108 protein-coding genes (2 of these 108 cut by a window edge) are annotated in these 115,343 nt (G+C 51.3%); 77 read left to right on the plus strand and 31 right to left on the minus strand.

The window, feature by feature from the left end; all coding sequences use genetic code 11:
• On the plus strand, window positions 1-855 hold the end of the coding sequence (locus D3P07_RS10515) for a glycerophosphodiester phosphodiesterase (RefSeq protein WP_119800182.1). It extends 918 nt beyond the left edge of the window; only the last 855 of its 1,773 coding nucleotides appear in the window; its start codon lies off the left edge, out of view; it ends in the stop codon at window positions 853-855.
• Between the two features lie 101 nt (window positions 856-956).
• On the opposite strand, the gene D3P07_RS10520 is transcribed toward D3P07_RS10515, so the two are convergent.
• Together D3P07_RS10520 and D3P07_RS10525 are read right to left on the minus strand one after the other, a co-directional pair.
• Window positions 957-1,799, minus strand: coding sequence for an aldo/keto reductase (locus tag D3P07_RS10520; protein WP_119800183.1), 843 nt, complete (start codon window positions 1,797-1,799; stop codon window positions 957-959).
• Window positions 1,800-1,862: 63 nt separating this feature from the next.
• Entirely contained in the window at window positions 1,863-3,074 is a 1,212-nt protein-coding gene (locus tag D3P07_RS10525; RefSeq protein ID WP_119800184.1) for an MFS transporter, read from the minus strand.
• A gap of 142 nt (window positions 3,075-3,216) precedes the next feature.
• Here D3P07_RS10525 and D3P07_RS10530 point away from each other — a divergent pair, with 142 nt between their 5' ends.
• The 3 genes from D3P07_RS10530 to D3P07_RS10540 are packed head-to-tail and all read left to right on the plus strand — an operon-like array spanning window position 3,217 to window position 4,665.
• On the plus strand, window positions 3,217-3,612 hold the full coding sequence (locus tag D3P07_RS10530; RefSeq protein WP_119800185.1) for a winged helix-turn-helix transcriptional regulator: 396 nt from the start codon (window positions 3,217-3,219) through the stop codon (window positions 3,610-3,612).
• Between the two features lie 26 nt (window positions 3,613-3,638).
• Complete coding sequence (locus tag D3P07_RS10535; protein ID WP_182914260.1) at window positions 3,639-4,085, plus strand: YdeI/OmpD-associated family protein; 447 nt, start codon at window positions 3,639-3,641, stop codon at window positions 4,083-4,085.
• Window positions 4,086-4,140: 55 nt separating this feature from the next.
• A complete protein-coding gene (locus D3P07_RS10540; RefSeq protein WP_119800187.1) occupies window positions 4,141-4,665 on the plus strand; it encodes a DinB family protein in 525 nt (174 codons plus the stop codon).
• A 2-nt stretch (window positions 4,666-4,667) separates the two neighbouring features.
• Here the strand turns inward: D3P07_RS10540 and D3P07_RS10545 are convergent, their stop codons facing one another.
• Window positions 4,668-5,285 (minus strand): NUDIX hydrolase, encoded by a 618-nt coding sequence (locus tag D3P07_RS10545; RefSeq protein ID WP_119800188.1) that lies wholly within the window; start codon window positions 5,283-5,285, stop codon window positions 4,668-4,670.
• Between the two features lie 180 nt (window positions 5,286-5,465).
• On the opposite strand from D3P07_RS10545, the gene aroC reads away from it, so the two are divergent.
• From aroC to D3P07_RS10580, 7 genes are all read left to right on the plus strand, one after another.
• On the plus strand, window positions 5,466-6,521 hold the full coding sequence (aroC, locus tag D3P07_RS10550; RefSeq protein ID WP_119800189.1) for a chorismate synthase: 1,056 nt from the start codon (window positions 5,466-5,468) through the stop codon (window positions 6,519-6,521).
• A 214-nt stretch (window positions 6,522-6,735) separates the two neighbouring features.
• The gene (locus D3P07_RS10555; protein ID WP_119800190.1) at window positions 6,736-7,392 is read left to right on the plus strand and encodes a response regulator transcription factor; all 657 of its coding nucleotides are present in this window, start codon (window positions 6,736-6,738) and stop codon (window positions 7,390-7,392) included.
• A 3-nt stretch (window positions 7,393-7,395) separates the two neighbouring features.
• Window positions 7,396-8,835: a sensor histidine kinase gene (locus D3P07_RS10560; RefSeq protein ID WP_119800191.1), complete on the plus strand. Its 1,440-nt coding sequence runs from the start codon at window positions 7,396-7,398 to the stop codon at window positions 8,833-8,835.
• Window positions 8,832-9,611: a hypothetical protein gene (locus D3P07_RS10565; RefSeq protein ID WP_119800192.1), complete on the plus strand. Its 780-nt coding sequence runs from the start codon at window positions 8,832-8,834 to the stop codon at window positions 9,609-9,611. The genes D3P07_RS10560 and D3P07_RS10565 overlap by 4 nt, the downstream gene beginning before the upstream one ends.
• A 150-nt stretch (window positions 9,612-9,761) precedes the next feature.
• A complete protein-coding gene (locus tag D3P07_RS10570; RefSeq protein WP_119800193.1) occupies window positions 9,762-10,529 on the plus strand; it encodes a M15 family metallopeptidase in 768 nt (255 codons plus the stop codon).
• Window positions 10,526-11,755, plus strand: coding sequence for a CapA family protein (locus tag D3P07_RS10575; RefSeq protein WP_119800194.1), 1,230 nt, complete (start codon window positions 10,526-10,528; stop codon window positions 11,753-11,755). Before D3P07_RS10570 ends, D3P07_RS10575 begins: the two co-directional genes overlap by 4 nt.
• On the plus strand, window positions 11,742-12,485 hold the full coding sequence (locus D3P07_RS10580) for an N-acetylmuramoyl-L-alanine amidase family protein (protein ID WP_119800195.1): 744 nt from the start codon (window positions 11,742-11,744) through the stop codon (window positions 12,483-12,485). Before D3P07_RS10575 ends, D3P07_RS10580 begins: the two co-directional genes overlap by 14 nt.
• Before the next feature lie 289 nt (window positions 12,486-12,774).
• Here the strand turns inward: D3P07_RS10580 and D3P07_RS10585 are convergent, their stop codons facing one another.
• Complete coding sequence (locus tag D3P07_RS10585; RefSeq protein WP_119800196.1) at window positions 12,775-13,560, minus strand: carbohydrate-binding protein; 786 nt, start codon at window positions 13,558-13,560, stop codon at window positions 12,775-12,777.
• Window positions 13,561-13,870: 310 nt separating this feature from the next.
• Between D3P07_RS10585 and D3P07_RS10590 the strand changes: the two genes are divergently transcribed.
• The 3 genes from D3P07_RS10590 (at window position 13,871) to D3P07_RS10595 (ending at window position 15,504) form a co-directional block, all read left to right on the plus strand.
• Window positions 13,871-14,209 (plus strand): VOC family protein, encoded by a 339-nt coding sequence (locus D3P07_RS10590; RefSeq protein ID WP_119800197.1) that lies wholly within the window; start codon window positions 13,871-13,873, stop codon window positions 14,207-14,209.
• An 87-nt stretch (window positions 14,210-14,296) separates the two neighbouring features.
• Window positions 14,297-14,422 (plus strand): hypothetical protein, encoded by a 126-nt coding sequence (locus D3P07_RS27505; RefSeq protein ID WP_259391433.1) that lies wholly within the window; start codon window positions 14,297-14,299, stop codon window positions 14,420-14,422.
• A gap of 230 nt (window positions 14,423-14,652) precedes the next feature.
• On the plus strand, window positions 14,653-15,504 hold the full coding sequence (locus D3P07_RS10595; RefSeq protein WP_119800198.1) for an AraC family transcriptional regulator: 852 nt from the start codon (window positions 14,653-14,655) through the stop codon (window positions 15,502-15,504).
• Between the two features lie 58 nt (window positions 15,505-15,562).
• On the opposite strand, the gene D3P07_RS10600 is transcribed toward D3P07_RS10595, so the two are convergent.
• On the minus strand, window positions 15,563-15,790 hold the full coding sequence (locus D3P07_RS10600) for a hypothetical protein (RefSeq protein ID WP_119800199.1): 228 nt from the start codon (window positions 15,788-15,790) through the stop codon (window positions 15,563-15,565).
• Between the two features lie 243 nt (window positions 15,791-16,033).
• On the opposite strand from D3P07_RS10600, the gene D3P07_RS10605 reads away from it, so the two are divergent.
• Window positions 16,034-16,594 (plus strand): dihydrofolate reductase family protein, encoded by a 561-nt coding sequence (locus D3P07_RS10605; protein ID WP_119800200.1) that lies wholly within the window; start codon window positions 16,034-16,036, stop codon window positions 16,592-16,594.
• Window positions 16,584-17,150 carry a dihydrofolate reductase family protein gene (locus tag D3P07_RS10610; protein ID WP_119800201.1) on the plus strand — a complete coding sequence of 189 codons (567 nt, stop codon included), beginning with the start codon at window positions 16,584-16,586 and terminating at the stop codon, window positions 17,148-17,150. Before D3P07_RS10605 ends, D3P07_RS10610 begins: the two co-directional genes overlap by 11 nt.
• A 14-nt stretch (window positions 17,151-17,164) precedes the next feature.
• Here the strand turns inward: D3P07_RS10610 and D3P07_RS10615 are convergent, their stop codons facing one another.
• Entirely contained in the window at window positions 17,165-17,665 is a 501-nt protein-coding gene (locus D3P07_RS10615; protein ID WP_119800202.1) for a DUF2062 domain-containing protein, read from the minus strand.
• A gap of 188 nt (window positions 17,666-17,853) precedes the next feature.
• Here D3P07_RS10615 and D3P07_RS10620 point away from each other — a divergent pair, with 188 nt between their 5' ends.
• From D3P07_RS10620 to D3P07_RS10650, 7 genes are all read left to right on the plus strand, one after another.
• A complete protein-coding gene (locus D3P07_RS10620) occupies window positions 17,854-21,336 on the plus strand; it encodes a choice-of-anchor I family protein (protein ID WP_119800203.1) in 3,483 nt (1,160 codons plus the stop codon).
• A 273-nt stretch (window positions 21,337-21,609) separates the two neighbouring features.
• Window positions 21,610-22,197: a GNAT family N-acetyltransferase gene (locus D3P07_RS10625; RefSeq protein WP_119800204.1), complete on the plus strand. Its 588-nt coding sequence runs from the start codon at window positions 21,610-21,612 to the stop codon at window positions 22,195-22,197.
• A gap of 119 nt (window positions 22,198-22,316) precedes the next feature.
• Window positions 22,317-23,051 (plus strand): class I SAM-dependent methyltransferase, encoded by a 735-nt coding sequence (locus D3P07_RS10630; protein WP_119800205.1) that lies wholly within the window; start codon window positions 22,317-22,319, stop codon window positions 23,049-23,051.
• Between the two features lie 224 nt (window positions 23,052-23,275).
• The gene (locus D3P07_RS10635; RefSeq protein ID WP_182914261.1) at window positions 23,276-24,793 is read left to right on the plus strand and encodes a serine hydrolase domain-containing protein; all 1,518 of its coding nucleotides are present in this window, start codon (window positions 23,276-23,278) and stop codon (window positions 24,791-24,793) included.
• Window positions 24,794-25,217: 424 nt separating this feature from the next.
• Window positions 25,218-25,358, plus strand: coding sequence for a hypothetical protein (locus D3P07_RS26970; protein WP_182914262.1), 141 nt, complete (start codon window positions 25,218-25,220; stop codon window positions 25,356-25,358).
• A 32-nt stretch (window positions 25,359-25,390) separates the two neighbouring features.
• Window positions 25,391-25,789 carry a ribosomal maturation YjgA family protein gene (locus D3P07_RS10645; RefSeq protein WP_119800208.1) on the plus strand — a complete coding sequence of 133 codons (399 nt, stop codon included), beginning with the start codon at window positions 25,391-25,393 and terminating at the stop codon, window positions 25,787-25,789.
• Window positions 25,790-25,859: 70 nt separating this feature from the next.
• The gene (locus D3P07_RS10650) at window positions 25,860-26,969 is read left to right on the plus strand and encodes a threonine aldolase family protein (protein WP_119800209.1); all 1,110 of its coding nucleotides are present in this window, start codon (window positions 25,860-25,862) and stop codon (window positions 26,967-26,969) included.
• Window positions 26,970-27,089: 120 nt separating this feature from the next.
• On the opposite strand, the gene D3P07_RS10655 is transcribed toward D3P07_RS10650, so the two are convergent.
• Window positions 27,090-27,650: a class I adenylate-forming enzyme family protein gene (locus D3P07_RS10655; RefSeq protein WP_119800210.1), complete on the minus strand. Its 561-nt coding sequence runs from the start codon at window positions 27,648-27,650 to the stop codon at window positions 27,090-27,092.
• A gap of 287 nt (window positions 27,651-27,937) precedes the next feature.
• Here D3P07_RS10655 and D3P07_RS10660 point away from each other — a divergent pair, with 287 nt between their 5' ends.
• The 3 genes from D3P07_RS10660 (at window position 27,938) to D3P07_RS10670 (ending at window position 30,228) form a co-directional block, all read left to right on the plus strand.
• Window positions 27,938-28,441 carry a DinB family protein gene (locus D3P07_RS10660; protein WP_119800211.1) on the plus strand — a complete coding sequence of 168 codons (504 nt, stop codon included), beginning with the start codon at window positions 27,938-27,940 and terminating at the stop codon, window positions 28,439-28,441.
• Window positions 28,442-28,492: 51 nt separating this feature from the next.
• Window positions 28,493-29,569, plus strand: a complete 1,077-nt coding sequence (locus tag D3P07_RS10665) for a DUF1835 domain-containing protein (RefSeq protein WP_119800212.1) — start codon at window positions 28,493-28,495, stop codon at window positions 29,567-29,569.
• Between the two features lie 209 nt (window positions 29,570-29,778).
• Window positions 29,779-30,228 carry a hypothetical protein gene (locus D3P07_RS10670; protein ID WP_119800213.1) on the plus strand — a complete coding sequence of 150 codons (450 nt, stop codon included), beginning with the start codon at window positions 29,779-29,781 and terminating at the stop codon, window positions 30,226-30,228.
• A gap of 42 nt (window positions 30,229-30,270) precedes the next feature.
• Here the strand turns inward: D3P07_RS10670 and D3P07_RS10675 are convergent, their stop codons facing one another.
• From D3P07_RS10675 to D3P07_RS10695, 5 genes are all read right to left on the minus strand, one after another.
• Window positions 30,271-30,792 carry a hypothetical protein gene (locus D3P07_RS10675; RefSeq protein ID WP_147384504.1) on the minus strand — a complete coding sequence of 174 codons (522 nt, stop codon included), beginning with the start codon at window positions 30,790-30,792 and terminating at the stop codon, window positions 30,271-30,273.
• Between the two features lie 267 nt (window positions 30,793-31,059).
• Window positions 31,060-31,518 (minus strand): hypothetical protein, encoded by a 459-nt coding sequence (locus tag D3P07_RS10680; protein WP_119800215.1) that lies wholly within the window; start codon window positions 31,516-31,518, stop codon window positions 31,060-31,062.
• Between the two features lie 99 nt (window positions 31,519-31,617).
• Complete coding sequence (locus tag D3P07_RS10685) at window positions 31,618-33,447, minus strand: ABC transporter substrate-binding protein (RefSeq protein WP_119800216.1); 1,830 nt, start codon at window positions 33,445-33,447, stop codon at window positions 31,618-31,620.
• A gap of 131 nt (window positions 33,448-33,578) precedes the next feature.
• Window positions 33,579-35,087, minus strand: coding sequence for an ABC transporter permease (locus tag D3P07_RS10690; protein ID WP_119800217.1), 1,509 nt, complete (start codon window positions 35,085-35,087; stop codon window positions 33,579-33,581).
• A gap of 14 nt (window positions 35,088-35,101) precedes the next feature.
• A complete protein-coding gene (locus D3P07_RS10695; RefSeq protein ID WP_397334566.1) occupies window positions 35,102-36,544 on the minus strand; it encodes an ABC transporter permease in 1,443 nt (480 codons plus the stop codon).
• A gap of 223 nt (window positions 36,545-36,767) precedes the next feature.
• Between D3P07_RS10695 and D3P07_RS27780 the strand changes: the two genes are divergently transcribed.
• The 4 genes from D3P07_RS27780 to D3P07_RS10715 all read left to right on the plus strand — a co-directional run bounded on the left by D3P07_RS27780 (window position 36,768) and on the right by D3P07_RS10715 (window position 43,659).
• Window positions 36,768-38,504 carry an ABC transporter ATP-binding protein gene (locus D3P07_RS27780; RefSeq protein ID WP_310732549.1) on the plus strand — a complete coding sequence of 579 codons (1,737 nt, stop codon included), beginning with the start codon at window positions 36,768-36,770 and terminating at the stop codon, window positions 38,502-38,504.
• 399 nt (window positions 38,505-38,903) lie between these two features.
• Window positions 38,904-41,558, plus strand: a complete 2,655-nt coding sequence (locus D3P07_RS10705) for a putative bifunctional diguanylate cyclase/phosphodiesterase (RefSeq protein ID WP_119800219.1) — start codon at window positions 38,904-38,906, stop codon at window positions 41,556-41,558.
• The gene (locus D3P07_RS10710) at window positions 41,555-42,886 is read left to right on the plus strand and encodes an ABC transporter substrate-binding protein (protein ID WP_119800220.1); all 1,332 of its coding nucleotides are present in this window, start codon (window positions 41,555-41,557) and stop codon (window positions 42,884-42,886) included. The genes D3P07_RS10705 and D3P07_RS10710 overlap by 4 nt, the downstream gene beginning before the upstream one ends.
• A gap of 89 nt (window positions 42,887-42,975) precedes the next feature.
• The gene (locus tag D3P07_RS10715; protein ID WP_119800221.1) at window positions 42,976-43,659 is read left to right on the plus strand and encodes a PspA/IM30 family protein; all 684 of its coding nucleotides are present in this window, start codon (window positions 42,976-42,978) and stop codon (window positions 43,657-43,659) included.
• 81 nt (window positions 43,660-43,740) lie between these two features.
• On the opposite strand, the gene D3P07_RS10720 is transcribed toward D3P07_RS10715, so the two are convergent.
• Window positions 43,741-44,586: an ROK family protein gene (locus D3P07_RS10720; protein WP_182914263.1), complete on the minus strand. Its 846-nt coding sequence runs from the start codon at window positions 44,584-44,586 to the stop codon at window positions 43,741-43,743.
• Between the two features lie 167 nt (window positions 44,587-44,753).
• Between D3P07_RS10720 and wsfD the strand changes: the two genes are divergently transcribed.
• The 16 genes from wsfD (at window position 44,754) to D3P07_RS10800 (ending at window position 64,093) form a co-directional block, all read left to right on the plus strand.
• Window positions 44,754-46,184, plus strand: coding sequence for a glycan biosynthesis hexose transferase WsfD (gene wsfD, locus D3P07_RS10725; protein WP_147384505.1), 1,431 nt, complete (start codon window positions 44,754-44,756; stop codon window positions 46,182-46,184).
• Between the two features lie 194 nt (window positions 46,185-46,378).
• Complete coding sequence (locus D3P07_RS10730) at window positions 46,379-47,338, plus strand: alpha/beta fold hydrolase (RefSeq protein WP_119800224.1); 960 nt, start codon at window positions 46,379-46,381, stop codon at window positions 47,336-47,338.
• A gap of 143 nt (window positions 47,339-47,481) precedes the next feature.
• The gene (locus D3P07_RS10735; RefSeq protein WP_119800225.1) at window positions 47,482-48,105 is read left to right on the plus strand and encodes a hypothetical protein; all 624 of its coding nucleotides are present in this window, start codon (window positions 47,482-47,484) and stop codon (window positions 48,103-48,105) included.
• A 270-nt stretch (window positions 48,106-48,375) separates the two neighbouring features.
• A complete protein-coding gene (locus D3P07_RS10740; protein WP_119800226.1) occupies window positions 48,376-49,758 on the plus strand; it encodes an extracellular solute-binding protein in 1,383 nt (460 codons plus the stop codon).
• Window positions 49,759-49,887: 129 nt separating this feature from the next.
• Window positions 49,888-50,769: a carbohydrate ABC transporter permease gene (locus D3P07_RS10745; RefSeq protein ID WP_119800227.1), complete on the plus strand. Its 882-nt coding sequence runs from the start codon at window positions 49,888-49,890 to the stop codon at window positions 50,767-50,769.
• Window positions 50,769-51,602: a carbohydrate ABC transporter permease gene (locus tag D3P07_RS10750; RefSeq protein ID WP_119800228.1), complete on the plus strand. Its 834-nt coding sequence runs from the start codon at window positions 50,769-50,771 to the stop codon at window positions 51,600-51,602. The genes D3P07_RS10745 and D3P07_RS10750 overlap by 1 nt, the downstream gene beginning before the upstream one ends.
• A 26-nt stretch (window positions 51,603-51,628) precedes the next feature.
• Complete coding sequence (locus D3P07_RS10755; RefSeq protein ID WP_119800229.1) at window positions 51,629-53,470, plus strand: cache domain-containing sensor histidine kinase; 1,842 nt, start codon at window positions 51,629-51,631, stop codon at window positions 53,468-53,470.
• The gene (locus D3P07_RS10760; protein ID WP_119800230.1) at window positions 53,445-55,049 is read left to right on the plus strand and encodes a response regulator transcription factor; all 1,605 of its coding nucleotides are present in this window, start codon (window positions 53,445-53,447) and stop codon (window positions 55,047-55,049) included. Before D3P07_RS10755 ends, D3P07_RS10760 begins: the two co-directional genes overlap by 26 nt.
• 112 nt (window positions 55,050-55,161) lie before the next feature.
• A complete protein-coding gene (locus D3P07_RS10765) occupies window positions 55,162-56,739 on the plus strand; it encodes a spore germination protein (protein WP_119800231.1) in 1,578 nt (525 codons plus the stop codon).
• A gap of 12 nt (window positions 56,740-56,751) precedes the next feature.
• Window positions 56,752-57,933 (plus strand): Ger(x)C family spore germination protein, encoded by a 1,182-nt coding sequence (locus tag D3P07_RS10770; protein ID WP_119800232.1) that lies wholly within the window; start codon window positions 56,752-56,754, stop codon window positions 57,931-57,933.
• A gap of 20 nt (window positions 57,934-57,953) precedes the next feature.
• Window positions 57,954-58,163 carry a hypothetical protein gene (locus D3P07_RS10775; RefSeq protein ID WP_119800233.1) on the plus strand — a complete coding sequence of 70 codons (210 nt, stop codon included), beginning with the start codon at window positions 57,954-57,956 and terminating at the stop codon, window positions 58,161-58,163.
• A gap of 31 nt (window positions 58,164-58,194) precedes the next feature.
• A complete protein-coding gene (locus D3P07_RS10780; RefSeq protein WP_119800234.1) occupies window positions 58,195-59,304 on the plus strand; it encodes a GerAB/ArcD/ProY family transporter in 1,110 nt (369 codons plus the stop codon).
• Between the two features lie 211 nt (window positions 59,305-59,515).
• Window positions 59,516-60,613, plus strand: a complete 1,098-nt coding sequence (locus D3P07_RS10785) for a GerAB/ArcD/ProY family transporter (RefSeq protein WP_119800235.1) — start codon at window positions 59,516-59,518, stop codon at window positions 60,611-60,613.
• Entirely contained in the window at window positions 60,610-62,085 is a 1,476-nt protein-coding gene (locus D3P07_RS10790) for a spore germination protein (RefSeq protein WP_119800236.1), read from the plus strand. The genes D3P07_RS10785 and D3P07_RS10790 overlap by 4 nt, the downstream gene beginning before the upstream one ends.
• A complete protein-coding gene (locus D3P07_RS10795) occupies window positions 62,082-63,227 on the plus strand; it encodes a Ger(x)C family spore germination protein (RefSeq protein WP_119800237.1) in 1,146 nt (381 codons plus the stop codon). Before D3P07_RS10790 ends, D3P07_RS10795 begins: the two co-directional genes overlap by 4 nt.
• A gap of 200 nt (window positions 63,228-63,427) precedes the next feature.
• Window positions 63,428-64,093: a GntR family transcriptional regulator gene (locus tag D3P07_RS10800; RefSeq protein ID WP_119800238.1), complete on the plus strand. Its 666-nt coding sequence runs from the start codon at window positions 63,428-63,430 to the stop codon at window positions 64,091-64,093.
• 93 nt (window positions 64,094-64,186) lie between these two features.
• Here the strand turns inward: D3P07_RS10800 and D3P07_RS10805 are convergent, their stop codons facing one another.
• The 3 genes from D3P07_RS10805 to D3P07_RS10815 form a co-directional block, all read right to left on the minus strand.
• Window positions 64,187-65,392 (minus strand): Acg family FMN-binding oxidoreductase, encoded by a 1,206-nt coding sequence (locus tag D3P07_RS10805; RefSeq protein WP_119800239.1) that lies wholly within the window; start codon window positions 65,390-65,392, stop codon window positions 64,187-64,189.
• Window positions 65,382-65,993 carry a TetR/AcrR family transcriptional regulator gene (locus tag D3P07_RS10810; RefSeq protein WP_119800240.1) on the minus strand — a complete coding sequence of 204 codons (612 nt, stop codon included), beginning with the start codon at window positions 65,991-65,993 and terminating at the stop codon, window positions 65,382-65,384. Before D3P07_RS10810 ends, D3P07_RS10805 begins: the two co-directional genes overlap by 11 nt.
• 156 nt (window positions 65,994-66,149) lie before the next feature.
• Window positions 66,150-66,584, minus strand: a complete 435-nt coding sequence (locus D3P07_RS10815) for a methylglyoxal synthase (RefSeq protein WP_119800241.1) — start codon at window positions 66,582-66,584, stop codon at window positions 66,150-66,152.
• A 330-nt stretch (window positions 66,585-66,914) separates the two neighbouring features.
• Here D3P07_RS10815 and D3P07_RS10820 point away from each other — a divergent pair, with 330 nt between their 5' ends.
• From D3P07_RS10820 to D3P07_RS10875, 14 genes are all read left to right on the plus strand, one after another.
• Window positions 66,915-67,544: a helix-turn-helix transcriptional regulator gene (locus D3P07_RS10820; protein ID WP_259391434.1), complete on the plus strand. Its 630-nt coding sequence runs from the start codon at window positions 66,915-66,917 to the stop codon at window positions 67,542-67,544.
• A gap of 123 nt (window positions 67,545-67,667) precedes the next feature.
• Window positions 67,668-68,633: an acetylxylan esterase gene (locus D3P07_RS10825; RefSeq protein ID WP_119800243.1), complete on the plus strand. Its 966-nt coding sequence runs from the start codon at window positions 67,668-67,670 to the stop codon at window positions 68,631-68,633.
• A 309-nt stretch (window positions 68,634-68,942) separates the two neighbouring features.
• Window positions 68,943-70,238 (plus strand): MFS transporter, encoded by a 1,296-nt coding sequence (locus D3P07_RS10830; RefSeq protein WP_119800244.1) that lies wholly within the window; start codon window positions 68,943-68,945, stop codon window positions 70,236-70,238.
• A complete protein-coding gene (locus tag D3P07_RS10835; protein ID WP_119800245.1) occupies window positions 70,219-70,887 on the plus strand; it encodes an HD domain-containing protein in 669 nt (222 codons plus the stop codon). The genes D3P07_RS10830 and D3P07_RS10835 overlap by 20 nt, the downstream gene beginning before the upstream one ends.
• A gap of 72 nt (window positions 70,888-70,959) precedes the next feature.
• On the plus strand, window positions 70,960-71,304 hold the full coding sequence (locus tag D3P07_RS10840) for a hypothetical protein (protein ID WP_119800246.1): 345 nt from the start codon (window positions 70,960-70,962) through the stop codon (window positions 71,302-71,304).
• 210 nt (window positions 71,305-71,514) lie between these two features.
• Window positions 71,515-71,637, plus strand: a complete 123-nt coding sequence (locus tag D3P07_RS27520; protein ID WP_259391435.1) for a hypothetical protein — start codon at window positions 71,515-71,517, stop codon at window positions 71,635-71,637.
• Window positions 71,638-71,750: 113 nt separating this feature from the next.
• On the plus strand, window positions 71,751-71,909 hold the full coding sequence (locus D3P07_RS26975) for a hypothetical protein (protein ID WP_182914264.1): 159 nt from the start codon (window positions 71,751-71,753) through the stop codon (window positions 71,907-71,909).
• A 255-nt stretch (window positions 71,910-72,164) separates the two neighbouring features.
• Complete coding sequence (locus tag D3P07_RS10845) at window positions 72,165-73,838, plus strand: alkaline phosphatase (protein ID WP_119800789.1); 1,674 nt, start codon at window positions 72,165-72,167, stop codon at window positions 73,836-73,838.
• A 101-nt stretch (window positions 73,839-73,939) separates the two neighbouring features.
• Window positions 73,940-74,674 (plus strand): ABC transporter ATP-binding protein, encoded by a 735-nt coding sequence (locus D3P07_RS10850; RefSeq protein ID WP_259391436.1) that lies wholly within the window; start codon window positions 73,940-73,942, stop codon window positions 74,672-74,674.
• Window positions 74,671-76,086 (plus strand): FtsX-like permease family protein, encoded by a 1,416-nt coding sequence (locus D3P07_RS10855; protein WP_119800247.1) that lies wholly within the window; start codon window positions 74,671-74,673, stop codon window positions 76,084-76,086. Before D3P07_RS10850 ends, D3P07_RS10855 begins: the two co-directional genes overlap by 4 nt.
• A gap of 11 nt (window positions 76,087-76,097) precedes the next feature.
• A complete protein-coding gene (locus D3P07_RS27525; protein WP_259391437.1) occupies window positions 76,098-77,150 on the plus strand; it encodes a hypothetical protein in 1,053 nt (350 codons plus the stop codon).
• Window positions 77,151-77,822, plus strand: a complete 672-nt coding sequence (locus D3P07_RS26980; RefSeq protein WP_182914265.1) for a hypothetical protein — start codon at window positions 77,151-77,153, stop codon at window positions 77,820-77,822.
• Between the two features lie 105 nt (window positions 77,823-77,927).
• Window positions 77,928-78,377, plus strand: coding sequence for a MarR family winged helix-turn-helix transcriptional regulator (locus D3P07_RS10870; RefSeq protein WP_119800249.1), 450 nt, complete (start codon window positions 77,928-77,930; stop codon window positions 78,375-78,377).
• Window positions 78,378-78,432: 55 nt separating this feature from the next.
• A complete protein-coding gene (locus D3P07_RS10875) occupies window positions 78,433-78,987 on the plus strand; it encodes an NADPH-dependent FMN reductase (protein ID WP_119800250.1) in 555 nt (184 codons plus the stop codon).
• Window positions 78,988-79,072: 85 nt separating this feature from the next.
• Here D3P07_RS10875 and tlp read toward each other — a convergent pair whose 3' ends face one another.
• Window positions 79,073-79,288 carry a small acid-soluble spore protein Tlp gene (tlp, locus tag D3P07_RS10880; protein WP_119800251.1) on the minus strand — a complete coding sequence of 72 codons (216 nt, stop codon included), beginning with the start codon at window positions 79,286-79,288 and terminating at the stop codon, window positions 79,073-79,075.
• 401 nt (window positions 79,289-79,689) lie between these two features.
• On the opposite strand from tlp, the gene D3P07_RS10885 reads away from it, so the two are divergent.
• The gene (locus D3P07_RS10885) at window positions 79,690-80,157 is read left to right on the plus strand and encodes a hypothetical protein (RefSeq protein ID WP_119800252.1); all 468 of its coding nucleotides are present in this window, start codon (window positions 79,690-79,692) and stop codon (window positions 80,155-80,157) included.
• 114 nt (window positions 80,158-80,271) lie between these two features.
• On the opposite strand, the gene D3P07_RS10890 is transcribed toward D3P07_RS10885, so the two are convergent.
• From D3P07_RS10890 to D3P07_RS10900, 3 genes are read right to left on the minus strand one after another with little or no spacing between them, the layout of a single operon-like run.
• Window positions 80,272-81,045 (minus strand): MerR family transcriptional regulator, encoded by a 774-nt coding sequence (locus D3P07_RS10890; protein WP_182914266.1) that lies wholly within the window; start codon window positions 81,043-81,045, stop codon window positions 80,272-80,274.
• Between the two features lie 52 nt (window positions 81,046-81,097).
• Window positions 81,098-81,859: a CPBP family intramembrane glutamic endopeptidase gene (locus D3P07_RS10895; RefSeq protein WP_182914267.1), complete on the minus strand. Its 762-nt coding sequence runs from the start codon at window positions 81,857-81,859 to the stop codon at window positions 81,098-81,100.
• 5 nt (window positions 81,860-81,864) lie between these two features.
• Window positions 81,865-82,389: a PadR family transcriptional regulator gene (locus D3P07_RS10900; RefSeq protein WP_119800255.1), complete on the minus strand. Its 525-nt coding sequence runs from the start codon at window positions 82,387-82,389 to the stop codon at window positions 81,865-81,867.
• A 184-nt stretch (window positions 82,390-82,573) separates the two neighbouring features.
• Here D3P07_RS10900 and D3P07_RS10905 point away from each other — a divergent pair, with 184 nt between their 5' ends.
• The 3 genes from D3P07_RS10905 to D3P07_RS27530 all read left to right on the plus strand — a co-directional run bounded on the left by D3P07_RS10905 (window position 82,574) and on the right by D3P07_RS27530 (window position 83,961).
• Window positions 82,574-83,341: an SDR family NAD(P)-dependent oxidoreductase gene (locus tag D3P07_RS10905; protein WP_259391438.1), complete on the plus strand. Its 768-nt coding sequence runs from the start codon at window positions 82,574-82,576 to the stop codon at window positions 83,339-83,341.
• A 14-nt stretch (window positions 83,342-83,355) separates the two neighbouring features.
• A complete protein-coding gene (locus D3P07_RS10910) occupies window positions 83,356-83,715 on the plus strand; it encodes a Lin0512 family protein (protein ID WP_119800257.1) in 360 nt (119 codons plus the stop codon).
• A 111-nt stretch (window positions 83,716-83,826) separates the two neighbouring features.
• Entirely contained in the window at window positions 83,827-83,961 is a 135-nt protein-coding gene (locus D3P07_RS27530; protein WP_259391439.1) for a hypothetical protein, read from the plus strand.
• A gap of 65 nt (window positions 83,962-84,026) precedes the next feature.
• Here the strand turns inward: D3P07_RS27530 and D3P07_RS10915 are convergent, their stop codons facing one another.
• Entirely contained in the window at window positions 84,027-85,226 is a 1,200-nt protein-coding gene (locus D3P07_RS10915; RefSeq protein ID WP_119800258.1) for an acyltransferase, read from the minus strand.
• A gap of 100 nt (window positions 85,227-85,326) precedes the next feature.
• Here D3P07_RS10915 and D3P07_RS10920 point away from each other — a divergent pair, with 100 nt between their 5' ends.
• On the plus strand, window positions 85,327-87,258 hold the full coding sequence (locus D3P07_RS10920) for an FAD-dependent oxidoreductase (protein ID WP_119800259.1): 1,932 nt from the start codon (window positions 85,327-85,329) through the stop codon (window positions 87,256-87,258).
• Window positions 87,259-87,419: 161 nt separating this feature from the next.
• Here D3P07_RS10920 and D3P07_RS26985 read toward each other — a convergent pair whose 3' ends face one another.
• The 4 genes from D3P07_RS26985 to D3P07_RS10940 all read right to left on the minus strand — a co-directional run bounded on the left by D3P07_RS26985 (window position 87,420) and on the right by D3P07_RS10940 (window position 92,583).
• Complete coding sequence (locus tag D3P07_RS26985) at window positions 87,420-87,833, minus strand: hypothetical protein (RefSeq protein WP_119800260.1); 414 nt, start codon at window positions 87,831-87,833, stop codon at window positions 87,420-87,422.
• On the minus strand, window positions 87,802-89,643 hold the full coding sequence (locus D3P07_RS10930) for an ABC transporter ATP-binding protein (RefSeq protein ID WP_119800261.1): 1,842 nt from the start codon (window positions 89,641-89,643) through the stop codon (window positions 87,802-87,804). The genes D3P07_RS26985 and D3P07_RS10930 overlap by 32 nt, the downstream gene beginning before the upstream one ends.
• Entirely contained in the window at window positions 89,643-91,427 is a 1,785-nt protein-coding gene (locus D3P07_RS10935; protein WP_119800262.1) for an ABC transporter ATP-binding protein, read from the minus strand. The genes D3P07_RS10930 and D3P07_RS10935 overlap by 1 nt, the downstream gene beginning before the upstream one ends.
• A gap of 319 nt (window positions 91,428-91,746) precedes the next feature.
• On the minus strand, window positions 91,747-92,583 hold the full coding sequence (locus tag D3P07_RS10940; RefSeq protein ID WP_182914268.1) for an aminoglycoside adenylyltransferase domain-containing protein: 837 nt from the start codon (window positions 92,581-92,583) through the stop codon (window positions 91,747-91,749).
• A gap of 263 nt (window positions 92,584-92,846) precedes the next feature.
• Here D3P07_RS10940 and D3P07_RS10945 point away from each other — a divergent pair, with 263 nt between their 5' ends.
• Window positions 92,847-93,530 carry a TIGR00266 family protein gene (locus D3P07_RS10945; protein ID WP_119800264.1) on the plus strand — a complete coding sequence of 228 codons (684 nt, stop codon included), beginning with the start codon at window positions 92,847-92,849 and terminating at the stop codon, window positions 93,528-93,530.
• An 82-nt stretch (window positions 93,531-93,612) separates the two neighbouring features.
• On the opposite strand, the gene D3P07_RS10950 is transcribed toward D3P07_RS10945, so the two are convergent.
• Window positions 93,613-94,368, minus strand: a complete 756-nt coding sequence (locus tag D3P07_RS10950; protein WP_119800265.1) for an exodeoxyribonuclease III — start codon at window positions 94,366-94,368, stop codon at window positions 93,613-93,615.
• A gap of 30 nt (window positions 94,369-94,398) precedes the next feature.
• Window positions 94,399-94,788: a DUF4190 domain-containing protein gene (locus D3P07_RS10955; protein WP_119800266.1), complete on the minus strand. Its 390-nt coding sequence runs from the start codon at window positions 94,786-94,788 to the stop codon at window positions 94,399-94,401.
• A 119-nt stretch (window positions 94,789-94,907) separates the two neighbouring features.
• Here D3P07_RS10955 and D3P07_RS10960 point away from each other — a divergent pair, with 119 nt between their 5' ends.
• Both D3P07_RS10960 and D3P07_RS10965 read left to right on the plus strand, forming a co-directional pair.
• Complete coding sequence (locus D3P07_RS10960) at window positions 94,908-96,665, plus strand: ABC transporter ATP-binding protein (RefSeq protein WP_259391440.1); 1,758 nt, start codon at window positions 94,908-94,910, stop codon at window positions 96,663-96,665.
• Window positions 96,662-98,428 (plus strand): ABC transporter ATP-binding protein, encoded by a 1,767-nt coding sequence (locus D3P07_RS10965; RefSeq protein WP_119800267.1) that lies wholly within the window; start codon window positions 96,662-96,664, stop codon window positions 98,426-98,428. The genes D3P07_RS10960 and D3P07_RS10965 overlap by 4 nt, the downstream gene beginning before the upstream one ends.
• A gap of 232 nt (window positions 98,429-98,660) precedes the next feature.
• Here the strand turns inward: D3P07_RS10965 and D3P07_RS10970 are convergent, their stop codons facing one another.
• From D3P07_RS10970 to D3P07_RS10985, 4 genes are all read right to left on the minus strand, one after another.
• Window positions 98,661-99,101, minus strand: coding sequence for a hypothetical protein (locus D3P07_RS10970; RefSeq protein WP_119800268.1), 441 nt, complete (start codon window positions 99,099-99,101; stop codon window positions 98,661-98,663).
• Window positions 99,102-99,126: 25 nt separating this feature from the next.
• Entirely contained in the window at window positions 99,127-101,304 is a 2,178-nt protein-coding gene (locus D3P07_RS10975; RefSeq protein ID WP_259391441.1) for an MMPL family transporter, read from the minus strand.
• A 137-nt stretch (window positions 101,305-101,441) separates the two neighbouring features.
• Window positions 101,442-102,818 (minus strand): sensor histidine kinase, encoded by a 1,377-nt coding sequence (locus tag D3P07_RS10980; RefSeq protein ID WP_119800270.1) that lies wholly within the window; start codon window positions 102,816-102,818, stop codon window positions 101,442-101,444.
• A complete protein-coding gene (locus tag D3P07_RS10985; RefSeq protein ID WP_119800271.1) occupies window positions 102,815-103,495 on the minus strand; it encodes a response regulator transcription factor in 681 nt (226 codons plus the stop codon). The genes D3P07_RS10980 and D3P07_RS10985 overlap by 4 nt, the downstream gene beginning before the upstream one ends.
• Before the next feature lie 134 nt (window positions 103,496-103,629).
• Here D3P07_RS10985 and D3P07_RS10990 point away from each other — a divergent pair, with 134 nt between their 5' ends.
• From D3P07_RS10990 to D3P07_RS11030, 9 genes are all read left to right on the plus strand, one after another.
• Entirely contained in the window at window positions 103,630-105,507 is a 1,878-nt protein-coding gene (locus D3P07_RS10990; RefSeq protein WP_119800272.1) for an LTA synthase family protein, read from the plus strand.
• A gap of 208 nt (window positions 105,508-105,715) precedes the next feature.
• Window positions 105,716-107,077, plus strand: coding sequence for an MATE family efflux transporter (locus D3P07_RS10995; RefSeq protein ID WP_119800273.1), 1,362 nt, complete (start codon window positions 105,716-105,718; stop codon window positions 107,075-107,077).
• Between the two features lie 88 nt (window positions 107,078-107,165).
• Window positions 107,166-108,566 carry an aldehyde dehydrogenase gene (locus tag D3P07_RS11000; RefSeq protein WP_119800274.1) on the plus strand — a complete coding sequence of 467 codons (1,401 nt, stop codon included), beginning with the start codon at window positions 107,166-107,168 and terminating at the stop codon, window positions 108,564-108,566.
• Window positions 108,567-109,005: 439 nt separating this feature from the next.
• Window positions 109,006-109,665, plus strand: a complete 660-nt coding sequence (locus D3P07_RS11005) for a hypothetical protein (RefSeq protein WP_119800275.1) — start codon at window positions 109,006-109,008, stop codon at window positions 109,663-109,665.
• Window positions 109,666-109,684: 19 nt separating this feature from the next.
• Window positions 109,685-110,260, plus strand: coding sequence for a hypothetical protein (locus tag D3P07_RS11010; RefSeq protein WP_119800276.1), 576 nt, complete (start codon window positions 109,685-109,687; stop codon window positions 110,258-110,260).
• 236 nt (window positions 110,261-110,496) lie between these two features.
• Window positions 110,497-111,468: an ABC transporter permease gene (locus D3P07_RS11015; protein ID WP_119800277.1), complete on the plus strand. Its 972-nt coding sequence runs from the start codon at window positions 110,497-110,499 to the stop codon at window positions 111,466-111,468.
• Between the two features lie 32 nt (window positions 111,469-111,500).
• A complete protein-coding gene (locus D3P07_RS11020) occupies window positions 111,501-112,397 on the plus strand; it encodes a carbohydrate ABC transporter permease (RefSeq protein WP_119800278.1) in 897 nt (298 codons plus the stop codon).
• A gap of 68 nt (window positions 112,398-112,465) precedes the next feature.
• Window positions 112,466-114,142, plus strand: coding sequence for an extracellular solute-binding protein (locus D3P07_RS11025; RefSeq protein WP_119800279.1), 1,677 nt, complete (start codon window positions 112,466-112,468; stop codon window positions 114,140-114,142).
• 117 nt (window positions 114,143-114,259) lie between these two features.
• A protein-coding gene (locus D3P07_RS11030; protein ID WP_119800280.1) for a response regulator crosses the window boundary here: on the plus strand, window positions 114,260-115,343 show its 5' portion. 485 nt of this gene lie beyond the right edge of the window; the window shows 1,084 of its 1,569 coding nt (coding positions 1-1,084); it begins with the start codon at window positions 114,260-114,262; the stop codon falls past the right edge of the window.

Below are 115,343 nucleotides of genomic sequence, written 5' to 3' on the forward strand. Positions count from 1 at the left end.
AGGCTGGGCAGGCTGGAGCAGAGATTCGCCGCCTTCCTGAAGGGGAGAAAACGGACGAGCCTGCTCTATGCATCCATCGCGGTCATCTATATCGGACTGGCTGTATTTGTGGGCATTAGGGCCAATGACAGTCTCGTCTACGCAAAGTGGAACGTGCTGATCTCGGCACATCGCGGCGACGCGGAGAGCGCCCCGGAAAACTCCATTCCATCCATTCAAGCCGCGATTGACAAAGGCATTCAATCGGTAGAGCTTGATGTTCAATTGACCAAAGACGGCATAGCCGTGCTGCATCATGATTACAACCTGCGCCGTATGGCCGGCGTCCAGGAGCGAGTGTCCGACCTGACCTATGAGGAGCTAAGCCGGCTGGCCATCGGGCAGGATGAGAATATGGAATCGATTCCTATTCCTACCCTGGCCTACGCGCTGGCAGAAGCGCAGGGCCGCATCAAGCTGCTGCTGGATCTGAAGCCGTATGGGCCTGGCGACGACCTGGTCAGGGAGGTTGTCAGTCTGATCCAGGCTTATGGCATGGAGCAGGAGGTTTATATCCAATCCTTCGACAGCTACTCGCTGAAGCAGATTCGGGAGCTGGAGCCGAATATCAAGATCGGCCAGATCTTATATTTTGCGCTGGGCAATCTGTCCGCGCTGGATGTGGACTTCTATACGATCGAGCAAGTGATGCTGACGGATCAACTGGTGAAGCAGGCACATGCCGCCGGCCGGGAGGTGTGGGTATGGACAGTCAATACGAGGCGCAATATGAAGGAAGTGCTGAAATTCCAAATTGACGGCATCATTACCGACTATCCGGTGCTGGCGCAGTCGATGGTGGAGTTGAATTTGTAGGAGATGCCTTGCTAGAGTATATGAAAAGGTCGCCGCTCCAGCTATGGTGCGGCGTCTTTTTGTACACAGCGTGTTGAATACGGGGCTTGCAATTAGCCGGATTAGAAATCAAAGTTGTCCGGGTCCGGTCCAACGCGGCGATTCTCGTTCAGTGCGTCAATGCGAGCCATGTCTTCCGTGCTCAGCTCGAAATCGAAGATGGAGGCATTCTCAATAATGCGATGTTCCTTGACCGATTTCGGGATGGTGACAATGCCATGCTGCACATCCCAACGCAGAATTACTTGCGCGACGGACTTGCCGTATTTCGCTCCGATCTCCATCAATACCTCGTTATCGAGCAGCTCGCCTTGCATAAGCGGCGACCAGGCCTCCAGCTGAATGTCATTCTCTCTTGTGAAGCTCAGCAGCTCCTTCTGTGTCAGGCGCGGATGAAGCTCCACTTGATTGACCATCGGTTTAATCTTCGCATCCGCCATCACATCCTGGAGGTGATGAATTTGGAAGTTGCTGACGCCAATCGCCTTCACTTTGCCGGCTTCATACAAGTGCTCCAGCGCGCGCCACGCATCTTTATATTTTCCATTCACCGGCCAGTGAATGAGGTAGAGATCGAGATACTCAAGTCTCAGCTTTTGCAGGCTTGTCTCATAAGCGGCCAAAGTTGCCTCATACCCCAAATCCGAATTCCATACTTTGGATGTGACAAAGATATCTTCTCTCGACAGATTATTCTCCGCCAGCGCTTCGCGGATGCCTTGGCCTACGGTTTGTTCGTTGCCGTAGATTGCCGCGGTATCGATGCTGCGGTAGCCATTGGCGATCGCAGCTTTCACCGCTTCAACGACAGTCGGTCCTTCCTCAACCTTGAATACGCCGAGTCCCAGCCCCGGCATAGTTACGCCATTGTGCAATGTTACGGTATCCTGCAAATGTTTCATCATGATGATATTCCTCCAGTAAGTTGTATGGGTTAAAGTAAATGAATAGACGATGTGCGAAGCTACTTAAGCCACTCTTTGAGATACTGGCGATGACGTCTGATCCCGCTTGTCCAGCACGCGTGCCCAGCCCGTCAACAGGACGGCAGCCGATACCATGATGGCTCCGATCCAGGTCGTGTGGATGAGGCCGATGGAATCGGTAATGACACCGCCCAAGTAAGCGCCGATAGCGATGCCGGCATTGAAGGCCGCGATATTGACTGCGGAAGCGACATCCTTCGCTTCGGGAGCGAGGCGCTCGGCGAGCATGACGACATATACTTGCAGTCCGGGAACGTTCATAAAGGCGAACAGACCCATAAAGAATATCGTGATCAGTCCGGCAATCTGATACGGTGCGGTGAGGGCCAGGATGACCAGTACCACCGCCTGCACGGCAAACATGTAGAATAGCGCTTGGGTCGGCTTCCGGTTGGCGGCTTTGCCCCCGATGACGTTGCCGATGGCAATGGCAATTCCGTACAGCAGCAGAATAACGGCTACGGATCGTTCATTGAATCCGGTTATATCGTGCAGCAACGGGGATAAATAGGTAAAGACAACAAACGTGCCGCCGTAGCCTAAAGCCGTAATGGAAAAGGCAAGCAGCAGCCGTCCATTCGTCACGAGCTTCCATTGGTCGCCGAGCCGCACCTTGTCTCCTTTCCGAAGATTGGATGGCACGAGCAGCATATTCGCCAGGAGGGCAATCAGACCGACAGCGACAATCGCAACAAAAGCGGCGCGCCAGCCAAGCTGCTGGCCGATGAAGGTGCCGAGCGGCACACCGGTTACGGTAGCGACAGTTAGGCCTGAGAACATAATCGAGATTGCGCTGGCCCTGCGATTCTCCGGTACGAGGTCCGCGGCGATCGTAGAGCCGATCGACATGAAGATGCCGTGCGACAGCGCTGAGATGATGCGGGCAGTGAGCAAGACAGCGATGCTTCCTGCGGTGGCAGCAATTAGATTGCCCGCAATAAATACGATCATAATCCAGAAGAGCAGCGTCTTCCGGGATACCTGGGAAGTCATGGACGTGAGCACCGGTGCTCCGAACATAACGCCCAGCGCATATAAGGTCACGGTAAGTCCAGCGGTGGTGACGGATATATGAAGGTCATCGGCAATGAGAGGAAGCAGTCCCACGCTGATAAACTCGGTTGTTCCAATGGCAAAGGCGCTGACAGCCAAGGCGAGCAGCGCCAGCGTGCTGTTTTTTTTCTCTGTTGTCATGGGTCCACTCCTACTTTGTCGTATTGTGATATCCGGCCGGTAAGTGCTATTATCAATGACACAGATCAAAATGAACAGTACGTACTTTCAAGTGATATAGGCACTGAAAAGTACCCATAACGCATGGCAAGGAGGAAGCCTAGTGGCCAAAGAAGCCGTACTTAAGAAAAAATACAACATTTCGGTCGAAGCGACGCTGGAGGTCATTGGCGGCAAGTGGAAGTGTGTCATCCTTTGCCACCTTACGTATGGCAAGAAACGGACAAGCGACCTCAAGCGCCTCATGCCCGGGATTACCCAGAAGATGCTGACGCAGCAGCTGAGGGAGCTTGAGGATGACGGGATTGTGAATCGCATCGTCTACAACCAGGTGCCTCCCAAGGTCGAATATGAGCTTAGCGAATACGGGAATAGCCTTCGCTCCATATTGGATGCCTTGTGCAATTGGGGCGAGCATCATATTATCCGGGAGTACGGTGACAAGTTTGCCGTTCTGGAGGACAATATTCTAAATAATAAAGATAAGCAGAATGTATAGCTTCATGCCATGGGAGGAGAATGCCTGTGAAATTCAAGACGGAGGTCATATTGGGAGGCAAGACGGCGACGGGCTTCGAGGTGCCAAGCGAAGTCGTGGAGTCACTAGGGAAAGGTAAAAAACCGCCTGTAGTCGTGACAATAAGCGGCTATTCGTACCGCAGCACCGTTGCCGTAATGGGCGGCAAATTCATGCTGCCGCTGAATTCCGATAATCGGCAGCAAGCGGGCGTCGCGGCAGGCGATATTGTGGAAGTGGAGCTGGCGCTGGATACGGAGCCAAGAGAAATTGTAGTGCCGGAGGATCTAGCGGCGGCGCTTGCTCAAGAGGAAACGGCTGCTGCCTTCTTCGCAGGATTAAGCTACAGCAACAAGAATCGGATCGTGTATCAGATTGAACAAGCGAAGACGGCGGAGACACGCGACCGCCGCATTCGCAAAGCGGTAGAAACGTTGAAAGAGGGCAACGTATAACACGCGGTTATACATATGCGGCGTAATGCCAGCCAGTAGCGGGAGGGAGATTACGTTGAACTTTTCGATAAACGAAGCGATTGAAGTGCTTGAGCGTACGCCTCATGCGCTAGAGGCGCTGCTTGGCGGTTTGTCTGATGAGTGGCTGAGCTGCAACGAAGGGGAAGGAACCTGGAATGCATATGAGGTGGTGTGCCACCTGATCGAGGGGGAAGTCCACAATTGGATTCCCCGTTTGCGATTCATTCTGGAGGAAGGGGAAAGACAGACGTTGCCTCCTTTCGACCGCTTCTCGCATCTGGAACGACAAGCCATGCCGATCAAGCACAAGCTGCTGGAATTTAAAACGATTCGAACGAACAATGTTGCAGCGCTTCGGCAATTGCAGCTAACCGAAGCTAAACTCGAGCAGACCGGCCTCCATCCCGAGTTCGGCGCTGTAAAGGCCAGGGAGCTGCTGTCTACATGGGTGGCCCATGATATGACGCATATGTCACAGATCGCACGGATTATGGCGGAGCGCTATCGGGAGGATGTTGGCCCTTGGACAGCCTATTTGGGCATATTAAACAAGAGGTAATATCAATCCAGAATCGTCTCCAGATTCGGGTTGGCCAAGAACTGGAACATCGTCTTCACTTGAGCCTCCGTGTTCCGCTCCTGCGACAGCTCAGGCAATTCGTCGATGCCGAAGAACGCAACCTCGCTTGTCTCTATGCCGCTTAGCGCCTCTCCGCCGATAATCTCGCATCGGATAAACAGCTTGTAGACATGGTACGGTTCAGGCGGATGGTTATGAAACTTCTTGTCGAGAACGGCCAGCAGCCGGATCGGCTTCACGTGGTAGCCGGACTCTTCTTCAACTTCCTTGACCGCTACCTCGGAGGCGGACAGTCCGATGTCTGCCCAGCCGCCCGGCAGCGCCCAAGCGCCGTCGATCTTTTCGCGAACGAGCAGGATTCGCTCATCCTGGAATACAACAGCACGGACATCCACTTTCGGTGTCGCATAGCCCGTATCGCTGGCGAAGGTCAGCTTGATTTTATCGGTCCCCGCCTCCGTGTAGCTGGATAAGATGTCTATGCTGAGCTGCCGCAGTTGTTCATAACGTTCGATATCATAAATATCCTTCGAATAGGTTAGTCCTGTCTGCGCGATGCCTTGAATATGCTTGGCCCACTCCAGCCATTTGATCTCCATGATGGATGGTTCCTCCTCTGAAAGTCGAATATAGTTAAAACGCACGTTCAACTGGAAAAGTTTCCACTTCATAATGTTATAGATACAATCTATAGCTGCTATAGGAAATTGTGATTTCATTAATTTCAAATCATTCTCTACAATAAGAGCAGGATAAAAAATTTAACGAGGTGAATCAGCATGGCGGGAAGCACATTCGGAGAACGGTTCAAAATTACGACGTTTGGCGAATCCCATGGCGTAGCGGTCGGTGTCATTGTCGATGGAGTAACGCCTGGAATGGAAATAGATGAAGCGTATATACAGGTGCAGATGGACCGCAGAAAGCCGGGCCAATCTTCTGTTACCACTCCGCGGAAGGAATACGACACGATCCGTATTTTGTCCGGTGTATTCGAAGGCAGGACGACAGGAGCTCCGCTCAGCATTCAATTGCAGAACACGGATATGAGGCCGGAAGCTTATAGCGATATTAAGCTGCTGTACCGCCCGGGACATGCCGACTTTACGTACGATCAGAAGTACGGACACCGGGATTACCGGGGCAGCGGCAGAGCATCGGGCCGAGAGACGGCAGGCCGGGTTGCCGGTGGAGCAATTGCCCGCAAGTCGCTCGAAGGCAGAGGGGTATCGATCGTGGCGTATACGACCCAGGTTGGAGACATTAAGTGCGAGACCTTCGATGAGAGCATAATTGAGAAAAATCCAGTCCGGGCTTGCGATCCGGAAGCGGCTGTGAAGATGGTGGAGAAGATTGAAGCGCTGTCGGCGATCGGCGATAGCTGCGGCGGTATCGTGGAATGCCGGATCAGAGGGGTAGCGCCTGGCATTGGCGAGCCGACCTTTGATAAGCTGGATGCGGAGCTGGCGAAGGCGATGCTCTCCATTGGCGCGGTGAAAGGGATTGAGTTCGGCGAGGGTTTCGCAGCGGCGTCCATGCAGGGCAGCGAGCATAACGATGCGATGGACAAGAACGGATTTTTGACGAACCACGCAGGGGGCATTGTCGGCGGCATCAGCACAGGCGAAGAGATCATCTTCCGCGTAGCGGTCAAGCCGACTTCGTCGATTTCGTCTCCTCAACGGACGATCAACAAAGAGGGTGAGGAGCGGGAGATTCGTACCGAAGGAAGACATGATCCTTGCATCTGCCCGAGAATTGTCCCTGTTGTCGAAGCGATGGCTTGTCTCGTATTAGAAGACCACTACAAGAGACAAGCGGCATTGCACGGGTAAACATAAGCATGAAGAGATAAGTCCGACAGCGCTTCTTCGAGAAGCCGATGCCGGGCTTTTTTGCTGTGTCCGTCCTCGCCCCACTTTCCTCAGCTCGTCCAACTATGCTATGTTGAGAAGAAGAGTGGAAGAAATTGATGCTCCAGCCGATGCCGAGGCTCCTATACAATAGAGATAGCCGGCTCGTATAAGAAGGAGCGGGGGAGGGACCGACATGAAGAAACACATCCTGATCGTTGAGGACGACATTCATATATCCAATATTATAAAAATGAACTTGACGCTGGTCGGTTACGAGACGGAACAGGTCTACGATGGTATCGATGCGCTAGATCGGATCAAGAGAGGCCGATTTGATTTGATTCTGCTGGATGTTATGATTCCGCGCATGGACGGCTTCGAGCTGATGGAGAGGATTCGGCCGATGAATATTCCGGTCATCTTCCTGACTGCGAAGAATGCCGTCTTCGACAAGGTCAACGGCCTGAAGCTCGGGGCGGAGGATTACATGGTCAAGCCGTTCGAAGCAATCGAGCTGCTCGCTCGCATGGAGACCGTACTCCGGCGATACGGCAAGGAAGAAGCGGTCTTCACGTTCCAGGATATCGACGTCTACGTAGACAAGCGGGAAGTGACGGTCCGTAAGGAAGTCGTCGAGCTTACTCCCAAGGAATACGATCTTCTTCTTGTCCTGCTCAAAAATAAAAATATCGCCCTGTCCCGGGAACAGTTCATCGAGAAGGTCTGGGGCGGCGACTTCTACGGGGAGACCCGCACGGTAGACATGCATATTAAGTCGCTCAGAAAGAAGCTGAACCTGCAGGATCAGATCAAGACGATCTATAAGATCGGGTACAGGCTGGAGGATTAGCCGATGAAATTTTGGCAAAAAATATGCCTGTTCTCCATTCTGACCTTCGTCATCATATTTAATGCGGCTTCCATCATGGTCATTGAACGCAATCACAGCAAGATGCTTCAGCAGGAGATCAACAATACGTTAAGCGCGAATATGAGTATCAATTCCAGCGTGAATGCGGTTGTGCCGATCTTGCGCATTTATGATTCCATCGATTATGAGAAGACTGTGCTCACGAATATCGCGAATGAGTTCGTCAGGCGGAACAGCGACCAGGGCAGCTACCTGGAGATTGCCGATGACAAGGACAAGACCGTATTCAGCAACCTGGACTTCGTGATGCCCGCCGCGCGTGATGAGCGCAAGGAGCTGGAGCCGGGCGAGATCAAATATATATTGCGGGACATCGACGAGCGTACGCTGCTCTTTACCGCTAATGTGACGGATATTAACCAGAAGAGCTATATCTTCACCTATATCAAGGACGTGACTCCGCTCTACACGGAGCGGATGGATCAATATACGTTTTTTGCGCAAATGGATATTGTGGCGTGCTTAATCTATATTATCGTCATGTTCTTCATCAGCAAAGGTTTGACCAAACCGATCGAGACGATGGTCCGTACAGCGAAAGAGATTGCGCAAGGCGATTTCTCGGAGCGGGTTCAATTGAAATCCAGGGACGAGATCGGCGTGCTGGCGACGAACTTCAACGAGATGGCTGCGGTCGTGGAGGACAAGATCAACGAGCTAGAGCGCAATAACGGCGAGAAGCAGCGGTTCATTAATAACATTACGCATGAGCTGAAGACGCCGCTGACCTCGATCATCGGATATGCCAATTATATGCGATCGACCAAATATGATGAGGCTACGTTCCTCGAAGGCCTGAACGCCATCTATAGCGAGGGTAAGCGGCTTGAGGCGCTGGCGACCAAGCTGATGGACTTGATTCTGCTGAAGGACCATCAGTTCCAGATGAAGCCGGATAATCTAAAGGATGTCGTGATGGAGCTGGAGCCTTCGCTCAAGCATATTGTAGCCGCTAAGCAGATTCGGCTTGAGCTGGCTTGCGCGGATTGCCGGCTTCCACTGGAGAAGGATTTGATCAAGATCGTCATCTTCAATCTCGTGGACAATGCCGTTAAGGCGTCCAGTGAAGGGGGCAAGATCACCATCCGCACGCTAGAGCGCAGCGGCAGTTGCGTGTTGGAGGTTGCGGATGAAGGAAGCGGCATCTCAAGGGAGCATATGGATAAGATATTCGAGCCTTTCTATATGGCCGACAAGGCCAGGACCCGTAATAATAACGGAGCGGGTCTGGGATTGTCTATCTGCCGAAGCATAGCAAGTATTCATCATGCGGTGATTGAAGTGGACAGCGAAGTTCAGATGGGAACGGCGATTCGGATCGTCTTTCCCCAGCCTCAGGAAGGGAGCGAGGTGAATCCATGAGAATCGTAAAATATGTAGCGATGGTCCTGAGCCTCGCTTTAGCGAGCATGGCACTGTCCGGCTGTGCAGCCTTCTATACAAGCATACCGAAGGATACGGTTATGGTGAAAAAGATTCCCGAGCAGAAGCCCGGCGAAGAAGTGGAATACAACGGCGTATTATCCGAGGAGACGGTCAAGACGCTTAGCATGAATGCGGTGAACAAGTATTTTGAGCATAATTTGTCGCTCGACGATATTAAGTTCGAGATGTATTTCATGGATCAGCAAGGCATCAAGTCGCTGCTTGCCGATGCCACCCTAAACGTTAAGATGGATCGCGAATTTCTGGTGGAATACAAGGAGCCCTTGAAGAAAGTGGCGAGCGGCGTCTATATGGCCAACGTTTTGAACATTTATGATTCCTCGGATATATACGGCGTCGTAATTAATGCGAAGGACGGGGAAGTGCTGGGGTTATCGAAGGTGAATGATCGCAGTGTGGTGAAGGAGAAGGAGCTTTCGCGTGAAGAACTTCAGAACCATGCCAATGCGTTTGTGGAGGGGATAGGAGAATATAAGCTCAGCGACCTTGAGCTTGGCGACACCCTCTATTATCGCGGAAGTGTCGAGTTTTATTATATGAAAAAGGGCAGCGATGAGGTGGTGCTCAGCGTATTGCTGAATGCCTATACAGGTCAAGGCATTGGCTTCTACAAGGATATGATGACCGTCTTGCAGTTTCTGATGAATAAGGTGAAGGCGTCTTATTTGTACGAGGAAAAATATAAGCAATAGGATGGTTGGAAGGAAGAGACTCGTAACGGTCTCTTTTTTCGATTCTGCCCGCAAATTTTACAACTCCATTACAAGTTGATCTCACTTCTCATATTTGGCTCCGTTACACTAACAGCATGTCAACGACGAAAGACGAAAAGGAGTACCGATATGAGGAATAGAAGATGGACGTATATGGCAGTATGGACGGCTGTCTTGGCACTCTCCATAACAATGACAACCGCTTGTTCCGATGGGAAGGCGCAAGGCGGAGCAAGCGGGACAAAAGCGGGAGGCTCGTCCCAGGTTGATCCTGTAACTAGCGATAGCCCTTCCGGCTCGCAAGATGAAGAGGAGGAGCCAGCCGACCCTGCTCTTGCGGCGCTGGTGAACAAGACGCATCCGCTTCAGGACTCTTATGCGCCAGACGATCTGGTCATGGTTGAGGTGCCGACGATCTTTCAGAATGCGGAAGTGAATCAACTCCGAAAGGAAGCGGCGGAGGCGCTGAAGGGACTGTTCGCCGGCGCGGAGAAGGAAGGGTACAAGCTGTATGCCCGGTCGGGCTATCGTTCGTACGAGACGCAGCAAGCTTTGTTCGCAGATTATGTGAACAGGGAAGGAGAAGCTGCTGCCAATCGTTACAGCGCGAAGGCCGGACAGAGCGAGCATCAGACGGGGCTGGCGATGGATGTGACAAGCGACAGCGTGTCCAAGGGATTGAAGGAGGCATTCGGAGAGACGGATGAGGGTCGATGGCTGGCGGAACATGCTCATCAGTACGGCTTCATCATCCGGTATCCAGAAGGTCAAGAGGGCATAACCGGCTATATCTACGAGCCGTGGCATATCCGGTACTTGGGCGTCGAGCTTGCAACGAAAGTATTCGACAGCGGGCTGACGTATGAAGAGTATGCAAACGGGAACCAAGCGCCATGAGGAGCAGGAGAGGGAGCGCAAAGGGAAAATGGCTGGTTGGGGGGATCGCGGCTGCAATCTTGATCGGTATTGCGATTGGAGCGGCTAGCTGGCTGCAGCATTTGAGGACGGAGGGTGCGAGCGGAGCGGGCGCTTCAGAACCGTCTGTGCCGGTTGTGAACGAGGAGGCGTCGTACGAGTCCATTCATTTGGCGGCTGTGGGCGATATCATGTTTCACAATGCCCAACTGGAAAGCGCAAGAGTGGCAACGGGCGGCTACGATTTCAAGCCGGTCTTTGAACAAGTGAAGCCAATCATTGAGGCGGCGGATATCGCAATCGCCAACTTCGAGACGACGACCGCAGGCACCGATCCGTACAAGCATCAGGGCTATCCCCGGTTCAACTCGCCGGATGAAGCGGTGGATGCGCTTAAGGAGGCAGGCTTTGATATCCTGACGACAGCCAATAACCACAGCTTGGATACGGGGAAGCAGGGTGTCACCCGAACGCTCGATACCATTCAGAGCCGCGGTCTCGCCACGGTGGGCACTTATGCAACCCGTCCCGATACAAGGGTGCTGCTCAAAGAAGTGAAGGGAATCAAGCTAGCATTTCTGTCTTATACCGAGAGCTTGAACGGCTTGGAGAGTTTGATGACCCCGGAGGAACTGGATGCGATGGTGAACAAGGTGGATGAGGCGAAGATTCAGGAGGATGTCGCTTACGCCAAGGCGCAAGGGGCTGACCTTATCCTCGCTTCGCTGCATTGGGGCAACGAATATGAACGCGAGCCGTCAACCGGGCAGGTCAATCTGGCGCAACGCTTGTCGAGTTTCGGCGTAGATATTATACTGGGCAGTCATCCTCATGTCATACAGAAATCCGAATGGCAGCAAAGCGGAGACCGCAATACATTCGTCGTTTACTCAATGGGCAATTTTATTTCCAATCAACGTCAGGAGACGCTAGACAATGTCTTTACGGAAGACGGCGTCATCGTTCAATTCGAGATCCGCAAGGACAAGCAGACAGGCGCAACGGAGATCCATAAGGTGGACTATGTACCGACTTGGGTGTACCGGGATATGGAGCCGGGGCAGCAGACCTTTGCTTACCGGATTCTACCTGCTGAGGATTATAGCAACAGCCTTGAACTGTCAGATGCGTTCAAAGCAAGAATAGAACGTTCTTATCAAGACACGATGTCACAGATGGATGTGAGCGACAAAAATGATGAATCCTAATATCAGACCAAATCCGGCCTATCGCAAAAAGCCAAGGTTTCGCAATCTATTTCTTCTTCTCGGTGTCATTGCACTTATTGCTATCTTCTTGAATCAATATGATTTTAATTCACCAGGCAAGCTCGTTGTAGATCCAGCACTAGCGCCGCCTGTAAGCGAAGGGCGAGAGGTGACGGTCGCCGGCAATACAGGCGGGTATACGATCGTAATCGATGCGGGTCATGGCGGCAAGGACCCCGGAGCGAACGGGGCTAGCGGAGCGGAGGAGAAGGATTACACATTGGCGCTTGCCAAGAAGGTATACGCCTTGCTTCAGCAAGATCCTAAGTTCGATCCGTACATGACGCGCGACGACGATATTTTTTTGGAGCTGGATGAGCGCTCGGCTTATTCCAATGAGCTGGAGGCGGATGCGTTTCTTTCCATTCATGGCAACACGTATACAGACCCTGGCATATCGGGGACGGAGACGTACTATGACTCGTTAATCAGTATCCCGTTAGCCAATGCGATCCATAGCAAACTGATCGATGCGACAGGCTTTCCTGACCGGGGGGTAAAGCAGGAGCAGTGGCGTGTGCTCGTCGGGAGCGAGCGGCCATCGGTTCTGCTGGAGGTCGGTTTTATGACCAATCCGCAGGAAGAGGCGAAGATGCTTGAGGATGATTGGCAAGACCGGGTTGCGCAGTCGATAGTAGACGGGTTGAAGCAATATTTTGAAGGCAAATAGGATAGAGATTACAGCCATCATTTCATAAATTTCGTATAACAGCGCGTTCGACAAAGCGAGTACATCGGTACTCCCGCTTGGCGGGCGCGTTTTTTATTTGCGTGTAAGATTGGTCTGCTCAAAAGCCCCCTTACAGCTTGGTAAATTATGTGATAAAGAGAAAAACTGCGATTTAGTTGATGGCCGACTGCATGAACTGGCCGATCATTCCGGCAGTAGAAGAGACAGGCCGTATGCTAACGGTCCTGTCTCTTTTTTTTTCAGCTAAAGCGTAACGCTCTATCGGTTGTTATAACGGAGAGGCAGCTTTCTCCCACAAGCTTGCTGTTTGCGGACCTGGATACCAATTCGGGGCATGGGCGGTATGGGATTGCACGCAGCTGTAGAACGAGCCGTCATGGAAGACGACTTGGCCCGCCGTATAAGTGCCTCCCAATGTCCAAGAGTCGATGATGTTCAGCTCGACATCGACAGATGTGGAGTAGGAGTAGGATTCGACGTTTACCGGCTGCCATAGCGCTGGCGTCTGATCAGGGGTCCAATTCGTCGCGTAAGCGGTATGGGCCTGAATCGCTTTGTAGAAGACGCCGTTATACTCCACGATATCATTGACGCTGTACGCACCGAGCCAACGCCAAGGAGCCGCGATTGTCTCGGGCTTAAGCGTAAGGTTCTCGAACGAAGCCGATGGGGAACCGTTCAGCGTAGTTGTAATGCGCAGCTCCAGCGTTTCACCGTAGGAGATATCCGTGTCCGTGTCACCCTTTAACGTATAGCGGTTTCCTTCCTTCGCTGTAATGACAGCGCCTGCGACGGAACTAATATCACCGTTAAAATCGAATTGGAGCACCCATGGCGAAATCGTATTGTTTCTGGCCGGGTCCATATAAAGATTCGTAATGCGCAAATCTATGACAGCGGTTTCAAAATTGGTGCCGATACCCCAAGCTGTACCTTGTGCAGACACTTGAAGCGGAGCGTCGGCTTGGGCACTTGCAGCCGGGGTGAGGAGTGAAACCATAAGAAGAGCGAGTGCAAGCCAGGATGCGGTCATGGTTGTCATTCTTTTGCGCATGAACAATTCCTCCCAAAAATGGATTTTATGGTATATCGGTATAACTATATGCTTGCTGACTAGCGCTTAGTATAGCAGGGGGCAAATCTGCAAAGACGTCTTCAGCTGTACGGAATTTGTTCGTAAGAAAGATACTGCCAGCGGGCCGGAATGATCCGTCTGGATAACAGCTAAAACTGCTTCAAAAGATTGATTTAGTGTGACGGTTTACTTATTAGACAACCGCTTTTATTCACTCGAAGCTTCTCATTTGCATCAATGTACGATAATAAAGAAGAAAGCAAATGAAGTTGCCAAAGGAGCGGATATGATGAAGTTGAATCATCTTAATCTTACGGTTACGGATGTAGGTGCGGCAAAGGAGTTTTTGATGAGCTATTTTGGGCTTAAGCTTGGAGGAGAACGGGGGCGGTCCTTCGCGGCATTGTTTGACGACAATGGCATGGTGCTGACCTTAATGAAAGGCAAGGATGTGAAGTATCCATCTACGTTCCATATTGGTTTCAGTCAGGAGAGCGAGGAGAAAGTGAATGAGATCTATAAGCGGCTAATCAATGACGGCTTCGCCGCCGATCCGCCCGAAAGAGCACATGCATGGACATTCTATGTCGAGGCGCCGGGAGGCTTCACCGTTGAGGTGATGGCATAAGTATGGGCATGTAAAGCGAAAACATGGAACATTTTCCTTTCCCTGTGCGTAAGAAAAGCAATGCACTAGGGCGAAGGAGATTCTGATATGAATGGATTGTTCGGATTTATTTTGATTATATGTGGCGTCCTGGCAGCTGTATCGCCCCAGTCAGCCAAGCGGAATAAGCCATGCATACCGGATCGAGAGCTCGCAGCTCGAGTCGTGGATTAGAGGCAATATAACGAATTGGGATTAACGATAAACCTCCGGGCACGCCGCTATATGGCGTGCTCGGAGGTTTTGTCATTGGATGCTTTTATCTAGTAAACTGAAAGAAATGGAAGAAAATAATGTTAGGGGTTGCCTTCGCGGCGAAGGCGAGCCTAGCAAAATTGGTGCGTCAAATGCAAGGCTCTAGCAACGACAGACCTTTATATTGAACGTAGAGAGGATGAACGCATATGGATTGGGTAGAGCGAATGAATCAAGCGATTGCGTATTTGGAGGAGCATATTTTGGATGAGATCAATTACAGCGAGGTTGCCAAGGTGGCGCAATGCTCGCCTTATCACCTCCAGCGCATGTTCCCCTTTATTACGAATGTCTCATTATCGGAGTACATCAGAAGGCGGAGATTGACGCTGGCGGCATTCGAGCTGCAGAACGGCAACGAGAAGGTGATCGATCTTTCCCTGAAGTACGGCTACGAATCGCCCGAGGCATTCACGCGGGCCTTCCAGCAGCTCCATGGCACAACGCCTACGAATGCGCGCAATGCCGGAATAAAGCTCAAAGCCTATCCGCGTATCTCCTTTCAAATTACGATAAAGGGAGTGCATGAGATGGATTACAGGGTGGAGGAGCTTGGGGCATTTTCAGTAGTCGGCAAACAAACAACCGTGAATACGGAAGGAGCTTATAACGACATTGTGGGCGTATGGGCTGCTGCTCGGGAAGAAGGCCTGTTCGATGAGCTATGGCATATTCGAGATAGCGAGCATCCAATGGGAGGCATATTGGGCGTCTGCGCCGACGGCGCTTGGGGCAAGAACGACGAGTTTCTATACAGCTTGTCAATCGCAACGCAGCATGAGCCGCCTGCTGGCATGGTCAAGAGGGAGTTTGCCGCATCGACCTGGGTGGTGTTCGAGGTAGAGGGCCCGCCAGACCATCTTCCTGACTTATGGCGGAGGCTATATACAGAGTGGGTGCCCGTCGCAGCGTTTGAGCTTGGGAATCTGCCTGCAATCGAAGTGTACCTCCCAGTCGAGGCGAACAAAAACGAGCTATGGGTTCCCGTAATCAGAAAATAAGATGAGTAGAAGAGCATGTATCAATTTATTGTGATATTTCCGGAAGTTGTACTAAGTTTCACATTAGATGTGCCATTCCCGGTCCATTATTATTCATGAACAAGGTAGCCTCAAGCGACTCAATATCCGCTGATTCTACTTCTAACGCAGTGCTGCCATGATCAATGAGGAGGTTATCTGCTCCCTTAATTGAAATCGTCTGCAACTGTTCTCTTTCCTCATTAGAACCACAGGCGCTAAGAAAAAGCATGCCTGCTAAAACAAGTAGAAAACGGTATTTATTCATTCGGCACATCCCCTCGGAAATGGTTTGTAAAAATGATTATATAAGATTACGTTGCGTCAATTTCAAGCTTTTTGCCGATTATGATCCGAGACAAGAATGCGCTTGGGATCACGACGTTCACAATCATAGGCAGTTATCTTGACGAACCTAAGAGGCTTGTACCGCAATCGAGAAGAAGTATGCAACAGGCCGATCCTCTATAATGAATTTAGCCATAGCTCTGTCTGGAAGGGAGATGAATAGATGAGAAAATTAATTGTGCAAGAGATGGTATCGCTAGACGGGTATTTTGCGGGACCGCAGGGAGAGATCGATTGGCATCAGGCGGATGAGGACTATGTGGCTTATGCGAAGTCGTTCCTGCAATCCGTTGATCTGCTTCTATTCGGGCGATTGACCTATGAGCAGATGGCAGCGTTTTGGCCTTCGGCGAACCATGAGCTGGCTTCTATTATGAACGAGAGAGAGAAGATTGTTTTCTCCAATACGTTGGTCTCGGCGAATTGGCGGCATTCCCGGCTGGTTCCAGAGCATGCGATTGAAGAGGTCAAGCGACTGAAGAGGGAAGCGGGACAGAACATGGCGGTACTCGGTAGCGGGTCGCTGGCATCATCCTTGCTCTGCGGAGGGCTGGTCGATGAAATACAATTGACGGTTGTGCCAATTATGCTTGGCCAAGGCATTCCTTTATTCCGAGATATTCCTTCGCCGCTCCGCTTGCAGCTGGAGCACACTGATAGCTATCCCTCGGGCAATGTGCTGCTGCGTTATCTCGTCGACAGGGGGCCGGGGGATGGGGCATAATCGCGCTGTCATTTATGCATTGTCGGTGTCGCTGGACGGATATATCGAAGGCCCGGACGGGAAGATTGACTGGTCGCTCCCGGATGAGGAGCTGCATGAGCACTTCAACCAACAGGAGAAGGAAGTAGATGTCCATCTGTATGGGCGCGGATTGTACGAGAATATGTCGGGGTATTGGCCGACCGCATTGCACAATCCAGAGGCATCCAAGGAAGAGCTGGATTATGCCCGCCTATGGCTCGATATGCGGAAGGTCGTATTTTCGCGAACGCTTAAGCAAGTGGATTGGAATGCAACACTGGCGGGCGAGGATATAGCGGGAGAAGTAGCGAGATTGAAGGAGGAGCCAGGCAGGAGCCTGTCGGTTGGCGGTTCTGGACTGGCGGCCTCCTTTTTGAAGCTTGACTTGATTGACGAATATCACATGTATGTATTTCCGGTTATATTGGGAGGCGGCAAACGGATGTATCCGGCGCTATCGGTATCGAAGAAGCTGAAGCTGGCCGATACCCAGGTTTTTCGCTCTGGAGTCGTAAGGCTCCGGTATACACGATAGCTGCGCGGAACCGCTTATTTGCGTCTAAGCAGGTTGAGCAGCGGAACCCGATACCTTCTCACGAGGACCCGGCATAAAGCGTATAAAATGATCGTAGACAGGATGCTGTTAATGACCGAGCCGATTAGAAAGTCCAGGCCGACATCGCTAATATCCTTGAAATGGCCAACCGTTTCTACATAATCCGGCTCCGGCATTTGTTCGTTGATCACATCGTCCAGATCGAATGACGGCGAGGTGAACAGCTCGGTTATGAGATGGCCTGTCCAGTAGTTCATATAGAATAACAGCGGCCACAGAACGGATCCGAGCGATGAGGCTAATATTGCTGAAGGCATATTGCCCCGGACCAAACGTGCCATTGCAATTGATAGCGGCAATCCGATGCCGAATGTAGGGAACCAGCAATGGAAAAAGCCGATTGCAAATCCGATGGCGATCCGATGATCGCCTTTTTTGATGCGCAGCATGCGTATGCCGTAATAGGTCAAGTAGGTTTTAAGCTTATGCAGCACATGAATGGCTCCTTGCAGTCAAGATGTGGAATATTAGTAGTAGTGTAGCAGAAGAGGAGGCTTGGCGTATACGTTTGGATTAACGTTTTGTTAACGGCTTTACAAAAGTTTAACGGAATTGATAACAATGGACAAATAGTTGCTCCTTAGACTTATGGATAACAACGAAAGCTAGGAGTGATTGAAGAGTGAACAAGACGACGAAGAGAGTGTTGACCTTCGCGCTGGCCGCACAAATGACTGTCGGCTCTATCATGGCGGGAGTTGTTGCAGCGGAGCCTGAAGCGGGCCCAATTCCGGGTGCGCCATATGAAGCGGGCAACCGCTACAATGCGGAAGTGCCCCATGTCATGATTAATCAGGTGTATGGAGCGGGTCTTGCAGAAGATGCGGGTGTGCTTGTGTCGCATGGCTTTATTGAATTATTTAACCCCACTGAGCAAGATGTCGATCTGTCCGGTTGGTCGCTTCATTATGCGGATCGCGGAAGCAATGCGCAGACAGGACCGACGCTGGGCTGGCAGAAGCTTGATCTGACTGGCGTAATTAAAGCGAAGTCGTCTTACCTGGTGAAAGGCAAGTCAACCGGCTCCGCAAGTCCGAAGCTCAATCTGTCGGACAAGGGTGACCTGGAGTGGGACCGATATCTCAATAATAAAGGGCTGAAGGTTGTATTGATGAGCAACCAGCAGCCGCTGGATGATGTGCAGGACGTTAATCCGTTCCAGTCAAAGCCGGAAGGCTATGTGGATATGCTGGGTACGGCGAGCAATGACAAGGGCAGCACGATTGACGGCTATGAGACGGATTATCCGACGGGCTCCGCGGAAGGCACCTCCAAGAAAAAAGCGGTGCGCCGCGTCGACTTCAAGGACTCGGACAATAACAAAGCGGATTTCAAGCAGGTTGATTATGAGTCGGCAGCCGGGGCTGAGCTTGCGGCTATTAGTCCGCGCGACAGCTCGGATGGCGACTGGGCGAATATGCCTGATCCGCTTGTATGGGAGACGATCTCGCTTCCTGCGGCATTTGACAGTCAGCCTTACTCTGCAACGCTGAAGGCTGTGGGCGGCGTAGCTCCTTACGCATATGAAGCTTCCGGCCTGCCTGATGGCATGGCCATTACGGCTGAAGGCGCAATTAGCGGAACTGCCAAGGCAACCGGCAGCTATACAGTAACGGTGACGGTTAAGGATAGCGGGGCGCCAGCTTCAATCGCAACACAGGAGTTGACGCTGAATGTGCAGCCGTACCGCGCTGTCGTCGAGGATCAATTCGCCATGACCAAAATCGGCGAATATGCCGTGGGGCAATTCAATGCGGATGGCGGCGTTGCCGAAATCGTCAAGTTCAATAGCGACAACGGTCGCTTCTATCTGGTTAATGGCGCTGCGAACCCGCCAAGCCTGGATATTGTCAACTTGGGCCATGCTACCGGAACTCTGCAAAAGGAAAAGACCGTACTCGTGAAGGATCTAGCCGAAAAGAACGGCTTCACATTCGGGGATTTGACGAGCGTTGACATCAATACCGCGAATAAGCGTATCTATGTATCGGTGCAGGAAGCGGACCCGAACAAGAAGGGGAAGATACTTGCCCTGGATTACGACGGCAAGCTGATTGCGGAATACGCGGCGGGTATCCAGCCGGATATGGTCAAGTCGACGCCAGACGGCCGCTATGTGCTGACGGCAGATGAGGCGGAGCCTCGTCTAGGCACGGAGGATCCTCCGGGCAGCATTACGATAGTCGATACGAAGACGGGACAATCGACGCAAGTATACTTCAATGACCCATCGGTCATCGACGATCTGGTTCATATCCGCGGTGCGGCAGATCCTGCCGACGGCCGCATCAAGAGCAAAGGCACAAAGGAAGATGCCTATCTCGATCTGGAGCCGGAGTATATAGCGTTGTCCAAAGACAACAAGAAGGCTTATGTAGCCCTTCAAGAAAATAATGCGATTGCCGTTATCGATATTGCGAGCAAGAAAGTGGATGCGGTGAAAGGCCTGGGCTTCAAAGATTTCAGCGATGCGGCCAATGCGCTGGACCTGCAGCGAGATGGCGCGATTCTGCTGGAGAACGCCCCATTCTACGGCATCTACATGCCGGACGGAATGGCATCCCATACGATTAACGGCCAGACGTACCTGTTCACAGCGAATGAAGGCGATGCGACGGAATGGCCGGGCCGTACGAATGCCAGCACGATCGGAGCGATGAAGGGCTCTCTGAACCCGGATTCCGAAGCCTACCAATTCCTGAATGGCACAAGCAAATATGACAGCGTAGAAGTTGTATCGGATATGGGGCATGACGGCATCTATTTGTACGGCGGACGTTCCTTCTCGATTTTCAATGCAAACACGATGGAACTGGTGTATGACAGCGGCAGCGACTTTGAAGTCATCACTGGCCAGAGATATCCTGATTTCTTCAATGTCAGCAACAGCAAAATTACAATGGACGATCGCAGCACGAAAAAAGGACCTGAGCCGGAGGATATCAAGACAGGTATCGTCGGCAACCGGGTCATGGCCTTTGTCGGCCTGGAGCGTGTCGGCGGCTTCATGACGTACGATGTGACCGATCCACATGCGCCGTCCTTTGTGAACTATACGAATTCCCGCGTGTTTTTGAATGAGAACGGCAAGGTTAATCTGGATACGGATACCGGACCGGAAGGACTGGAGTTTATTCCTGCCTCGATTAGCCCGACTGGATTGCCGCTTCTGCTCGTCGCCTACGAAGTCGGCGGCAAAGTAGGCGTATACCAACTGGAAGTGACCAAGGTCACACTGGATCGCAAGACTGTATCGTTAACGGCGGGAGGCGCATCGGTTAAGCTTGCAGCCGAGGTGGAACCGATGGTTGATGGCGAAGCGACCGTCACATGGTCCAGCTCCGACGAATCGGTAGCGAAGGTGGATGAGAACGGAACGGTTCGTCCGCTCCGCGCAGGCAATGCGGTCGTTACGGCAATCAGCGCGGATGGATACGGCAGCGCGGAAGCTGTCGTGACGGTAGCTTCAAGCGGTGGCGGAAGTACGCCAAGTCCGAGTCCGGAGCCGACACCGGAACCAACGCCAGAACCGGAGAAGCCGGAACCAACGCCTGAGCCTGCGCCAGAGACGCCTGTCTTCACCGACGTGAACGGGCATTGGGCGAAGAATGTGATTGGCAAGCTGGCGGAGGCAGGCATTCTGCTGGGCAAGCCGGATGACAGCTTCCAGCCGGATCAGAAGATGACGAGAGCCGAATATGCGGCTGTTCTGAGCAGATTGCTGGGACTTAAGCCGAACCAAGCGGAGGCAGGATTTGACGATGTGCCGGAGCAAGCTTGGTACAGCGCGGATGTGCTCAGCTTGAGCGCGGCGGGCATCATCTCCGGATTCCCGGATGGAAGCTTCCGCCCGGGCAGTGAGATTACGCGTGAGGAAGCATTCGTCCTGCTGTATCGTGCGCTGAAGGATAAGCTTGCCGCACAGGCGGGATCAAGCGCAGCTTATACCGATGAAGCAGATGTATCGACATGGGCCGTAGAAGCCGTCAAGGCGCTAACGCAAGCGGGCGTGCTGGAGGGCAATGCGAACGGCAAGTTGAATCCGAAGGGGACCATTACTAGAGCGGAGATTGCGAAAATCGTATCATTCTTCGTTAAGGAATAGAGTGAAGATCGAATAGCGGTAACAACGAGTGGCGATGCTCAGGATCAATTCCTGACATCGCCATTTTGTGCTTTTGGTTGTATTTTCTGTACCATATGATCATGGCCGAGACAAAACGGAGCAAGAAATGTTCTGGAGAAGCGAAACAGCGATCGGAAGAATATTTCTTGCAGTTTGGTATTTCGCCATGAAAAAGTTCTATCCAATCAACCTTGAAAGCCATCGGCACTTGCGCTATAGTAGTTGGAATTCTTGTAACAGGGAGGTTTATCCATGGATATGAAATCGACGAATCCGATTCTACTATCAATTCCTGAGCGATTCGAAAGCGAACGGCTCATTATACGGGCACCGCTGCTTGATGACGGCCCTTTGGTCAACGCAGCTGTGCAAGCCAGCATTGACGAGCTGCGTCCATGGATGCCTTGGGCGCGGACTGTGCCGACGGAGGAGCAATCGGAAGTCATATCGCGCCAAGGTCGAATTCATTATCTGGAGCGGTCCGACCTTAGAATGTATGTGATCCATAAGGAGACGGGAGCCTTCATCGGAAGCAGCGGCCTTCACCGGATCGACTGGCAAGCGCGGAAGTTCGAGATTGGCTATTGGATGAATACGCCGCACAGCGGGCAAGGCTATATGACCGAAGCGGTGGATCGCATTACGGCATTCGCCATTCAAGAGCTGCAAGCCAACCGGATTGAGATTAGGGTTGATTCGCGCAACGAAAGAAGCTTACGCGTCGCGGAACGGCTTGGCTTTACACTGGAGGGCACGCTGCGCAATGACAAGTGCGACGTCTATGGCATGCTAAGCGATACGCGCATTTATGCCAAGGTGCGCGGCATGGAATATCGGTAGATAGAGCCAATATTTCTTTTTAAACCGAACAATACCCGCCTCTTCATGTATGGGGAATGATAAAGTAAAGATAGCAACGGAATGAATAGAACATGAGTGAATAGAGAGGACCGTCACAGATGAAGCAGAACAAGTATGACGATCAAGGTTTTTTTGATCAATATAGCCAGATGGCGCGCTCGGTAGGCGGACTGGAAGCAGCAGGGGAATGGCCTGTACTGCGAGAGATGCTGCCCGATCTTCAGTCCAAAAGAGTGCTGGATCTCGGATGCGGATACGGCTGGCATTGCCGCTATGCCAGGGAGATGGGAGCAAAGAGCGTAATTGGCGTGGACCTGTCCGACAATATGCTGGCGCGCGCCAGAGAGATGACCGATGATCCGCATATTGAGTACCGCCGGCTAGCCATTGAGGATTTCGATTTTGAAGAAGGGCAATTCGACGTCATTCTGAGCTCGCTTGCCCTTCATTATGTCGAGTCATTCGATCTGACCTGCCGGAAGGTCTATCAAAGTCTGGCACAAGGCGGAGCATTCGTCTTCTCGGTGGAACATCCCGTCTTTACGGCTCGCGCGGAGCAGGATTGGCATTATGGACCGGAGGGGGAGCGGCTGCACTGGCCGGTTGACGGCTATCAGGACGAGGGAGTGAGAGAAGCCAGATTTTTGGGCCATGATGTCGTGAAGTACCACCGGACGGTCGCGACGTTCATGAATCAGCTGATCGAAGCCGGATTTGTCATTACAAAGGTAGCGGAGCCGAAGCCAACCGAGGAGGCATTGTTGCAATATCCTGAGATGAAGGATGAGGCCCGCCGACCGATTTTTTTGCTCATTGCCGCAGTGAAGTCTTAAGAGCAATCTTGGAGGAAGGCCGCCTTGGAAGAGGCGGTCTGTTTTGCTTCGTACGGATATGGATAGATTAGAGGCTCTCGAAGAGCTTGGCTTACAATATACCTAAACAAATATGGAGAGGAACTCCGTGTTGCATTATACTACAATGTGTAGTTTAATGAGATGACATGAATAAAATACCCGCTATCGTTCATATTTCGAGGATTCGGGATGAAGGAGCCGGCATGATGATTTTAAAAACAAGCAAGATTTTATTCCTTTCCATCTTTATCTGGTTCGCCGCAATCTCGTATCTGGCCGAAGCCAGTGCAGCTCCCAGCCAAAAGATAAATGAGGAGACGCTTGCCCAAATCTCGGACTATGTTCGGGAACAATTTGATCATAATCGGGTGATCGGCGGTGCTGTAGGAATTATCCATAAGGACAGGCTGATTTATTCGGAGGGCTTTGGCGTTGCTGACCGGGGACGGAACGATACGCCAACGGAGAAGACGGTTTATTTTTCGGCATCGATTACGAAGGCACTAACAGCGACGGCTATTTTACAGCTGCATGAACAAGGGAAATTGGACATTGATAAGCCGGTGCATACGTACATCCCATGGTTCCAATTTCAGCATTCCGATCGATCCTTGAAGGTGACTTTAAACCATTTATTGACCCATTCGGCTGGCGGAATAGGATCTTTTCAAACGGACGGTCTGGTATTCGCTCATAAAGATGCGAAGGATTCGTTGGAGAGCTATGTGCGCCAATTCAGTAAAATCCGGTTGTCCGAGGAGCCAGGTCAATCAGGCAATTATTGCAATGGCTGTTATGATGTGCTTGGGCTTGTCATCGAATATGTGTCGGGCATGAGCTATTATGATTATATGCAGCAAAACATCTTTGAACCTCTCGGGATGAAGGATACGAAATTCGGTCCTAGCCTTGATCAATTTGATGAAACCCGGCTGGCGACAGAATATACGTGGTTTTTAACGAGAAAGCTCCCAATCAAGCGTTCATTTGAAGAGTTTGGGAGAGCTCAGGACCCCGATGGCGGGGCGTACAGTACAATTGAGGATCTAGGCAAATTCATATCCTTCCAGCTCGGCCATGCGAATCAACAACTATTAACGCCTCTGAGCATGGAAAACACGAGAATTGGCTATGTCGCGACTGAACTGGGCGATGCCGAATATACTGCCAGCGGTTTTGAAGTAAAAGAATTGCAGCAAACGAAGGTTTACTATAAAACGGGCGATGGCATAGGCTCATCCACTGTGATTTTGTTTATTCCGAATCATGACTTGGGCATTGCTTTAATGATTGGCGAGATGCATCCTGAAATCCAGCTGCCGGTAGCCGAAGGAATCGCTTCGATTTTGATGGGATACGCCCCCGAAACGACAGATTTTCCACTTACGTTTATGAAGCTGATCGGCATCTTTTCCATCGCACTGATTCTGCTAAGCGTTCTTCTTATTGGACTCTTCATTCGGAGAGGGCTGAGAAGAAAATTACACTCCAGAAGCATATTAAGGCTCTGTTTATCCTTGTTGGTTTGGGGGGCGGTCGCAGCTTCACTGTGGCTTCTGATCCTGACAGTCAGGCCCAGCGCTATGGGCGTTTACGGTTATCCTTATGACTTGGCAATGGGCATTGGGTTGATCACGATTGTTTCGAACCTATGGTTGGGTTATTATTTTTTGGTATTGATAAACTTCATCAGAGACAGATACAATAGGGGCAATATTTGATGAATGCATAGTCAGAGGAAATATTGAAACTATTGTTATTGGAGAAACTTTATTGTGGGGAACGATCTATAGCTTTTTGTTCCTGCCCTATCTGTTTCGCTTATGAGGATCAATATTGAATGACGACTATGTCGTCAAAAAGTGATTTCACTTATGCTACTCCTTCTTTAATTTAAATGAAACAAAAAATGTTAATGTCGATGGTTGATAGATCATATTCTCCAAAACCGACTGGTTAGCCGGTCGGTTTTTTGTGCGCTTAATAGATGCCTGTTCCCTATTAGAATGGCAGGGGATTATGTAACGGATGTTGACGGCATTCCGTGCTCCTTGCTAGGCTGGATTGAGGGAGAGCAAAAGCAATTTTGTTCCCTCTGCGGACAATGCCAGACTTGTTGGCATCATGACGGGGAAGCTTAGTACATTGAACTTCTGGCTCGGTCTGCCGGATGCATCTGTCTGGGTGCCGGAACGTCTCTCCAAGCTTGCTTCCAGAGAGTTCAGCCGATTTATCCAATGCCGTCTTCCGCCAGCTCTCGAAGGAACTGTATACTTGAATAGCTGAACGGGTTATCCCGATTATGAAGGAGGACGCACATGAGTCTTATTAAAGACAGGTTCATCTACGCTGGGGCGACCGTACTTATGCTTGCTGCCGGACTTGCTGCAAGGGCATGGGCGGCCTATCTGCCGGATTTTGTAGCGCTGCATGCCGGCGATGCGCTGTGGGCGGCTATGATCTATGGCGGATTTCGTGTCTTAGGAGCACATAAAAGGCTGGAGTGGGCAGTGGCTTGCAGCATTGGCTTCTGCTTCGCCATTGAGATAAGTCAGTTGTATCAGGCTGACTGGATCCTTGCAGTTAGGGAAACGCGACTTGGCGGACTTGTATTAGGCAGAGGTTTTCTGTTCGTTGATTTAATCCGGTACGTTGTGGGCATTCTGCTTGCGTATGCTGCGGATCGATGGGTCCGCTCCAGACTGGCAAGATTATAAGGGAGAAGTTTGCGCATGACGGGCTGCGTTGCTATTATACATACATATCATGCGAAAGAAGGCCAGCTTCATGGAAAAGACGATAACGTTATTCACGGCATATAATCAATCGAGCTATCCGCTTATTGGACACGGCAAGCGGAATGCGCAGGTGTTGAAAGAGGCATTCGCGAATATAGATGATTCGCTGAACGGCGATATGTACGGCTCGGGCAAGGTGATCGAGCAATTCCAGGACCGGATGGCGAAGCTGCTTGGCAAGGAAGCGGCGGTGTTTTTCCCGAGCGGGACGATGGCGCAGCAGATCGCACTGCGGCTATGGAGCGATGAGAAAGGCTCGAAGAAGATCGCATACCATCCGTTAAGCCATCTGGAGATTCATGAAGAGGATGGGTTGAAGGAGCTTCATCATCTGGAGCCGATTTTGCTGGCGGACGAAAGCAGGCCCGTCTTGCTTCGCGATCTTCAAGCGCTATCTGAAGGTGTGTCGGCCGTGCTGCTGGAGCTGCCGCAGCGGGAGATTGGCGGCCAGTTGCCAGAATATGAGGAGCTTGAAGCGATGTCGGCGTATTGCAGGCAGAGAGGCATCAAGCTGCATCTGGACGGTGCCCGTCTATTCGAAGTATTGCCTTATTACGGCAAGTCTGCTGAAGAGGTATGTGCTCTTTTTGACAGTGTATATATCTCAGTCTACAAAGGGATTGGCGGAATTGCGGGCGCTGTGCTGGCGGGAGAGAGAGGCTTTATTCAGCAGTCCAAAGTATGGAAGCGAAGGCATGGAGGCGACTTGATCAGCTTATATCCGTATATTGTCGCCGCGGATTATTATATGGAGCAGCGGTTGCCGCTTATGGCGCAATATTACCGGGATGCTGTTGAGCTTGCGGGATATTACCGTACATGCGGCGTGCTGCGTGTAAGGCCGGAAGTGCCAGTGTCGAACATGTTCCATGTCCATTCGGACTTGCAGAAAACGCAGCTGGAAGCGGCCTTTATCCGGGTGGCGCAGGAGACTGGAATTGGCTTGTGCAGCACGATACGGGAGCATAAGGCAGGCGGCGTTTATTTCGAAGTGAGCATTGGCGATCGCTACGCCGATGTCCCGAAGACTAAGCTGGAGGAAGCTTTCCGGGTATTGAATGAAGCGCTTAAGGATGAAGGAAGCGAAAGTCGAGAATAAGCCCGAAGGAACGGCTTAGTTGCAAGCTTTGGTAAATGCAAGGCAGCGCCCCGTAAGAGTACAGAGGCGCTGCTTTTTCGTATGGCTGGGATGAAGGCATTTGAAATGGCGGTTAGTAGATTATGCGTGAATTCCTTTCAAGCAGAGCTTGCGGAGGGCGGTTTTGTCGATCTTGCCGACTGGTGTCCGAGGCAGCTTCACGATGACGGCAAGACGGGTAGGCAGCTTGTAATCAGCCAACCGACCTGAGCCGTAGCGCCTTAGCTCCTGCAAATCTATCGCAGATGAGCTGTCACGCAAGACAATAACGGCTGTAACGGCCTCGCCTTCTTCCTCCAAAGGCGTGCCGATAACGGCAATCTCGCCGATTTGCGGATGCGAGCCGAGAACCGCCTCAACCTCCGAGCCGTATACGTTGGAGGCACCAACGATGATGATGTCTTTTTTGCGGTCGGTCAGATAAAGAAAGCCGTCCTCGTCGAAATAGCCCACTTCACCCGTATACAGCCACCCGTTCTTAATCGCCTTGTCCGTCTCCTCCTGATTGTTCCAGTATCCGAGCATCATGCCGCCGCCCTGGCACACAATTTCTCCTGTCTCGCCAAGCGGAAGCTCTTGCCCTGAATCATTTGCGATTCGAACCTGAAAGGGAATCTGGCCCCAGGACGCCAGCCTGTTCATAGGTAAGTGTCTCGCATCCTTGCTTCATGGCGACTCGATTCGGATGCAGACTGGTGCTAGTTGGCATAATGCGGGACAGCAGCATGAGGAATTCCTCCAATCTCAAATTATGCGTATGGTTATACTTGGTTATATGGACGTAACATGTTCCGAGTGGAGAGGCCAATTATTTTTGCTTATTGGAAGTTGAATCTTTCTTTATAAAATGTAAAAAGCGGAGAGGTTATTTTACAAACATACGTTCCCCTATTATACTGGTAGTATTATAAAGGTAGGAGGATGATGGGATGATTTCAACTTGCAACCAAGCAATTATAAACCGTTTTGCAAGCTTAACGGATTGGGTGGACGAGCTGGCAGGTGTACCTGATCAAGACTGGTCCGCACCGATTGCCGAGGGGAAGGCTTCGATCGCGGGAATAGTTGCTCATTTGACCCAGTGGGACCGCTATCTCATTAGAACAGCAGTACCTGACGCATTGCAGCGGCAGGGAGTTGTCTTTCCGGAATTTGATTCCTTTAATGATCAGGCCTATGCGTATGCTCGTTCTGGCGTCACCAAGCCGCAGCTGATCGAACAATTCCATTCCACTCGCTTGGAGCTTTGCAAGCTGCTGGAGAGCATTGGAGATGAGTCGTTGGAGCGTCCCATCACAGCTAACGGAACGGCTTTATGCCCTCATACGGGAACGCCCTATTCTTTAATTTACATAACAGAGGAATTTATCGAACACGATGTGCATCATCAGAGCCAGATCAAGGGCGCGGCGCAATCACAATCGAATGGATAGAGCGAAGGCGTTATACTGGAGAGATAAGATCTGTAAAGGGTGATCCGATTCATGATGAACTTAGATAGGTTAAAGGAAGCGATCAGCCAGCTCTCGCCCGATGAAGCCAGGACACATATGCTGCACTTGCTGCTGAAGGCAGAGATGGCGAAGGACAACCCGCAATCGAAGGATCAACTGGTCGAGGATATGATGAATTTGCAGGAGCAGCTTGTGAATAGAGCTCAATATGGCGTCAGTTCCTGGGAGCCGGACAGCAGCAGCCGATATGTACATATCGTATGCGGGGATTCGTTCGCCGGCAGCCTGAAGCTGGCGCTGCGCAAGCTGGGCTTAGAGGCGGAACACAAGATCATCGTGCTGCGGGAGCACTATGCGATGGGGCCGCTCTGGCGGCTTCATGAGGCGGTGGGACTCGCCCGTAGAGGAGAGTGGCTGCGTGATCATATTAATGATGAGTATGACGACCGGGACCTTTATGATCGTGCGGAGCAAGTAACGAGACAGCTAGCTGCCATTCCGCATGATGCGTCGATTATGTTATGGAGCAGCGGAAATGCCTATGAGCAGACGGGGCTGCGGCATGCGGCTTACCTGATTAAGGATATGACCCAGGCTTGCTATGCGATTGCGGCAGCAGAGACCTGCTATGAGCTGTTTAATCGTCCTGATCTAAGTATTCGCTACGTTCATTCCGGCGAAATTCCGGACGATAAGCTGGCCGAAGTATGGAAAGCGGGAGTTCGGCAGCAACTGGACGCTGCAAGGCGCAGCGAGCTGGCACGGGAATGGCTGGAGCTGGAGCAGACGGAGGAGGTTCTGCGTATTTGGGAGCAGGAGACGATTCAATCCGTTCCAGACCATTATTATGACGATTATTTGATGGCGACAGTCGAGCAGCTCCATCGGGAACGCGGCAATCGGGAATTCATGAAGGCAGCCCGTGTCATCGGACAAGCGCTTGGCTATTGCGAACAATACGTAGGCGACAGCTTTCTGGAGTACCGGCTCCGGGAGCTCATCTATAGGGGGAAGCTCCACATTAAAGGAGTGCCCCGCGCCATGAGATATTATAGTGTAAGAAGTCCGGCTGCGTACGCGCCGGAAGCGAAGGGGCCGCTTGAATAAAGGCGGTCCTTTGTTCTGCGCATCTGAATCGGAATGGCATATAAGCAGAGAGAACAGCAACCATTTCTTCCCTCCAAGCGTTGTATAAGTGAACCTCCGATTTTTGTAAAACTAAGCATCTGTAGGAGATAGGATGGACAGAATGACAGCATCGCTGGGTACCTGGCCTTGCATCCTATATACGCGGCAAAGGGAGAAGGGGGAAGCGGATGAAGTATTTCTGGAAATTGAACGCAGTCAGCGCCATATTGGGCGCATTGATATTTATAAGCACCGAATTAATGGTGAATGTGTATCGCATAAGCAGAATAGGGGAGTGGGAGCTTGGCGCGGTTGTAGACGGTGTAGAACGAATCAATATCGGGTTAGCGGCGCTGGCGCCAATCTTAATTGCATTTATGGTGTGGAAGTGGCTGGAGGGCAGAGCCTCTACTTATTGGTCCCTGCTACTGTGGGTCCCGTATTTTGTGATGTTTGTGTCCGTGTTTGCCAAGCTGTTTCCTGAGACTCACCAAGGAGACCGGCCGGCTCCTGTAACAGGACTTATCATCATTGCGATGACGATTGCTTATCCGTTCTACCTTGCTTTGCCAGTATCGCTGGGATTCTGGCTGAGCCGGAGACAGAAGAGGGAAGACTCTGTGATCCCCATAGAATAGCGACAACCGCCTGAACACAGGCGGTTGTTTGTTGGGTATTCACTATGTAATGGCGAGCGCTTCAGGCAGATCACGCTCATAAGTCTTGTAAGAGACATAACGCTGCACGCCTTTGCAGCCTTGCCAAGCTTGACGGGCATACGCGATTGCTTCTTGCCGGTTGCCCTTGGCTCGCTCGATCTCCGATAACAGGCTGTTTCTCATCCATGGCTTGGCTACGGCAGCTGTCAAGCTGCGGGCTTCCTCCAGATGGCCTTCCCCGATAAGAACGGCTGCTTCATAATACGAGCGGTATTGTCCGGCTGGAATGTTAGTAAGTACCGCTTTGATTGCATCTGTATTTTTTTGATGCGCAGCATACATAGCGGTATACAAAGCTCTTCGGGCAGGGCTCTTATATTTGGCTATCAGTTTCTCCAGCAAAGCTTCGGCTTCAGCTGTCCGGTTGTTGGCCATCAAATAACTGATATAGAGATCCGGATTTTTATGTTGCTTGATTAAAAATTTCTCCAATCGGTCGATTCGGGTCTCCCGCAGCAGCGCGTAGAAGAACGGGACGAACAAGGAGCCCGCGAGCACAATAAGAATGATGTAGACATAAGGTCTGGGTGTTCCGATTGACGTTAACCAGAAGCAAAATAAAAAGATTAAGAAATAACCTATTAATCTGAGCGCAAATCCTGAAATGGTACGACACTCCTTTTGATAGCATTTAAAAATCAGTATAGCATAGCTTCAAGAATATGGTTATGGCTGGAATGAAAAACCGGACATCTGCATTTGCCGCAGGTTGTCCGGTTATAATCAGCATTTTAATGGGTAGGAGAATCGTTAGCCCTGTACAGGCACGATCTTATATAGCTGCTTGCCCTCGGCTGCGGAAGCGTCATTCTCTTGCAGGTTCAGCGTCCAGCCGAAGGAAAGGACGGATTCCAGGCGGCTTGCTTCTTCCTCTGATAAGGAAGCGATGACCGCTTCGGCCCCAGACTCCAGCACCAGCTCCGCTTCTAGTCCGAATACGATCAAGATCCAGCTATGAATGCCGCGGATGGTATTGTATTTGATCTGATAGCCGTCACGAACGGCTTGTGTAAAGGTCTCGGCTTGCTCTGCCGCGAGTGCGGCCAGTCCGGCATAATCGAATTTGAATTTGCTGTCGTCCTTTGGCAGATTGCCTTCAAGAACGCGGGTAATCAATTCTTCGTCAGTCCAGCCTTGTGTCTTCAGCGATTCAAGTGAAAGCGCGTCCCACTGTGACAGCTTCGCCTCTGGCTTCGTTCCTTTTCCCATGTTCGTATCGCTCCTTTATCAACTTGTAGGCTTATAGGAGAAAGAGACCTCTCCGCCATCAGCGATGACGGATGCAGTCTCTTTCCATGCTCTTGCCTCTTATTTGCTTGCTTTATATGCGTTCAGATGCTCTTTCACTTTAGCCGCGTCGGCTTTCAGCTCAAGACCCGTATTCACGAGCGGGCTAAGCGTGGATACAGCTTTGAATTTGTTGCCGCCGTAGTAAGCCAGGAACTCGTCTTGGTTAATGGAGTAGAGAACGGCTTTTCTCAGGTCCGCGCTCTCCGCTACCGGACGGTTCTTCGTGTTGAACAGCAGATACGAAACCGCGTTGCTTGGCAATGTTTGGAGAGCCAGCTTGCTGTCGCCTTTTACAACGTCGAACTTCGTCTCGCTGATGCCGTAGAACAGGTGAATCTCTCCGCTGCGCAGTGCGGCAAGCGCGCTGTCAGCGTCTTTGATGAAGCGGATTTTGATGTTATTGATGTTCGGCTCATGGTCAGTGCCAGTCATGTAAGCCGGGTTTTTCAGGAAGATGGCTTCGTAATCGTTTTTGTATGACAGGATGTAAGGACCGCTTGTGTACAGCGTATTGTTGTACTGGCTGCCTTCCGTTACCGTGTTTTGGTCGCCGTAAGGAATGTCCTTGTTCACGTCGAATTTCTCAACGTCGTACGTGTTGATGCTCTCCACTTGCTTCTTGGATACGATACCGGCCGATTGGTGAGCCAGATAGTTCAGAACCTGAGGGAACGGAACTGTCGTTGTCAGCTTCACGACTTGGTACTTGCCGTCTTTTGTGCTTGCTTGGTTTTTGTCGCCTACAAGCTCGGAGATTTTGGTTGGAAGACCTTTCTCCAGAGCGGCTTTTACGCTGTCGCTTCCGCCAGACACGTTCACGCCATCAAGGGCAGCGATATCTGTTACAACTTCAACGTTTTGAATATGCTCATGCAGCGTGTACGTACGGTGATCCGGTACGGAGTTTTTGTCCTTCGCGCGGTTCAGAGCGAAGATAACGTCGTCCGCGCCTACGCGCTCGCCTGTATCAACTGCTTTTTTGTCTTTGATCTGTGCAAAGTTAATGTCGTCGCGCAGGATAAAGTAGTAATCGGAATTGCCATCGGCAATGGCATGGTTGTAGGACAAGGAGCCTTCCGATGTAATTTTGTCGTCATCCGTCAGGTTGAGCAGACGAACGTACAAATTGGTGTTGATGATGTTGATGGAGCCGTCGTTTCCTTTGATCGGGTCAAGCGACGTCAGTGTAGGCATAGTCGATTGCAGCACCAGGGATTCGGTTGCGTTCTTCGACGTATCTTTGAAGCTTACATCCTCCCAAGGAAGGGAGCGGGACTTCGAGATACGGACAGAGTCCAGATTCAGCACGTCTTGGTTCAAAGCTTGCGCTTTGAGCGAGCTGTACAGCGGAGCGATATAAGCTTTGTCGAAGACCAGCTTCTGATCGAACTCCTTGTAAGTCGCTTGGAACTCTTCAGGCGTCTGGGTCGAAGCTTTGTCGACCAATGCGTCGATCTCGGAGTCCGCCAGAATGCTGTAGTCGCCGCCAGTCTTGAATAGGGAGCGGACCGCATAGTCAGGGTTGCCGGTTACGGTTGTCCAGCTGGACAGGGCGATATCATAATTGCCAGCGTCTTGTTGAGCCTTGAAGCTGCCGTAGTCAGCTTGCATGTTCAGCTTGACGTTAAAGCCGTTTTTCGTCAGTTGGTCGCGGACGATATTGAGATCCGCTTCATTCGAGCTCATGCCGAGCAGCTCGATCGTTACCGGAGTGCCGTCTACAACAGGCTCGCCATCGGTCGGAGTCGGAACCTCGTTGGTGTCGTTCTTGGTGGACAGGGTGCAGCCGCTAAGTACAATCATAAGGCTAAGCAGCAGCAGTACGGCAAATTTGCCTTGTTTCTTCATGGTATTCCCCTCCTGCAGTATATAAAGATGGTGTATGTTAACTCACATTCATTCATCGTCCGGTCCTGGTTTCGAAACGTAGAAGTCGATGGAACATGAATGAGGTTACGAAAGGTTAAGGCATCCCCGCTCTAGTCGAGCTTAGGGTCCAGTGCGTCGCGCAAGCCGTCGCCAAGGAAGTTGAACGAAAGCACAAGCGCGATAATGGCAAGCCCCGGATAGATCGCGGTGAACGCATGCGTCTCCAGATAAGCGCTGCCCAGCTTCAAGATATTGCCCCATTCTGGGATATGCGGCTCAACGCCGAGTCCAAGATAGCTGAGGCTGCTCGTCGAGATGACGGCCGTTCCGATCGTTAGCGTAGACTTGACAATCATGGGAGCGATCGAGTTCGGGACGATATGCTTGAACAGAATGATGCGGTCGCTTGAGCCGAAGGCTCGTGCGGCCTGCACATATTCCAGTGTCGAGACGAGCATGACATTCGCTCTCATCGTCCGGGCATAGGTCGGAATGGCCCCTACGCTAAGCGCGATGATCAGATTCACGGTGCTGGCGCCGAAAGCTGCAATAATCGCGATTGCCAGCAGGAAGCCGGGAATCGCATACAGGATATCCAGCGCGCGCATAATGATGTTATCCGTTTGCTTGCCGTAGTAGCCCGAGATTGCACCCAGCGCGCCGCCAATGATGACGGGAATGAGTGTGGACAGCAAGCCGACAATAAGGGAAATTCGGGCGCCGAACACGATGCGAGAGAACAGGTCTCTGCCGAAATTATCCGTACCGAGCGGATGAGCCAGGTTGGGCGGCTGAAGAATACTGCTGTAATTGTTGTTAATCGCCATGCTGTAGTCAAAGGTCCAATAGCTTGTAATGGATATTGTCATCAGGAACAGGATGAACATAAGACCCAGCATGGAAGTGGAGCTTCTGGACAGCTTCTCAACCACATCGCCCAGCTTGGAGCCGGATGTATAGTCTCTGTCGCGCAGCTTGGAGAGAAGCAGAAGCCCAAGGCCAAGCGCGAACAGATTGCCTGATAAGGAAGTCAGAATCAATAATAGTGCGATAAGTCCCAGCCAGCGAGGCAGAACATCCCGATCGCCATACTTTGCAACAAGGAGCAAGCCGGCTAACTGAATAACAGCGGAAACGATCAATAAGAGCATGCCAAGAATAAAGTTGTCTGCCACATATGGTTTGAATACGTTCAGCGCAGATACGGCGAATACGAGCAGCGTTGTGATGAGCATATAGACCGCAAGTGTATAAGAGGCGTTCTTCTTCCGCTTGACTAGCTGGAAGGCTGTAGTCGCTACGAATACGTTCGCAGATAGAAGGCTGAGCATGAGCACATAGCCAAGCGCCCTTGTAGAGCGTTTGATTTCGCCTGTTTCCATCAAGTTTTTGCGAATGAGATACCAAGCCGCGAATTGCAGCAGCGTAAAGAACAAATAAACGATGCTTACAGCAAGCACGGCAGACTTGAAGCTTCCTTCGGCAGGCGAATAGCTGTTCAGCAGCAATACAATGGCAAGTGCCAGGGATACGATGCCGGCGAAGCTGGCTTGTCCGTATTCCGAGCTGGACTTCAGCCTGAAGCGTATTTCTTGCTTGGTGATGGATGAATTTCTCACGGGTAGCACCTGCTTTAGTATTGTTTCATCTTGGACCGAATTCTAGGATCAAAGAAGGCGTACAGAAGATCGACAATGACATTGACGATCGATATCGTAATTGCCGTATAGACAACGCCGCCCATAATAGCGGGGATGTCGGGAATAAATTGCTTGTCAACAATGTAGCTGCCGATACCGCTAATGTTGAATACTTTCTCCGTCACCGCTGCACCGCCAAGCATAGCGCCGAATTGCAGGCCGATGACGGTAATAATCGGGATCAAGGCGTTGCCCACAGCATGCTTCCAAAGCACATGTCTGCGTGCAAGGCCTTTCGCCTTGGCAGTTGTAATGTAATCCTCATGGATAACCTCAAGCGTAGAGGATCTGGTCATCCGGGCAACGGCGGCGGTTAGCCCTGTCCCCAGCACGACGATTGGCATAATGGCCGATAGCCAGTTGGCCGGGTTGTACGTCGCAGGCAGCCATGAGAGCTTGATTGAAAAGTTCAGAATAAAGATCAAGCCTTGCCAGAAGTTCGGAATGGAAAGCCCGAGCAAAGCAATGAACATAAAGGTGTAGTCAAAAAATGAATTTGGCCGCGTAGCCGATATGATACCAATAGGCAATGCAATCAGCACCGCGATCAAGGTCGAGATAACGGTCAGCGTCAGCGTAACCGGGAATTTGTTCGCTATGGCGGTCGATACATATTCATTGCCCGCGAACGACTTGCCCAGGTCAAACGTTAGTATGCCCCTAATCGTATTCCATAATTGGGCGAGATAGGGTTGATCCAGTCCATACAAGTGATTGAAGGCAGCGATCTGTTCAGCGGTTGCCGTCTCGCCCAAAATATTGGTGGCCGGATTCATTGGCGAGATGTACAGAATCGTGAATACGACGAACGCAACGCCGAATATGACGAAGATCGCCATGATTAGGCGTTCCGCAATATATTTCAGATAAGGATTGGCATACACCGCCATAAGCAGGTACATCGGAAAACCGATAATCAATGATAAAGCGAAGAAGACGGGCTGCTGAATAAGCTGTTGGAACGTATCACCGAAGGAGTATTGCCTTCCATCCTCGCTGCTCAGCTTTGCTTGCAGACGCTCACTCAACCGCTCTTCGAATTTCTTATCAGCGATTCGTGCTGCTTCAGATTCAATATGCTTGTCGCTGACGGTATTGCCGAAGAACCGGTGTTTCCTCTGAAGCTGGTCCTTCGCCTCTGCCAGCACTTTTTCCCGATATCCGGATTGCAGCAGTTCGTTTCTCGTATGATCGATCACACCGCGGTAACCCTGAGCGGATCTGCGATATTGATAGAAGATGTATACGATGGCGGAAACGGGCGCTCCCGCAAGCAATAAGAGCAGCCTGTAGGTCGGATGTAGTAACATTTTGCGATAAACGGCGGCGATTCGATCAGCCATGCCGTTGCCGGTTGTAGTGGCGTGCCCTATCAAGCAATTCCGCTCCTTTTCATTCCAGGATTTTTTAATTGCATTATTCCGATCGATATAGTAGATTTTATTTTAAGGATTTCGAAAAGTCAACATTCTTATTATTGGTAAATACACAATCTATATTATACATTATATAATATGAAATAGAGAAGAATAACGATGGATTAACGATGACCGAAACCATTTATTCATAATGGAAAATCATAACAATGCAGGTGACAACATGAATATATTATTAAAAGTTAATGATTTATCCGTTTCCTTCTATTCGCGTGACAAGGAAGTAGAGGCTGTCCGCAGCGTCAGCTTCGATGTGAAGGAAGGAGAGACGCTGGGCATCGTAGGCGAGTCCGGGAGCGGCAAGAGCGTGACCGCCCGCACTATTATGCGTTTGCTGCCCTCGCCGCCATCTATGGTAAAGGGCGGAGAGGTTTACTTTAAAGGACAGAATCTGGCCGACAAGTCGGATGCCGAGATGGAGGCGATCCGCGGCAGAGATATCGGCATGATCTTTCAAGACCCGATGTCCTCGCTTAATCCGACTATGAGGATCGGCAATCAGATCGAGGAGAGCTTGATCAAGCACCGCAAGCTGGGTAAGGCCGAGGCGCGGAAGCAAGCGATCGAGATGCTGAAGCTGGTCGGCATTACGAACCCGGAGTCGCGCTACTATCAATATCCGCATGAGTTCTCCGGCGGCATGCGCCAACGGGTTATGATTGCGATCGCTCTGGCATGCAGACCGGCCCTCTTGATTGCCGATGAGCCGACGACAGCGCTGGATGTGACGATACAAGCCCAAATTCTTCAACAGATGAAGGATATCCAGAATCAGCTTGGCACATCCATTATCTTGATTACGCATGACCTTGGCGTGGTGGCGGGGATGTGTGACCGCGTAGTCGTCATGAAGGAAGGCGAGATCGTGGAGACGGGGACGACGGAGGAGATCTTCTCCAATCCGCAGCATCCTTATACGCTCAGATTGCTGAACGCGCTCCCTCGTCTGGACGAGAAGAAGAAGCCTAAGGCGGTGCCAAGCTTTATCCATCAGGAGGATGACGTGCCGCTACTGCAGGTCCGTTCGCTGAAGCAGCATTTTGATTTGGGCAAGGGCCAGATCGTCAAAGCAGTCAACAATATCACCTTCGATATTCAGGCAGGGGAGACGCTTGGCGTTGTAGGCGAGTCCGGCAGCGGCAAGTCTACGACTGGCAGAACGATTCTTCGGCTTCACGAGGCGACTGGCGGCGAGGTGCTCTTCCGGGGCATTCCGCTCCATCAATTGAACCGGAACGAGATGAAGAAGATGCGGCGCCATATGGGGATTATCTTCCAGGACCCGTATGCTTCGCTTAATCCACGGCTTCGCGTCATCGATATTATTGGCGAAGCGCTGGACGTACACGGCATGTCCACGGGCAAGGCACAGCGGCAGAAGCGAGTGGAGGAGCTGCTGGAGATGGTCGGCCTGAACGCCTCTCATGCGCTTCGTTACCCGCATGAATTCTCCGGCGGCCAGCGCCAGCGGATCGGCATTGCGCGGACGCTTGCCGTCGAGCCGGAGTTCATTATTTGCGACGAACCGCTATCGGCGCTGGACGTCTCGATTCAGGCTCAAATCGTGAAGCTGCTGGAGGAGCTTCAGCAGCGACTGGGATTAACGTATCTGTTCATTGCGCATGACCTGTCGATGGTGAAGCATATTAGCGACCGGGTTGCGGTCATGTATCGTGGCAAGATTGTAGAGCTGGCGGAGAGCGAGGAGCTGTATGCCAATCCGCTTCACGACTATACCAAGTCGCTGCTGTCCGCCATACCCGTACCGGACCCGAAAGTGGAGTCGCAGAAGACGCTGATCCTGAATGCCGAAGCATCCAAAGCCGATCCTTACGGACTGGAGCGCTCTGAATTTGTAGAAGTAACAAAGGGACATTGGGTAGCTGTTGCAAACGGCTAAGCGATATGGGGCCTGTCCCAATAGGTGAAATAGTTGTGCCACACACCACTAATTGCACCAATTGGGCAGAAACATGAAGATAGCGGTGTAGAGCAACGTTAACTGCTTGAACTGCCCTATAAGATAAAATAGTAGTGCCACACAGCAACTGGCATCAAAGAACAGTTTCAGACTGCAATCGGTCTGGAACTGTTTGTATGTCCGCGGACAGTAACAGTCGGGCAAGCTGGCAATCTATCCTTTGAAAAGGAATCCCTGAACAAGAAATAATAGAATAATCTCCCTGCCCATGATGAACATAACCCGTGTCTAGTCTAGCGACTTATGGTATGATTTAGGAGAGAAGTCTCTGGTGCAAATATGCTAGTGTAGGATTCGTTTCGAAAGGGCCGTGTTCATATGTTGAGACGTATAGACAGCTCCCGTACCAGACGCAGCACGCTGTTTATTGCATGCATTATCATAGTGGCATTGATCAGCGCCTCGGAGCAGCTTCAATTGATTTACGGAATCACATTTGCTTTTACGAATATTATGCTTCTCCTGCTTATTCGTCTCTTCGGCCTTCGCATCGGCCTAGCCGCCGGGGTCGTCACTTACAGCTCTGCTGTACTTCTTTTCAATGCGCCTCTCTATATGGTCATCTTCCTGGTGGAAGCCTGCTGGATTGGGATCTGGCAGCGCAGGAAGCAGGTTCCCGTCCTTGTGCCCGGGATAGCCTTCTGGATCATACTGGGCACGCCACTTACACTGCTGGGCTGTTATTTGTCCGGTCCTTTCTCCACGACTGAATTTATCCTTCTGCTGGCTGTTACAGCAGCCAACGGCATGTTCAATGCGCTCATATCGGAAATATTGGTCGATTATCTGCCGCTTCGAAGATGGCTTAATCTCGATGTGGACAAGCATAAGCCGATCCCGTTCAGCCGGGCGTTATTTCACTTGTCGATTACGATTGTTGCCTTGCCGTTTCTGGTCATTATGATCATCAGCGGCTGGAACTCCTATCATTCTTCTACGAACACGACACTCCAGACCGTCAGCAATACCGCTTCCAGCATATCCGATGAGCTCTCGCAGTGGAACGATGACGATATATTGGGTGTCCGACTCCATAATGTGATACAGATTGGCTATTTGAACGAAATCATTAATCGGCATACCTCCCAGAAGCTGTTCGATATTTCGATGAAGGGCGAGCACGACAACTTGCTGGCAACCACATCGCTGAAGAAGGAAGATGACCATCAGAAGGTGGCTACCGTACAGCCAATCGCGGACAACTTCGGCATCGAGATGCCGCAGCAGCAGAACATTATGCTTATGCCTACCGAGCAATGGCGGGATGCTAATTATGTCTATCGGCTCCAGCTGGACAATGTGCCAGTCACCATTGCGGTAAGTGTGCCGGTAGAGACGTTCAAGGAGCAGATCTTCCTTGAATATATCTATCATTTGTTATACACCCTTGGCAGCGTGCTTGTGGCAGGGATATTGGCCTATGGCATCAATCGTTGGCTAAGCCGCGGTCTGCGTCAGCTTGCCGGCTCCACGACGAATCTGCCGATCAAGCTGAAGACAGGCGTGCCGCTGGAGTGGCCCAATAGCGGAATACTGGAAATCGACTCGCTTGTTCACAACTTCAAGGATATGTCCACGAATTTATCGTTGATGCTTCAGGATGCCGAGCGGATGAATCAACAGCTGCGCAATTCGGAAGAGCAGCTTCACCTCATGGCTTACTTTGATAATTTGACCGGACTGCCGAATCGCCATCACTTCCAGCAGACGCTGGAGGCCATGCTGGCCGATTCCAGTCAGAGCGGCCAGAAGTTCGCCGTCATGTTTGTAGACTTGAACCGGTTCAAGCAGATTAACGACTCGCTGGGACATGCGACAGGCGATGTTCTCTTGCAAGCGGTAGCAAGCCGTTTTACCGATATTGCAGAGGATAATTGCCATGTGTTCAGGCTGGGCGGAGACGAATTCGTATTCGTGCTCCATTACGTTGACCCTTCGTCCCCTGTCGAGCTTGCGGAGCGGATATGCTCTTGCTTTAATATGCCATTCGAGTTGAATGAATCGGTTATCTATACGACGACAAGCGTTGGCATCAGCCTGTATCCGGAGAATGGCTCTACAATCGATGATATCGTGAAGAAAGCGGATATGGCGATGTACAAGGCCAAGGAGCAGGGAAGAAGCAGCTACCATTTCTTCGATCATGAAATGGAGCAATCCATGAACGATAAGATGCATCTGGAGAATGGGATACGGCGGGCGCTGGAGAACAAGCAGTTTTTCCTGGTGTATCAGCCGAAGGTATGCCCGAATACGGGGGCAACGATTGGGTTCGAGGCGCTAGTGCGCTGGGAGCATCATGAGATCGGACTTATTCCTCCCGCCAGGTTTATTCCGCTGGCAGAAGCCTCGGGCATGATTCTGGATATCGACATGTGGGTGTTCAGGGAGGCATGCCGACAAGCGAAAAAATGGCAGGAGCGAGGATTCCCGTTGTTGCCGGTCTCAATAAATTTGTCGGCCAAGCATTTTGACCAGCGTAATCTGGTTGAAGGCATTGTCGATATATTAAGAGAGACGCGAATCGATCCTCATATGGTCGTCATCGAGATTACGGAGAGCGTCTTTATTCGTCAGATGGATAGTGTCATTGACATGCTGTCTGAGCTTCGGGGGCTTGGCATTCAAATATCGATTGACGATTTCGGCACAGGATATTCGTCGTTAAGCCAGCTGCAGCGTCTGCCGGTCTCAATCGTAAAGCTGGATCGCACGTTCATTAAGGATGCCGAGCACGACGCGCGCAAGTCAGCCGTCGTACGGGCGGTGATCGAGCTGGCACACAGCATGGGGCTGAGAGTTGTGGCAGAGGGCATAGAGACAGAGGAGGAAAGAACCTTCTTTGCAGGGCTGCATTGTGATGAATTGCAAGGTTATTATTTCAGCAAGCCGCTTCGCAGCGAGCAATTCGAGCGTTACATCCGGAACGAAATGCGCAGCTTACCTTTTCAGAGACGAGGGGCGGAAGGATGAGAAATATATTGATCGTTTTTGCGATTCTAATTGCGCTGACGGCTTGTGATCAGGCTGTAGTAGCTCCGGAGGATGCTGTGGACCGCCTGAGAGCGACGCCTATCCATATGTCCAAGGACCCGGTAGAGCTTGAGTTCTGGTCCTATTATGGTGGATGGGAGCCTATAGTTGAAGCGTTCCAGATCAAACATCCTAACGTGAAGGTGCATGTGAAGATCTTTTCGAATGACACCTATGTTAACGCTTACCAGCAGGCGATGGCAGACGGGAAGACGCCGGATGTCATGATAGCCGACAGCGAGCACTTTGGACAGTTCAGCGCGATTACGGGTCTTGAGAATCTGCTGGATTATGGCGCTGGCCAGTATGAAGACGACTTCAGCGAAAGTCTATGGAATAGCAATCTGTCGTTCGACCGCAGCTCTTTGATCGGGCTTCCATCGGGCAGCTCGCCGATGGTGACGTATTATCGCGCAGACATTCTGGAGGCGCACGGCTTTCCGTCAGAGCCAGACGAGCTTGGCTTGTATATGGAGAATCCGGAGAATTGGCTCAGTATCGCGCGCGCGCTGAAAGAAAGCAACAGCTATATTACGGCTTGGCCGATGGATATCATACAGATATACGACAGCTCGCAGCCGATGTTCGTGGACAATATGGAATTCGGGCGAAATACGGACGCGACCCGGAAGGCGATCGAACTGGCGAAGACCGTTTATAATGAAGGCCTCTTATCATCAACGGACATATGGACACAGTTTGGCTCGCAAGCGGTTAAGAATGGCAAGTCCGCTATGCTGTATATGGGAACATGGGCAGCCAATCAGATTGAGCTATGGGCGCCGGAGACAGCCGGATTATGGAGGCAGACGCGCCTGCCGTTCAATCTATACGGCTGGGTCAACAGTTCAAGCTTCATGCTGCCGTCGTCAGCTGCCAATAAGCAATGGGCATATACCTTTATTGAATATTGCGTGACGGAATGGAGCATGAAGGCGATTAAGAGCAACAGCGTGCCGTCGTATTACCCGGCAAGAGGACAAGCAGAGCGCCTGATGAGCAAGAGTGAATTTTTTGGCGGACAAAATCTGTACGCTTTGAATGAAACGCTGGCCAAGCAAATGGAGGAGACGGTACCGACACCGATCGATGTACCGGCCAAGGCGATATGGTCCAAAGTGATCAATCTGGGGATTGAGCGCGAGCGGAATGCAGACGCGATCATCAAAGAAGCGGAGAAGGAAATTAGAGGAACGCTCGGAAGAGAGATCAACATCTTAAAAGCGTATTTGGCCGAACAGAAGAAGAAGGAAGTTGCCCTTCGGTAATACAGGGAATGTAGAGCCGAATGAAACCAAACGGCTGGCAGAAGCGTATAACAATGTATACTAATGGATGGAATGGGGAGGCAATGGATATGAGTATTTTTCAGCGGTTATTCAGAGTAGGCAAGGCAAATGTCAATGCGGCGATCGATAAAATGGAAGATCCGGTGAAAATGATCGACCAAGTGCTGCGTGAGCTGGACGAAGACATTGAGAAGGTAACGGCTGCCGTTACTTCGCAGATTGCGGTGGAGAAGCGGTTCGAGCGCGAGCTTCAGGAAGCGACTGAGATCGTCGGCAAGCGCGACCAGCAGGCCCGTCAAGCGCTGGCAAGCGGCAATGAGACACTAGCGCGCGATGCGCTGGCAGACAAGAAGCGCCATTCGGAAAAGCGCGACACGCTTCAAGTGAACTATGACCGTGCGAAAGCGACGGCGGATAAGCTGCGTGCACAGCTGAAGGAAATGAAGACCAAGGTTCAAGAGATGAAGACGCAGCGCAGCTCGCTGATCGCCCAGGCCGAAGCGGCCAAAGCGCAAGAGCGCATCAATAAGACGATGAGCGGCGTCGGTGTGGACAATCTGGGTGCGACATTCACTCGCATGGAAGAGAGAATCAAGCAAATGCATGATCAGGCAGACGCCGCATACGAGCTTGCCAACGAAGGCAAGTCGCTCGACGATAAGTTCGATCAGCTCGAGAAGGATGCGAAGCATACCGAAATCGACGACGAGCTTGCGGCGCTGAAAGCGGAGATCGAGGGACAGAAGTCCTAAGGGATCAGGGATGCATAGAATTAGAAAAGCCCGGCGTACGCCGGGCTTTTTGTTGTGGTTGTAAGGATAAGGTATAAGTTCTTATGTAGCAGATGCGAGCTTCTGTATCCACTCCCTTGCGCCGTAAGCCATAGAATGGCTCTGTACCCTTGGCGCCTCAATGGAGCAGCACTTCCGCAGTTCGGGAAGCGCCTGGGCTTCCAGTGCGGACATGGCCGCATCCATATATCCTTTGTACGTCGGCGTGCTGCCGCCGATGACCAGCACATCCGGATTGTACAGATGAATCAGGTTCGCCAGAGAATAGCCCAGATAAGTTCCGGCTTTGTGCACCGTGTCCAAGGCAGCCGCATCATTCTGTTCCAGCAGCTGACGGATTGTTGCGCTGTCCACGCCAGCTTGATTCGTGATCGCGTAACCGCTTGCGAGCAGATCTAATGGTTTCGGCTCTCCGTCCACTGACATGACCATATAGCCGAATTCGCCGCTCCAGCCTTTTGCGCCTAGCAATAGATTTCCTTTCACAACGACCCCGGATGCAATAAAAGTGTCAATCATGACGACGGCGACGGTATCGCGGTCCGTGTGGTGTGCTGCTTCTGCCAAAGTAGCCGCTTTCACATCGTTGATGAAGGCGACTGGCAGGTTCGCTGCGGTAGCGAATTGACCGGCTGTGACCCCATTCAGGGCAGGAACGACATGGCTCAGTTCTACCCTGTCATGTCCGACGACAAGCCCTGGCATCCCCATACCGATTCCCTTCGGCGAATAAGGCAAGCGTTGGACGAACAGCTCAACCTCTCGTTGCAAGTGTGCCAGCTCGCACTCCTTGCCTGTTGGGACCGAATGTTTCAGCAAGCCTTCTGGCGTGTCTGCGAGCAGGACCATATGGTCCCCGTCAATCTCGATGCCTACATAAGGATTCATTCTTATAACTCCTCCTAAACTTGCGAAGCTAGAAATCATTCGAATAACATGCTACCATATATAAGTTATATTTGGCAATTTGTTCTACATCCATTAGGAAGTGCTGCTATGAATCTATCCCCGGCCGGGAGCTTGGGCAAAAAACTATGGTAATAGGATTGGTGATTATGATTAAAAAATGGCTAAGCATTGAGCGGGTTTTTCTGCTCGCCGCTATCGTTGCAGTTATCGTGCTTTTATTCGCAAGGACGTTCGTTGGTGTCGCGGATAACGGTGATTTTCTCCGCATTATGGGATCTATCGGATTAAACTATTATGATGCTAATGAAACGTATGAGGACCGGTTTTTCCGCTTTGCTCATGCGAATTTCGCATATGATGAATTTTTCCGCGGCTTCTACCTCACGTCGCAGTTGATCTTGGTAGCCTTGGCCAGAGGCATCGCCAAGCTCTTCAACGGCGAAGCCTTTGATATCCGGGTGCTTGGCGCTATGTACGCAGGTTTGCTTATTACGGCAAGTTATTTGCTGATCAAATTTAACAAAACCAGGTCTATCGTAACGGGAATTGCGCTGGCAGCGCTCATCCTGTTTGTCTTTTTTGATATCGCTTATCTGGCTTACTTCAATTCCTTGTACGGGGAGCCGACATCGCTAGTATTTCTGCTGCTGACGCTGGCATTCGGACTGATGCTGACGCGGCAATCGGAGCCTTCGCGAGCTGTGCTGGTTCTGTTTTTTGTATCGGCGTTGCTGCTAGTGTGCTCGAAGACGCAGAACGCGCCGGTCGGCGTCGGCTTTGCGCTGCTTGGCCTGCGCTATGCTACGCTCAAGAGAGAGAAGGCATGGCGCAAGCTTGGCTTGTCCCTGTCGGCGCTTACTCTAATCGTATCGGCAGCCATGTATATCGCGGCTCCCAAGGACTTCAAAAATATCAATATGTATCAAACGGTATTTTTTGGCGTGCTGAAGGATACCCCCGACGTAGAGGGAGATTTGAAGGAACTTGGCCTCCCGGCTCATTTGTCCGTGCTGGCGGGCACGAACTATTTTCAAGCGGATACGGCTATCAAGCAGAACGATCCGTCTCTGAATGCTGACTTCTACGAACGCATCTCGCATGCGGATGTATTATGGTTCTATCTTAAGCATCCAGGCAGGCTCATCGGCAATATGGAGTACGCTGCGGAGAACGGCATGATGATCCGCCCGTATTATTTGGGCAATTACGAGAAGAGCGAGGGCAAGCCTCCCGGTGCGCTGTCGTTCCAATATAGCGGCTGGAGCGAATTCAAAAAAAGTGTGCTGCCGAATCAGCTATGGTTTATCGCTGCGGTATTTCTGGTCTACTTCGCGGCAGCCGCATGGGAATGGCTAAGAAGCGCGGACCGGAAGCGCCGTGCCGGAGTCGAACTGTTGATTCTGCTTGGCTTGACGGGAGTATTCAGCTTCCTGATTCCAATTGTCGGAGACGGACAAGCCGATATGGGCAAGCATCTGTTCCTGTTCAATGCAATTTTCGACATGATGCTGGTGACGGGAGCGGTGTGGGTCGTCTATCAGATCAGCTCGAGAATGGGGAGGAGAGGCGGGGTATAAGCCAAAGTGAATCGGATACGTAGGAAGGAATACAGCCCTGCAGAGGGCCAGTATTCCTTTTTTTCTTTCCCGGCAACATCCTTTGGAAAATATGAAACTTTGCGAATCAAACTAACACTTTTTTGAAAATCGCTTTTCCCCTACGATGAAGAGGATCATACGATCATTCTACCGGATAGGAGAGTTGATATAGGATGACGCAAATTGCTCGCAAAAATAGATGGATACGCGCTGTTCTAGCCACGATTCTGTTCCCGCTTACGCTGTTCCAAGCGGCCGCGTCACGGTACACACAGCGCACCTGCAAGCCGGCAGGCAGGCTGGTCGACATTGGCAAGCGGAAGCTGCATACCCGTGTGACAGGAGAAGGGGGACCTACCGTTATTCTGGAGGCTGGCATGGGCGGCTGTTCCATCGGCTGGTCACTGGTCCAGCAAGAGCTGTCCCAGCATGCCACTGTTTTATCCTACGATCGGGCAGGCTTCGGCTGGAGCCCGCAGCCAATGGGCGAGCCGACATGCCAGGCTTATGTCGATGACTTGAAGCGCCTGCTGGAGGCTCTTGAGTTGAAGCCGCCTTACTTGCTCGTCGGCCATTCGTTCGGGGGCATGATCGTAAGATTATTCGCGTCCCGGTATCCGGATGATGTGCTGGGCATTGTGCTTGTCGATGCCGCGCATGAGTGCCGCTTTCTTTCTTCCCAGCGAAGCGAGTCCAGGACCAAAGTGAGGCATGCCAACGAACGCCTGTACAAGTGGGGATACCGCCTGTCTCCACTCGGTATCCCGCGCCTGCTGAGGAAGCATATTGGCCATAACGGGCTTCCGGCTCATCTGCAAGCTGCGGCTGTATCGGTGGGCTACAGGAGCCACGCGTATCAAGCGGCTTACGAGGAGTTCCTTCATATGGAGCAAAGCGCCATGCAATTGAAGGAGGCGCCGCCGGTTTATTCCGGTATGCCTGTCCTGGTATTGACTGCCGGCAAGCAAAGCGAGGAATGGAAGCAGGATCAGCAGCCGCTCTTGTTCTTGTCGAACAGGGTGAAGCATACGATTGTCGAGGATAGCTGGCACTCCATTCAAATTTATAGGCCGGAAGCCGTGACGGAAGCGGCGCTGGAGCTGTTGTATATAAAAGAAGGCTGGCCGGAATAATGCCTCCGGACGGACGAATATAGGCTGATTCAGCCTGCTTTTAAGGAATATTGTCGGAATTTCTGTAAAAATTTCAATTTTTAATATACGGATGGGAGAGTCATACGGTACAATAGTGCCAAATGACGATTAGGAGGATGGGCATGGATCCGAAAAGCAATCATGCTTTTACCGAAGTAACAGACTCTCTCAAGCAAGTGGAACGGAACAAGCTGTTAACCCTGCTCAAGAACCCGCTGGAGAGCTTGCAGCTGACAGCGAAGGAATGGATTTACGGTGCATTGGGACTGGCGGTATCATTCGTAGGTTATTTGATTTGGGTGTTAATACTGGGGAACAAAATTACCGGGCTGCTCTACAGCGCAATACCTTTTGGCGGATTGTTTGCGCCTAATTCGCTTTCATTTGCGATATTCAGCCGCATGTTCCTGCTGGGCTTGCTGTCGCTCGTTGCGCTGCTCGCGGCATTATGGCTGGCAGGATGGTGGAGAAGCGGAGCACAGCCGGCATGGAAGCTCTTTGCGATTCGAATTGGCGGCATTCAGTACATAACAGGAGCGGGCTTTCTGCTGTCCGGCATATTGTCATTCCACTTCACGCTGTCGATGATGGCGCTGGCGATTACGCTGTTATCCACTCTGGCGCTTTCCCTGCAAGGAGGGCTCGTAGCGAGCGGAGTCAGCAAGGAGAAGACGGCTTCATATTTGATTGCGGGCATCACGCTTTATCTTGTGTTGGCGGGCGTATTCGCCAAGCTGATTCTATAACGGCATAAGCTTTCCTTGTTCCATAAGTTTCCTTAATCCTTCTACATTGTAGAAGGATTTTTTTATTTCATCCTGTTAACGGCATCCATCTAAGGGCAGCAAAACGCCCCGTATTCATAAGTTGAACGCAAAGTCTCGATGGCCTGTAAGCCATCCTAAAGTGGATGTTTTTGTCCCTAATTGTGGAAATATCCACCTATTCGACCTAAGTAAGCGCTTCTATAATGAAGAGGCAACATCATCAAAAGTAGTTATGGGAGGGTCAAGAAGATGATGAAGGGACTTAAGTTACTGCTGGTTCTCGCGCTTGGCTTCACGCTTGTACTCGCCGGTTGCTCTGGTAATGGAAGCAAGAACGATCCGAAGCCAAGCAACGGGGAAAGCACCAATAACGGCAACAAAGAATCACCCGGACCGGATAAGGTGGAGCCCTTCACCGTATCGCTCCGTCACATCCAGATCGGCGACGCACAGAAATTCCGCAAGGCGTTGCTTGACGATGTCGTCAAGAAAACCGAGGAAGAAATTCCCGGTCTGAAATTCGAGCTGGATGCTGTCGAAGACCAGGTTAACCGCTACACTAAGCTGCCGGCAGAAATGGCGGCAGGCAATCCGCCCGTTATATTCGACTTGTTCGGCGGCATGGGAGACGCTCAGAAGTACGCAATGGCTGGACGCCTGCTGGAGCTGACGCCGATTCTCGATGAGCTGGGCATCAAAGACAAGTTTCTGAACCTTGGCCAATTTATGGTGGGGGACAAAATATACGGCCTCCCAATCGGCGGCAATAACGAAGGTATTTTCTATAATAAGAAGCTGTTCGCAGAGCATGGCATTGCGGCACCAACGACGCTAGAGGAGCTGGAGGCAGCAGCAGCCAAGCTGAAGGAAGCGGGCGTTACCCCGTTTGCGATGGGCTCGCAGGCGGCATGGGTACCTAACATGCTTGTGAATACGTTGATTGGCCGTTATGCGGGCCATGATCTTGTGGAGCGCATTTCAGACGGCTCCCTAAAGTTCAACTCGCCAGAGATTGTAGCCGCTTACTCGAAATATGATGAATGGGTTAAAGCGGGGTACTTCACGAAAGGCGAGCTGGGCCTCAGCTATGACCAGATGCTGAACGAATTCCTCAACAGCAAAGCAGGCATGCTGTTCGATGGCAGCTGGCGCTCGTCCGCATTCAGGAATGAAGAGCTGACCAAGAATATTACGCCGGATGACGTGGGCTATGTTCCATTCCCGGCTGTTCCTGGAGGCAAAGGCGATCAGACGTATGTGAACGGGAATTACGGCAATGGCTACGGCTTCTCAGCAACTCTGGATGACAATGAGCTGAAGGCGGTCAAGGCGTTTATCAAAAACCTGTACAATGACGACATGCAGCTTCGGGGATTGCTGGAAGACGGCGTGTTGCCGGCAATGAAGCTTTCATCCGAAGTGATGAGCACGGTAGAAGATCCGGTCGTGAAGCAGGTGCTGGACGTAGCAGCAGCCTCTGGCGGCGCCTTCTCCCACTTTGAGATTAGTATCCCGTCGAAGGTGTATACCGAGACAGAGACTCAGCTCCAGGCTATTATTGCAGGCCAAGCAACGGCCCAGCAGGCGGGTGATGCTATTCAGAAAATACTTGACGCGGAGGCCGGCAAGTAAGGGCGCACATGAACCGAAAGAAGGCGCAGCCCGCTCCCTGTGGGCTGCGTCTTCTTCCTGCGCATTGTGGAATTCCTCTTGCAACCGGTACAAACGGCTATACCTTGTAGGAAGGAGAGAGGATCGAAGATGAGAAGCGCCTTGAAAAATCCGTATATCTATGCCTTATTCGTCATTCCGACGATCGGCATGTACTTCCTCTTCACGATTTATCCTATGCTTTCATCAGCTTATTACGCGTTTACGGATTGGGATGGCCTGAACGCGCCGAAGTATATCGGATTTCATAATTTCACTACAGCTCTGCAAGATCCTTATTTCCAAAATTCAATCGTCAACAATATGTATTTCATCTTTTTCTCCGTATTCGTACAGGTTCCCATCATTATTTTCTTCGCCATTCTGATCGGAAGCGTGAAACGGCTGCAAGGGTTTTACAAAACAACGGTGTTTGTGCCTGCGATTCTATCGACAGCTGTCATCGGCATTCTATGGCAATTCATTTATAACCCGGAGGCCGGCATTGTGAACAAGTTTCTAGGCTTGTTCGGCATCGATACGATCTATTGGCTGGCGGATATGCGATTCGCACTATGGGCCATTCTCATTACGAATGCCTGGCAGTGGATGGGCTTCTATATCGTGTTGGTATTAGCCGCCATATTGGCTATTCCCCGAGAATTGAATGAGGCGGCAGAGATCGATGGAGCCGGAGGTTTCCAGAGGGCGATTCGCATCACCGTTCCGCTCATCAAGCCCATTATTTCCGTTATTGTCATGCTGTCAATCGCAGGGGCGATGAGAGTAGTAGATATTGTGCTTGTCATGACAAAAGGAGGACCTGTAAGCTCGACCGAGGTTATGGCTTCTTACATGGTCAACCGAGCAATTCGCTATGGCGAATACGGCTACGGCACCTCTCTTGCGCTGCTGATTTTTGTGATCGCGCTTATATTAACCGCCCTGTATCAACTGACCTTTGGCCGCACGAAGGAAGAGGTGACTTACTGATGCTGCTCGCTAAGGCAAGAAGAACGCTGCCGCATATCATCCTCATGATCTATGTTGCGGCTGTGCTGGTCCCATTTGTCTTTGTGGTCTTCTCTTCCCTTAAGGACAACAACATCGATATTGCGGAGAATCCATTCGGCTTCCCGACAGAACTGGTATTCCAAAACTATATAGATGCATGGGTATCGGCAAAAATCAGCACGTACTTCTTCAATAGCGCGTATCTGTCGCTGACTTCGGGCGCAGCGGGCGTCATCCTATCGGCTGCGACGGCGTTTGCCCTGACCCGCATGAAGCTGGTTCGTACGAGTAAACTGATCTATCAGGCTGTATTGATTGGCATGCTTATACCGAGCAATGTATTGTTTATTGCGCAATATATTCTGGTATCCGATCTGGGGCTGCTTAATACGCACTGGTCGTTGTTCTTGCCCTACACAGCAGGAGCGCTTCCAATCAGCGTACTGCTGATCGCCGCATTCATGAAAGCGATACCGGGCGAGCTGGAGGAAGCGGCCATTATGGATGGGCTCGGGTCGATCGGTTTATTTTTCCGAATCATTATGCCCGTCACGATTCCGGCGCTCGTTACCGTATTTATTGTGAATTTTCTCGGCGTATGGAACGAATACCTATTGTCCAACTTTTTTATCAGCAAGGACGCGCTTCGTACATTGCCTACGGGCATGGTTGGCTTCCGGGACGCGTATCAGACGAATTATGCCTATATATGCGCGGGCATCGTGTTCAGCGTATTGCCTGTCCTTATTCTGTATGCATTCCTGCAAGACAAGATTATTGAAGGCATCACAGCCGGAAGCGTGAAGGGCTAGGGGCCAGGGCGGGAGGAGAGAGAGAGATGTCGCTTCGCTTCAAGCTGTTCGCCGCGTTTCTTGCTTTGATTATCCTGCCGTTATTTCTGCTTGGCATAGCGGCATATTACTTTATATCGCAGGCGGTGGAGAAAAATTACGCACAGCAGGCGGAGCTGACGCTGCGGGCGCTCAGGCAGAACGTCGAGTTCGTATTCAGCGAAATGAACAAAGTGACAGATAGTACGATTGCGAGCATAGCGCTGCAAGAGATGCTGAATCAGAAGGGGTACGACATGGAGCATTTATCCCAGATTCATATGCTGGAGCTGAATGAGATTCAGCAAAACTTCCGCAGTCTGCTTATTAACCATCCGTCCGTTAGCTTCGCGCTCATGTATCCGCTGGAGGACAACCGTGTAATTCCGATTTATTCCAAGGACTACTTCGAAGCATTGCCATTCTCCAAGCTCAAGGAGCATCCGATCTATGCGGAAGTGCGCCGCCGTGACGGACAGCCATTATGGGTGGGGCCGTATGAGTATCCGGAGCTGACGAGCTCAGACCCCATCTTTACCCAAATACGCGTGGTCAAGGATCTGGAGACGCTGGAGGACAAGGGGATTCTACTTGTTCAGACCAAAAACTCTGCCCTTGATGCGGTATTCCGGTATTTTCGCTTCAATCAGGAACGGTACAGCACCCGATTTTTCATAGTGAACAAGGACGGCAAAATTTTGTATGACAGCTCTCAGGAAATGAATGGAGGGGCGATTGCGGACTACACCGACAATGGGTTCCAGGTTAATCCGTCATTCCTTAGCGCAAGGCAGTCGTTTCAATCCGAGGATAGCGTCGTGTCCAGCGTCAGCCTGCACAAGGAGAACTGGCATCTGGTGTCCGTCGCCTCCTGGAGCTCGTTATCGAGTCAAATCGACCGCTATGCCAGATGGGTAGCGGCCTTGCTCACTATTACCGTGCTGCTCGCCATGTTCTTTCTGTTATTCTCGGTCAATCGGATTGCGAAGACGATCATTCGGGTCGTACGATTCATGCGGAGAGTGGAAGAGGGGGAGCTTGGCATACGGATGGCGGTACAGGGAAGAGATGAGCTGGGGCTGCTTGCTAGCGGATTGAATAGCTTGATTGCGCGCATCCAGCATTTGCTGGAGAGAATCAGACAGGAGCAAGAGCAGAAGAATCGTGCGGAGATGCGTGTCTTGCAGACACAGATCAAGCCGCACTTCATCTTTAATACGCTTGAATCCATCAATGTGCTTGCGGTTCAGAATGAAGGCAAGAAAGTAAGCCAAATGGTGCTAAGACTGGCGAGCATATTGCGGATCAGCTTCAAGGGGCAGGAAGAGATTACGCTGCGCCAGGAAGTCGAGCATTTGATCAGTTATTTGGAAATTCAGAAGTTCCGCTTTGCCGACAGCTTTGATTATTCGATTGACATACCCGAGAGCTTGCTGGCTTGTACGCTGCAGAAGCTGACGCTTCAGCCGCTCGTCGAGAACTGCATCCAGCATGGATTCGACGGATTGGAACGGAGGGGAAGCATTATGATTCGCGCTAGCTCCGACGACGATCGAGTACGGATAACGGTGGAGGATAACGGCATCGGGATAGACGGCGATATGCTGGCCCGATTTCAATATATGGCGTCGGATGAATACAACGTCATTCCAATCCAAGGCGGTATAGAGCATAACCCGGAGCGCAGGGGACTGGGCATTCGCAGTGTCGCGGATCGGATTCGCATTCAGTACGGCCCGACCTACGGACTTCTCATATGCTCAATGCCGGGGTTCGGGACGAAGGTGCAGTGCATCCTACCAAAGATGGGACCGGGTGATATCCATGAAATTAAAGGCCATGCTGGTTGATGATGAATTGCCGATCTTGCATAACCTGAAGGCTGTTCTGCCATGGGAGGACATGGGAGTTGAGGTCGCAGCGCTTGCGCGCAATGGCAAGGAGGCGCTGGAGCACTTCCGGGAGCTGAAGCCGGATCTGGTGCTATGCGATATCCGGATGCCGGTCATGGACGGCATGGCGTTCTTGACGGAAGCGCGCAAGGATGATGCGGAATGCGACTTTCTCATGTTGACGGGCTATCAGGAATTCGAATATGCAAGGGAAGCGCTGCAAAGAGGGGTTCGCGACTACATTCTAAAACCGATCGATTATGAGCAGCTGGAACAATCCGTGCGTCAAGTGTGCGGGCAAATTCGCACCCGAAAGCTGGATCGCATGCAAGAGGTAGAGCGGTGGGGGCGCATGGCAAGCATGGCCTATGAGAAGCAGCTCTACCATGCGCTGCTGGGCTTCCATACAGACAGTGACTGTATCTGGCTGCCGGAGCATGGAGTGGCGCTTGATCGTCTCTGGTACTCGCTCTATCTTGCCGATATCGATCAATATGCCCAGCTTTCCTTGCAATGGTCGGATCAAGAGAGAAGAAGCCAAAATGCCGAGATTACAGAGACGCTGCAGCATCTGGTTGCGGCTGACGGAAGCTCTTTTGCGGTCATGCAGCTGCGTGAAGGGGAATGGTGCATCGTCGAACAGCGAGCAAGAAGCGTGAATTGGCGAACCCGCGCAGACCATGCGAGCGAGCGGTTGCAGCACTTGCGGGAAGGCATGAAGGAACGCATGAAGCTGCCTATTAGCTTCGTCGCTTATCCTGAAGGAGTCAGGATTACCGAAATGGAGTCTGCGTACAAGAAGCTGCAGCGTATGCTTCTGCAGTCGGCTGGCAACTGGAAGCTATCCGGTGCCAGGGGCAAAGCTGCTGATAACGAGCTGCGTGAAGACCCGTCATTATGGCGCGCGGTGGATGTTATCGTCTCACGTATGAGAAAGCTGGATCAGAGTGCAATGAGCCAAGCGTTGATCGATTTGAAGCATTGTGTCATCAAGAAGCAGGAACAAGAAAGGTACTGCGCGGAGAAGGTTCTCCACTACTTGCTGCTTCATCTGCTCCGCGAATTGAGAGAGATGAATATGATCGCGCCACAGGAGGAAGAGAAGATATGGAGAAAGCTGCAGCATAGCATTAGCGTAAAGAATGTGATGGAGATGATCATCGAACTGGTGGATGACGCCATGGATAAGGCCTATAGCAAAAAAACAGGCGAGATGCTAATGTTGTCTGCAAAGGATTATATCCATAGGCGGTTATCGGGCGATCTGGGGGTTGAGGAGCTTGCCAATTATCTGGGCATAAGCGTCAGTTATTTCAGCCTGTTGTTCAAGTCGCACTTTGGCGAGACGTTCGTGGAGCATGTCACCCGGCTGCGCATGGAGATGGCCCAGTCGCTGCTGCTGACCACGGACAAAACCGTAACGGAAATCGGTTCGGTGTCGGGCTATTCGGAACGCAGATATTTCACGAAAGTATTTCAGAAGTTTGCCGGCATGACGCCGTCCGAATACCGCGAGTATCATCAAGCGGAGAGATAGCAGGGAATGGCTCCTTGGCGCATAGTTTGCGCCAAGGCTTTTTTGCGTTTATCTCCATATGCTGATGGTCATAATGGGAGGAGATGATCTACAGGAGAAGGTAGCGTAGCCTATGCAGCAGAAGAAAGCGGCCCGTAATAGGACCCATCAGCAAGGAGACCTGTTTTGGGAAGAATTCGAGTCGGTGCCGATCGATCCGAAGGTCTTAGCCAACATGAACAGGATCATGCAGGACCTGGGCGACAGTGATGATGTCGTGATTCGGGACCTTCGGCAAGAGAAGTCGGATGCGATTGCGGCTGCGGTCGTCTATATAGACGGTCTGTCAGACTCCGCTGTTATTAATAGCTTTATTTCCAATTTGCTGTCCCGTTCCGTTCAGGATGCTGGATATGAGGAAGAAGCCCGCCGAAGAAAGGAAGCTCATGAGACAGATTTGGCAAGCATTGCCGAGGAGCTGTTGTTCGGCATGGGTTCTATACGTACGGTCAGCCAATTGGCCGACCTGTACCGCAATCTGCTCTCGGGAGAAGCCATTATTCTAATAGACGGGGCAGCCTATGCCTATCGGGCGGATATTCGTCATTGGAAGGGCCGCGACGTTACCGAATCGACGAATCAGACCTCCGTCAGAGGCCCGCGTGAGAGTTTTACAGAAACGCTTCGAGTCAATACCTCCTTAATCCGGCGCAAAATAAAAGATCCTCGGCTTTGGCTGGAGACGATAGCCATCGGACGTATGACCAAGACAGATGTGACGTTAATATATATGAACGGCATCGCCAAGCCATCGGTCATTGAAGAGGCGCGAAAGCGGCTGCGGGCAATAGATATCGATAGCGTGCTGGACAGCGGGTATCTTGAGGAGCTCATTGAGGATGGGAAATATTCGTTGTTCCCGACAGTCTTCAACTCCGAGCTTCCTGATAATGTGGCTTCCCAGCTGCTGGAGGGCAAAGTGGCGATTGTGGTCGACGGTACTCCGAATGTGCTGCTCGTCCCGACGCAGCTTGTTTCGTTTTTCCAATCGACGGAGGATTATTATCAGCGGTCAGTCTATGCGAGTCTGCTGCGCATATTGAGATTTATAAGTGTATTCATCTCCTTGCTTCTGCCGTCGCTATACATTGCGATTACGACCTTTCATCGGGAGATGCTTCCGGCCTCCTTGCTATTCAGCCTTGCTGCTCAGCGCGAAGGCGTTCCGTTCCCGGCGTTTGTCGAGGCGCTTGTCATGGAGCTCACCTTCGAGATCCTGCGCGAAGCAGGGCTGCGCATGCCCCGGGCAATCGGCCAGGCGGTCTCTGTCGTCGGGACGCTCGTGATCGGACAAGCGGCGGTGGAGGCGGGCATTGTCTCTGCTGCCATGGTTATCGTCGTATCGGTAACAGCGATATCTACCTTTACGCTGCCGGCTTACAGCATGTCGATCCCGGTGCGTATTCTCCGCTTTGCATTTATGGGAGTAGCAGCGAGCTTTGGCTTGTTCGGCGTCATTATGGGATTGTTTGTGCTGCTGCTTCACTTGTGCGCTCTTCGTTCCTTCGGAGAACCGTTTATGTCTCCATTCTCGCCTTTTAGGGCAGTTGAATTGGAGGATACGCTTGTCCGTTTGCCGAGATGGCTAATGTTCAAGCGTCCCGGAACTTCAGAAGGGACTGGCAGCACGCGGATACGGAGGCGTTGGTAAGGAGGAGCAAGCATGTGGACCAGAGTAATCATTATCGTGCTTTGCCTGGCCATGCTTACTGGCTGTTGGAGCAGGCGTGAGCTTAATGAGATATTAATTGTGCTTGGGGTAGGCATTGACTGGGAGGACGGGGAATACCTCGTATCCTTCCAGGTCGTGAGTCCAAGCGAAATATCGGCGCAGAAGAAAACGGGAGATCGCCCGCCGGGATCGCTATTTCAAGTAAGAGGCAAGACGGTATTCGAGGCGGCCAGAGCGATTACGGCAGAGGCGCCGCGGAAGATGTATTTTGGCCATCTGCAGCTTTACGTCGTAAGCGAGGCGCTTGCCAAAAAGGGGATACATGATTTTATTGACAATATTCTACGAGATAATGAGCTGCGAATGGACTTTAATCTGATTGTTGCCAGGGGAACAAGAGCGGAGAATGTGCTGAAACTGTATACCCCTATCGAGAAATTGCCTACGTACAGCATGCTTCAATCGCTGCGCAACTCCGAGAAGCTATGGGCGCCTACGGTATCCATTACGATGGATGAGGTGCTTAACCGCTTGTCTGGCGACGGCTATGAGCTTGCGTTGACAGGAATCCAACTATTCGGTGATCCGACAGCTGGCGACTCTCCACGTAATGTGAAATCATTCCTTCCCCCAAGACGATACCGATATAAAGGCATTGCCGTGTTCAAGGATGATCGTCTAATCGGGTGGTTGAATGAAAAAGAGAGCAAGGGCTACACGGATATTACGGATAATTTGAGGAGCTCCACCATCGAGCTCGCCTGCAGCTCACGTCACTATATAGGTATCGAAATCGCGTCCTCAGAAACCAGAATGAAGACCGCTTTGGTGGACGGCATGCCTGTAGTTACGATTGAGTTAAGATCGGAGGCTGCGGTCGTCAATATGCCTTGCAAGCATATCGACCTGACAGACCCGGCTGCGATAAGCAAGCTGGAAGAGGATTCGGCATTATCCATCAAGTCCAATGCTATGGCGGCGGTCAAGCGGGCAAAGGATTTGAAATCGGATGTGTTTGGTTTCGGCAACCAATTAGGCAAGGATCATCCCGCTTACTGGAAGCGTGTAAGGGATGACTGGAACGAGAAGTATTTCCCTGAAGCGGAGATTCAGTACGACATTAAGGTGTTTATTCGCAAGACAGGCACGACAGGCAATACGACACTCAAGTAAGCATAGGGAAGGAGAGTCCGATGAGTTCATTAATTGGCGTAATCGCGCTAGCGGCTGCTGCTGTATGGCTGGAAGTCCCCCGACTCCTTCACAGGGAGCAGAAGCGTGAGCTTGCTATATTTTTCATATTTTTGGCCATTGGAGTCGCACTCTACAGCGCGCTTGTTATGGAAGTCAGCCTCCCTAATCCGTTCGTCCTGGTCAAAATGATGTTCGGTTGGGCGGTGTGATCGTTTATACCACCTTAAAGGGGGGGATAGCTTGGAGTTCACGAATGCGAAAATTTCCGTCAGACAGTTTCAAATCTTAATCATCCTTGGCCTGACTGGAGATTCTATCTTGATCTTGCCGACCATTATTGCGTCCTCGGCGAAGCAGAATGCGTGGATATCGATGCTCCTTGCGTATGCGGTCGGGCTTGTGCTGGCGGGATTCTTCGCTGCGATTGCAAACAGGCTGCAAGGCGACAGCCTGATTGCCGCTTCGCGAAGAGTGTTTGGAGGATGGATTGGCAGTGTTGTCGGCTTGTTCTTTCTGTTCAACTTCTTCATGTGCAGCTTGACGCTAGTCAGCGAGCTTAGCCAATTCATGACGACGCAGCTTATGCCGGAGACGCCTGTGAACGCGATTATCTTGATTTTTTTGACGGTTGTGATTGTGGCATACCGGTATGGCATAGAAGCTTTCGCCCGGATGGGGGAATTGTTGTTTCCAGCTTTTACGGCATTGTTTTTGATATTGGCGATCTTGTCTCTAACCAATGCGGAAATAGACAACGTCAAGCCGATCGCAGCCGATGGATTATGGTCTATTATTAAGGGCGCCATCCCGGTTATGACCGTTGCATTCATGGAGATGGTTGTGTTGCTGGCGCTCGTTCCTTATGTAGCAACCGATAAGAAGCTGACCAAGCCTATTATGAAGAGCTTTGCGGCGGGCGGCCTCTTTCTGTTTATCATTGTCGGGCTTTGCTTGCTCGTACTTGGGCCGAATTTAATGGAAACCAAATATTATCCGACGTTTATACTGGCCCAGAAAATAACAGTCGGCAACTTCCTGGAACGGTTGGAAGCTATTCTGGCATTTTTATGGATTATCACCGTGTTTTACAAAACACTGCTGTTGTTTTTTGCCCTTACAAGCGGACTGGCACAATGGTTCAAGCTTCGTGAGAGCGAGATGCTAACGATCCCTCTCGGCATGATTATATTGGTTCTGACCATCGTCAGCACGCCTAATATAGCGGTGTATAATCAAATTATAAAACGATATTACAATTGGTTCGATCTTATGTTCTGCTTCTTTGTTCCGCTGCTGCTGCTTACCGGTCTGGTCTTGCGAAAAAAGAAAGGAAAAGCAGCCAATTCCTGATCGGTAATGGCTGCAACCCGACGATCGATCTGGATCTCCGGATATTGATTCATAACAGAATTTCTTGCGGGAACCTGATCCATAATTGGAATGACAAGCCGTCCTGGCATCGGGGCGGCTTGCTGCATGATTTTGGCATAGAAAATATTGGGGGAGGGCATTAATAAGGGATGCCAGGGGCGGCAGGATAGCGTGAAGAGGGGAGCGAGACATGAAGAATAACGTCGACAAGATCAATTTTTCGCAAGTATTTATGATGTTTTCTTTGGCCAATGGTCTTGCCAGCCACGTCGTCGTGAATCCGATGATTCTGGACGCTTCGGGAAGAGATTCATGGATTACGGCGCTCGTATCGGGCGGCCTGTTCCTGTTATGGATGCCGCTCCTGTATTTCATTATGAAGCGTTCCGGGCAGCAGCACTGGAAGTCATGGCTCTCCAGCCGCATATCGCCGTTTGTCGCTTGGCTGCTAGTTATTCCTATCATTATTCAAATGTATATGATAGGCGGGATGACGGTCATCCATACGGCTACATGGACGACGACCAATTATTTGCCCTACACCCCCAAGATGCTGATGGTGAGCTTTCTCATCCTGTTCTGTTCCGCGATTACACTGTGGGGCATTCGGGTCATTGCGATTGTTTCCGGCATTCTGCTTCCGATCGTTGCCATACTTGGCATCTTCGTCAGTACGTTCAACGGTCCTCAAAAAGACTATTCACTGCTTAAGCCAATATTGGAGAGCGGTGTACAGCCAGTCATGGACGGCGTTGTGTATGCGGGCGCCGGGTATGTAGAACTGCTGGCTATCATCCTGCTGCAGCATCATTTGAATAAAAAAATCAAGCTGTGGCAGCTGCTCGCATATGGCGTCTTTTCAACCATTATAACTTTGGGGCCTCTTCTTGGCGCAATTACAGAGTTTGGCCCTGTTGAGGCGTCGCATCAGATGACCTCGCCCTATGAACAATGGCGGCTTGTGCAGATCGGGCAGTTCATCGAGCATCTGGACTTTCTGTCCATCTTTCAATGGATTTCGGGAGCGAGCATAAGGATCAGCCTATCGGTCTATCTGCTGGTAGAGCTGCTTCAAATCAAGCGGAAGCGGAGCAAATATTGGGCGATCGGCATCATCATGCTGAGCTATATCTTGTTGACGCAGTTTAAGGTGAATGAGTATGCCTTCTATATATGGATGTACAAGTATTACATGCCGATATCACTCATCATTCTGTTGGCATTATCGTTCATATGGCTGCTTGTTGCTTTGGTTAGGGGAACTGCCAAGAGGGAGGAAGCGACATGAGCAAGGGACATGAGAAGAGTGAGCGATGGACCGAGGAGCGACTGCGGACATTGTTCGAGGGATCGTCCGATGTCATTATCCAGACTTGCAGATACGGGAGCAAAAGCAGTCTTGAAGTTGTTATGGTCTATGCGGATGGACTGACCCGATCGTCTGATATTGGCCGCTTCGTGCTTCCTGAGCTGAATCGAATCTACGCAGAATATGGATCGTTCGCTGATCCGATTGATCGGTTATCGAGCGTGCTGCCGATCCATGAGGCAGAGGCTCAAACGGATGACGACCTGTCCGAGATTGTGTTCGATGGACAGCTTGTGCTGTTGTTTCTGGATAACGGCGTGATGGGGAGTATGAGCATAGCGGACAAGCCGACGAGACAGCCGTACGAATCAAGCACGGAAATATCGGTCAAAGGTCCGAGAGACGGCTTCGTAGAGGACATCACCGTCAATATTGCGCTAATTCGGAAAAGGCTCAGATCTCAGTCGCTCCAGGTAGAAGAGGTTATCCTGGGACGGAGATCGCGCACGCGTGTCGGACTGCTCTACTTCCGGGATATTATTAATCCGAAGATTATCGAAGAAATTCGGAGGCGGTTGAGCACGATTGATGTGGACGGCATTATGAGCATAAGCCAAATTGAAGAGATGATGTCGGATTCGGCACTGAAGCTGCTGCCGACCATGGACTTTACGGGACGTCCGGATTATGCGGTGAACAGCCTGCTGTCGGGCAGGGCTGTCCTGGTGGTGGATGGGCTTCCGATGGTATTGATCGCGCCAGCCGGCTTGTCGCTTATTTTGAAATCGCCAGAGGATGCTCATTTTAATTACACCTACGTATCCTTCGCGCGAATCATTCGGGGAATCAGCTTGTTTCTCTCCATCTTTCTTCCAGCGATATGGGTTGCGCTAATGTCCTTCCATCAGGATCAAATTCCGTTCCGCATGATGGCGACTATCTCGGTATCGCGGCTTGGCTTGCCGCTGTCGTCGCATATGGAGATGTTCCTGCTTCTGACGCTGCTGGAGATATTCCGGGAAGCCGGTGTCAGGCTGCCCAGCTCCATCGGCCAGACACTGACCTCGATCGGCGGTTTGATTATCGGCGATGCTGCAATCCGCGCAGGGATGGTGTCGCCCTCCGTCGTTGTCGTCGGAGCGATCACGGCAGTATCGGGCGTAACGCTGGTCAATCAAACCTTAAGTTCGCAGGTCAGCATATTGCGATTTGTGTTTTTCCTCTTGTCTGCGCTGCTCGGCTTGTTCGGAGTTATTCTTGGGATCGTGCTGCTAATCAGCTACATGGCGAGCTTGCGATCCTTTGGCGTTCCGTATTTGTCCCCTTTGTCTCCGCTTAACGTGAAGGAGCTGGTCGTATCCTTCCTCCGGCTGCCTTATCGCTTAATGAAAAAGCGGCCTAGCGTTCTAAATACGATTGATTCCGATAGCCAGAAGGGAGGAGAGCAATGATGCGAGCCAAGCAGATTGGTATATTTATTCTGATCTGCTTGCTTACAGGAGGCTGCGCCCGATTGCCGGAAATTCAAAATATGGCTTATGCTACAGCAATCGGGGTTGATTATGTAAATGGCAAGTGGATTGCTTATGCGCAGATCCTCAATTTTGCAACGGTCGCCCGGACCGAACAGGTCGCGCTGGGCAAGAGCGTTCCGGTATGGGTGGGCGAGGGTAAGGGAGATACACTGGCATTGGCACTGACGGATGTCGGAAGAACAGCTCAGCTGCGGTTGTTCTGGGGGCATGTCAAGGTGGTTGTCATGTCGGAAAATGCCATGAGGCTGGGGGTTAATAACGTATACGGCACCATCAATCGCTACAGGGAGGTTCGATACAATGTGCTTGTCTATGGAACTAAGCGTCCGATCAAGGATATTTTAACGCAGAAATCGATTTTGAATTTGTCGCCGCTCGATACCGCGATGTTTACTACGTCGCAGATGAGCTCCGTGCAATCCATTGTGCTGCCGGTTACAGGCAATCGGATCATTGCCTACTTGAATGAAAAGGGGCAGGCCGCCTATATACCGTCTATCGACTTCGATGATGTGGACTGGACGGAGGATAAGAAGCCTAAGCCGATGTATATGATCTCCGGCGCCTATTTCTTTCGCGATCTGAAAATGACGGACTGGATGTCTGCGGAAGAACTGATGGGCGTAAGATGGTCCGATGAGCGGCTAGAGCGTACGCCGATCGAGGTGGACAGGGACGGCGAGGCCGTGGCGACCATCATGTTCGAGCATCCGAAGATGCGCATTCGTCCTTATGTGGAGGATGGGGAGCCGCGGTTTGATATCCGTGTATCGACGGATGGATATGTGATGGAGATTGTGCAGGATACGGATATGGAGAAGCTCTCGCGATTTGCGGAGGAGGATATCCGGAAGGAGATCGAGCTGACCTACCGGAACGGCTTGCGCATCAAGAGCGATCCTTTCGGGTTAGGCCAGCTATTATATCGCAACAAGCCGAAGGAATTCCGTCGAATCATCGCTGGCAAGCCGTATTTTTTGAAACACGATTCGATTAAGAAAATTGACGTTCGCGTCCATCTGATGACAACAGGCAAGTATAAAGGAACCAAGCCTTGATGATGCATATATGGGGAAATGAATGGATGGGCGAGTGGAGTCCGGAGCCTTGTCCGGAAGCGGGCACTGTGCATGGAGAGCCGGTTTAGTGAGGGTCTTGATGGCGTACATCGATCTCATTTTGTCCGTCAATTATGTTGCAACGTAGCGAAATATCCGATATATTGCATATGAATGAATCAAACTGAGGTGGACGTGTGATGCCAGTACCCAAAAACTTTGCAACACCGGCCAGAATGTCGGCCAAGGAGCGGGCTTTTGCCCAAATTCAGCGCTGGATTATCGAGGGGACGCTGCTGCCCGGCGAGAAGCTGATCGACGCGGAGCTAGCCGAGTCGCTTGCAGTCAGCCGGACACCGATTCGGGAGGCCTTCCAGCTCCTGGAGGTGCAGGGGCTCGTTACGATGCAGCCGGGCAAGGAGACCAGAGTGACCAGTATTGAACGCGAGGACTTGCAGAAGCTGTACCCAACGCTTGCCGCGCTCCATGCGCTGGCGGCGGAGAGCGCGGCGCAGCTGGTTACGGAGGAGCAGATCGGGCAGTTGAAGGCGCTGAACGCGGCATTCGCGGGGGCGATTGAATCCGGGCAGCCCTATCCGGCCATGGAGCTGGACGAGCAGTTCCACAATCTAATTGTAGAGCTGTGCGACAACAGCTATGTGGCCTCATTTAGCGCCTCGCTGCAAATCCATATCCGCAGATTCAAGTATGTATTCCTGAAGCAGCCTATCGCGGCGACACTGGCTTCTGTCGAGGAGCATGCGAAGATTATAGAAGCATTGGAGCGCCGTGATTCGGAGGGAGCGTCCGAGTGGATGAAGCGGAATTTGATCAGACCGATGCATGAGCTGGATGCTGTGATGTAAGCGGAATGGGATGAACTTATGCATATAAACAAAAAATACGACACCCGGCGTTGCTGCATCACGCCGGGTGTCGTTTTGTTGTGGGCGCAGCGGTTAAGGGATGCTTCGCCATAATACGTCCTCAGCCGGACGCCGCGGGCTGGGCAGGGAATCATTCGCGGGCGAGCCGATGCGGAATGTGAAGATGTTATGCCAGCCCGGGAGCGGAATCAGCTTCTCCAGAGCTTCTCTGAAGCTAGGCGCAAGATTCATTGCTTGCTCCCGGTCAATCCGTTCATTAGGCTGGTTCATCGGCTGGACTGCCCATCCGTTCGCCGACGCCCATAGATGCATGCGCTGAAAAACCTGGCCGGCTCTGATCAGACTGCTCCGATCGCGGCTTGGTACGAGCAAGCATGCGAAAGCGCCGGCGGTCGGAACCTGCGTATCCCTTGTCGACTTAAGCCAATATTGATTGGATGTTGCCTCGGATACCGGGAACAGCTTGCCGATGGCCCGTGTAAGCGGCGAACTTCCGGTTGCATCGAGTGTTGTGCCGTCCTTCATGGCATGAAGCACTTCCCGGTCATGGCGATACCAACGGTGGCTGTCTTTAGACTGCTCGGCATCGGAAATAATCGCTTTCGTGGCGCTAATGATGATGTCGCCCATCGTTGATTTGAGCGGCTCATCCTGAAGCCAGGCAAGCGAGACGTTGTCATCTGGGCCGATAAGTCCCTGCAAGGAAGTATGCAGACTTGGAGGCAGCTCTGCTTTCCGCTGAAAGGCGGAACGATCGGTATGTCTGGACGGGATGGCCTGGTAGAGCTCGGAGATGCTCCTCTCGCCGGGCGTTAATACGATTCTGGCGACATGAATCTGATCATGCTCACCGGACATCAGTGTTACCTCAGGCGAATAGCCGCTCGCGCGTGCCGCCAGAGTCAAATTCTCCAGAGCGCAGCCTAGGCTGATATGCATCTCGCGAAGCATAGGGTCCATCGAACCCAAGTTTCTGGACACATCGGCAAAGAGATCAATCGCAGTATCGGTGATTCGGAATAGCCAAGGCTGTGCATTATGGGCATTCGCTGCGAGAATAGCTGCCTTGATCATAGGCAAGGGATGAGGCGCCGCTTCCATGGCGCTTTCCCAATCCCGCCAAGCTTCATAGGCGGGGCCTTTCCCAGTGGAGAAAACGCCCTGATCGATCGCCTTCCATACGGTGCCGCCGGAGACGATGACGGCTCCCGCCAGAGCGGCTTTTAGAAAGGTGCGTCGCGAAACTTGCGGCTGGATGGCGTTTTTCTTAGCTTCCATTACCAGTGTCCCCCTTCATATACGACATGTGAGGCTCCAGCAGTGTCTCGATGAGAGTGACGCCCTTGGTGAATTGCTGTTCATTAATCTCTACGCCATTCATCTCCAGGAAGGATAGCCAATTCATAGCGATCATCCAACACACCGTTAATGTCTGTTCGATATGGGCATCGTCACGGAAGGAATGGAGTACGCCTGCGGCAATGAATCGTTTGGCAAACTCGCCTTGCTCGAGGAACCGCTGCTTCGTCATGGCGATATGACGGTTCTTCAGCTCTTCGTCTTGCTGGAACAAGGCGATCGCCTCCCGGTAGAAGAAGCGGTAGCGCCATAGCAATTCGAAGTTGTCATGCAGTTTGGCCTGCAAATCCGACAGGCTGGGCTCGCGATGGGACGGAAGCTCCCATACGGCATTCCAATCGGCATACATAGCATCCATGATGGCACGGATAATAGCTGCTTTATTGGGATAGTGGTAATAGAGATTGCCGGGACTGATGCCGGCTGCATCGGCGATATGATTGGTCGAGACAGGGCCCGTTCCTTCTGAATTGAACAGCCCGATGGCAATGTGAAGGATTCGTTCTTTGGTACGGCTCATGGTCCACCTCCGTTTTAGAGTAATTACTCTAATTTGTATGTAGTGTATCCCATTCCGGACCGCAATGCAAGCAGGGACACCAATAAGACGGCCTGCAGGAATCGGTATCCGGCAGGCCGTCTTATTGAGGGGGATATAGAGGGGAGTGGAACTTGCTTAACCTTCCGTTCCGGTTGCGGATGCGTATTTATACTTCTGCTTTACGACGTCTCGCCATGCAAAGTCCGCACGCTCCATCGATTTGATGAGCAGCTCGGCAGTAGCGATATTGGTGGCAAGCGGAATGCATTGCACATCACACAGGCGCAGGAGCGCAATAATGTCGGGCTCATGCGGCTGAGCGACAAGTGGATCGCGGAGGAAGATGACCAGATCGATGTCATTCGAAGCGACCATGGAGCCGATCTGCTGATCGCCTCCAAGCGGACCTGACTTTAGCCGGTTGACAGCGACGCTGCTTTCCATCATGATGCGTGAGCCCGTCGTACCAGTAGCGTAGATGGCATGCTTTTCGAAAATATGCTTGTAGGCGATAACAAAGTTGACCATCTCGTTTTTCTTGGAATCATGTGCGATTAAGGCAATCTTCATGATGCATCGCTCCCTCTTGGCATGGAGTCGTGTCGATCGACCGCTCCGGTCTTTAATCTATATGTTATATAATATAACATAACTAACAAGAAATGAAGAGGTTATTTGATTCAGTGTTAGATTTCATTACATAAATATTCAAGAACTATACAGAATAGGCCATTAGACCGCCGGAAAATGGAGGTTAGATAGCATCTTCCAGATATTGAAAGCGGTTAAAAGATAGGCTAGACTAGGAAGGACGAGCGTTTCATGATATGGAATGCGCGGGAAGCCTCAGCCGAATAAGCGAGTGGAGCCCGGCGTTCGTGAAGGTTGGGGATGGAACGGATGAATGTATGGACGAGTACGTTTTTAGAATCTATTGAAGTAGTTAAGGAGCATCTGAGCGGCGAATATTTATTTCTATTAACCGATGATAAAGGCGAATTGCTGGCTATGGATAACAGTGAGGAGATGAAGGATCTGGTCGAGGGGACTCCGATAAAGGTAGGACTGGTATTTTCGAGGGAAAATTGCGGTGTAAATGCCATCTCCGAAGCGATGGAGCATCGCGGCCCCGTCTACTTAAAGCCGGAGGAGCATGAAAGTCCCTTCTTCCAAAACTGGCATTGCTATGCGATGCCGATGATGGCGGGCGGTACGCTGCTTGGGTACCTGGACGTCTCTACCGTCGACGAGGAGCTGAAGAGCGAGCTTATTGCAATCGCCAAGCTTATCTCTATGCATATGCGGAGCATACCCGATATCGAGAACGAGATGAATAAGCCTGTATTGACAGACCGGCAAATCAATGTGCTAAGGCTTATCTCGGAAGGACAGACCGTCAAGTCCATTGCGCATAAGCTGAAAATCAAGGAGTCGACGGTGAATCATCATAAGAAAGTGATATTCGAGAAGCTGGGTGCACAGTCCAGCACCGAAGCTGTCAGTATTGCGGCCAGACGGGCTTACTTCTGAATTCAGGCTGCGATAGGAGAGAGCTGCAGTGCCGCTTGGGCCCCCTGATTAACGAGGGAGCCTCTTTTCATGAGACATGCAATGATGAGACCAACAACGAGCTGACTGGAGGGGGATGGCGATATGGGATATATGGAAGTGGCCACAAGAGCATTATACGATTATTGTCCGGCGCTGACGAAGCGGGATGATTTTGATTCGTTCTGGCAGGAGACGATAGCTGAGGCTAAGCAGGTTCCGCTGCAGTCGGAAAGAGTGGAGTTGGCGTATCCCATACGGGGTGTGAAGGTCTATGACATCTCGTACAACGGAATGGATGATACTCGCATCAAGGGTTGGCTGTTGCTGCCGAGAGTAGAATCGGATAAGCAACTGCCGTGCCTGATTCATTATCACGGGTTTGCTCATAATCGGGGCGAGCCATCCAATTTCATGCATTGGCTCATGATGGGGCTGGCTGTGCTGTCGATCGACTGTCGCGACCAAGGGGGCGGAACGGGCAATCATGCCCATTATTCCCATGGCTTCATGAGCAATGTCGCGAGCAAAGGGATACAAGACAAGCGGGAGTATTATTACCGCTACGTCTATATGGATTGTTTGAAGGCAATTGACTTTGCTTGCGAGCAGCCGGAGCTCGATCCGGAGCGGATTGTGCTGGAAGGCGGGAGTCAGGGCGGCGCGCTGGGCATGGCTGTAGCTGCCTTGGATCAGCGGCCAAAGCTTGCCATGGTGGATGTGCCAAGCAATAGCAACCTGACAGCCCGTGTGGAGGGCAATCACGGGGCGTTCGCCAGCGTAGCCGCCTATTTGAAGAAGCATCCGGAGCAGACGGATGCTGTGATGGACAACCTGAGTTATTTTGACACGATGAACATGGCCGACCGGATCAGTTGCCCGGTACTTGCTTCCGTTGCGCTTAAGGACGAGACTTGTCCGGCCCTTATGTATTTTGCGACTTACAACCGGATTATTAGCGAGAAAGAGATTGTTATCTATCCGTTCAATGGACATGAAGGCGGCGGAGCCAGGCAGACGGAGAAGAAGCTGGCATATGTGGCGGAGCGGTTCGCGGACTGGTTCCATTGACGGCTGACAGTAAAAGATGAGATACATCAAACGGGCAGCTCTTCGGACTTCTTTCATTGAAACCAAGCGTCGGAGATTCCATTCAACGAACAGGACCAAGCACATGGAATCGTTATGAGGTGTATGAGAACAGTGCGATATCGGAGAGGTGTTTTTGTGCGTGAAAGTAAGGATTTAAGACCTATGAGCCGATGACATTCTTCTTCTTAAGACGGGCGCTGGCATGTCGAATTTTATATTGCCAGGAAGTAGCAATACAAGTATGCTGGAGGAAGTAATGTCAATCTCTCACGGGATGGGTGAAGCGGTATGGGACGAGGAAAGGCGATCAATTCGCCATGGATGTATGCGTTCGGCATGCTGGCGATGATGATTCCCAGTCATGCGTTCAGCACGTTTTACAGCTATTATTATGTAGATAAGCTGGGATTGGGATTGGGACTGGCTACGCTCGCCAGAACCATCTTCATGATCTGGGATGCGGTGAACCAGCCGCTGGCCGGCTACCTCTCGGACCGGACGAACAGCAGGTATGGCCGAAGGAAGCCTTGGGTCTATGCATCGATTCCTTTGTTTATGATTGCCTTTGTGTTTGTATTCAGCGCACCGGACGGTATGAGCCAGATGGGACTGTTCACCTGGTTCCTTGTTGCGCTACTATTCTATGAAGCGATTGCGACGATCCTATGGGTCAATTACGGCGCTCTATTCCCGGAGCTGTTTCGTGGTGATACCATTCGCAAGAAGGCATCCGCTATCCAGCAGGGGTATCAAATTGTTGCGATTCTGATTGGCTCGGCTGTCGCGCCCATCCTGTTTAACGGTCTTGGGTTCAGCAGCATGTCGATCATATTCGGCCTGATGTTTGTCGTATTTATGATTCTATGTATGCGCTTCACGCAAGAAGACGCTGCTCTTCGTGATGCGCCGAAGATGGGCTTGAAGGAATCGTTTTCGGCTACGCTTGCGAATAAGCCGTTTTGGGTATTCAATATTTCCAATTCATTCGCCCAGACAGTCAACGGCTTGCTAAGCTCGATGATTCCGTTCTATGCCAAGTACGTGCTTCGCGTCGATGAAAGTATGGTCACATTCCTGCTTGCGTCGATCTTCGTATCGGTCATTCCCCTTGTTGGCGTGTGGTTCTGGATTATTAAACGGATGGATCCAGTCAAAGCATGGCGCTTATCGCTGCTTGCGTATGCGGTATCCGTCATTCCACTCTGGTTCGGCAGCACGCTCCTGGGCGGAATTATGGCCGGCATTATCGTCGGCTTCGGACTGGCGGGTTTCCTTGTGACGCCGCCCGTCGTTAACAGCTTGATCATCGACCGGGACTTCGCGGAGACGGGACGCAGACGCGAGGGCGTCTATACGGCAGTCAGCGGCTTTATTACGCGCTCCAGCGGACTTATATCAGCACTGGCTTTTCTGATTGTGGGCATGATATTCGGTTATGAGAGCGGGGAAAATCCGGGTAACGATCCCGAGACGACGTTCCGCGTCTTAATATCGGTTGTGCCGCTCTTGTTGCTTTTGATATCATTTATTCTATCTTATTTTGTTCGATTAAGAGGTGACGAGGATGGCAGCCAGCACGGATAAAGCACAGCAAGACGACATCATTGCGGCGGCTATTGCCTTTGCGAGGGATTTTCACGAAAAGGATGATACAGGACATGACTGGTGGCATATCCAGCGCGTGTCGAAGATGACGGAGCGGCTAGCCGAAGCGGAGGGGGCGAATCGATTCGTAGCGCTGCTAGCCGCGTTGCTGCATGATGTGGCGGACGAGAAGCTGAATGAGTCCAAGGAAAGCGGTCTGCGCCGGGTGCAGAGCTGGCTTGAGAGCCAGCCAGTAGCCGCAGCGGATTGCGGGCATGTCATTGAGATTATCTCTACGATGTCCTATAATGCAGGACTGAATCCGCCGATGCGAACCTTGGAGGGTCAGGTGGTGCAGGATGCGGACCGGCTGGATGCGATCGGGGCGATTGCGATTGCAAGGTGCTTCCTGTACGCGGGCAAGATTGGCGATCCCATCCATGATCCGGGCATTAAGCCGCGTGATTCGATCACGAAGGAGCAGTACCGCAATGAAGGCAGTACGGCGATCAATCACTTTTACGAGAAGCTGCTGAAGCTCAAGGATCGGATCAATACGCCATCCGCCAAAGCGATTGCCGAGGAGAGGCATCGCTATATGGAGCGTTATGTGACGCAATTCCATGCGGAGTGGGACGGATTGCTGTAGCGTTGTTGCATGCCCTTATTCGGTTATGATAGGGTAAACAAAGCAACGATTATGGGAATAGGGGTATGCATCATGTACGAGATTACGATGGATTTGGTCACCGACTGGATCAATACAGTCAAGGAAGTGTTGAACAAGTCCGGCTATGCGCTGGAGGATGGGTTGTCGCATGAAGAGATTGCGCTTCGCTACTTTCTTCATTCGCAGCCGGAGGATGTAGCCGAAGCGCTTGCGGCTGATACCATGCGAAAGCTGCGGGAGATGGAAGAGATCATTATTAGTCATATGGACTCTACGATTGTACCGGATATTCGCACGCGGACCCGCTATGAGGGCAATGCCTTCCACTTCAGCTGGGTGTACAATGAAGGCGAGCATATTATCGAGCTGAACTCGGAATACCGAATCCCGCTATAAGCGGAATATGAGGTCTGTTCGTAGTTGGATTATAATTGCATATGGGATAGTCGTAACCGCTAGGCAGGAAAAGTGCCGGGCGGTCTTTTTTTTTTGCCGTGGGCCAGCCTTGGCTAGATAAATAGTACAAGCTGAATTGCTGGATGCAGACTGATTAGTCCGCGCAGCTTCCGGGTATACATGGCTAACACAGGAAAGGAGGTCATGACGATGAAAGGCAAAAGATGGCTGTTTACGGCAATCGGCATGGGCGCGACTTATTTGCTGAAGAACAAAACGGCGCGCCGGAAGATCGGTCACGCGCTCCAATCATTTTCTCGTGCTAAAAAATAATGGATTCACTGTTTCAAACTGGCGGAATAGGGTTAAGGATGATCAAGCAAGTCGTTGCAGGACCTTCGGAACCGGTGGCGGCTTGCCAACTAAAACGAAAGAGGTGCATGTCCATGAGTCAAACAGATACGGCATACCGAACAGGTGAATTTGTTCAGCAAGAAGGCGATTATATTTGCGAAGCAGGCCGCCGCACTGCGCTCAAGGAAGGGGATAAGTTTCCGTACTGTCCCGTGACCGGCCTCGATACGAACTGGTATTACGCACAATAACATAAAATACGTTCTCCAAACCCCCTCATAAACGAAAGGCCCTTAAGCCCCCCTGCTTAAGGGTCTTTCGTTTTTTTTGTGCTGATTGACAGGTATTGAAGCTCGTGAGCGGATTTACCATTTCTTAACGCCTGCATAATATCCCGTTTATACTTTCCTTTCATAATTGGAACTAATTCTGCTAGACATTTTGTATTCGAGTTGGAGGGGATTGTTTTGAAGAAAAAAGCAGTACGCGCTATTCTCGCAGGCTGTATGGCATTAACCGTTTTGTCCGCATCGGCGGTGTCCGCTGAAGATGTGGCTCCTGTCAAAGCCTCCCCATCGAAGAATTTGATCGTCCTCATTGGCGACGGCATGGGTCCTGCGCAAGTGAGTGCGGCACGCAATTATCTCATGTACAACAAAGGCATCGATCACCTGACGCTCGACAGCATCTACGTCGGACAAGCGACGACGTATGCGGACCGCGGCGAAGACGGCGGCACGATCGTATCGGGCGTCGTGACGGACTCCGCTTCCGCAGGAACAGCCTTTGCGACAGGCAACAAGACATATAACGCGGCTATCAGTATTTCCAACGAAGATATAGCTGTACCGTTCGCATCCGTTATAGAAGCGGCTGAGCTGTCGGGCAAAGCGACGGGCCTCGTCACGACGGCGCGCATTACACATGCTACGCCTGCCGTATATGCATCCCATGTTAGAAGCCGCGACAACGAGGTGGCTATCGCCTCGCAATATCTGGAGAGCGGCGTAGACGTCCTTCTGGGCGGCGGAAGCTCCTACTTTCTGAGCAAGGATGAGAAAGGCAAACGCTCCGACAAAAGCATTATCGCGGACTTCGAATCGAAGGGCTACGATTATGTAACGGATAAAGCGGGCCTTAACGGGCTGAGCGCTGACAATGGCAAAGTGCTGGGACTGTTCGGCGGCTCCCATGTTTCATATGTGCCTGACCGTACGGCTGAGGTTCCTACGCTCGCTGATATGACGAACAAAGCGCTGAGCATTCTTTCGCAAGAGGAGAATGGCTTTGCCGTCATGATCGAAGGCGGACGCATCGACCATGCCTCCCATGCGAACGACTTCCCGACGACGGTTCAAGAGGTGCTGGATTTCGACGCAGCCGTGAAGGTTGCGCTGGATTTCGCGAAGAAAGACGGCAACACCTCCGTCGTCATTACGGCTGACCATGAGACAGGCGGCTTGTCCTTGTCCCGTGACAACATTTATGAATTGAATCTGGACCTGTGGGATCAGCAAAACAATTCATCCGAATACATTGCAGGCAAGCTGAAGGAAGCCATAACGATTGAAGAGGTAAAAACGATTGTACACGCCAACACATGGATTAAGGATCTGACGGATGAAGAAGCGGCATACATTCTGGCAGGCGACGGTTCTTCCTACGCACAGGAAGGCGGTTATAATGCGGTTATTAGCAAAAGATTGCTGATCGGCTGGAGCGGCCACGGCCACTCCGCAGTCGATGTAGGCGTATGGGCATACGGTCCGATCGCCGATATGGTGAAAGGCCAAATCGACAACACGCGTATCGCGACGGCTTCCGCTGAGATTATTGGCGTTGACTTGGCTGACACAACAGCTAAGCTGCAAGCCAAATATCTCTATCCGAAATTCAAAATAACAAGAGATGGCCAGGTGCTGTACCCGGCCAAAGCGCTAGCAGAGACGCTTGGCGCGAAAGTGGCATGGATTGAGTCGGACCGTACGGCATCCATTGCACATAACGGCAATACGATTGCGGTCAATCTTGACAGCAAGCAAGTAACGGTGAACGGTGCGGCTTCCAATCTGGCAAGCGACGTAGACAACGGCAAGCTGTATCTGCCGCTTGAAGCTTTCAACACACTAACTGGTCAAAAAATGACTTGGGACGCTTTGTCCGAAAGAATCGTGAAGTAAACATTCGCTTGCTTGAAGCGATAGAGACAACAGACAGGGGAGCGTTGCTCTCCTGTTTGCCGTTTGGAGAAGATACGCAAGTGAAGGCAAGGGGGATCGGCATGGCAGACATGATTAAGGTGAAGGGCTTGCAGAAGTCATTCCGTCAACAGCATGGCGCGCAGCTCATAATTGATGTCGGGGAATGGAGTGCGCAAAGCGGCGATGCTATTGCGCTGCTGGGCCCGAGCGGAAGCGGGAAAAGCACGTTTCTCCATTTGTTGGGCGGCGTGCTGCCGATAGACAAGGGATTTCTTGAGGTAGGCGGACATGTTGTAAGCGGGATGAAGGAGTCGGAGCGGGATGCTTACCGGGCAGAGCTGGTTGGTTATGTATTCCAAGACTTTTATTTGGTGCCGTCGTTGACGGTTCGCCAGAATGTCGAGCTCGTCCTGCCCCGTTCGATGGGAAAGACTGAGCGGATGACGCTGCTGGAGAACTGGTTCGAGCGGGTTGGGCTGCGAGAGCGGATGAATCAGCTTCCGTCCAAGCTGTCCAGAGGCCAGCAGCAGCGGGTGGCCATGATCCGGGCGATGATTAATCGCCCTCCGCTTGTACTCGCGGATGAGCCGACAGGTAGCCTGGACTGGGAGACGGCTGCTGTTATCATGCAGCTTCTATTGGATGTATGTGCGGAGAGCGGCTCGACGCTTGTAACGGTGACGCATGACCGCCACTTGGCGGAGCTGTTCAAGACGAAGCTGGATTTCGCGAGCGTGAACAAATGTCTGGACGTTCAACAGCCAGTTCAATCTGTGGAACGGCACTTCGTTGAAGCCGGGGGTGTACAGGCGTGAGCGGATGGACATATGTATGGAGCAACGTCAAGCATCGCGGGTTTCTGACTGTGTTGACAGTCCTTGCCGTGACGGTGACGGTAGCTCTGTTTTCGCTGCTGCTGATGAGCAAAGACGGCGTCGAGCAAGGCGCCCGGAAAGGATACGGGCCGTTTGAGCTGGTTATTGGCGCGGATGGAAGCGAGTCTCAGCTTGTCTTGAACACGTTCTACCGGGTTGGCGCCCCTACAGGCAACATTCCGCTGCAATTGCTGGAGGAGGTTCGTGACAGCGGGGAAGCCGAAGCGGCATTCGGCATGACAACCGGCGACAGCCATAACGGCTATCCGATTGTGGGTGTTGATCCCGCTTATTTTTTGACGCGATATGAGGACCGCAGTCTGGCTACAGGGAAATTGTATGGCGGCCTTGGCGAGGTAACAGTTGGCGCTGCTGTAGCCAAGGCGCTGAATCTGAAGGTCGGAGACACTTTCAGCGGGGCGCATGGATTGGTCGCTCATGTGGATGTGAGCGGCGGTTCGACGGAGGGTCATAAGGAATCCACAGCCGATGAGCATCACACTGAGGAAGATCATGCTGATGGAGCAGGCGCGGAGCATGATTCGGGCCATGCTGCTGAGGGTGATGGGGCAGACGTTGGCTCGGACGGTCATGCGGATGAAGAGCATGCAGGGGCTGGGCATTCCGAGGCCGATCATGGCAATGAAGGGCATGGGGAGTCAGATGGTCACTCCGATCATCATGGGGATGCGCATGCAAGCTTTATGTATACAGTGATGGGTATATTGCCCAAGCTGAATACGGCGGATGACCGGGCGATCTTCACGACCATGGATTATGCCTGGGCTGTTCATGAGACGGATGAAGCTCAACGTGAAATTACGGCGATTATGATTAAGCCGGGATCGCTGATGGGTGCGCAAGCGCTGAAGCTGGCATATGACGCTCTTGACAACGTTCAGGCGGTTTATTCCAGCAAAGCGGTTGCCGATGTGCTGAATGTCGTGGATAGCGGATCGCAGCTTTTATTGATTGTCATGCTGATTTGTGCCCTGCTAGCCGCGTCAACGCTGTTATTGGCACTGATGTCCTCCATTCAGGAGCGTAAGCGGGATGTGGGCTTGCTTCGCTTGATCGGTAAATCGAGAGCTTATATCCTTTCTTGTCTGATCGGAGAAGGGGTCGCGCTAACGGCGGCAGGTATTGTATCGGGCTTTGTAGTAAGCCGGCTGGCTGCTTGGTGGCTCGGAGACTTTATGTTCACGCAGACCGGAGTCCAATTGCAGCCGATGCAGTTGGCTGCGAATGAATGGCAATTGGCTGCGGCTGCTTTGCTGCTGGGTATCGCTGCATCCATCGGACCGGCATTCCGTGTGTACCGGACAGATGCGCTTACCCTATTCAGAAACTAGGAGGGAAAAGGATGATGAGTTATCGCAAGCGGGTTAGTCGGGCCGGTATTGGTTTACTGGCTGCAATGGTCATGCTTGGCGGTTGCGGCGCAGCCAAGCCAGAGACTGGCGATGCAGGCTCCTTCGGCGATGCTGTAGTTGCAGCGGCTCGTACAGATAATAGCGGGCAGATTAGCAGTGAGAGGAATAGCGGCACCGGAGATCGCATTCCGTCCAATTCTAATGAAAATGCTCAAGCGGCTGCTTCTAGTGGGAATAAGCAAACTGTAGGCACAGAGCAAATCAAAAACGAGGGAAAGACAAATGATGCGACTGCGACTGTACAGGATAGAGAGGGTAAGGGAACGGGAAGTAATCGGGCCGGTACTGTAGCGGGCGAAAAGAGTGAGGGGGCGAGTGATAGCGATAAGTCTGGTGAAGCAAGTGAGAATGCTCAGGCAGGAGCGCCGTCAGGCGCGGGCAAGTCGGAGCTCCCGAGCGGGCCTTCGGATCATAAGGGGGCATCGTCAGTTAGTCAAAAGACGAATCAAGAGACGTCGGGCGCCTCGAGCGGGAAAGGAGCTGGCGAGCAAGGGAAGCCGACAGCTTCGAAGGGTTCTGACCAGGAGCCGCCAAACAAGTCCGGAGCAGATGGGAAATCGCAGGCTGGCGGAGGCGAAAAGCCGACGTCTGAGGGAGCCCCTTCCAGCAAATATCCGCAAATTGGCTGGAATGAATTTTTCGATAATGAGGAGCAGGCTACACCTTCCGACCGATTCTGGGATTTGTCCGATGCTCGGAAGACGGTTCAAATTAAAGGCTTTATGGGCGAGGTGCTTTCCTTCGACCAGAATTGGTTCCTGCTCATACCGGAGCCGGGAGCAGAGTGCCCGTTCGATAACGGGGATGAGACGTACTGGAACAAGATTATGATTGTATTTGTCAAAGATGGCTCCAAGCTGCGTTACACGAATAAGCCGCTCAAGCTGACAGGCCGCTTGGATGTCGGCGTCAAAGTCGACGAATCCGGCTACAAAACGATGTTTCGCCTATACGATGCTAAGTTCGAAGAAATCAAAGAATAGTTGAATGCGCTGCAAGCAGAGAAACTCGGCTTAGAGCGCATGCTGAGCGTCGCGAACATGCTGCAAGCAGAGAAACTCGGCTTAGAGCACACGCCGAGCGTCGCGAACATGCTGCAAGCAGAGAAACTCGGCTTAGAGCGCATGCTGAGCGGCTCGAACATGCTGCAAGCAGAGAAACTCGGCTTAGAGCACACGCCGAGCGTCGCGAACATGCTGCAAGCAGAGAAACTCGGCTTAGAGCGCATGCTGAGCGTCGCGAACATGCTGCAAGCAGAGAAACTCGGCTTAGAGCGCATGCTGAGCGTCGCGAACACACTGCAAGCAGAGAAACTCGGCTTAGAGCGCATGCTGAGCGTCGCGAACATGCTGCAAGCAGAGAAACTCAGCTTAGAGCACACGCCGAGCGGCTCGAACAAGCTGCAAGTAGAGAAACTCGGCTTAGAGCACACGCCGAGCGGCTCGAACATGCTGCAAGCAGAGAAACTCGGCTTAGAGCACACGCCGAGCGTCGCGAACAAGCTGCAAGCAGAGAAACTCGGCTTAGAGCACACGCCGAGCGTCGCGAACAAGCTGCAAGCAGAGAAACTCGGCTTGCAGCTTCCGCCGGCCAGCAAACGCCCAGCCGATGGAGCGTTAGCTCGCAGCATTTCCGCTTATTATGCGAACAATTAGCAGGACTGGTTGAAATAAGAAGGCCCGGAAAGTTGACAGGGAGCCCTGAAATCTGGCATACTGGCGAAAGATGATTGATATATCAACTAAATGAGGCGGTATGCGATGAGCGAGCAAGGGACGGAGCATGTCGGCGTGATGATTCATACGATAGACCTTGAAATTACGAATTACTTGAAGCATCGGCTGGGCCAATATCAGCTGGCTCCCGAACAGCATCTGGTGATGTCGCTCCTGCTGAAGCAAGAGGGCTTGACTCAGATTGAGATTGCGGACCAGCTTCGCAAGGACAAGTCAGGCTTGACCCGTATGCTGGCCAGTTTGGAGAAGAAGGGCTTCATCAAGAGGCAAGGCTGTCCGAATGACCGTCGCTGCACGAAAGTATATTTGACGGATGAAGGTCGTTCACTGAGCGGCTATATCGATATGATCACGAAGACGACAAGGGAGCTGTTCGAACGGGGTTTCACGAAGGAAGAGCAAGAGGAGCTAATTCGCTTGCTGACGAAGCTGCGCGAGAATGTGCAATCTGCCTCCCGGATGCCGCAAGACTAGCTATCTGGCCCATTGGTGGATATATCAACTAAAAACTATTTTGGAGGGAAATAAGATGAAAGTAGCAGCAATTATCGGTAGCGTACGCAAAGAATCATATAACCTGAACTTGGCGCGTCATATGCAAAAGCGCTACGCTGGCCGTCTGGATATTGATATTGTAACGCTGAACGAAGTTGAAATGTACAACCAGGACATCGAAGCGGTGCCTCCGACAGGCGCTCAATCCGTCATCGATAAAGTGAAGCAGGCGGATGCGGTGCTTTGGGTTACTCCTGAATACAACGGCTCGATCTCCGGCGTTCTGCATAACACCATCGATTGGCTGTCCAGAGGCGAGAAAGTACTCGTTGGCAAGCCATCCATGATCGCAGGCGCGTCGATGGGTCTGCTCGGAACCGTGAAGGCTCAAATGCATCTTCGCGACATCCTGTTCGCACCTGGCGTCAACTCGCCGCTGCTGCCGGGCAACGAAGTGTATGTTGGCGTCGCCCACGAGAAATTCAACGCACAAGGCGAATTGACGCATGAGCCTACGATCGCGTTCCTTGACCAAGTCGTGAACAACTTTATCGAGTGGCACGGCCGTCATTCGAAAGGCTTTAACTAATAAAAAGGTAAGCAAATCCCCCGTTCCTACGCACAAAACTGCGGAGTGGACGGGGGATTTTTTTGCGATGCATGGCGAAACGGTGTTATTGACCTTGCTCGTCTTGCTTCTCCGATGCGAACGCCTGGATGCTGTTTTGGCGACGCTCATTCTTTTCTTGCAAATTTTGTTTCTCTACAGCCGAAATTTCTTCTGCGTGCTCAGCCAAGTACTGGTTGGTTTCCTGCATATTTTGCTCTGTGTTCTCGATATGCTGCTGCAGATGCTCTGCATTATCAGAGCGATTATCCGGTTTTGCCATTTTAAATTCCTCCCATTCGTATCAAAATCCTCCTTTAGAATGAACTGTAAACGATGTTCTTATACGTAGAGTGGCAGAAATGCAGTCGCCCTTCCGAACCCATCTACCCTACCTGCACAAAAGTATAGCTACTCCTCCTTCTTTTGAAATGGTAAAATTGTAATTATTAGTATGTTCTTGGTGTGACCCGTAATCTATATAGAGGAATTTGGGTGTATCGTTACGAACATAGAAGAAGAGGGATTTTATGACATAGGGATATGGAGTCCCATATCGTCAAAAAATCAGACAGCAGCTTAAAGCGAATGGTAACGATACCAAAGATTCATGCTTACGCCTTAAAACGGCATGGCTGCAACACGATTTAGGATTCAAATTAATGAACAGGGGAGCATCTAACCATGAATTTTTTGGAGCAGCTTGCGTATGAATGGTATTCGTATTCGGGATATTTCGTCAGAAGCAATATTAAATATGATAAGCGTCCAAACGGAGGATATGGCGGGGAGATGGACGTGGTCGCATTTGATTATAAATCCAATAAGCTGATTCATATAGAGGCATCGATGGATGCCGATTCCAATGCCATACGTGTGGAGAGATTTACTCGAAAGTTTGCGATCCCTATCGAAAAATATAACCTGTGCCTGAATACGGATGTGTCGGCGGTGGAGCAGATTGCGATTGTCGGCACTGCCAAATCTACCATTGATTTTGGCAACGGCATCAGGCATGTGACGATTCCGAGCTTCCTGAACTATATAACCAGGGAAGTAAAGGATCTCGACCCGATGAAAGCCGCGATCTCGGAAGGGTATCCGATTCTGCGGGGCATACAATTCTCAAATTATTATTTGTTCAGAGAATAGTGCTTGCAGCCAGACGGGCGTCGCTATATGATTCAACGGACATCCCCGCCATTCAAGCGAATGACGGGGTATTTGGCCTTTAGCAAGGTGTTTTCCGCCGCTGTGGACGAATGCCTATACCATGCCGTTTTTCCTCATAAAATAATCCATTGCCTGCTGCAGCCACTCCTCTTCCTCAGGGGTGAACGGTGAAGGCATCATCGCTTCCAGCTTCTTCAGCTGATCCTCATTCATTTCGGATAGCACCGCGAGATCTTGGACGTTGTCCGAACCGACATAATTCAAGCTGGTATTCAGCTGCTCTTGCATGAGGGTCTGAACCTCCGGATCGTCGATCGGCCTTCCGAAGAGACGTCTGACTTCATTCACGGTGTCCACATACTGTTTGTCGAGCAGCTCCTGAGCCTCGAGCGGTCTGTCGAACAGTCCGCTGACCATATCTGGCTCCAGAAATTGCTCCAGCCACTCGCGCTGCTCATGTTCAGACTGAATGCTTTGAATGATGCTGATCATAATAGAGCTGTCTACTTCTTTTTTGTCCTCGAGCAAGACGGTTGCTCTGGTGATCGCCTTAATGGCGGTATCGATTCGCTTGCGCTGGGCTTCCAGCGCTTCCTTCTGCGCGAGGAACGAATCCAGCAAGCTGGCATCGAACCGGGGATGCTGGAGCAGGGTTTGAATATCCTCCAGACTGTAGCCCAGAAATTTCATCGTTACGATCTTTTGCAGGATGCCAATATCGTCTTCGCCATAATACCGATGTCCGCTCTGGGGGTCCTTATACGCTTTCATAAGCCCGATCTCGTCATAATAGTGAAGTGTCCGAACCGATAAGCCTGTCAGCTTCGCAAACGATCCAACTGTGTAGTGCTTTGATGCTTCGTGCATGTTCATCCGCCTTTCCTTTATAGGGATAATGGTATGAACCCATCATATCTCCTCACGTAACGGAAGGCGCAACCCCTTGTTTTGCAGGGCGAGTCTGGCGCACGGAACGAAGCAGCCATAAGCAATAAGCAGCGATAATTGCCAGCACGAGATAATCATACAGGTGGTTGCTTGGCTCATTCCCTGTCATATTAATGAAATTGTGCAGGCCATGGAACAGAATCGTCAGCAGCACAGCCTGGTGCTTCGCAACAAGCAGTGACAGCATGAAGCCGGTGCCGAATGCATATACGATTTGGAGCAGCGTATCTTCCAGAGATTGGCCGCCGAGCGCTTGAAGCGCATGCGTAATGCCGAAGAATACGCTGGAGATCATGACGGCATACAAGACGCCCTTATGAGCGAACACTCGCATGAGAATGCCGCGGAACAACGTTTCCTCCACGAATCCGACGAGCAGCAGCTGTGTAAGCAGAAGATAGACGAAGGTTGAGGCTGGAGCCGCCGCAAAGCCATTATTGGCGATAAGCAGCACAATTAGGATAAGCAAGAGAGGCGCATAATCGAGCCACTGCTTTCCTTTGATCGCCGAGATGCCTGTCAGGTAATAGGTCCGGGCGCGGTCTTTGCGAATGAGAAAGTACAACAGAAAAAGGGCTAGCGGGATAAACCCAAGAAAAGGCGCAGCCGGATGCGTAAGCTCGGCAATTGACACATAAGCGCTGCCGCCTGCGACAAATACGATGAGCGCCAGCTCGATCCATAGCAGAACGAGAAAAGGTTTTTTGGCGATGGATGTTTCCTTACCGGTCATATGCATTAGAACTCCCTCTTTTCGATAAGTTGCTTGAGCCATTCCAGCTCCATGCGATAAAACTGCAGGCCGTAATGCATGACGGACATGCGGTAGTAATAGTCGTCTTTATTCGGAATTTGGGTTAGCTCCTGCCCGACGATCCGTTCGACAGCTTCAATGCGAGAGAGTACCGCGGTTTGTTCATGCATAAACAGCCCAAGATTACGGACTCGTGTGTCTTGCTCCAAATAATCATAGAAGAAAATCTTCACCAAGTATTCGCGCCGGTTCGATTGCAGCGGCTCGCGCAGCCAGCTAAGGAAGCTCTGACGACCGGCTTCTGTTAATTCGTACAGCTTTTTGTTCTTGCTGTTGTTCGTTTCTTCCTCAGTCACCATGCCGCCTTCCACGAGCCGCTTCAGAGCGGGATATAAGCTCCCGTAACTGATTGTGAAGTACAGTCCTACGGTTTGCTCCGTCGTCTTCTTAATATCGTAGCCGCTCATCTTGCCTTGCATTAACATCCCCAGGATCACTTGTTCAACCATAAAAACCCTCCATATATCATAACGATATATCAATTTGATATATTTAATATACGACTGACGTTAAATGATGTCAATAGACGATTTGGAAAATGGGAAAAGCGAGCTTATCGAAGGAACGATATGGTAAAATGTTCTGTAGCAGAATCACGCTGAAAATCGTGGATTAAAGGGCAAAGGAGTGGTGATGATGAAGGGTCCAAATTTCAGTATCGAAGGCAAAATCGCCATTGTTACGGGAGCGAGCAAGGGAATCGGCTACGGGCTGGCGCAAGCGCTGGCGGCTGCTGGAGCGAAGGTGGCGGCGACAGCGCGCAAGAAGGAGGATCTGGCCACATTGGTGGATGAGATCAAGGAAGCCGGGGGAGAAGCGGCGGCTTACGCGCTGGACGTGCGCAATGTATCTCAGATCAAAGAGGTATTCGGACAGATTGCGGCCGACTTCGGACGGATTGATATTTTGGTGAACAACGCAGGTCTTGGGGAAGGGATGCTTGCCGAAGACGTCACGGAGGAGTATTGGGACGATATGCTCGACGTGAATCTGAAGGGAGTATTCTTCTGCTGTCAGACGGCGGGCAACTATATGCTGAAGCAAGGCTATGGCAAAATCGTTAACGTCAGCTCCCAGGTAAGCATCGTCGGCATCCCGGAAGGCGTGGCGTATTGCGCGTCGAAGGGCGGCGTGAACCAGCTGACCAAGGTACTGGCCCTGGAATGGTCGAGCAGAGGCGTCAATATTAATGCCGTCGGCCCGACATTCATCTATACGCCGGGAACAGCAGAGAGGCTCGATACGCCGGACTTCCGCGCGAATGTGCTATCACGGATACCGGCTGGGCGTATCGGATCGATTGATGATGTGGCAGGTGCGGTTGTTTATCTCGCGTCTCCCGCCGCGGATTTGGTGACGGGTACGCTGCTGTTAGTAGACGGCGGCTGGACATCGCAATAGGAGGGATGATGACGATGGAGCAGCTCATGTTTGTAGAGATTGGGATGGGCATTGATCTGCATGGGCAAAATGTGACCAAAGCGGCAATTCGGGCCGTGCAGAACGCGATTCACCATAATTCCATGCCGGGCATTCGTACCGTCTTGCCTGACGGAGACTTGAATCGGATGAAAGTGAATGTCCGGCTGGCTGTGCCCGCCGATAAGGATAAGCTGGACCTTGATGCTGTGAAGGAGAAGCTGCCGTATGGTCAGGTGACATTCGAGGTGGTAGACGGAGGCATGCTGACGACAAGCGGCATCGTGCTTCCGGACAAACAAGATGCGAATGATCTGGCGTATGTCGTTATTGCTTCTGTAGAGGTAGGGTACTAGTATTCAAGAAGTCTTACAATATTGTCATGCAACTGAAAGCTAGATCAATGGTTGTCATCTTCAACATCCTTTAAGATAAAGTCATAGGCCAAGGACAGAGGAGATGACAACATGGACAAGCGCATCGTAAGAAGCTTTGCTATAGTATTGGGCTGCCTGTTTAGCATTGTCTTTACCGGTCGCAACAATTCCCAGTTTGCACAGGAACAGCAACATCAACAAGACGCAGAAGTCGTTCTTCTATAAATAGGCAGCCATAAGAAAGCCGGTCCGCGTTTAAAGCGCGGATCGGCTTTTCGCTTGGAGGCTCGCTAGGTGCCGGTGGATGCGGCGTTGCTTTTGATGGAATCGGACTCCAGCGTGCGGAGCTCGTTTTTGCCGAAGAAGAGGCCGGACACTGCAGGCAAATAGCGATGCGCGAACCATACTGCTGCCCATGAGCCAAGCAGCGCCAGAAGGAACCCGGCTCCATACCAGAGGTGAAGAGTCATCTCCGGTGCGCCTTCCGGGCGAAGCACGCGGTAAGCGGCGAGAAACAGCGGGTGGATCAAATAAATGCCGAATGACAGCGACCCAAGCTTCCTCAGCTTAGCCAGCCAGAAGAAGTCAGGACTGAACCGATTAAGAAGCTTGGCGCCAGCCCACAGGAACAGAAGGGCGGACAGAATCGTGTAGACATTCCATAGCAAGGTGTATACATAGAGCGGACGGGCGATCGCAGCCATCCGAAGATCGAACCATACGCTGGCATGCCACAGACCGGCGAGAAGCCATACGAGCCAGCATACGGCTATACCCCATCTGCGAAGCGAAGGGCTGCTGTGCTGGCGGCGGGCAACGCTCCACTGCTTGATTGCTGGGTAATGTATGCCCCAATAGGCGCCCAGCAGATAGAAGCTGATGTAAGAGAATGCCCAGCTTCCTACATTAGGAATAGGTATAAGCTCGTTTAAGCCGAAGAAGAGCCATTGAAGGATTAACCCGGACGGAATGAGCCAAGACAGAAGCCCAGGCCATTTCTGAAGCAACCATAATGCAATCGGAAAGAGCAGATAGAATTGAATGCTGATAAATACGAAATACAAATGAGAATAGGCGGTACCCGTTCCTATTTTCTGCGCAAAGTCAAGAAGAGGGTTGGTAGGAAGGACGGCAGGATCGCGGGTGAAGTAGACTAGCAGGTAGTAGATTGTCGAAAATACAAGATATGGTATAATAATGTGGATCCATCTCTTTTTGTAAAAGATAAGGATCGTGTCCTTCGATAGCGGACGATGATAGTAATTCAGGAACAGCACGAAGCTGCTAAGGAAGATGAAGACGGGCGTACCGAATTTCAGAAATATATTGATGAAGTTATAGACGGGATAGCTATTCGGGTAGACCAGCATCTCGACTGTGGAGAAGGAAGTGGCGTGTACGGCAAGCACGCCGATAATCGCAATGGCGCGCACGAGGTCGATTTCGGACAATCGGCTTCCTTTCGGCTGGTTAACGATGGCACGGTCCATGATTGTCTCTCCTAAATGAATAGTAGATTTTCCAGAATAACCTAGACTCATTATTGGATGAAAAGTAAACATTAGTCAAGCGTTAAAATAGGGAGGCTTTATGCGGAGGAAAAACAGGAAAGTGGCTGCGGCTGTCGCTGTGCTCGTCTTCTGCCTGCTGGCGGCGGGCGGCATGGCGGGGTGGATGCTATACGAGAAGAAGACCGATACGAGCAATTCCAATCTCAGGCAAGCGCTGATCAAGGTGGACTCGGTGGGGAAGCTTCAGCCTGCTTATGATCTCATTGTGGCGGGCACCGACCCGGAGGGGATCGTGGCGGCATTGTCTGCTGCGCGCAACGGCTTGTCCGTACTGCTCGTAGACGGACGCGATCGAGATATATTAGGTGGACTCATGACGATCGGCTGGCTCAATTCGCTTGATCTGAATTATTCGCCGGAGCAGTCGAAGCTCTCAGACAAGCATCAATTTCTGAACAAGGGAATCTTCCAGGAGTGGTATGACCAGATCGAAGGCACTTCCTTCGATACGCATACGGCAGCCAATGTATTCTACCGGATGGTCTTGGCGGAGCCGAATATCGATTTGCTGATGAAGGTTCGTTCTATGGAGCCGATCGTTCTCACTTCCGGTGAGGCGAAGCGCATAACCGGATTAAACATCGTGACCGGGGAGGGAGAGGCCAAGCAGGTTGGAGCTGCGGCCGTTATCGATGCAACGCAGGATGGAGATATTGCGGCTGCGGCGGGTGTGCCTTATACGATCGGAAGGGCCGATATCGGCAGACCGGACGCGCAGATGGCGGTTACGCTTGTTTTCCGGCTGAGCGGGGTTACGCAGGAGGTATGGGATTCCTTCGCGACGATCGGCGACGGCACGGGCATCGACAAGATGAGCGCATGGGGATTCAAGGCGGCCCGGGATTACGTCTCTTCCAATCCCGATCGCGTGGGCATACGCGCGCTTAACGTCGGCAGGGAGAACGATGAGACGGTGCTTATCAATGCTATGCATATTTTCGATATCGATCCGCTCGACCCTGCGTCTGTACAAGAAGCGCTGGAGATCGGCAGCGAGGAAGCGCCGCTTATTACGGAGTATCTACGCAAGACGTACAAGCAGCTGGAGAACGTCGAGTTTGCGGGCACAGCGCCGGAGCTGTACGTACGGGAGACGCGGCATATGCAAGGCGAATACCGGCTGACTGCCGTTGATGTGGTTGACAATCGGGATTTCTGGGACGCTATAGCCTACGGCTCTTACAAAGTGGACATTCAGCGGATTAACGCTGTCGACAGGGGAGCCATAATTGTAGCGCCCAAGCAGTATGGTGTTCCGTTCCGCTCGCTGGTTCCGCTGGAGGTGGACCAATTGCTGGTTGTAGGGCGCGCAGCCAGCTTCGACAGTATCCCGCATGGCAGCGCACGCGTCATACCTCTGGGCATGGCGACCGGCCAGGCGGCAGGCGTCGCAGCCAAGCTGGCGGCGGAGAGAGGCATGACCTTCCGCGAGCTGTCGAAGTCCGAGGAAGCGATCGGTGAGCTGCGCGGTCGGCTAACCGAGCAGGGGATGGACCTCACTCGCGCCAGCTTCAAGGAGCCCGACTATATGAAGCATAAGCACTACAAGGGATTGCTTGCGGCGGTCAGCATGCTTCTGACATTCGGCGGCGATTATAATGAAGCGTTCCAGCTTGACGCGGGGGCGATGGCCGGGCATTTCTCCAATAGCATGATGATGGTGAAGACGATTCATCCTGATTTCTTCAAGGGCAATCCTTATGCGGCGTTAGAGGGACTGGAGGAGCCGGGCCAGCTTCCGCTCACCTTGGATCAGCTAGCCTACGGTGCGGCCGTTACGGCAGGAGTGGAAGTAAGCCGCGACTCTGCACTGGATGAATTGAAGAAGCGGGGCTGGCTGGCGGCGGAGACGATCGAAACGATTGCCGACCCGAATAAGCTGACGAATGGGGAGACGTTCTCGCTCGTGCGGGATATTGTGCAGCATTATGTTGGTGTCGTATATGAATAAGCGAATGTAGCGATTGGATACGATTGGATACGATTGGGAGATCATATCGAACTCGCGATTCTATGACGTTCAGAGGTCATCATCGAATGACGAGGGACAACCTTCTTTCTTTTGGTTGCATGAACCAGGGGCCCAAACCCAAGAAATGGATTTCCAGCTCACTAAAATTGTTTATGGACATGTTGCGCTGCCAGAGACGATAGTTCAAGCATTGAAGCGGTGGACCGGAATTTGGTCTGCCGCTTTGTCATTTGGTCGAGGCGCCACGGAATGAGCTCCGTAACCTCTCGCGCGAGGTCAATGCATAAGGCTTTGGCAAGCAGCGGAGAATTTCGGACGGCTTCGTCAGCTCGAATTGCACAGCGATGCCGTAGCCACCTGACGCCCCCTTGCCGATCGTCAAGACGGATCGACCGCAGAGTCAGAGAGGTGCCGTCCGGAATACGGAAAGTGCTGCGGGCTTCACAGCCGGGCGCGGCTGACGCTTTGGCGCATACGGCTCGCAGTGTCCCCGGCATAGCGGAATCCGACAGTTGTTCCGAGTTAAGCGGTATGCAGGGCGGCGCGGCTGCCATCCATCTGCTGCCATAGGCTGCGATAGAGTCCCTCTTCAAGATGCAGCAGCTCGGCATGGGTGCCGGCTTCGACGATCGCGCCGTTCTCCATCGCAACAATCGTATCGGCCTCCTGCACTGTCGTCAGCCTGTGGGCGATGACGAGCACGGAGCTTCCGCGTTCCTTGGCTCGCTTCAGAATGGCCTCCATCACCTTGCGTTCCGTCTCCAGATCCAGCGCGGAGGTCGCCTCGTCGAAGATCCAGACAGGCCGGTCGGCAAGCACCGCTCTCGCAATAGCCAGCCGCTGCTTCTGTCCTCCGCTGAGCGAATTGCCATGCTCGCTCATGACGGTATGATAGCCTTCCGGCAGGGCTTGAATGAAACTATGGGCTTCCGCAATCATCGCCGCTTCAATTAGCTCCGCCTCGGTTGCATCCGGCTTCGCCATCAGCAGATTATCGCGGATCGACCCGGCATAGAGATAAGGCCGCTGCGGCACATAGGAGACATATTGCCTCGCTTGCTCTGCGCTCTCTACGGTAGCGGCTCCGCATACCTTTACAGTGCCGGAGGTAGGGAAGAGGAGTCCGGCCCCAAGCTTGGCGACCGTAGATTTGCCTGAGCCGCTTGATCCGACGATTGCCATGAACGAAGCTGGCCTTAGCGCAAGCTTGAACTCGTCAAGGAGAAGAGGGCTTGACGCCCTTTCGTCCGACAGTGACCGCTTCTCGGCCTCTTGAATTCCCGCATGCTCATCATAGCCGAATTGCACGTTGTGCCAAGTCAGACTGGCTTCCTGACCGTCTGTTGACCTATTGGTTTCCCCATTATGCTCCGGTTCTTTCTCCGCATTCCATATGCTGGCGATTCGAATGGCGGCGCCTTTGGATTCCTGGATTTGTCCCCATAGCTGCCCCAGTGCGAGCAGCGGATTATAAACTCTCCAGATGAGGATGAAGAACGCCATTAGTGCTCCGATATGAATTTTACCCTCTACGGCAAGCCAAGCCACGACAAGAATTGTACCCCACGCGATCAGCAATGCGGATGTAACGGACAGCGATTGGACAAGCGCTTGCCACCACATTCTGCGCATATACAGATCGTTAAGCTTCTCGCGTTCATGAACGAATCGGTCCGTCATCCATTCTTGGGCATCGAAGGCCCTCAGCATATCCATGCTTTGAAGGGCATCCTGCTGGCATTGCTTCAGCACGCTTTCCTGATCGGCTACCCGCTTGCCGATGTTCATCAGACGATGGCGAAGCAGATGGCTGCCTAGCAGACATAGAGGCATGAGCAGGATGACGCCTAGCGCAACCTGCCATTGCAGCGTGAACATATAGATGCAGGCAAAGAGAAGCATGAGAACTTGGGTGCCCATATTATTAAAGATCGTTACCGGCAGAAGAGTAACTTTATTGGAATCCCAGTAAATACGCTGCTGCAAATCGGCGGAATGCGAAGCTTGCGCTTTCTCCAGCGGCAGCCGCTGCGCATGATCGGCCAAATCAAGCGCGACATTGCGGTGAAGGATGCTCATATTGTTTTGCTTGAGATAATGCCCGATCAGTCCCAGCACAGTCAGCACAAGCAAGCCAATGTTAAAGCCGATGAGCAAGTTTCTTACTTTGTCCAACTCACCCGTTTCCAAAAAATTAAAGTAAAATTCCATCATCATCGGAATAAGCAGGTGAATGACCAGATCGGTCAGGCAGAGCAGTATCGCCAGTACGAACAACGTCCGGCTGCTGCCGAGCCGGCTCCATAGCAGCGGAATAAGCTCCCGGATGCGCGGAGTGGCGCTAAGCTGCGGCACTTGTCTCATCAGGCCGTCCTCCCTTCGGTATCGTTGTCCTGCCAGTCGCCTGCTTGAACGAGTGCAGCGTAGCGGCCTTGCATCTGCATGAGCTCCTGATGCGTACCGGATTCCATACACTGACCATCCTCCACATATAAGATGCAATCCGCATCCCGCACGGTGGAGAGACGATGGGCAACCACAATGACAGTACGGCCCTTGGCGATGGTTCGCAGCGCTTCCTGCATGGCCGCTTCATTAGCGGCATCAAGCGCGCTTGTCGGTTCGTCGAGCAGCAGCACGCGCGGATTGCGGATATATGCCCGGGCTAGCGCGAGCCGTTGCTTTTGTCCGCCGGAGAGTCGCCCGCCGCCTTCGCCCAGACGATGCTCATATCCACCCGGCAAGTCTTTGATGAAGGAATGCGCATTGGCGAGCAGGGCGGCCTGCCTGATTTCCTCGTCCGTCGCATCAAGCTTGCCGATGCGGATATTGTCAGCGACGGTGGCGTCGAGAATAACAGAGTCCTGAGGCAAGTAAGCCGCATGGTCGCGCCACTGCTTCCAATTGCCTGCATGAAGCGGGGTTGCGCCATGCCGGATGATGCCTTCATCCGGCGGGTACAGACCGAGCAGCAGCTTAAGGAGCGTGCTCTTGCCGCTTCCGCTTGGGCCTACAATCGCCGTCTTCTGTCCGTGGCGGAAGGTCGCAGTGAAGCTCTGAAGCACAGGATTGCCGTCATAACGGAACGTACAGCTCTCAAGGCTGATGTCTGCATCCAGGGTCCACCCCGGCGGTTCGTCGCCGTTGCCGGATTGCCGGGCGTTGGAGTCGGCAGGTTGTTCCGCCAGTTCCAGCGCACGGCCCGCATGGGCAATGGCGTCCTGTACCGCTGCCCATGTGTTGGCAATGTGAGCAAGCGGGAAAATAATTCGTTCATAGGAGAGAATGAAGGCTGCTATTGCTCCGATGCCTAGTGTACTCTGGACGACCATCCAGGCGCCCATGCCGAAAATATAGGTTTGTCCGAAGAGAAATCCAATCATGATGGCAGAATTGGTGACGGCGCGGTACATATCCGTTCGAAGCCAGCGGCGCCTTGTTATCTCCACTTGCTGTACCCATTTCTGATTAAAGTCCTTACGTCTATTGAAACTGCGGGTGACCTCCGCACCTTGCAATTGGTCCAGCAAGGCGGCATCCGTCTCGGCTTGAGCCGTGTTTGTCCGCTCTTGATTAATCCGGATAGGCTTGCCGAGCATGTTGCTTAACAGCGGTATGAGCAGTGCGGCGACAAGTGCGCCCGCCATCAGCTGCCAGGACAGCACAGTTAAATACGCGAATAAAAACACGATGGACAGAACGTTCTGCACGAGCTCAGGCAGCTTCTCATTCAGTCCGGCTTGTGCGCTGACAGCTGACTGGTTCATCCGCTGAAGCTTGTCGCCGGTATGCCAGCTGTTATATTTCACCAGCCGCATGATGAATAACCCGTTTAGAATATCGCGCTGAAGATTGAGCGTCGTCCGGTTGGATAAGCGCTGCATCAGAAAGGCTTGCACGAACGAAATGAGAAGCTCGGCGGCGAATATGGCCCCGAACCAGAGTGCCGCTATCGACAAGGCATTGCCGTCCAGCGCATATGCCGCATCGAAGAGCCGCCGCATCGCCTCAGCCCAGCCGACCGGGAGCAGTGATGCGACAATGGCGATCATGCTGACACCGGTATAGGAGAGCCATTGCTTCTTAGCGCGTCTCAGCATAAGAATAATGATAGAAAGGGATGAGCCCTGCTTCGATGAAGTATTCAAACTCGCACCTCCGAAAGTGTTCTATAACCAATAATGTCATAAATGGGCAGAACTTAATAGCCCCTTCGGTATGAATGGGCCATACATCTTCAGGCGGAGATGCGAACCAAGCATCCCTGTGCTGCATTTGATGAAACAGCTCAGAGATACGGACGTGCGAGATGATGATAGGCAAAAAGGTAACTGCATAAACACGGCAATGAAAGCAGGTACGGTAGCCAGGCTGTTGTTTCAGCGGGGGAATGGGCGTATGACTCGAATGGCAGAAGCCGAGAAGTGTCGTCCCCGGACTTGGGGCTGGGCAGAAAGCCCCGTAGTCCTAGACGACATACGAAAGCGGACAAGAGGCAAGAAGCAGGGCGCGCAGCTCGTTCCAATGCTGATTCGGGCATGAATAGGAGCGGGCGGATTCTAAATAGATGTCAATGGCTCCGCTAATAATGGGACGCTGCTTCTCCGGGAGACGAGCCATCGCCCATTCGGCAGCCTCCAGCTTGGAATAGATCAGGCCCGTCTCGCGGTAGGACCAGATCCGAGCCAAAGTCAGGACGCCCATCGCCTCCGCAGCGTCAACTATTCGCAACTCCTTATCCTCAGAAGCGGATGGGGTCATCAGAGACTCGGCATCGCTGCGCAGCGAATCCCAGAAGTGCGGCTCCGGCACGGCAGAGGAGATGGCGGCAAGTGGCGGGCCGTACAAGGCGATGCCAAGCTGCCGGGTAAGCGTTATGTGGCAAGCCAGATCCGAATCAGTACGTTCGCCTTGTTCATGCCAGAAGCTCCTGTTGTCCCAATAAGCCATGTCCGCATACCGTTTTCTCCAATAATCGCTAAAGTGAAGCTGGTAGGGGGCCGGATGCTTCCATAGCTTGAGATCTTCATGCAGCATGATGCTCACTTCGACTGGCGCAGGCGTACGGTGAAACATCAGAAAGGCAATGATTAACTGATGCCTCTCGTCTGGTGTCAGCGGCCGATTGATGACCGCCAGCATATCCAGGTCGCTGCGTCCGGGATGATAAGCGCCCAGGCATAGGGAGCCGTGCACGTAGAGGCCTATTAGTGTATCTCCTAAGAAATCGTTCATATAATTGTTGATGAGGAGGGCTTGGCGCCTAATATCCGGCGGGCTGTCCTCCCAATGCAAACCTTTCATTGTCGTTCTCCTTTTCATACGTTTGCTGCATCCAAGCAGCCGTATGCATGTGATAATCTGAACTTTAAAGCAAGCTGGTTTGACCGCGCAAGGTAAAACAAAGGCTATAGTCAATCTCTACCTTGTCTGGATACGGGTCAGGGCATACAATGGAAATAAATACACATGTTCGCGTTTATCCAGTATACTGAATAGGTATGAGAATGAATGACAACTACGAACAAACAATAGATTCATTAATTCATTCAAAGGAGGGGGAAGGCTTGCAATATGAGGTGCTGAACAAAGGCGCATTCGCCATGCTTCGTCTGAAGCTTGGGCAAGGCGAAAGTGTGAAGGCGGAATCTGGCGCTATGGTATCCATGTCTTCAACGCTTGAGCTGAGTGGCACGACCAACGGCGGTATTATGCGGGGACTCGGCAGAATGCTGAGCGGAGAGAGCTTCTTCTTCCAAGAAGTGAATGCCGCCCGGGGCGGAGGTGAGCTGACGCTGGCTCCCAGGACGTTAGGCGATATTGAAGCTGTAGAACTGGACGGCTCATATACGCTGCTTGTGCAGAAGGACGGATTCCTGGCGGGGACAGACGGGATTGAAGTCAGTACCAAAATGCAAAATTTGAGCAGAGGCCTGTTCTCGGGCGAGGGCTTCTTCGTGGTTGAGGTGAGAGGCCGGGGTACGGTGTTCCTATCCTCCTTCGGCGCCATTCATGAAGTAAAGCTGGGACCCGGTGAAGAGATTGTCATTGATAACGGACATCTGGTCGCATGGCCGAGTAACATGGCCTACAGCATTGAGAAGTCCTCGAAGGGCTGGGTGTCCAGCTGGAAGAGCGGAGAGATGCTCGTTTGCCGGTTCCGCGGGGAAGGAACTGTGCTTATTCAGAGCCGGAATCCCGGAGCATTCGGCAATTGGATACAGCGATACATACCGACTTCATCAAGCTGACCGCAGGCAGAATGCTAATGAAAGAAGGTCCCTCTTCATGCAGATGGGCGGCATTCATCCGTTTTCATGAAGAAGGACCTCTTTATTCGAGGGTAAGGCTGATCGGGCAATGGTCGCTGCCCATGACAGCTGCATCAATACGAGCATCGGTTATGCTTGGAGCCAGTCGCTCGGATACAAGGAAGTAGTCGATGCGCCAACCTACGTTTCTCTCCCGCACCTTCGGCATGAAAGACCACCAGGTATAGGCGTCCGTCCGATCGGGATGAAGGTAGCGGAACGAATCGACAAAGCCGGATGCAAGCAGCTTGGTCATGCAGGAGCGTTCCTCTGCGGTAAAACCTGAATTGCCATGATTGGACTTGGCGTTTTTCAGATCGATCTCCTGATGGGCGACATTAAGGTCTCCACATATGATAACAGGCTTGCGGCTGTCGAGTCCTTTGATGTAACTGAGGAACCGATTCTCCCACTCCAGCCGATAGTCGAGGCGAGAGAGATCCCGTCTTGCATTAGGCGTATAGACATTAACCAGATAATAGTCTTCGAATTCTAGCGTTATGACCCTGCCTTCGAACTCTTCGTTTTCCTCCAGGCCATACCAGACCGACAAGGGCTCTTTTGTAGTAAAGATCGCCGTTCCGGAATAGCCTTTTTTCTCGGCATAATTCCAATATTGGCGGTACTGGTCCCCGAGCGGAAGATCGATTTGCCCCAGCTGGAGCTTCGTCTCTTGCAGACAGAAGAAGTCGGCGCCGGTAGAGGCGAAATAATCCAAAAAGCCTTTATTGACGCAAGCTCGGAGACCGTTCACGTTCCAGGATATTAATGTGGTCATCGGGTAAGGCTCCTTCTTAACGATTTCAATTTAGTAATAATAGCTATTGCTTTCCGAGGCGATAAACACGAACGCCAACAAGATGATCAATAAAAGAATGCCCCAGAGTATCGTGCCGATAATGCTGCAGACTAGGCCGCCGATCGCAAGACCGCGTCCTTGATCCCCTGATAGCTTGATCTCCTTGAGCGACATTGCGCCGAGGATGATGCCTACGATGCCGGGAAGAAAGCCGACATAAGGAATAATGATTGAACAGATGCCTAGTACCAAAGTGGCAATCGATTTTCCGTTTGTTTTGGGCGGTTGATAATAAGGATGAAAATGCGGGGGCTGCTGATAGTGCGATTGCTGCTGCGAATAGCCGCCCGATTGATAGTTTTGTTGTTGCTGCTGGTCGTCATTCTGATAGTGACTCAACGCGTTTCCTCCTTTTGTCTAACCAGGCGACTTATGCGCGCCTAATCTGTAAAAATCATATCAAACATGTCTATTGCATACAACAAAAGATTGTCAAGCAAGAGAGGAAAGGAACCATCATGAAGAAGAAAGCCGGGCCTGAATCCGTCAGCCATTATTACAGTATGTTACGCCGTTACTTGCTTCCTCAGAAGTCAACTTTGATCGGCCTTGCCATATTGTTGTTTATTTCGATAGGCATACAGCTTATCAGCCCCCAAATTATCCGTTACTTTATCGATACGGCCCAGTCGGATAAACCGCTGGAGCTGCTTGTGTACGCGGCTCTTCTTTTTATCGGGTTTTCTTTAATCGGGCAAGTCATTAGTGTTATCGCAACATATGTAAGCGAGAATTTGGCATGGCGCACGACAAATAAACTAAGAGGCGATCTTGCAGAGCATTGTCTTAGACTGGATATGTCGTTTCACAAGTCCAATACATCGGGCTCGTTAATTGAGCGGGTAGATGGGGATGTAAATGCACTGGCCAATTTTTTCTCCAGCTTTATTATCCACCTGGCCGGCAACCTGATCTTGATGATCGGCATTATCGTCCTACTGTTCCGCGAAAATATGTGGATCGGTGCGGGCATGCTTTTATTCGTCGTATTCGCTATGTTCATTATCCAATGGATTCGCAAGTACGCGGCTCCCGTCTGGCAGAATTGGCGAGGCGTGAACGCGGAGTTTTACGGCTTTATCGGCGAGCATCTGGAAGGAACGGAGGATACCCGCGCCAACGGCGCTTCCGGCTTCGTCATGCGCCGCTTCTATTCGCTGCTTCGCCGGATGCTTCCGCTGCGCAGAAAGGCGTTCCTCGGGTTCGCATCGATGTGGATTACGACCATAATCGTGTTTGCGCTCGGCAATGCGATGGCATTTGCGATTAGCGCTGTATTATGGAAGGCGGGGAGCATTACGATCGGAACCGTCTATCTGATCTTCTTCTACACGGAGCTGCTGGCGAAGCCGATCGAGAAGATCAGAACACAGATCGAGGATCTGCAGAAGGCGGACGCAAGTCTGCAGCGGATCAAGGCGTTGTTCGCTCTCCAGCCCCAAGTGCAGGACGGGCGTGGGGACACGCTGCCAGACGGGCCGCTGGCCGTACATATCGACCGTGTAACGTTTGGATATGACGAGCAGCCGACGCTCTCCGATCTGGATATTCAGTTGAAGCCCGGCGAAGTGCTTGGCTTGCTGGGAAGGACCGGAAGCGGCAAGACGACGATTGGCAGGCTGCTGCTCCGATTCTATGATCCTCAGCAAGGCATGATCAAGCTGAGCGGCATTGATATTAAGGATTGCCGATTATCGGAAGTCAGGGATAAGGTTGCGCTTGTTACGCAGAACATTGAGATTATACAGGGAAGCGTAAGAGACAATCTGACCTTCTATAATGAAGGAATAAAGGACGAATCCATTATTGAGGTGCTCCATGAACTGGGATTGGCCTCCTGGTACGATTCGCTGCCGGAGGGTCTCGATACACGATTGGATTCGGGAGGAGGAAGCCTGTCGGCGGGCGAAGCGCAATTGCTTGCCTTTGCAAGGGTATTTCTGAACAATCCTGGACTCGTCATTCTGGACGAGGCGTCCTCGCGGCTTGATCCCATTACGGAGCATCGATTGGAGAAGGCGATCGACAAGCTGCTGCGAGAGCGAACCTGCGTCATTATTGCGCATCGCCTTGCAACGATTCAACGGGCGGACCGCATTGTGATATTGGAGCAAGGCCGCATGGTGGAATCCGGTGAGAGGGCCAAGCTGGCCAGCGATCCGTCCTCAAGATTCAGCCGCATGCTCGCGGCGGGACTGGAGGAGGCGACAGTATGAGTTCATTCCAATATATGATGAGGCTGATCGGTTATCGCAAAGGCCGGTATATCGCCAATGCCTTGATGTGGACGATCATCTATCTGATGCCGATTTTCCCAGGCCTCATTATGAAGATGTTTTTCGATTCCCTTGAGCTAAGCGGCGCGGCTGCTATCGGGACAGGTACGATTATCGCGCTGCTGCTTGGCGCGGCGATCGCAAGGAGCGCAAGCATCTGGATCGGATTTATTACAGATGTGAACTTCCGCTTCCGCATGGGCATGCTGCTTCGCCGCAATTTGCTGGAGCATGTGTTGAAGGAGCCGGGTGCGAAGGCGATCCCTTGCTCGCCGGGCGAGGCAATCAGCCATTTCCGCGATGATGTGGATCAGTCGGAGGAAGCGGTAAGCTGGTCGGTAGACGTATTTGGCATGACCTGCTTTGCGGCGGTAGCCTGCTTTATCCTCGTCCGTATTGACGCGCAGATGACGATGCTTGTCTTTTTGCCGCTGGTGCTGGTCGTGATTGCCGCCCAGCTGGCGACGACGAGGCTGCAGAAGTACCGCTCTGCGAGTCGCGAGGCAACATCCCAGGTTACGGGCGCTATCAGCGATATGTTCGGCAATGTACAGGCCATTCAGGTCGCCGGTGCGGAGAAACGTGTCGTGGATCGCTTCCGGTCGCTGAACGATACCCGCCGTAAGACGATGCTGAAGGATAAGCTGATGACTGAGGGTCTGGATTCGATTTTCTCCAATACGGTCAATCTGGGAACAGGTTTTATCCTTCTGCTGGCAGGAAGCAAGATGCGAGGCGGAGACTTTGCGGTAGGCGACTTTGCGTTGTTCGTATACTACTTGACCTTTGTTACGCAGTTCATTTCCAATTTCGGCAAGTTTCTAACCTATTTCAAGCAGATGGGCGTAGCCTTATCCCGATTGACTTGGATTTTGCAAGGCGCTCCGGCCAGGCTGCTGACAGCGTTCAAGCCGCTCCATCTCCGCAAGCACGATGGTGCAGCAACAGCTAAGACAGAGCCGCTGGCTTCCAGTGAGAGACTTCAGCAGCTTACCGTGGAGGGATTAACGTACCGGTATCCTGAGACGGGACGGGGCATCGAGCATCTTGATTTGAAGCTGAAGAGGGGGTCCTTTACGGTCGTGACCGGCCCGATCGGATCGGGCAAAACGACACTTGTACGCACACTGCTGGGGTTGCTGCCGAAGAATAGCGGGGATATCCGCTGGAACGGTCAGCTGGTGGAGGATCCGGGTTCGTTCTTCATCCCCCCTCGCAGCGCTTATACGGCGCAGGTTCCGAGGCTGTATAGCGACACGCTGCAGGAGAACATTCTTCTCGGCCTAGCGAGCGAGGGCGATGAATTGCAGCGGGCCATCCATACGGCGGTCATGACGGAAGATCTGGCAGGCTTGCCGCTTGGGCTCCAGACGGTTATCGGTCCTCGCGGCGTCAAGCTGTCGGGCGGTCAGGCACAGCGTACCGCTGCCGCAAGGATGCTGGTCAGGGAAGCCGAACTGTATGTGTTCGATGATCTGTCCAGTGCGCTGGATGTCGAGACGGAGCAGAAGCTCTGGACACGATTGTTCCAGGAGCGCGGCGACGCGACCTGCCTTGTCGTCTCGCACCGGAAGACTGCGCTTGCGCAAGCCGACCATATTCTGATGATGAAGGACGGACGAATCGAGGCGGAAGGGAAGCTGGAGCAACTGCTAGCGTCAAACGAATCGTTCCGTCGATTGTGGAAGGGCGATGAGAACTAAATAAAAGCAGAAGAACGCCGCTTTGGAGCAGACGGTCGACCCGTCCGCGTGAAGCGGCGTTTTGGCGTATTGCTATTCGCACTTTTATCGTAATGGAATGGATTCTAAAATGACTTTATTTAATAATAGATAATAAGTTCTTAATGCTCAGGCTTCTTTGTAAAGCCTAGTCTAGAACTGTATACGAGCTTAGTGTGACATGGTTTCTCGGTGTCAACGCCGTATGCCATGCTTACAGCTTCAAGCTTACAATCAGAACGACCGCCAAAATGGCAATCAGAGAAATCGCAAGAGATGTAACATAAGAGGAGATGGACACGCTGGTGGAAGCCGCGGCTTGCAGACGTTTCTTTAACTTGCCGCCCATGATGCCTACTACAATCAGGAACAGCAATATAATCGTACCGCCGGCCTTCTCCATCATATCGAGCCAGAATGGCTTATCCGAGCCCATATCGAGCTGAATAATCATTATGACGCCGCTTACGAGCACGACGAACGCTGAGGGATGAGCGAACCGGCTGAACACGCTGATAATGCGTTTGGACAGACTGTTCGCCTCCGGCTTGCCAAGCTGGCTTTTCAGCATGAACAGCATGACGATGACGGCCAGGATGGCGCCTACCCATACCATGAGACCTGCCAAATGAGAAAATAATAAATATCCGTACATATAGAATGACCTCCATGTCAATGAATTAAGTTCTGTTCGTATAGGAATCTTGCCCTTTATGAATGAGCGGGCGATGGACGGGCAGCCATCTCTCCAGAAGCACGAGTAAAGACGGGAGAAGCATGCCCCGTACGATGAACGTATCCAGCAATATGCCGATTGCCATAATCAGTCCGAACAGGAATAGCTCCTGCAAAGGTTGTGTCATCAGTACGCAGAAGGTTGCGGCCAGTATGACGCCGGCAGAGGAGATGACGCTGCCCGTGCGCGACACGCCTACTTTGACGGCTTCCTTCCAGCTGCGCTTGCGTGCCTCCTCCGTAATGCGGGATACCAGCATAATGTTGTAATCGACGCCAAGCGCAATGGAGAACACAAAGGCATAGAGCGGAAGGCGATAGCTGATGGCATCATACCCCAGAATATTGTGCAGGATGACCCAGCCGATACCGAATGACGCGGCGTAGGATAGGAGCATCGTGACCATCATCGTCAGGGCAATGAGGATCGATCTGGCTTGAAAGACGAGCATAATGGCAATCAGCCCAATAACAAGGGAGAATACCACAAGGATATCCCGTTGATTCATATCCCGAACGTCGAGCTGTTGCGCTGTCCCTCCGGAAAAATGAAGCTTTGTGCTGCCCGGATTAATCCCGCTGTCACGAAGGAGAAGATCGCCTGAATCGCGAAGCTGCTTTACCGTCGCCAATGCTTCTGGTTCATAGGGATGTTCGGTTAGCGTCAGTTCAAACTTGATCGCTTTGCCATCTGCGGCCAGAAAATCGCGCGGGAGGGAAGACGACTTGCCAGCCGCAGCGATCGTTGCAGGATCAGGCGTTATGTTATCTATGCCTTCCACAGTTTTCATACGTGCTGCCAATTGTCTCAAGCTGTTCATGAAAGGCTCTGTTAATTCCAGCTCTCCGTCATTTTCTAGCAGCACGGTTACAGGTGCAAGCCGCCCTTTGGGAAAGTGCTCCTCCAACAGTTCGAAGCCTTGTCTGGAGGAAAGCTCCTCCGGGAATGACTTCATTAAGTTAAAGGAGAATTGAATGCCTGTCGCATTGGCAGCCGTGATAAGCATAATGCCGGCCACTCCAATAGATACAACTGCGGGCCGTCTTGTAACCATGCGGCCGATCCTCGACCATAATCCTTCTCGGCCCTTCTGTGCGGCTGCGAGCCTCGGCTTGAACGGCCAGAACGCTGCTCTGCCTGCCAGTGTGAATACGGCGGGAATAAGCGTCAGTCCTCCCAGCAGAATAATGACCATCGCGATAGCGAATACAGGCGCGAAGTAATGATACGGCTGGAAGACAGCGGCGAATAGGGTAGTGACGGCAAGCAGAACGGTACCGCCGCTGAATAGAATAGGCTCGCCGACGCCGATCATGGCCGCCTTCATTGCATCGTGCTTCGAGCCAAGCCGCGCCAGCTCCTCCCGGTAACGGGAGACAACGAATAAGCAATAGTCGGTCAATACGGCGAATAGAAGAATCATCATGATCGAGATCGCTTGCTTGTCAACGACAATCCATCCATTCGCGGCGGCGATTCCAATCACTCGGTCAACGACCGCATATACGACACCTGCAATGACGAGCGGCAGCAAGGCAAGCAAAGGAGAGCGGTATATGACGACGAGTATAACGAGAATAAGGGCGACCGTTGCGAAGAGCAGCACCATATCGGCGTCTTGGAACAGCTTGGTCGTATCTGAAGCGATTCCGGCAGGCCCGGTCGTCTCCAGTCGCATCCCATGAAGTCCGACCGTATCCGCATAGCTGCGTATTTCGTCAAGCGTAGCGCTGATCGCCTTGGAGTCGGCTCCTTTCACAAGAGCAGCGTTCAGCAGTATGGTGCTGCCGTCTAGTGAATACAGGCGATTCTGGGTATCCGGCGGGAAGAGATGATACGGCATAGCGCCGGACAGATACTGCGGCTTCTGTTCGGAAGACAGCCATTCGCTGATCCCGGCAATGGATGCCCGCTGTTCATCTGTAATAGCGGTATCCGAGTGGAACACAAGTAGAGCGACAAGCCCGTCATCCGAAGGGAAATGCTTCTCCGTCAGCTCGCGCGCTATGGCGGAGGGAGAATTAAGCCGGATGCTGTCTTCGCTGCTGCTGATGGCGTGCTCCTTGGCACCGGGCGCAAGGGAAGACAGTCCTATGGCAAACACAAGCCAAAGAATAATCATCCAAGCACTGCCTTTTCGACTGCTGACTAAGCGGGCCAGTCCATAAAGGAAGAAATGCATGAGTGTTCGATACACCTCCTGTTCTAGCGATATGGCTAATCGTAGAACAGGAATATGAACGAATGATGAACGGAGTATTACAAATAGGGGAGTGTAACGATGAAGCGGGTTCCTTCGCCTGGTTCGCTGGCAGCTTCAATGGTGCCGCCGTGAAGTTCAACGATTTTGCGGCAGATGGAGAGACCAAGACCGCTTCCAGTTTGCGTACGGCCTCTTGCCTGGTCGACCTTATAGAATCGGTCGAAAATATAGGGAAGCTTATCAGCGGATATGCCGACGCCAGTGTCGGAGATGGTGACGACAATATGCCGGTCAATGCTGATCGCAATGGATATGCGGTCTCCGGTCCCGGTGAACTTGATACTGTTGGCAATCAAATTCATCCATACATGATAAAGCAGCCCCTCGTCGGCAGTAATCATCACTTCAGGGAGCTCGGGAACCAGTTCCAGCCCCTTCTTCGACCATTGCCACTCCGTAACAATGAGCACTTGCCGAATTTGTTCGTCGAGACGGAAGGGTTCTCTTCGAGTGAGCGTTGTTTCTTTATCAAGTGCCGCAAGCGTAAGAAGCTGCTTGCTGAGCGAGGACAAGCGCCGCGACTCTTCATGAATGATTGTTAGATATTGGCGTTCCTCTTCTTCTGTAGTCTTGTTATCCAGTATCGCTTGGGTAAAGCCTTGAATGGATGTGACGGGAGTCTGAAATTCATGTGAGACATTCGCGACAAACTCGGTTCTCATGTCATCAAGCTTCTCCAGGCTTTGAGCCATATGCGAGAAATCTCTCGCCAGATCGCCAATCTCGTCCCGGCGCTTCACATCCAGTCCGATCTTATAGTTGCCGCCGACGATTTTGCGAGTAGCGGCTTTTAATGCTTTCAGAGGTTCGACGATTGTACGGGTCAGAATGATGATAAGGGCTAAAATAAGGATAAAAGCATGGCCCAGAAGTATGGCGAGAAGAATGCGGATTTCACCAAGCTGATTTTGCAGATCGGGACGCAAGAACATCGCATAGATCTCTTCGCCGGACTTTAGCGGGAGACCAACCGTATTGCGGATGCTGTTTTCGAAGTAGCCCATGATTTCCAGAAATCGCCGCTCTTCATGCTTCCCAAGGTAAGGTGTGCCTGCTAGAACGTCTTCCGCAATGCTTGGATCAAATTGGGAATGCTTGAAAGGGGAGCCATAGACCTGTCCATTCCCGCTTTTATCGACCAGGTAAATTTGGTATCCCATCGATCCTATGCGCTGCATGAAGGTCCCGATATCTTGATCCGATGACCCTTCGTACAGATGCCGAACCTGCTCGGCGACAGGCAGCACTTTATCCTGAGTGTACGTTTTCATTCGGTTGTTATAGTAGGCGTTCGCTATGAATAACGCCAAGATAGAGCTAATAAGCGTGATAAGAATAAAGATCGCGACGATGCGAATATATAAGGTCTTCATCTGGATAGCACCTCCAGCTTGTAGCCAATGCCCCTTACAGTCGTGATGACAAAATCGTCGCTTATGTCTGTGAACCGTTCGCGCAGCCGCTTAATATGGACATCGATCGTACGGCTGTCGCCGCTATAATCCTCGCCCCATACTTGCCGCAACAACTGCTCGCGAGTAAACAGCTGTCCAGGATGCGCGGCTAGCTGGGCCAGCAGCTCGAACTCCTTAAGCGGCAATTGCATCTGCTGGCCTTGAACCGTAATTTCGTAGCTTCTGCGGTCGATGATGGTGTGACGCAGTGTAATGACATCGGAAGACACCATTTGATAGCGGCGCAACAATGCCTTTACGCGGTAGAGCAGCTCCTCCGGCTCGAAGGGCTTCACGATATAATCATCTGTTCCAGAGAGAAAGCCTTTTGCTTTATCCCGCTGCTCGCCCTTGGCTGTAAGGAGAATAACCGGGATATCATAGTAGCGGCGAATTTCCTCGCATAGCTCCAGACCGTTCTTAAGCGGCATCATAACGTCCACGATCGCCAGATGGACCGGGGTATGCTCCAGCAGGCTGGCTGCGGCGGAACCATCTTCCGCTTCGAATACCGCATAACCCTCCTTGCGCAGATAAAACCCCAGCAACTCGCGGATATGCGGATCGTCGTCTGCCGTCAGGATATGTACTTTCATGGTGAAGCCTCCTGTCATTCCCTATTTATTTCTCTACTGAAATACGTTAATATAGTGTTAACATTTATGATACGTGAGACCGTCAATTGGGACGGTTTTTCTTTTTGGAAAGGGAGCATGAAGGAGTGAGAACAATGAATTCGATATTAAACGTTTACCGCAAAGCACCATTCTGGACAACCTTTATTCTTATTATGTTGAAAATGGCTTTGTTTCGTCAATTTACGTTTGACGGTGTACAGATAGACAGACTGCTGTCCGACGGGGCAGCGGTGCTGGTGCTGCTGTGTGTCCTGGAATTGATTACGACTTCTAGATGGAAGACGGCAGTCATGGGCGTCGGCAACGCTGTCATCTCGCTGCTGCTCTTTGCATGCTCGGTCTATTATTCATTCTTCGGCAGTATCCCGACTTATACGGCCTTGCATGGACTTGGTCAGGTTGGACAAGTTAAGGAGAGCGTCGAATCGGCGATTGAGCTGAAGTTTTATGTGCTGTTCCTGGACTTGGCGATTCTGCTCGTCTTGTATGTGCTGTCTCTTCGAAGCAAGGGAGATAAGACGGCAAGCCGCCCGGCAGCTAAGCCGATTTATGTAGGTGCAGCGCTTATCATTGCGATCGGCGCATCGTTCTTCTATATTCGCTCGGATCTGGATATATCCAATGAGCTGGTTCAGGCGGAGCGCCTTGGCGTATTGAATTATCAGATTGCAACGGCTGTGAAGGAGAATAAAGAAAACACCGCGATCAAAAACGGATCGACCGATGAGACGAAACAAGCGCTGGAGCAATTGGAGGAGAACTTCTATGGCGGCGGCTCAGTCGAAGCTGGGACTCCGAATTTCTATGGTGTAGCGAAGGGTAAAAACGTTATTGTCATTCAGCTCGAGTCGTTCCAGAATTTGATGATCGGCCTGAAAGTGAATGGACAAGAAGTTACACCTGTACTCAATGATCTGATTGCGAACGGAAGCTTCTATTTCCCTAAAACATTCCAGCAGATCGGACAAGGCAATACTTCCGATGCCGAGTTTATTTCCAATACCGGCGTATATCCGACCGGAACGATTGCGATGTCCAAAGGGTATGGCGACAGGAAAATTCCAAGCTTGCCGCGGTTGCTGGCCGAGCAGAATTACACTACAAATACGTTCCATGTCAATGACGTAACGTTTTGGGACCGCAATAAGCTATATCCTGCCCTTGGGTTTGACAAATATTACGACAGGCCATTCTTCAAGGACGATAAATTTAACGGCTTCGGCGCTTCTGATGGCGAGATGTATCGTGTTGGTCTGGAGCGGGTGACGGAGCTTCATGATGAAGGTAAGCCGTTCTATGCGCAATTCGTGACGACGTCCAGCCATCACCCGTTCTGGGTGAAATCGGAGTTTCTGAACATTAAGCTGCCGCCAGAATTAAGCGGTACACAGATGGGCCATTATGTGACGGCGATCAACTACACGGATAAAGCGCTTGGCGATTTTATTGAGAACTTGAAGGAAAAAGGCATATGGGAAGATACGATTCTCGTTGCATACGGCGATCACTTCGGCCTGCAGACCAAGGAGAATGATCCGGCCTGGGTAGAGGAAGTTCTGGGTGTGAATTATCATGACCAGGTTAGCCGTTTCAACATTCCTTTCCTTGTGCATGTTCCGGGCGTGGAAGGCAAGACGATGGAGAATGTGGCAGGACAGGTTGACATGATGCCGACGATTGTGAACCTGCTGGGCATTTCCTTGAAGGAGGAAGGCCATACCGTCTTCGGCCAGGACTTGCTGAATGCGAAGAAAAATGTGATAGGCATGAGATACTATATGCCAACCGGCACGTTCTTCAACGATGAAATTATGTTTGTACCGGGAAAAGGCTTTGAGGACGGTACAGCCATTGACCTGAAGACGCTTGAGCCGGTCAAGGACTTCAGCAAATACCGCTCGGACTACGATTATGTGCTTGAGCTGATGAAGCTCTCGGATGAATATATGAAGCTGCTGCCTCAACGTTAGCACAGCTCGAATGAATCCAGGCACCCTCCGGTTACGGAGGGTGTTTTTGGTTATTGTCTTTCATATCGGTGCGTGATAGAGTATATAAATTGATTTACGAACGGTCGTTAAGCAAATAGGGGGAAACAGTCTGCTAACCAGCAGCATCATGCTCATGCATGAAGCCATTAAGCAATATGCAATATTTCAGTCATAAAGGGGAATAGAGATGTATCATGCAGAGACTTGGGGAGAAAAAACAAAGCTCCTATTAAAAATATTATGGCCGATTATGGTGACTCAGCTTGGACTGTATGCCATGAACCTGTCCGATACGATCATGTCGGGATGGGTCAGTACGGAGGATCTGGCCGGCGTAGCGATTGGGTCCAGCCTGTGGATGCCTATTATAACGGGAATTAACGGCATCCTGCTGGCGGTAACGCCGATTGTGTCTCAGATGGTCGGCAGCGGCAAGCAGAATGGCATTGCCAGGTTTATTAGCCAAGCCCTGTATGTCTCGTTCATGGTGGCCTTGGTTGTTGCTATAGCGGGCTGCTTCCTGTTCAAGCCGGTCATTGGCCTGATGGGTATGGAGGATAAGGTGGCCCATATTTCATTTTATTATTTGGTTGCGCTGCTGTTCGGCATTGTGCCGCTCTTTGCTTCCAATGTGCTGCGGTACTTTTTTGATGCGCAGGGGTTTACACGGATATCCATGTTTATCACGCTTATTGCAGTGCCGTTCAATATCCTGCTTAATTATATGTTCATCTTCGGAAAGCTCGGCGTGCCTGCATTCGGCGGTATTGGCGCGGGGTATGCAACGGCGATCACGTATTGGCTGATTTTGCTCATTAGCATCATGATGACGTTCAAAGTGCCGGCTGTACGTTCTTATCGTCTGTTTATTGAATGGGCTGCGCCTTCTTGGAAAGCGTGGAAGGAGATTTTTACAATCGGCATACCGATAGGACTCAGCATCTTTTTCGAAGTCAGCATTTTCTCTGTCGTGACGCTGCTGATGGGGCTGCTCTTCGATACGGGAACGATTGCATCGCATCAGATTGCGCTAAGCTTCTCGTCGCTCGTCTTTATGGTGCCGCTCAGCATTTCCATGGCGCTTACGATTGTGGTCGGTTACTCCGTGGGTAGCGGGAAGATGAAGGCTGCACGGCAGTACAGTCTGCTCGGTGTAGGCGGTGGGGTAGGGTTGATGGGCTTGGCTGCCATTGCGCTGTTTTTCCTTCGCGAGCCGATCGCTTACTTGTACACGCAGGATTCGGATGTAGCGGTGCTGGCTGCCCAGTTTCTGATTTTCGCCATCTTTTATCAAATCTCGGATGCGGCTCAAGCCTCGCTGCTTGGCGTGCTCCGCGGCTATAAGGATGTGCAGATGCCATTCTTGATCGCCTTTATCTCCTATTGGGTTGTCGGCTTGCCTTCGGGCTATCTGCTGTCTGCTTACACAGACATGGGGGCCTACGGCTTCTGGGTAGGCATTATATTCGGCCTGACGTTCGCTGCGGTTGGATTCATGCTGCGGCTTATGCGCATCCAGAAGAGTCTTCAACAGGCAACTAGTAGCTAAGCAGGGAAGGAATTGCAGCGCTTGGCGGAGAATGCAACTAAGTAGTGAAGGATCGCATGCGACGGATGTAGATGAGGGGGCGGAGCATATGGCGGCTAATCTTGGCGTAACGGAGATGCTGGAGGAGCATAAACAATTCTTTCGATCAGGCATGACTGCGGATGCGGCTTTTCGAATGGAGCAGCTGAATAAGCTGAAATCTGCAATTGTTCTTTATGAGCGAGACCTGCTGGACGCGTTGTACAAGGATTTGCGCAAGAGCGAGACGGAAGCTTACGGTTCCGAGATTGGGCTTGTACTCGGCAGCATTTCTTATATGATCAAGAATCTGTGCAAATGGATGAAGCCGAAGAGGGTAAGGGCTCCGCTTCATTTATTCGGCACGAAGAGCCGAATTATTCCAGAGCCGTATGGTACGGTGCTGATCATCGGTCCCTTCAATTATCCGGTTCAGCTCGTCCTGGAGCCGCTGCTTGGCGCTATAGCTGCTGGCAATTGTGCGGTCATCAAGCCCTCCGAAAGCTCGCCTCATGTATCAGCCGTTATAGCGCGAATGATTGAAGACACCTTCGACAAGTCTTATATTCGGGTTGTAGAAGGAGATAAGGATATAACGTCGGCGCTGATCCATGCGCCATTTGACTATATTTTCTTCACAGGCAGTGGTGCTGTCGGAAAGATTGTGATGGAAGCAGCCGCTCGCAATCTGGTGCCGGTCACGCTGGAGCTCGGGGGCAAAAGCCCGGCTATTATCGACCGGACTGCGAACCTGGAGCTGGCAGCCAAGCGGATCGCATGGGGCAAGTGGATGAATGCGGGCCAGACCTGTATCGCGCCGGACTATTTGATCGTCCATGAATCGGTGAAGGAGCCTTTTGCTCGTAAGCTGCAGGAGATTATCCGCTCCTTTTATGGAGACAATCCACAAGCAAGCGCCGACTATGGCCGAATCATCAATGAGCGGCAGTTCGACCGGCTTGCATCCATTCTGCAGCATGACCAGAGTCGTATCGCTCATGGCGGACGAATTGACCGGGATGATCTATACATCGAGCCGACCTTGCTTGATGTGGGGAACGCGGAGGACAGCAGGATTGAGGCTGCTTCGATGGAGGATGAATTGTTTGGCCCGCTGCTGCCGATGCTCACTTATTCTGACCTCGAAGATGCGATCTCTCAGGTGCGGAACAGGCCCAAGCCGCTAGCGCTATATGTGTTCTCGGAGGATCGCGGCGTGCAGGACCGCGTGATGGGCACGCTCTCCTTCGGGGGCGGCTGCGTGAACGATACGCTTTCACATATCATTAACCACCACCTTCCCTTCGGCGGAGTTGGCCATAGCGGCATCGGCGGTTATCACGGCAAGCATAGCTTTGACTTGTTCTCGCATCACAAAAGCGTGCTGAAGCGCAGCACCAGGTTCGAGCCGGGCATTCTGTTCCCGCCATACGAAGGCAAGCTGAAGCTGTTCCGCAAGGTGCTGAAGTAGCTCCATTTTGGGCAATAGGTGTTAATATGGATGAAGTTTTTTCGATATTTTGGGTTTGGCATGGTGTAGGGACATTAGAGTTGTTAGGATACGGATAGAACGACTGCATAGGCGTGGCATTAATAACAATTTGTCATTGTAGTACATTTTCGCTATTAGGATCAAAATCGGTTTCAGTGAGCAGATGGCTACTAGTATAGAAATGTCTTTGCATTTGTTACGATCGAGTATAGGGATTTTCAACTCATGTTCTTATATTTTAAAATCCGCGTACTTATATTTTGGTTCTAAGGAATGCATTGTAAAATAGGCTACACTGGACTAAACTGTAATCATCAAAGTGTGTTATATGAAGCAAATATGTGCGTGAGGAACACGCCGCTTACCTCCTTGATGGAGGTAGGCGGCTTTTTTATTGAAATTAAGAGGAGGCGGTACGATGTTCGAAAAGGAGTTTCGGAATTTTGTTGAAGCACAGAAGCGCGATGCAACCGGGAGGCGATTAGAGATGCTAGAGAAGGAAATGATTGGCGAAGAGAAGATGTTTAAGGAGGTGCTTTGGCCAGTCTTTGGTTCGTTTAAAGGCTTTATTATGCAGTATGAGCTTGTAACTTTTACGGGTGTGACGATGTATGTGGATGCTTACTATGAGCCGAATCGTATTGCGTTTGAAAGCGAGGGCTTTGTGGCACATGCGGAGAACATCACGCGCGATCGCTTTGATTTTGAACGCAATCGGGTAAGGTCAATGGCTTCTAAAGGCATTACGTATTATCCATATACATGGGATGAAATGAACAAAAAGCCGGAAGTCTGCAGGAGTGCGCTTTATGAGTTTCTGGGCAAGAACAGAAATGCAGCTAACGGAGGGCTTACACTTTATGAACGCGAGGTTGTTCGGAATGCGCTTCTACTTGAACGAACGGTTCGAGTTGCGGATGTGTGCGAGTGGTTAGGAAGAAGCGCTGACGTGAGTAGAGGCGTTCTGAAATCTATGACGGAGAAAAGCTTGCTGAAACCAATGAGAAATGACCGTATTCGGCATCACGAGTACCAACTGGATGAACGTGCAATTAAGCTGGTACGGAATCAGATTTGATAGCAAGCGGTGCAGTTGCATGCAGCAAGTTATGCAAGCAGAGAAAATCGGCTTAGAGCGTGCGAAAGACCTGCCTGAGCAGCTGCAAGCAGAGAAACACGGCTTAGAGCGTGCGAAAGTCCTGCCTGAGCAGCTGCAAGCAGAGAAACACGGCTTAGAGCGCCAGAAAGACCCGCCCGAGCAGCTGCAAGCAGAGAAACTCGGCTTAGAGCGTGCGAAAGACCTGCCTGAGCAGTTGCAAGCAGAGAAACACGGCTTAGAGCGTGCGAAAGTCCTGCCTGAGCAACTGCAAGCAGGGAAACTCGGCTTAGAGCGTGCGAAAGACCTGCCTGAGCAGTTGCAAGCAGAGAAACACGGCTTAGAGCGTGCGAAAGTCCTGCCTGAGCAACTGCAAGCAGGGAAACTCGGCTTAGAGCGTGCAGTCGCGGTGCGGCGACCGCTGCATGTATGTGCCGTTTGGCGAGAATTGGTTCGATTATTTGAAGAGAAAGCCTGCAGAAAGGCCGGCCAATCTATGGTTTTTGCTCCGAAATTGGCGCAGGAAATCATAAACAGTGCGCCGGAGATTCAAAATTATGATACTATTCAACGATAGGATGGACCGCAATCCGTTTCGGATTTTGCGGTTTTTTATTTTTTTATAGCTGTATATGTCAAAAAACGGCCCCTGGCTTGATAACCTGGGAAGAACTTATACTTTTCTGGGTCTACCCAACCATGTTTTATATATTATCGTTGTAAAGTATCATTTTTTGTTGATCAGGCAAATAGTATCCCTCCGAAGCTGTCCGTTACAATAAAACTATCAACTATGCAGCAAGGAGGATACAAATGGCGCAAGCAACAGCAGAGCAACAGACGCGGTTGAATCAGCAACCAAAGCCAAAGAAGAATATTTTCATGCGCATTTGGAAGCAATGGGATATTCAGCTTATGGTATGGCCGGGTATTTTGCTCGTTTTCGTCTTCGCGTATTTGCCGATGTACGGGATATTGACGGCATTTATGGATTACAACATTTTCACAGGTGGCAACATATGGGCTAATCCTTGGGTTGGATTCAAGCATTTCCAGATGTTCTTTGATTCCCCCGAGTTCTATAATGTTATCCGCAACACCATTGTAATCAGTTTATTGAAATTTATAATTGGCTTCCCGGCACCGATCATCTTGGCGCTTATGCTGAATGAAATCAGGCATATGATGTTCAAGCGTATCGTACAGACGATTACGTATCTTCCGCACTTTATGTCGTGGGTAATCGTAGCGGGCCTTGTTATGTCGATGTTATCGACGGAGAACGGCAGTGTGAACATGTTGCTGAAATCGATCAACCTGATCGATGAGCCTGTCAACTTCCTCTCCATGTCCGAATACTTCTGGTCGATTCTCATCTCGGCTAACGTATGGAAGGAAATCGGTTTTGGTTCCATCGTTTACTTGGCAGCAATCTCGGGCGTCGATCCGCATCTCTATGAAGCGGCTGATATTGACGGCGCGAGCAAATTCAAACAAATTTATCTCATTACGATTCCGACAATTATGCCGGTTATCATTATCTTCATGATTCTGTCGATTGGCAGGCTTCTGGACGCAGGTTTCGAGGATATTCTCTTGCTCGCGACTAACCCGGTGCTAAGGCCGGTCTCGGACGTTATCGATACGTATGTCTATCGCGTAGGTTTGTCCAACTTCCGCTATTCCTATGCTACAGCGGTTGGGCTGTTCAAGGCTGTTATCAGTGTTGGATTGCTCACGATGGCGAATTATCTGGCTCGCAGATCAGGCAACAGCTTGTGGTAGAAGGAATTTGATGAACAGGGAGGCGAACAGCTTTGGCACGATTGGGATTTAGCGATAAACTCATGATGATTTTCATCTACGTATTCTTGATTGTACTTTCATTCAGCGCATTCTATCCGTTCTGGAACGCGCTTGTCATATCCCTTAACTTGGGTATCGATACTACAAAGGGTGGCATTACGTTCTGGCCAAGGGTTTTTACTTGGGAGAACTACGAGATCGTATTAAATGATGACCGACTCATTAACGGCTTCTTCGTATCCGTATCTCGTACAGTTATAGGTACAATTACAGCCATCATAATGACGGCAATTCTGGCTTATGGCATGACAAGACGTGAGCTGATCGGCAGAAATTACTTTATGGTCTTCTTCGTAATTACAATGTATTTTGGCGGCGGCCTTATTCCATCGTACTTGCTTACCAGCTCCTTGGGCCTGATGGACAAATTCGCGGTTTACATTATCCCGGCGCTAATTAGCGTGTGGAATATGATCATATTCAGAACCTTCTTCAAGAGCCTTCCGGTAGGCCTGGAAGAATCGGCTCAAATCGACGGCGCAACGAACTGGGGAATTTTATTCCGAATCGTATTACCTCTTTCCGGACCTGTTATTGCAACATTATCACTATTTACAGCAGTTGCGCACTGGAACGACTGGTTTGTAGCCACTATCTACATTACCAATGAGAAATTGGTTCCGATTCAGACGATGTTGCGACAGATTTTGAATGCGAATATCGTAACGGATATGTCCAGCAATATGGATACAGCGTCTATCGCACGTCTGGATAACATGAGAACGATTACGACTAAGTCTCTGACCATGGCCACGATGATGGTTGCGACGCTGCCAATCATAATGGTGTATCCATTCGTTCAGAAGTACTTCGTAAAAGGCGTGCTTATCGGCTCGCTGAAAGAGTAGTATTCCGTTGGTTTAAGGCGTCTAACCGCTTTGGACATAAAAAAGTTTACGAGAGGGGTAGTACAAGCATGACGAAAGTTAGAAAGACAACGCTGCTTATCGTATCCGCAATTTTTGTATTGGCAACAGTACTGGCTGGATGCAGCTCCGACACGAAGAACCAACCAAGTCCTTCGCCGTCGAGCAATGCTACTAACACGCCTGGTAACACGCCTTCTGAAGAGCCTCCTTCCGATGTATGGGAGTTCGGTTCTGAACCGCTTGAGTTCTCCATGTACGGCCACTACAACTGGTATGACGTTCCTGCATGGGACAGCACAGTTGCCGGCAGATGGCTGAAAGAAAACAAACAATTGAACATCGTTCCAATTTCTGCTGGTGGTAACCCAGAGCAAAAATTGAGCACAATGATCGCTTCCAAAACGCTTCCTGACGTAATGTGGATGGACCGCGGCGCTGACGTTGAGAGACTTCGCGAAGCTGGTCAGCTGGTTGCATTCGACGATTACCTGGACAAATACCCTAACCTGAAAACTTGGATGGGTAAAGACCTTAACCTGCTTCGTTCTTCCGATGGAAAGCTTTACCAGTTCCCTAACTGGTACACTGGCCGCCCGAACGGCAACGCTGGTTATGTAATCAACAAAAAGATCTACGACGAGCTGGGTCAACCTAAGTTGGAAACAACGGACGACCTGTACAACTACCTGGTAGCTGTAAAAGCTAAGTATGGCGACACTGTCGTTCCGTTTGATCCAGACCTTGCTAAAGATGCCCAAGGACTTGGCGTATTGTACACTGCATTTAAAGAAAATGCTTCGTACACACATCTTCACGCAAACGTACGTGCTGTACCGCAAGGCGACAAATTGACTTCGATCTTTACTGACCCTACGTACCGTGAAGCACAGAAGTATATCGCTAAGCTTTACAGAGAGAAACTGATCACTCAAGATGCATTCACGCAAACTAAAGACCAAATCGAAGAGAGAATCATGCAAGGCCGCGTTGCAGTATACGCTGGCGCAAACCCAACAGTATCTGCAATGAACGCTCACCAAGAAATGGTGAAGAAAGATCCTAACTCCGGTTACTTCATGATCTGGCCGATTCACAAAGAAGGTCTAGACAAAAACAAAATCTTCCCAGGTACTTACACATCACTTGGTTGGAACGTAAACGTAATTACGAAGTCTGCTAAAGATCCAGAGAAAATCTTCGCATTCCTTGACTGGTACACAGGTCCAGAAGGTCAATCCCTGTTGTTCTTCGGTCCTGAAGGCAAGAACTGGAAAGGCTTCGACGCTGATGGTCACCCTATCTTCACTGCTGAATACGATGCAGAAGAAGTTCTAGAGCTTCAAAAAGCACATGACCCTATCATGTGGAACGGTAACACTGGTTACATCGATCCAGCGAAAATGAAATTCGAAAGCAAGCTTCCAGCTGCTGAGCAAAACTGGGCAGCTCGTTATCAAAGCGAAATCACATGGCCTACTCAATCCAATGCTACTGAGTTCATTAACTTGGTACCACAACCGGACAGCGAGTTGGGTATCGTGAAACAACGTGTAGATGATATTTATACACAAGCTTATGCTCAATCCGTAATGGCTAAAGACGATGCTGAAGTAGATAGCATTCTCGACAAAGCGGAAAAGGACGCTCAAGCAGCAGGTTACGCTGAACTTCTTGAATGGCGTACAGTTGAGTGGAAGAAAAACTTGGAGCTTCTTGCTCAGTAAATAATTAAAAAATGTTGTTCGAAAGGGTATACTATAATAGTATACCCTTTTTGGATTATGGCTTTGTCCGAATCCATTACTATTCGGATATAAGCCGAGGATCTGGAGATGATGCAAATGTACAAGGTGCTGCTGGTCGATGATGAAATTTTGGATTTGAAAGGAATGCAGGCATTTATTCCTTGGCAGGAGCTTGGCATGGAAATCGTCGCAGCCGTGACGAACGGGTTTGCGGCAAGCGAAGTGATTGAGACAGAGAAGATTGATATTCTTATCACAGATATTCGAATGCCGAATATGTCCGGTTTGGAACTGGCGCGAAAGGCGCTTGATCTGTATCCCATGATTAAGATTATTTTTGTAAGCGGTTATCAGGACTTTCACTATGTCAAGCAAGCGCTGTCGCTCAATGCATGCAGCTATGTCGTCAAACCGATGGACGATAATGAATTGATAGAATCATTGCGCAAGCTCCAGGCTGATCTGGACGAGGAACGCAAGCAATTGGAGACAGAGCAGCTTTATAAGCGAATGTTCCCTATTGTAAAGACGGAGTATTTGCTGCAGCTGCTGGAAGGCACATGGAGTGAGGACGCTCTGAATACGCTTCTGGAAAACTATCAATTTAATCAATTGAAATGGCCTGTTCAAGTGGTTGTGGTCGAACGTGACGACTGGATGCGCAAGCGTAATGTTGAAGAAAACTTCGATGAAACGGAACTATCGAATGCTTTTTGGAATGGCCTTTTTTCCTTATGCAAAGACTTGGATATCCGGCATTCTTGCAGAGTAACGGATAAACGAATGGCTCTCTTGATCGAAAGCGGCATGGAATTGGACAAGCTTAGAGACAAATTTAATGAGGTGTCAGGACAAACACCGATCTCCGTGACGACAGGCGTAGGTGATGCGGTTACGCAAATCACAGACCTGAAGGATTCCTATCGCAAGGCGCAGACCGCGCTTGACTACAAGGTTTTTTACGGAAAAGGAAAAATGATCTATCACGATGCGGTACAATCTACGCAAATGAAAGATGTGCAGAGTCTGGATATTCAGCTCGACGCTTTGTTCGAGGCGATGACGCACTACGAATTGGTTAAGGTGCATGATGAGCTGGAGATGCTCTATAGTTTGGCCAATAATATGCGTTCCAAGTTTACGATACAAAACTTTACGATGTTCTTGATTATGAAGCTTG

The organism is Paenibacillus sp. 1011MAR3C5 (assembly GCF_003591485.1).
Taxonomy (GTDB): domain Bacteria; phylum Bacillota; class Bacilli; order Paenibacillales; family Paenibacillaceae; genus Pristimantibacillus.

Excerpts from the sequence above, each read along its gene's own strand:
- D3P07_RS10970 (WP_119800268.1), bottom strand. The coding sequence starts at position 99,101 with ATGTACGGATATTTATTATTTTCTCATTTGGCAGGTCTCATGGTATGG.
- D3P07_RS27520 (WP_259391435.1), top strand. The coding sequence starts at position 71,515 with ATGAAAGGCAAAAGATGGCTGTTTACGGCAATCGGCATGGGCGCGACT.
- D3P07_RS26975 (WP_182914264.1), top strand. The coding sequence starts at position 71,751 with ATGAGTCAAACAGATACGGCATACCGAACAGGTGAATTTGTTCAGCAA.
- D3P07_RS10830 (WP_119800244.1), top strand. The coding sequence starts at position 68,943 with ATGGGACGAGGAAAGGCGATCAATTCGCCATGGATGTATGCGTTCGGC.
- D3P07_RS10730 (WP_119800224.1), top strand. The coding sequence starts at position 46,379 with ATGACGCAAATTGCTCGCAAAAATAGATGGATACGCGCTGTTCTAGCC.
- D3P07_RS10900 (WP_119800255.1), bottom strand. The coding sequence starts at position 82,389 with ATGGTTGAACAAGTGATCCTGGGGATGTTAATGCAAGGCAAGATGAGC.
- D3P07_RS10635 (WP_182914261.1), top strand. The coding sequence starts at position 23,276 with ATGATGATTTTAAAAACAAGCAAGATTTTATTCCTTTCCATCTTTATC.
- D3P07_RS10595 (WP_119800198.1), top strand. The coding sequence starts at position 14,653 with ATGGATTGGGTAGAGCGAATGAATCAAGCGATTGCGTATTTGGAGGAG.
- D3P07_RS10800 (WP_119800238.1), top strand. The coding sequence starts at position 63,428 with ATGCCAGTACCCAAAAACTTTGCAACACCGGCCAGAATGTCGGCCAAG.
- D3P07_RS10785 (WP_119800235.1), top strand. The coding sequence starts at position 59,516 with ATGAAGAATAACGTCGACAAGATCAATTTTTCGCAAGTATTTATGATG.
- D3P07_RS10580 (WP_119800195.1), top strand. The coding sequence starts at position 11,742 with ATGATGAATCCTAATATCAGACCAAATCCGGCCTATCGCAAAAAGCCA.
- D3P07_RS10960 (WP_259391440.1), top strand. The coding sequence starts at position 94,908 with ATGAAGAAGAAAGCCGGGCCTGAATCCGTCAGCCATTATTACAGTATG.
- D3P07_RS10820 (WP_259391434.1), top strand. The coding sequence starts at position 66,915 with ATGAATGTATGGACGAGTACGTTTTTAGAATCTATTGAAGTAGTTAAG.
- D3P07_RS10825 (WP_119800243.1), top strand. The coding sequence starts at position 67,668 with ATGGGATATATGGAAGTGGCCACAAGAGCATTATACGATTATTGTCCG.
- D3P07_RS11000 (WP_119800274.1), top strand. The coding sequence starts at position 107,166 with ATGGCGGCTAATCTTGGCGTAACGGAGATGCTGGAGGAGCATAAACAA.
- D3P07_RS10845 (WP_119800789.1), top strand. The coding sequence starts at position 72,165 with ATGGCATTAACCGTTTTGTCCGCATCGGCGGTGTCCGCTGAAGATGTG.
- D3P07_RS26985 (WP_119800260.1), bottom strand. The coding sequence starts at position 87,833 with ATGGCAGCCGCGCCGCCCTGCATACCGCTTAACTCGGAACAACTGTCG.
- D3P07_RS10850 (WP_259391436.1), top strand. The coding sequence starts at position 73,940 with ATGGCAGACATGATTAAGGTGAAGGGCTTGCAGAAGTCATTCCGTCAA.
- D3P07_RS10990 (WP_119800272.1), top strand. The coding sequence starts at position 103,630 with ATGAATTCGATATTAAACGTTTACCGCAAAGCACCATTCTGGACAACC.
- D3P07_RS27525 (WP_259391437.1), top strand. The coding sequence starts at position 76,098 with ATGATGAGTTATCGCAAGCGGGTTAGTCGGGCCGGTATTGGTTTACTG.
- D3P07_RS10645 (WP_119800208.1), top strand. The coding sequence starts at position 25,391 with ATGAGTCTTATTAAAGACAGGTTCATCTACGCTGGGGCGACCGTACTT.
- D3P07_RS10835 (WP_119800245.1), top strand. The coding sequence starts at position 70,219 with ATGGCAGCCAGCACGGATAAAGCACAGCAAGACGACATCATTGCGGCG.
- wsfD (WP_147384505.1), top strand. The coding sequence starts at position 44,754 with ATGATTAAAAAATGGCTAAGCATTGAGCGGGTTTTTCTGCTCGCCGCT.
- D3P07_RS10585 (WP_119800196.1), bottom strand. The coding sequence starts at position 13,560 with ATGCGCAAAAGAATGACAACCATGACCGCATCCTGGCTTGCACTCGCT.
- D3P07_RS10965 (WP_119800267.1), top strand. The coding sequence starts at position 96,662 with ATGAGTTCATTCCAATATATGATGAGGCTGATCGGTTATCGCAAAGGC.
- D3P07_RS10790 (WP_119800236.1), top strand. The coding sequence starts at position 60,610 with ATGAGCAAGGGACATGAGAAGAGTGAGCGATGGACCGAGGAGCGACTG.
- D3P07_RS10735 (WP_119800225.1), top strand. The coding sequence starts at position 47,482 with ATGGATCCGAAAAGCAATCATGCTTTTACCGAAGTAACAGACTCTCTC.
- D3P07_RS10980 (WP_119800270.1), bottom strand. The coding sequence starts at position 102,818 with ATGAAGACCTTATATATTCGCATCGTCGCGATCTTTATTCTTATCACG.
- D3P07_RS10705 (WP_119800219.1), top strand. The coding sequence starts at position 38,904 with ATGTTGAGACGTATAGACAGCTCCCGTACCAGACGCAGCACGCTGTTT.
- D3P07_RS10920 (WP_119800259.1), top strand. The coding sequence starts at position 85,327 with ATGCGGAGGAAAAACAGGAAAGTGGCTGCGGCTGTCGCTGTGCTCGTC.
- D3P07_RS10720 (WP_182914263.1), bottom strand. The coding sequence starts at position 44,586 with ATGAATCCTTATGTAGGCATCGAGATTGACGGGGACCATATGGTCCTG.
- D3P07_RS11015 (WP_119800277.1), top strand. The coding sequence starts at position 110,497 with ATGGCGCAAGCAACAGCAGAGCAACAGACGCGGTTGAATCAGCAACCA.
- D3P07_RS10775 (WP_119800233.1), top strand. The coding sequence starts at position 57,954 with ATGAGTTCATTAATTGGCGTAATCGCGCTAGCGGCTGCTGCTGTATGG.
- D3P07_RS10520 (WP_119800183.1), bottom strand. The coding sequence starts at position 1,799 with ATGATGAAACATTTGCAGGATACCGTAACATTGCACAATGGCGTAACT.
- D3P07_RS10895 (WP_182914267.1), bottom strand. The coding sequence starts at position 81,859 with ATGACCGGTAAGGAAACATCCATCGCCAAAAAACCTTTTCTCGTTCTG.
- D3P07_RS10660 (WP_119800211.1), top strand. The coding sequence starts at position 27,938 with ATGATTTCAACTTGCAACCAAGCAATTATAAACCGTTTTGCAAGCTTA.
- D3P07_RS10545 (WP_119800188.1), bottom strand. The coding sequence starts at position 5,285 with ATGGAGATCAAATGGCTGGAGTGGGCCAAGCATATTCAAGGCATCGCG.
- D3P07_RS10555 (WP_119800190.1), top strand. The coding sequence starts at position 6,736 with ATGAAGAAACACATCCTGATCGTTGAGGACGACATTCATATATCCAAT.
- D3P07_RS10815 (WP_119800241.1), bottom strand. The coding sequence starts at position 66,584 with ATGAAGATTGCCTTAATCGCACATGATTCCAAGAAAAACGAGATGGTC.
- D3P07_RS10610 (WP_119800201.1), top strand. The coding sequence starts at position 16,584 with ATGGGGCATAATCGCGCTGTCATTTATGCATTGTCGGTGTCGCTGGAC.
- D3P07_RS10665 (WP_119800212.1), top strand. The coding sequence starts at position 28,493 with ATGATGAACTTAGATAGGTTAAAGGAAGCGATCAGCCAGCTCTCGCCC.
- D3P07_RS10745 (WP_119800227.1), top strand. The coding sequence starts at position 49,888 with ATGAGAAGCGCCTTGAAAAATCCGTATATCTATGCCTTATTCGTCATT.
- D3P07_RS10655 (WP_119800210.1), bottom strand. The coding sequence starts at position 27,650 with ATGAACAGGCTGGCGTCCTGGGGCCAGATTCCCTTTCAGGTTCGAATC.
- D3P07_RS10875 (WP_119800250.1), top strand. The coding sequence starts at position 78,433 with ATGAAAGTAGCAGCAATTATCGGTAGCGTACGCAAAGAATCATATAAC.
- D3P07_RS10755 (WP_119800229.1), top strand. The coding sequence starts at position 51,629 with ATGTCGCTTCGCTTCAAGCTGTTCGCCGCGTTTCTTGCTTTGATTATC.
- D3P07_RS10840 (WP_119800246.1), top strand. The coding sequence starts at position 70,960 with ATGTACGAGATTACGATGGATTTGGTCACCGACTGGATCAATACAGTC.
- D3P07_RS10630 (WP_119800205.1), top strand. The coding sequence starts at position 22,317 with ATGAAGCAGAACAAGTATGACGATCAAGGTTTTTTTGATCAATATAGC.
- D3P07_RS11010 (WP_119800276.1), top strand. The coding sequence starts at position 109,685 with ATGCAGCAAGTTATGCAAGCAGAGAAAATCGGCTTAGAGCGTGCGAAA.
- D3P07_RS10525 (WP_119800184.1), bottom strand. The coding sequence starts at position 3,074 with ATGACAACAGAGAAAAAAAACAGCACGCTGGCGCTGCTCGCCTTGGCT.
- D3P07_RS27780 (WP_310732549.1), top strand. The coding sequence starts at position 36,768 with ATGAATATATTATTAAAAGTTAATGATTTATCCGTTTCCTTCTATTCG.
- D3P07_RS10565 (WP_119800192.1), top strand. The coding sequence starts at position 8,832 with ATGAGAATCGTAAAATATGTAGCGATGGTCCTGAGCCTCGCTTTAGCG.
- D3P07_RS10765 (WP_119800231.1), top strand. The coding sequence starts at position 55,162 with ATGCAGCAGAAGAAAGCGGCCCGTAATAGGACCCATCAGCAAGGAGAC.
- D3P07_RS10870 (WP_119800249.1), top strand. The coding sequence starts at position 77,928 with ATGAGCGAGCAAGGGACGGAGCATGTCGGCGTGATGATTCATACGATA.
- D3P07_RS10770 (WP_119800232.1), top strand. The coding sequence starts at position 56,752 with ATGTGGACCAGAGTAATCATTATCGTGCTTTGCCTGGCCATGCTTACT.
- D3P07_RS27505 (WP_259391433.1), top strand. The coding sequence starts at position 14,297 with ATGAATGGATTGTTCGGATTTATTTTGATTATATGTGGCGTCCTGGCA.
- D3P07_RS10750 (WP_119800228.1), top strand. The coding sequence starts at position 50,769 with ATGCTGCTCGCTAAGGCAAGAAGAACGCTGCCGCATATCATCCTCATG.
- D3P07_RS10810 (WP_119800240.1), bottom strand. The coding sequence starts at position 65,993 with ATGAGCCGTACCAAAGAACGAATCCTTCACATTGCCATCGGGCTGTTC.
- D3P07_RS10915 (WP_119800258.1), bottom strand. The coding sequence starts at position 85,226 with ATGGACCGTGCCATCGTTAACCAGCCGAAAGGAAGCCGATTGTCCGAA.
- D3P07_RS10760 (WP_119800230.1), top strand. The coding sequence starts at position 53,445 with ATGAAATTAAAGGCCATGCTGGTTGATGATGAATTGCCGATCTTGCAT.
- D3P07_RS10710 (WP_119800220.1), top strand. The coding sequence starts at position 41,555 with ATGAGAAATATATTGATCGTTTTTGCGATTCTAATTGCGCTGACGGCT.
- D3P07_RS11025 (WP_119800279.1), top strand. The coding sequence starts at position 112,466 with ATGACGAAAGTTAGAAAGACAACGCTGCTTATCGTATCCGCAATTTTT.
- D3P07_RS10570 (WP_119800193.1), top strand. The coding sequence starts at position 9,762 with ATGAGGAATAGAAGATGGACGTATATGGCAGTATGGACGGCTGTCTTG.
- D3P07_RS10885 (WP_119800252.1), top strand. The coding sequence starts at position 79,690 with ATGAATTTTTTGGAGCAGCTTGCGTATGAATGGTATTCGTATTCGGGA.
- D3P07_RS10795 (WP_119800237.1), top strand. The coding sequence starts at position 62,082 with ATGATGCGAGCCAAGCAGATTGGTATATTTATTCTGATCTGCTTGCTT.
- D3P07_RS10905 (WP_259391438.1), top strand. The coding sequence starts at position 82,574 with ATGATGAAGGGTCCAAATTTCAGTATCGAAGGCAAAATCGCCATTGTT.
- D3P07_RS10740 (WP_119800226.1), top strand. The coding sequence starts at position 48,376 with ATGATGAAGGGACTTAAGTTACTGCTGGTTCTCGCGCTTGGCTTCACG.
- D3P07_RS10590 (WP_119800197.1), top strand. The coding sequence starts at position 13,871 with ATGAAGTTGAATCATCTTAATCTTACGGTTACGGATGTAGGTGCGGCA.
- D3P07_RS10685 (WP_119800216.1), bottom strand. The coding sequence starts at position 33,447 with ATGAAGAAACAAGGCAAATTTGCCGTACTGCTGCTGCTTAGCCTTATG.
- D3P07_RS10605 (WP_119800200.1), top strand. The coding sequence starts at position 16,034 with ATGAGAAAATTAATTGTGCAAGAGATGGTATCGCTAGACGGGTATTTT.
- D3P07_RS10995 (WP_119800273.1), top strand. The coding sequence starts at position 105,716 with ATGTATCATGCAGAGACTTGGGGAGAAAAAACAAAGCTCCTATTAAAA.
- D3P07_RS10910 (WP_119800257.1), top strand. The coding sequence starts at position 83,356 with ATGGAGCAGCTCATGTTTGTAGAGATTGGGATGGGCATTGATCTGCAT.
- D3P07_RS10560 (WP_119800191.1), top strand. The coding sequence starts at position 7,396 with ATGAAATTTTGGCAAAAAATATGCCTGTTCTCCATTCTGACCTTCGTC.
- D3P07_RS10600 (WP_119800199.1), bottom strand. The coding sequence starts at position 15,790 with ATGAATAAATACCGTTTTCTACTTGTTTTAGCAGGCATGCTTTTTCTT.
- D3P07_RS10625 (WP_119800204.1), top strand. The coding sequence starts at position 21,610 with ATGGATATGAAATCGACGAATCCGATTCTACTATCAATTCCTGAGCGA.
- D3P07_RS27530 (WP_259391439.1), top strand. The coding sequence starts at position 83,827 with ATGGACAAGCGCATCGTAAGAAGCTTTGCTATAGTATTGGGCTGCCTG.
- D3P07_RS10805 (WP_119800239.1), bottom strand. The coding sequence starts at position 65,392 with ATGGAAGCTAAGAAAAACGCCATCCAGCCGCAAGTTTCGCGACGCACC.
- D3P07_RS10985 (WP_119800271.1), bottom strand. The coding sequence starts at position 103,495 with ATGAAAGTACATATCCTGACGGCAGACGACGATCCGCATATCCGCGAG.
- D3P07_RS10950 (WP_119800265.1), bottom strand. The coding sequence starts at position 94,368 with ATGACCACATTAATATCCTGGAACGTGAACGGTCTCCGAGCTTGCGTC.
- tlp (WP_119800251.1), bottom strand. The coding sequence starts at position 79,288 with ATGGCAAAACCGGATAATCGCTCTGATAATGCAGAGCATCTGCAGCAG.
- D3P07_RS10715 (WP_119800221.1), top strand. The coding sequence starts at position 42,976 with ATGAGTATTTTTCAGCGGTTATTCAGAGTAGGCAAGGCAAATGTCAAT.
- D3P07_RS10670 (WP_119800213.1), top strand. The coding sequence starts at position 29,779 with ATGAAGTATTTCTGGAAATTGAACGCAGTCAGCGCCATATTGGGCGCA.
- aroC (WP_119800189.1), top strand. The coding sequence starts at position 5,466 with ATGGCGGGAAGCACATTCGGAGAACGGTTCAAAATTACGACGTTTGGC.
- D3P07_RS10890 (WP_182914266.1), bottom strand. The coding sequence starts at position 81,045 with ATGCACGAAGCATCAAAGCACTACACAGTTGGATCGTTTGCGAAGCTG.
- D3P07_RS10975 (WP_259391441.1), bottom strand. The coding sequence starts at position 101,304 with ATGATTATTCTTTGGCTTGTGTTTGCCATAGGACTGTCTTCCCTTGCG.
- D3P07_RS10575 (WP_119800194.1), top strand. The coding sequence starts at position 10,526 with ATGAGGAGCAGGAGAGGGAGCGCAAAGGGAAAATGGCTGGTTGGGGGG.
- D3P07_RS10650 (WP_119800209.1), top strand. The coding sequence starts at position 25,860 with ATGGAAAAGACGATAACGTTATTCACGGCATATAATCAATCGAGCTAT.
- D3P07_RS10680 (WP_119800215.1), bottom strand. The coding sequence starts at position 31,518 with ATGGGAAAAGGAACGAAGCCAGAGGCGAAGCTGTCACAGTGGGACGCG.
- D3P07_RS11005 (WP_119800275.1), top strand. The coding sequence starts at position 109,006 with ATGTTCGAAAAGGAGTTTCGGAATTTTGTTGAAGCACAGAAGCGCGAT.
- D3P07_RS10930 (WP_119800261.1), bottom strand. The coding sequence starts at position 89,643 with ATGAGACAAGTGCCGCAGCTTAGCGCCACTCCGCGCATCCGGGAGCTT.
- D3P07_RS10940 (WP_182914268.1), bottom strand. The coding sequence starts at position 92,583 with ATGAAAGGTTTGCATTGGGAGGACAGCCCGCCGGATATTAGGCGCCAA.